The organism is Bacteroidales bacterium (assembly GCA_035647615.1).
Lineage (GTDB): Bacteria > Bacteroidota > Bacteroidia > Bacteroidales > 4484-276 > SABY01.
This window is the reverse complement of record DASRND010000005.1, coordinates 1-114,224: the sequence shown is the minus strand read 5'-3', so window position 1 is coordinate 114,224 and position 114,224 is coordinate 1. Positions and strand designations below refer to the sequence as shown.

The following is a 114,224-nucleotide window of genomic DNA, read 5'->3' as shown; positions in this document are numbered from 1 at the left end:
GTACATTGGGAGTCGGAAGCAACGGCGAGCATTGATTTGATTCGTGCTGCAAGGGAATTTTTGATGGATTCACTTCAAATCCGGGATAACAACCAGTTGTTTTTAGCCGGGTATTCGCAAGGTGGTCATTCCACGATGGCTGCGCACAAATACATTAAAGTGAACAATTTGCAAAGTGAATTTAATGTTGTTGCCTCAGCTCCCATGTCGGGGCCTTATGCTATTTCTTCAGCCATGCTTGATTTTGTCTTGGGAGGCTCAACGTATCCGGTACCCGCATACCTTCCATACACCTTTGCGTCCTATCAATATGTTTATGGAAATTTATATAAAAGTTATGATGATTATTATGACCCCGCTTTTGCTACGACAATAGCTAACTGGATAGCTGCAGGCACAAATCCGCCCTATCTCCCAACCAATCTTTATGCATTTATGCAGGACTCGGTACTGGACAATATACTGAGCATGCCCAATCACCCTGTCAGAGTAGATCTAAGAGACAATGACCTGTACAACTGGATCCCACAGGAGCCTGTTCGTATGTTATATTGTACTATGGATGATTTAGTAACTTTCGAAAATTCAATTGTAGCACTGGACACTATGAACGCATTAGGAGCACCCGATGTACAGGCAATAGATGTGTATCCAAGCGGAAGTCATGCTACATGTTTTATTCCGGCTACCACCTATTCACTTGTTTGGTTTGATAGTTTGAAAGTAGAATGTGAAATGGTAACATCACTACCGTCTGTTAAGAAAAAGTTAGCAATAAGTCTTTATCCCAATCCAGTGAATGACATTGCTACCTTTTCCGCAGAAGAAATTACATTCTTCGAACTTTATGATTTGATGGGCAAATTAATCATGAGGCGAAACAGCAACACCATTGACATGACCAACCTGCACCCGGGAGTTTACTTTGTTATTGGTTTTGATAGATACAGCGATCCTTTGTACAAAGGGAAAATTATTAAAAAGTAATTAACATTTATAAATATTTCTAAAACTTACAATTATGAAAACAAAAACTACTTCAATTAAGTTAGAATTCACCATGATCTCGGCGAGACTTTTACTACTGATTTTATTTGTGTGTTCCGTAGGGGTACCATTCGCACAAAACCAAGCGCCACAAATATCTAATTTTAATTTGTCCATTACAGGAAATGTGCTCACAATTCAATATGATTTATTTGATTTTGAAAATGATGATGTCAATGTATCTTTACATGTTAAAAATAATGAAGAAATTACTTATTCTATTAATACAAGCAGTGCCACAGGTGATCTGAATATGGTTACTCCTGGAACAGACAAATCTATAGAATGGAATTTTGCAGATGAACTAACGTACTCAACAGACTATACTATTAAATTGGTTGCAGATGACATGGCAGAAATAGATATTCAATCAATAGTTAATCAAGTGGATAGTAATAACTTGAAATCAGATTTAGAATTTATTGAAGGGATTCGACATCGACTTACAGGGCCAGTCCATCTTCAAGAAACAAGAGATTTCATTGTACAACGATTTACGGACTATGGATTGAATAGTACCATTCAAGATTTTGATCTTGGAACCTATACAGGTAAGAATTATATAGGAACAAAGACTGGAACCATAGATGACGAGTATATCTATATATGTGATGCTCATTACGACTCCCAAACTGTCACTCCTGGAGCTGATGATAACGGGTCTGGAGTTGTTGGTTTTTTGGAAGCAGCAAGAATCCTATCCAATTACAATTTTAAAAAAACTATAAAATTTATTGGGTTTGATTTAGAAGAAGCAGGTTTGTATGGAAGTAATGCCTTTGTCCAGGAAAATGTAAGTCCGGAAGAGCAAATTGCTGGGGTTCTCAATTTTGAAATGATTGGGTATTATACGGAAGAACCAAATACTCAATCATTACCTGCCGGGTTTGACTTATTATTTCCAATTCAATATGCAGAAATTGAAAATGATTCTTTTAGAGGAAACTTCATTGGTAATTTTGGTGTTGTAAATCAGAATGATTGGGAGTTAGCATTTGACAATGCAGCAGAAATGTATGTTCCTGAATTAAAAGTTATCACTTTTGTTGCCCCGGAAAATTGGGAAATAGTAGCGCCTGATTTGGGAAGAAGTGATCATGGACCGTTTTGGAAAGCTGATCACCCTGCAGTAATGCTTACTGGAACTGCCGAATTCAGGAATCCCAATTACCATTTACCAGGCGATACAATAGGCACCTTAAATTTTACATTTATGTCTAACGTTGTGAAAGCTGCAGTAGCAACCTTAGCAGAAGAGGCTGTAATTCATAACAGTAGCTTTGTGGAAGAAATCATCTATATCACAATTACTTCAATTACCGAAAACGGATTGGTAAAAACCCTGAAGGCATTTCCAAATCCTGTAAAGGACATTGCTACTTTTTCCGCAGAAGAAATTACTTCATTCGAACTTTATGATTTGATGGGCAAATTAATTATGAGGCGAAACAGCAACACCATTGACATGACCAACCTGAACCTGGGAATTTACTTTGTTATTGGTTTTGATAAATACAGCAATCCTTTGTACAAAGGGAAAATTATTAAAAAGTAAAATATTAATACTAGCGGTTCATCACAATAATGCGCACATTTGAAGATAGAACTTTTAAGTTCAGCTTAAGATCCGTCCTATGTTGCAACTATTTCTTTAGGCTCCGCGCACGTTTCTAAAACAGGTCGAAGCATGTAAAAATAAAATGGACGAGGCTGTGCCTCGTCCAGTTCAGGAAAGTTATTAATATTTCTACCTACTTCTTGCTCAACACTCACATCTTCTTTCTAACCTTTATTTAGCTTTTAGGCGTACAAAGGGGATGAGCATCTCTTCAAGCGACACACCTCCATGCTGAAAGGTGTTGCGGTAATAATTGACGTAGTAATTGTAATTATTGGGATAGGCAAAGAAGTCGTAGCTGCGGCAGAAAACATAAGAGGAGCTCACGTTGAGGCGCGGCAGAAAAATCTCGGAAGGATTGCGCACCTCGAAAACGTCTTTCCTGTTGTAGTTTAGGCTTCGGCCGGTTTTGTAGCGCAGGTTGGTGTTGGTGTTGCGGTCGCCGACTACCTTTACAGGATTTTGAACACGCACGGTGCCGTGGTCGGTGGTGAGCACTACGCTGGCGCCTTTGGAAGCTATAAAACGCATGATGTCGATTAGCGGCGAATGCTCAAACCATGAGATGGTGAGTGAGCGGTAGGCAGGCTCATCGTCAGCAAGCTCGCGGATAATCTCCATCTCGGTGCGGGCGTGCGAGAGCATATCCACAAAGTTATAAACGATCACGTTGAGATTGTTCTGCATCAGGTTCGACATGTTATCCATCAGTTTGCGACCTGCGGTAAGATTCAGAATTTTGTGATACGAGAGCTTCACATCTTTGCCGTGGCGCTTCAGTTGTTCGCGCAGCAGCTCCTCCTCGTATTGGTTTTTAGTACCTTCCTCATCCTCGTTCACCCAATAGTTGGGGTATTTTTTTTCGATCTCGCTGGGCAGCAGTCCGGCAAAAAAAGCATTGCGCGCATATTGCGTGGTGGTGGGCAGGATGCTATAATAAATGTCTTCGGATTCGATGCGGAAAGACTGTTCGATGATAGGTTGCAACACTTTCCACTGATCGTAGCGCAAGTTGTCGATGAGGATGACAAAAAGATTGGAATCTTTGTCGACGTGCGGCAAAATTTTATCCCGAAAGATTGTGTGCGACAATAGCGGCTTGTCGTCGGTGCGACCGTTGATCCACTCAAGGTATTGCCGCTCGATGAATTTGGCAAACGCCTGATTGGCTTCCTCTTTCTGCATCTTCAACACTTCTATGATGCCTTCGTCCTGGGAGCGTGCCAGCTCCAATTCCCAACGGACAAGTTTTTTGTAAACATCTACCCATTCGCTGTGTCCCAGATTGCTGGAAATTTCCATGCCGATGTTGCGGAACTCCTGCTGGTAAGCAAAAGTCTTTTTCTCGCTGACGATCTTACGGTTCTCCAGGTTTTTTTTCAGCGAAAGCAAAATTTGGTTTGGTTTTACCGGCTTGATGAGATAATCAGCAATGTTGGATCCGATAGCATCTTCCATGATGGACTCTTCTTCGCTTTTGGTAATCATCACCACAGGAAGATTTGGCTGCAGCTTCTTTATCTCTGCCAAAGTTTCGATGCCGGAGAGTCCGGGCATATTTTCGTCGAGAAACACAATGTCGAACGGCTCTTCGCGCATCATATCAAGCGCATCGTTGCCATTATTGGAAGAGGAAACATTGTAACCCTTTTGCTCAAGAAACATGATGTGAGGTTTCAACAATTCAATTTCATCGTCGACCCACAAAATTTTGATTTTATCCATGCAGATAGGAGGTTTAGTGAATAGATGTACTTTTGTTTTTTTTGGTACAGTACTTAACAAACAAGCAGAGCGGCTTTATTATTACATAAGGTTAATGATTTTTAACGAAGGACGAAGCTGCAATTCATCAATAGCCATTCAGCGTGAAGCAAGAACGTAACAAGCGGAAGATCATCAACGATCCGGTTTATGGATTCATAAGCCTGCCCCATGCGTTGCTTTTCGATGTGATCGAACACCCATACTTTCAGCGTTTGCGGCGCATCAAGCAGCTCGGCATGACGCATCTGGTGTATCCCGGAGCATTGCACACGCGTTTTCATCATGCCCTGGGAGCCATGCATCTGATGCAGCAGGCGCTGGAGGTGCTGCGCTCGAAAGGCCACAGCATCACTTCTGCCGAAGAACGTGGCGTACTGCTGGCCATTTTACTTCACGACATCGGACACGGCCCTTACTCCCATTCGCTCGAGCGCACCCTGGTGCCCGACATGAGCCACGAAGCACTTTCGCTGCTTTTTATGCAACGCATGCATAGTCTTGTGGGAAATGATATGGATACCGCCATTAATATTTACAGCGACAACTATCCAAAACATTTTCTGCATAGCCTGGTGTCGGGGCAGCTCGACATGGACCGGCTCGACTATCTGACGCGCGACAGCTTTTTTACGGGCGTTTCGGAAGGTGTCATCAACACCGACCGCATTATTAAAATGCTCGATGTACACGACGACCAGCTGGCCATCGAAGCCAAAGGTATTTATAGTATCGATAAATTTATCGTGGCGCGGCGCCTGATGTACTGGCAGGTGTATTTGCACAAAACCGTAATTTCCGCCGAACAAATGCTCATCAGCATCATGCGCCGGGCGCGCTGGTTAGCGCAGCAAGGTGAGAATATTTTCGCCACCTCATCTCTGCGCACCTTTCTTTATGACGATCCGCGAAAGCGTAATTTTGACGATGACCCCGAACTGCTCCACACTTTCGGGCAACTGGACGACTTCGACATTTTCAGTTCCATCAAAGAGTGGTGCCAGAGCAAAGATGCGGTGTTGCGTATGCTTAGCAACCAATTGGTTCGGCGGCAGCTATTTCGCACAGAGCTTACACGCCAGCCCGTCGATGCCCAGCAAATCGACGATCTGCGCCAGGTCATCAAAAAAGAAACCGGCTTCAGCGACGACGAAATCAGCTACTTACTCATTGCCGGTAAGGCCGTCAACACAGCCTACGACCCCGCACACGAAAATATAAATATAGCTTTTTGCGATGGCTCCGTAAGAGATTATGCGCAGGTTTCTGATCAAATGAATGCCGAAGTACTCTCGGCGCATGTCACAAAATATTTTGTTTGCTATCCTAAACAATATGAGCTACCCGGGCATTAAATGAGCAAAAGGATACTATGAGAAATTACAAATCACAAATTAGAAAATTACAAATAAATTTCAAAGACCAATAATTCAAAAGTAAAAGACCAGAACAAGCATTTTCATTGAGGTTGTTAAAGTTATTAATTTTGGGATTTATTTAATGGAAATCACTGGTGTCCATTTAAAAACAATAGATTCTTCTCCGCCAGTTGGCGGATCAGAAAGACAAGGGCTTGCGATGGATTGGGGGAGGGAGGGCTTAGTCGGCGGCTGCGCCGCCGACTAAGCCCTCCCAAGAACCCTAACAGCCTGTCATTCTGAACGAAACGCAGTGGAGTGAAGAATCTATTTATGGAAAATTATGTTTACCAGACAAGAATGATTGGGAATTTGAAAAACATCACTAGAGTTATCGATAAGATATTAACCACTTTTTCTGAAATCATATGAAATTTACAGCACAACAGATAGCAGAAATTCTGCAAGGTACCGTGGACGGCAATGCAGAAGCAACCGTCGACAAATTAGCCAAGATAGAAGAAGGTGAACCGGGCGCATTGTCGTTTCTGGCCAATCCCAAATACAAGCATTTTATTTACGACACGAAGGCAACCATTGTGATTGTAGATAAAGATTTTGATGCCGGACAACCCATTGCTCCCACGCTCATTCGCGTGGAGGATGCTTATGGCGCTTTCGCGCAATTGCTCGAAGTTTACAACCAGATCAAACTCAATAAAAAAGGCATCTCACCGCAGGCTTCTATCGCGCCATCAGCAACGATAGGCAAAGATGTTTACATCGGCCCGCAGGCAGTAATCGGCGACAATGCCGTTATCGGCGACAACACCAAAATTTATCCGCAGGTTTTTGTAGGCGACAATACCAAAATCGGAAACGACACTACGATTTTTGCTGGTGTTAAAATCTATTCCGACAACCTTATCGGAGCGCATTGCGTCATCCATTCGGGAGTTGTCATCGGTGCCGATGGTTTTGGTTTTGCACCCCAAAGCGACCACAACTACAAAAAGATAGCCCAGATTGGAAATGTGATCATTGAAGACAATGTGGAAATTGGTGCCAACACCTGCATCGACCGGGCAACACTTGGCTCCACCATCATCCGTCGTGGCGTAAAGCTCGACAACCTGATACAAATAGCCCACAATGTAGAGATTGGCGAAAACACGGTGATAGCTGCTCAAAGCGGCATTGCAGGCTCCACGCACGTGGGTCGCAATTGTATGATTGCCGCGCAGGTGGGCATCATCGGGCATATCCGAATTGGTGATAACGTAAAGATCGCCGCGCAGTCGGGCATTTCGACAAATGTAAAAGAAGACGCAATCTTATTTGGCTCACCGGCTTTCGAGGCCGGAAAATACCGAAAAGCTTACGTGCACTTCCGCAATTTTCAAAAAATCGTGGACCGCATCGATGCCATCGAGAAGAAAGTAGGTAAATAGTTCGCTGGGCGCTGGGCGCGGAGAACAAGGCGCAGAGGGTTTACCAACGGTGTCGCTTTTTAAAATATAGATGATTGGTTCAATTTTCCAAACCTGAACGATAATCCAGTTTTTCCGTGATTTGTACAAGTTTTATTCTTATTAAAAATGAAAAAGAAATTTTCTAACTCTTTATTTATTTTCTACTTACCTATGATTTTGCTTATTGTAAGTTGCAACAATCATCCTATAGTTTTTGAAATAGCAGAAGAATTTAGAATTCACAAAGACGCCGATATCAGATTTGTTGATTACTACGTATCTGATGGTGTAGAGAGCATGGTTGTGTTTAATCAGGTCGATTCAGTGCTTACTTTTCGCACGCTTACCGACATGCGTATTAGGGAAAAAATCCCATTGCACCGGATTTTAAAAATCAAACCTGAAAAGAAGTATTTTTCACGATTTGTAGTTTACCGTCAGGATTCTGTTTTTGTGCAGTACCGCAACCATATTTTTTTGGTGGATGATAACGGGCAACTACTCAAAGATTGGGACGGTGCTGGTGCATCCACTTTTGCAGGCGAAATCTCCTCGATGGCTCCACTCACCTTTTTTGGCAATTGTCTTTATTTTCCGCTTGTGGGAAGTTATGATCTAACGCAACCTGAGGAGCGAAAAAAATACTTTTCACAGGTGCAGCCTGTCGGATCACTCGATATTACCACAAGCGAATGGACAGTATTACCAATATCATTTCCCGAAACATACCAAAACGGGGATTTCTATTTGGACGTCGTTCCTTTTATCAACCACTATCACGATGCGCTGGTAGTTTCCTTTGGCTTATCGGATAGCATTTATTTTTATGATACGCATGCTGCTGTTTTGAATGGTTACTTGTGCGAGAGCAGATACAAAGAAAATGCGGTTGCCTTCGATGATGATAGCAGCCGCAATATGGTTTATCACAAACGCTATGATTTTGGGCAGTTTCGTTATACTGACATTTTTATTGACAAGCAACAAAACATGCTTTACCGATTCGCCACGTTGCCAACTACGCTCCATCAGAAAGATGGGTTTACAGCCAGAAAAGCCAAGGACTGGTCGTTAATTGTTTTTGATATAGAAGCGAAAATAGTAGTAGCCGAACAGCGTTTTGATTCGCGGGAGTGGGCACCTTTTATTATGGAAGCCAGCGACGGTGTATTGGTGTGGAGGATGACCGAAAGGACTGCGGATTCATTGCGAATAGTAAAACTAAAATACAAGCCTAAAAGATGAAAATCGCTACGATAGTACTTACTTTTATTACCACCTTGCTTATTGGTTGCTCCCGCACGCCATCTGCAACAGCGATATTTGATCATTACCTAAATAAAACATTCGGATTGTCGATTGCTGATGATGAACATTATTATTTGATAATTCCAAGTTATGGCTGTATCGGATGCATAGAAGTTGTTTTTGAAGAACTTTTAGAGAACCTCCCTGAATCATCTGACAAGTTCACATGGATTGTTTCGGCTGATCAAAAGCAATATCAGAGCCGGCTCAATGGCTACAAAGTATTGATTGATAATAACAACGACATTGGAAGCACTGCACTCAACATTGGCAACATTACTGTTATTCACACCTTTAAAGGCAAAGTAAAAGAAATAACTAATTTAAATTCAAAAGAAGATGCCCAAAGGTATTTGAACCCGATTGACGATTTGAATTTGAAATTCAGAAATTAGAAATTAGAAATCGAATCTTGATTAATGAATACAGTTCAACATAGGCTGAGCCTATTGATATAGAAAGGACGAGGTTGAGACTCGTCCAAACACCAACCCCCTCCTTTTCGACAACGTGAAAATGTGGCCTCGTTTGGACTAGGGAACAAATAATCCGGCCTTTCCTAAAACTAACCGACAACCCGACAACTTCCTCCTTCCCGACAACACTTCTTGATAATCTTCATTTTAAAATTTTCATACTTTTGCAAGCGCTTCATTTTGGACTTTTAAGATGAAATTATGAAATTACAAAATACCATTCAAAAGCCCGCCACCATATCCGGCCTGGGGCTGCATACCGGTGCTGAAGTCACCATGACTTTTCATCCGGCACCAGCCCGGCATGGCTATGCCTTCAAGCGCGTCGATATGGAAGGACAGCCTGTTATCGAAGCCATTGTTGATAATGTTTTCAGCACCGACCGCGGCACATGTATCGAAAAAAATGGCGCCCGTGTTTATACTGTCGAGCATGCCCTTTCGGCGTTGGCAGGTCTGGGCATCGACAACTGCCTTATAGAAGTAAACGGCCCTGAAATGCCCATTATGGACGGCAGTGCACGCTATTTTGTGGAAGCGTTGCAGAAGGCAGGTATTGAAGAGCAGGACGCTGAACGCGAATATTACGAGCCGGAAACAGTGATTAGCTATACCGATCCCGACAACAAAGTTGAGCTACACCTTATCCCGGCCAAAAATTACAGAGTGTCGGTGATGATCGATTTCGAGACCAAGGTGCTCGGAACACAAAATGCTTCACTCGAAAAAATCAGCGACTACCCCACCGAAATCGCCAATTGCCGCACGTTTGTCTTTCTGCACGAGCTGGAACATCTGCTCAAGCACGAACTGATAAAAGGTGGCGACCTGAGCAATGCTATTGTTTTTGTTAATAAACAAGTAAGCCAGGAGGAACTCGACCGGCTGGCAAAACTTTTCAATAAGCCTACAGTAAAGGTGAAATCGGACGGAGTGCTCAATAATCTTGATCTGCAGTTCCAAAACGAGCCTGCACGCCACAAGCTACTCGATGTAGTTGGCGATCTGGCACTGGCAGGCAAACCCATCCGTGGGCATGTAATTGCCAGTCGCCCCGGACACGCCGCCAACGTAGCTTTTGCACGCATGATCAAAAAACATTTTGAGCGTACAGCCGAAGAATATATTCCAACTTACGACCCTAACGCTGCGCCACTCTTCGACATAATGGCTATCCAAAAGATGCTGCCACACCGGCCACCATTCCTGCTCATCGATAAAATTCTGGAAATGAGCGAAACCCATGTGGTAGGACTCAAAAACGTAACCATGAACGAATCGTTTTTTGTCGGCCACTTTCCCGAAGAGCCTGTTATGCCCGGCGTGTTACAAATAGAAGCCATGGCGCAAACCGGCGGTATGCTTGCCCTGAACAGCGTTCCTGATCCTGAAAATTATCTTACTTTCTTTTTGAAAATTGAAGAAGTAAAGTTTCGCAATAAGGTAGTTCCCGGCGACACGCTTATTTTTAAATTACACCTGATCGATCCCATCCGGCGGGGATTGTGCCATATGACCGGCACAGCATATGTCGGCAAAAAAGTAGTTATGGAAGCGAAGATGCTTGCTCGTATCATGAAAAAAAACTAGACAATGAATCAACCATTAGCTTACGTCCATCCGCAGGCCAAGCTCGCCAAAAACGTGGTGATAGAGCCTTTTGTTAATATCGAAAAAAACGTGGTAATCGGCGATGGCACCTGGATAGGCTCCAACGTCACCATAATGGAAGGTGCCCGTATCGGCAGCAACTGCAGAATATTTCCGGGAGCGGTAATAGCCGCCATCCCGCAGGATTTGAAATATGACGGCGAGGATACGCTGGTGAAAATCGGCAACAACACGACCGTGCGGGAATTTGTTACCATCAACCGCGGCACCAAAGCCAACATGGAAACGACAATTGGCGACAACTGCCTGCTGATGGCCTACGTGCACATCGCCCACGACTGCATCATCGGCAACAACGTAATCCTTGCCAATGCAGCCACTCTGGCCGGTCATATTACCATCGACGACTACGCCATCATCGGCGGCATGACGGCGGTGCATCAATTTGTACAAATAGGCATGCACAGTTTTATATCGGGTGGAGCGCTGGTGCGCAAAGATGTACCGCCCTTCTCCAAAGCAGCACGTGAACCGCTTTCGTACGTGGGCATCAATAGCATTGGGCTGCGCCGCCGCGGATATTCCAACGAACGCATCAACGACATCCAGGAAATTTACCGCATCATCTACCTGAAAGGCCTCAACGTTTCGCAGGCTACCGCTATCATCGAAGCCGACGTGCCCGCCACCAGCGACCGCGACGACATCCTCGCCTTTATCAGCCGTTCCACACGCGGACTGATGAAAGGATACGGACGTCTCGACAAAAGAAATAGTGTATAAGATCTTATCCGCGAAAGCGTAAGGATTGTTTTTTTTACTTTGTAAAAAAGTTTCAGACCAAAATATTATAGCAACAATTTTTTATGGCAACAACAGCAGATTTTAAAAATGGATTAGTAATAGATTTTAACAACGACCTGTTCACCATCGTCGAGTTTCAACATGTAAAGCCCGGAAAAGGCGGCGCCTTTGTGCGTACCAAACTCAGAAACATAAAAACCGGAAAGGTAATCCCCAACACTTTTAGCGCAGGTGTAAAAATAGATGTCCAGCGGGTAGAGCGCCGTCCATATCAGTTTCTGTATAAAGACGGGACACAATATCATTTTATGAATTCCGAAAACTTTGAACAGACTTTCATAGACGAGGGGCTTATCAATGCACCACAGTTTCTCAAAGAAGGCAGCACGGCCGATATTGTATATCACGCCGACACCGAAACCCCGCTGCTGTGCGAACTTCCGACCAGCGTTGAGCTAAAGGTGACCTACACCGAGCCTGGCGAAAGAGGCAACACGGCCACCAACGCCTTCAAAGATGCCACACTGGAAACAGAAGCTACCATCAAGGTACCTTTGTTTATCAATACCGATGAAGTGGTTAAAGTGGATACCCGATCCGGTGAATACCTCGAAAGAGTGAAGAGCTAACCTCCTCCAAAAGAAAATTAAAATAAGACATAGAACTCGCGTTTGTGTCTTATTTTTTTAAAAACTAAATGCATTGCTCCATTGATAGACAATTGGAAACTTCAAGATGAAATTTAAAAGAACCTACACACTGGCTGAAATAGCCCAAATGATTGGCGCCACCTACACAGGCACTGCCGATCATGCTGTGACAGGCATCAACGAGATTCACATGGTGGAACCCGGCGACCTTACTTTTGTAGATCACCCCAAATACTACGACAAAGCACTCAACTCTAAAGCTACCACCATCATCATCAACAAAGAAGTGGAATGCCCCGAGGGAAAAGGGCTGCTGCTAAGTGACGATCCCTTTGCTGCTTATGTTTCGCTGGCCAGAAAATTCAGGCCATTTGTTGCCTCCACAGCATCCATAAGTACGACGGCTGAAATTGGTGAAGGCACGGTGATACAGCCCAATGTTTTTATTGGACATCATGTAAAGATTGGTAGCAACTGCATCATCCACGCCAATGCGAGCATTTACGATCATGTGATAATCGGCGACGATGTAATTATTCATTCCAATACTGTGCTTGGCGCCGATGCATATTATTTCCAGCGCAAGCCCGAAGGTTATCGCAAGATGGAATCGTGCGGCACGGTAGTAATTGGTAATCGGGTAGAGATAGGCGCGCTTTGCTCCATCGACCGCGGCGTTTCGGGCAACACCACCATCGACGATGGTACCAAGCTCGACAACCATTGCCAGGTAGGCCACGACACCTACATCGGTCGCAACTGTCTGATTGGATCGCATGCCGCCATTGCCGGCGTTACGCGCATCGAAGACGACGTAATTCTGTGGGGGCGGGTTGCCATAAATAAAGACATAGTGATAGGAAAAGGCGCAATCATACTGGCTACCTCTGCGGTAGATAAATCTCTCGAAGGCAACGGCAAAGTGTACTTCGGAGCACCCGCCGTAGATGCACGCAAGAAATGGCGCGAAATGGCTGCTGTACGTCAGCTGCCCGACCTATTGAAAAAGACAAAGTAAAACCCGATCCGGTCTGAACGGTTGAACCCGCAACTCTCGTGAGTTTTGCGGGTTTTGTTTTTCGCGAAAGCGGCATTTGCTTTAGACTTCAGTTTTTGAGCTACTTTTACCCCTGTAAATTTCGCAAAGTCAACCGACAGTATTAAAGTTCTAAAAATGAAAAAATTCGGAATCACTTTTTTAATGGTTGCCTGCTTCATGGGTAGCTTTCTCTCTGGGCACAGCCAATCCAACGCTCGAATTGCTGATGTTGTCAACTACCGGGCGTTGGGACCTTACCGCGCCGGCTCCTGGGTTTCGGCCATAGCTGTGCCCCAAACCGATGACGCCGCCTATAAATTTACGTGGTATGCAGCAGGACGCAACGGCGGAGTTTGGAAAACCGAAAACAATGGAACAAGCTTCTTTCAGGTTTTCGATTCGACAGGTGCAAGCAGCATTGGCGCTGTGGCAATTTCATCTTCTGACCCGGAGGTGGTGTGGGTGGGAACAGGCGAATCGTACAACGCCCGTAGCTCACACGCCGGAAATGGAGTTTACAAATCTGTTGATGGCGGCAAAACCTGGCAGCACAAAGGGTTGGACGACACACATCATATCTCCACAGTAATCGTTCATCCCACCAATCCAGACGTTTTGTGGGTGGCTTCAATGGGACATCTATTCAGTGCCAACGAAATGCGGGGCGTTTTTAAAACTACCAATGGTGGCGAAAACTGGGAAAAGGTTTTGTATGTCGATAAAAACACCGGCGTCATCGATCTGATCATTCATCCCGAAAACCCTGAAATACTTTTGGCAGCAGCCTACGAAAAATATCGTTATCCTTGGCATTACGAAGCTGGTGGTAAGAAAAGCGGCATTTACAAAACCAACGATGGCGGAAAAAACTGGGAGAAACTTAACGGCGGGCTTCCCGGCGGAAAGCTTGGGCGGATTGGACTCGCACTGTGCCACAGCCAACCCGAAATAATCTATACCGTAATCGAAAACCTGAATCCTAAGCCCGGCACCGTCATCGACGAAACCGTTGGCATGAGCCACATGCGCGACGCCTATTTTGATCAGATGATTGGCGGCGAAGTCTATCGTTCGGATGATGGTGGCGCCAGCTGGGAGAAGCGCAACGACACTACGTGCAACGTTTCCGCGAAAGCGGCCTACTCTTTTAATAAAATCATGGTGGCTTCCGATAACCCTGACATCATTTATGTTTCGAGCGACCTGATGCTCTACTCCGAAGATGGTGGCCGCACCTGGCCCGATTGCCAATGGCCTCCAAAGGCACTAAGCAGCAATATTTTTGGCGACCATCGCACCCTATGGATGGATCCCGGCGACGGACGTCACCTGATGGTTGGCAGCGATGGCGGCCTCTACGAATCGTTTGATCGCGGCAAAACCTTTACACACCACGTGCAGATTCCGCTGGGAGAAATCTATGGAGTAGAAACTGACAATGCAAATCCCTACAACGTTTATCTGGGGCTGCAGGACCATGAGGTTTGGAAAGGGCCATCGAATGCGTGGAGCGGACAAATTGGCGCTGCCGACTGGGTAATTACAGGAATGTGGGACGGCATGTACACCAAAGTTGATCCGCAGGACAACCGCTGGCTTTACACAACCACACAGTTTGGAGCACATCTGCGGGTAGATCAGTTGCGGGGCGAGCGGATGACAATCGAACCCAAAGCGCCCAAAGGCGAGCCACCGTATCGCTATTGCTGGGTGACACCGCTCGAACTTTCGCCGCACAATCCACAGATAATTTATACGGGAGGTCAGATGCTGCTGCGCTCGATCGATCGTGGCGAAAACTGGGAGGAGCTTAGCCCCGACCTTACAACCAATGATGCTGAGAAAATCGCCGGGAAAGGCCACATGATGTTTTGCACCATCACCACCATTTCCGAATCATCGGTGAAAGCCGGTGTGATTTGGGTGGGAACGGACGATGGGCGCGTATGGATGACACCCGACGGTGGAAAAACCTGGAAAGAATCGACAGCAGCCATCGCAAAATTGGGCGGCGACAAAGATTTGTGGATGAGCCGCGTGGCAGCATCACCACACAAAGCTGGCAAGGCATACGTGTGTAAAAACGGTTTTCATGCCGATGATTTCCGTCCGCTGGTTTTCAAAACAGAAGATTTCGGTCAGAGCTGGCAGACCATTTCCGCAGGATTGCCTATGGCTCCTGTAAATGTGATTATTGAAGACCCCAACCGTGAAGGTTTGCTGTATCTTGGGAGCGACGCGGGAATCTTTATAAGTTTTGATGATGGAAAAAGCTGGGATTCTTTTAAAAACAATATGCCTCCGGTTCCGGTGAAAGACCTAAAAGTGCAACCCGACGCAAGCGATCTGATAGTTGGGACTTATGGCCGGGGCGCTTTTATTGGCGATGCGTGGCCGCTTCAAAATTATCACGACAGCATCATGCAGCAGCAGAGCTTCCTGTTTCTGGTGAAACCCTGCCTGCAACGCAACTATTCGGAGCGCACCTGGTGGGGCAACTACGAACAAACCGGCGACAACCATCTTGTGGTGCCCAACGCACCCAACGGTCTGGCGATTTATTATTACCGCAATGAAAACTTAGCTGACTCATCATGGATAAAAATCTGTGATATCGATTCCAAAGCTATCGACACACTCTTGCTTGATCAGCAGCCGGGGTTTCATCTTAGCTGGTTTGACACCTGGCAAACACCGCCCGGAATCTACCGCGTGCAACTGATTACCGGCGACAGAATACAGGAGCAAAAAGCCATTGTAAAACCGGCACCGCTGTGGCCGGTGGGAAGGCTTCAGGGAGACGAGAGAAACTGATAAAAGCGTGGTGGAAATCTAACAGCTACTTCTTAATATTAAATATTCTGGCGCGCACCATCAACTGCAGGTACTGGTTTTTCTCTTTGGCTTCCCCACAGGGTTGCCCATGAATATCTGTGAAGGATATTTCAGAGGTTGTTGTGAACCCGTGGCTGTATCTTAGTGCAATATCTACCCGTGGAAAGATGGCGTAGTTGATGGCGGCCATGCCGGAGATTTCAAATTTCGGGTTGTACCCATTAGAAACATCCGTTTTGTTTCCGTCATTGTTAACCTTTGCACTCATTAAATACGCAAACTCGGGCCCTACGGATAAGAAGAGTTTTTTGGTAATGTAAAAATCGGCCAACAGCGGTAGCTGGATATAGTTAAGACGCAATTGGGATTTGTACTTTTCAGGATCGTAGGCAACAGACATTACCGCTCCTTTTCGAATAAAACCCGGCTCGGCGGTAATTCCCCAAAAGCTGGAACTTCGGTAGGCAGCAAAAGCATTCAGGTTGAAAGCTACCATCGGATCGTATTGTACTAAATAATATGTACACGAATTAGAAAGACGAATATTGGAAACATCCACACCTGCGGAAGCACCAAAATTAAATTCCTGTGCCTGGCTATTGATAGCAATCAACAACAAACAGAGCACCGACAATTTTTTGATTTTTACGATCATAGCTTTTAAAATTTAGTTGTTTTTTAATAACGGATAGTCGCTGCAGAAAGTATTAATACACTTCGCGCTTCTCGTCGGTGTGGTAGAGATCGAGCGCCAGGATGATGGCAAAGAATCCCCAGACGGGAACCGAAGCTTTGTCGGTGTCGAGGAAGTTGTTGAGGAAGCCGTGCACAAAATAGGCGATAAGGGCCAGCACACTAAGCAGCACCATCAGCCTTACCTCCGGATTGGTGGCACGGCGGTACACCTTGAGGCCGGTATAGATGCCGATACCCAGAACGAGCAACAGCGTGAGTAATCCCGGCCGCCCCTGTTCGGGCATTGGCCCTATGTATTCGCTGTGGGCATTGCCCAGGTCGCCGGCGTTGGTGCTGATGATGGTTTTTTCCCAGGCAGCGCGGCTATAAGAAAGTTTGATGGCCGCCACCAAAACCAGGAACACTATAAAAGTGGTGGCACGCAGCGAAAAACTATACGAAAACTATTCAATGATCAGTATTGCATTGAGTAAAATAAACAATGCACTGATTCCGTAGATCCAATTTAATTTTACTTTATCGGACAAAACGTAGCATATTAAAAATTTTGTGAGCCTAAACTAACAAACTCGATAATCATTATGATTAAAAATGATAAAACGAGCGATGCTGATGCTGCTAGAACAATAATGACCAAACGATTCGGGTATGCTTTTTTATCGGCTGGAAATGGACTGGTTATAATACTGGCAAAAGTCTGAATTTTATTTACATTTCTTTTTGCATCCTCATAAGAGATCTTATAGTCGCTATATGATGCCATTACAGCAGAAAGCTGATTGGTGAGTAGCAATAAAGAATCTCCTTTGGTTTCTATATTATGTTTTAATCGTTCCACCCCCTTACGATTAATTTGCGCCATGCTTGAACCATCAAAAGTCCCAAGATATCCCCGAGTAACCTCATTGGTTTGGATACCATAATCAATCAGTTCATATTTGGTGCGAATATTATTAATTATTTTCATCAATGAATCCAATTGCACTCGTTTTTGATTCAGTCTACTTTTCTCAATTGTTAAAACTTCCTGATACTTTTCCTTGTGGGCATTTCTAACCTTTTTATTATAAAAATCTATCATGGAATTAGCCATATCACATGCAATTTTTGGGTCAGTATCTTTAACGGTAATTTTTACTGATTCAAATTTTGTTTTTGAAACAACGACATTTTTGTTAAATGTATGATAAATTTTTGAATTGTAATTTTTATCACTTTTCTTAATTTCATAATGTTGGGGCAAATCAAACTTTTGGATCATGCTATCAGCAATATCCCTGGATTCGAACCATTGAAGCATCTGTTCGGTTTCACTTTCAAGCGAATACTTGGAAATATTAGAAGGATAAACCAATACAAAAGATTTATATTTTGGTTTGATAAAAAATGACCCTGAGAAAACCATTCCCATTATTATAGTTATCAAAACAATAGCTCCCAAATGAAACTTCCATTTGAAAATTATTTTGAGAATATTGAAGTTTTTAAAGAACATCTCGATTTGCTTATTTTTGTCATTGTTCAATCGATAATCTTCTTGCTTGTCCATTTCAATTAGCTTTTTATGAATTATAATATCATTCTTTTCTTGATTCAGTTTCCTTTCTGGTTCAATAGTTTCTTGAATATTATTAACCAGCTTACCATCTATTCTTGTCTCCATTAGTTCACGGGGAGGCGGTGGGTCATTTTTTGGAATTTTGCGATCATAGCTTTTAAAATTTAGTTGGTTCCAAAAACCTACAATCGCCGCAGAAAGTTTTAATACACATCGCGTTTCTCGTCGGTGTGGTAGAGATCGAGCGCCAGAATGATGGCAAAGAATCCCCACACGGGAACCGAGGCTTTGTCGGTGTCGAGGAAGTTGTTGAGGAAGCCGTGCACAAAATAGGCGATAAGTGCCAGCACACTTAGCAGCGCCATCAGCCTTACCTCCGGATTGGTGGCACGGTGGTACACCTTGAGGCCGGTATAGATGCCGATACCCAGAACGAGCAACAGCGTGAGCAATCCCGGCAGCCCCTGTTCGGCCATTGGCCCTATGTATTCGCTGTGGGCATTGCCCAGGTCGCCGGCGTTGGTGCTGATGATGGTTTTTTCTTTGCTGCGCTGAAACGGCGCATATAAAAACTGGTAGGTACCTGGCCCCCATCCCAAAAACGGACGCTCCCGAAACATTCGTAAGCCGGCCTGCCAGCGGTTGATGCGTTCCAGGTTGGAGGCATCCGACGAAATATTATAGATGGACTGCACGTGCTCCACAAAGTCGGTGGAAGAGTCCTGCTCATTGCGTTCCAGCACTTCAAGAATCTGATGCTGAAAACTAAAGAAGGCTACCAGTAAAATAACAAAAGTGGTAAGCAACCATTTGAACTTGATCTTTAGCAAAACAATAAAATAGACTATCAATGCTACAATGACGCTTACCCAGGCAGCGCGGCTATAAGAAAGTATGATGGCCGCCATCAAAACCAGGAACACTATCAACGTGGTGGCACGCACCGAAAAACTATACGACTTGTCAAAGATAAATCCAAAGATAAATGGAATAAACATGGCAATAGCTGCTCCATAGGCGGTGTGGTCGTTGTAAAATGGCGTCATCACCCAGTGTCCTGAAACCTCAGTAAAACCGAATTGCGCATGTCTGACAAGGGTGTAGCCGATTACGATCATCAAGCCAATTACGTAGAGCCAGATAAAACGTTTGGTGTTGCTAAATTTGCGAAACAAAATAACAGCAACAAAATAGAACGGAATGACAAACCACAGTCGCGCCATTAAAAACTTAATGCTCACTACAGGCAGCTCACTGGTAAAAGTGGTGATGAGAATCCAGGCAAGATTGAGCAGTATGGCCAGAGTAAGCGGATGGCGCATCACCCGGCGGTCGTAAGGGAACCCTCCGAAAATCTTTACAATAAAAAAAATGAGCACGCCAAACATCAATGGCTCTGTGGGCAACGAAATCCCAAGGTTGGCTTCGATACTTTCGATGTTGATAGCCAAGGGTGTAGCAAAAACGATGAACAGCAAAAGCTTGTCGAGCGAAAAAATATACATCAGCAGCAACACAGCCACCAGTGGTACCAGCAAAGCCCAGTAAAACTCATGCACTATGAGCACCGCATTAAGCACGATAAACAAAAGGCTGATGCCGTAGACCCAATATGTTTTTACTTTTTCAGTCAAGGAGCTGAGAAGTTTTTTTTTAATAAAAAAGATTTAAAAATTGCGTCGTATCGAATCCATATTTTCCATCATGAGTATCACCACGAAAGAGGAAATAAAGACTCCTACTGCCGCAAGCAGCACAATAACCCAACGAACAGGGTGCGACTTTTTATCAGCCGGAAAAGGCTCAGAAATTACATTGGAATAAGTGATATTACGGTTGGTAAACATCAGCGCCTCATCGTAATCTATTTTCACTTTGCCGTATTCCGCGATAAGGTCATAGTAACGATTGTTGTAGTAGGTGTAGATGCCGCCGTATTCTTCGATGTTTTCCTTGAGTTGAAGTACCTCGCGGGTGTTGATGTTTTGGGCAGCGTTGTTGCCATCGACGGTACGCAGGAAACCGCGCGCTACTTCACGCGACTGGTTGGGATAATCGATAATGCCATATTCTGTGCGGATTCCGTGAAGGATATTTTCGACAGAGTCGATCTCTGCTTGCTTTGCATCCAGTCGATCACCAAAATACGTCAATACCTCCTTGTACTTTTCATGGTGGGTACCAAGCACCTTCTCATCGTAAAACTTGATAATATCATTCACCATGTTGCAGGCCACCACAGGGTCAGCATCAAAAACCTCGATTTTTATAGTCTCAAAAGGAGTTTTGCTCATGATCACGTTCTTACTGTATTCGTAAATAATTGTCGAATGAAAATACTTGTAAGAACTATCGATTTTGTAACGTTGGGGGAGATTGTACTTAAGAATGATCTTGTCGCGTATCTCTTTACTTTTCAAAAACTCCAGCATCTGTTCCGATCTGCTTTCTCCTGAATATGGCTCCATATTAGAAGGATAAATCAACGCGAACGACTTGAACATGGGCGTGATGAACAGCGGCGAGGAGAAAAAGGCTGCCAGAACCACTGCTGCCAGAACAAGGATCGCTAGATGGATTTTCCACTTGAAGAGCAGTTTTAGTAGATTAGTGTTTGTGAAGTACTTGCTCATTTGCGTGTTGTATTTTTCTGTTTGTTGATTATTATGAGGTTCATTTTTTTGTTGGTAACTTTTTGGGGCATCATCCTCTTTTTCTTTTTTGATATCGCCAGCCGTTTCTTCTTTTTTTGGCGACGAGCGCTCCGGCCGACTTACCGCCTCGTCGCACTGCTGATACCGGGGCGGCGATTCTTGCCGGGGCGGCGGCGGGTCTTTGTCAGGTGGTCGGTTTAAAGACTTCCTGCCAATTTGATTACCCGACAGGCTGCTGAAAACATCCGGAAAGTAAGTAGTAACATTTTCGACAATCAAGAGCAGGATAAGCGTAAAAAGAAAACTCGAAATGGTTGCCACCAATACGATAAGCCAACGAATGGGGTAGGATTTCCGCTCGGCTGTGTAAGCACTGTCTACCACAAATTTAACCGGCAGCACCTCTCGTGCATCAGTTTTGACCTCTTCGTATTTGGCGCGCAGCATACTAAGCTGCTTCTTCTCGTATTCGAGCGCATCCCGAATCGACACGTATGGACCGCCATATTGTGCTAACACTTCGAGCTTTTGCTCCAGCCGCCTTACTCCCGCGGTATTGTCGTGGGCAAGCTCTATGGCCAGTTGCTGGTTGATCATCTCGGCCTGCGACTCATAATCGTGCACACCGAAACTACGCAGCTTCGAGAGCGAATCTTCCATGGCGGCCACCTCATCGCGCTGCTTGAAGTACTGCTCTTTTACAATCTCAAAAGCCCGCTGTGCACGTTGCTTTTGCATGTCGTTCTTGGTTGAGTCGAGCAGCTCGGCAATATCGTTGGCAATGTCGGCAGCCATCTGCGGATCAGTATCTAGAACTGTGATTTTGACCGCCATAAACTCGGTACGCTTAAAAGAAATATTATCTTCATATTTCTGATAAAGACGTGTATGCCTGAAGGATGATTTGGGGCTGATGCGATAGTGTTGCATCAGATCGTAGCGTTCGATAATCTTGTCTCGGATCCGGTTGGAATGCAGTATCTGCAAAAGCTGTTCTGTTTCCTCGTCTTCGCCAAAAGCAAGGATATCCTTGTCGCTGCCAGTATTTTCGATAAGCAAAGCTTTGGAAATAGCATTGGTTGCTGCCGGATAAAGTATCACCGTCGACTTAAACTTGGGAGTAATAAACCATGGTGAGGAGAAGAGAATAGACCCTAAAAACGCTATCGCTGTAACAACCATCAGCGGTTTGCGCCACTTATGCAGAAACAACAAAATGTTGGATGAATCAAAAATCGGATAATCAGATCTCCGGACCGCCATAAATGTTAAGATTAAAATGGGTGCAAAAGTAGGTTTTTTTAAATTGAACCTTTCCCACTTGCCCCCGCCAATTAGTTGTTAATATTATTAATAATGAGCTTCGTCGCTTTTTAGTATTGAAATAAAGTTTTTAATATCAAGCAATTTCAACAATGCAGCCAGCAACACCGAGCCAATTCCCATGCTTACAATGTTTATCATCCAGCTATCCGAGAAATGGGGTGTAAAATAAGCAAGCGCTCCTACCCCAGCTACAAATGCTGCCAGGCTAAGCAAATATTTGCGGTCAGGTTTCCATCGGAAAAGACGCGAAGCAAACCAAATCTGCAGGATCGAAGTGGTAAATTGCGTAATCACACTTGCCCAGGCCGACCCTTCGGCCAGCAGACGTGGCACCAACAGAAAGTTGATGGTAAGGTTGATGGCCATACCGCTGGCTGCAATAATGTTAAGGAGCTTCAAATTGCCGCTGGCCGTGAGCAAAGTGCCGAAAACATAAGAGGATGAAATTGCTATAAATCCAAACATTAAAATGCTGAACACCCTGGCCGACTCTTCTACATGCGCATGATACATCAGTTGCATCAGCTCTGTGGCATAGCTGTAGGAAGCAAACGCAACCACTGTGGAAAGCACGATGAGCAAACTAAACGCCAGCTTAACAATCTGTAGCACCGACTCGTTGTATTTGAGCATGCGCGAAAAGAGCGGCAGCAGCAGTCCGGCAAACAAAAATGCGATCATATTGCCTGCATCCAGCAGACGGTAAGCCGAAGCATAGATGCCCACCTGCTCTTCCCCGATAGCTTTTGGAAGCAGCCGCTCTATCATCACCGGATCGATGCGGTTGTAAAAAGCCATCAGCATCACCAGCAAAGCAAACGGAAGGCTTTTTTTGATGATAATAACGAAAAAGGCTAAGTTCCAGCTCAAGTGTCGGAAGGCCGCCTTTCGTACTACAATCACTAATGCGAAAATCGCAGTAAATACATACGAAACCGTTTGTGCATACACAAACCACTCGATGCGGAATGGCTCCGTGGTGATGTGCCCCCAAAGCAGCGCGCCACAGATGATGATCATTAGCACACGATCGAGGATCGAAAGAAAGCTGTCGGTACGAAACATGAGCAACCCCGAGATGTTGCTGCGCAGATAGAGAATAAACGACAGCAAAAACTGATTGAAACACAGCACCCCGAGAATCGCCAACTGATGCGAATTAAACCCGATGAGAAAGGCCACCGAAAAAGTTACCACCGCGTACACCACCGCCAGCAGCAGTTTGATGATGACGATACCTGAAAAATGCTTGTTCAGCAACTGGTTGTGCTGCGCTATGTTTCGGTTGTTGTAGTTGGTAATGCCGAAATCGAGCAGAATATTGAAAAGGAAGGAGAAGTTGAAGATGACGTAGTAAAAGCCGTAATCCTCTGCACCCACAACGTTTTGTACCGTACGGTCGATGCCCAGCAACCAGAATGGCTTCACCATCAGATTGAGCACCATCAACAGAATAAGGTTAGAGAGAAACTTCTTTTTCATCAGCAAGCCGGCCCTTCGGTATCATTGTTTTAGTGAACGCTTGTAATAGACGGCCATTTACGCCGAAAGGTTGCGTAACAGCCCGTCCAACAAAAGCCGGCAAAACTACAAAAACAAACCCGTCCCTCAGGCCTGGTTTTTCATTATTACACCGCTGAGACGCGGAGGCGCAAAGATTAACAAAAACAATTTTTTCTTGCTTTCCTCTGCGCCTCTCCGTCTCTCCGCCTCCGCGGTTGGTTCCTTGCGCCATGCTCTATGCTCTATGCTCTATGCGCCATGCGCCACGCGCCATGCGCCATGCTCCACGCACCATGCGCTCCGCCCCCCGCGCCCTGCCTCACATCTTCTGCACCTTCACTGTGTCGAGCACCTGCCCGTTGAGCACTACACTCACCAGGTAGTAGCCTTTGGGCAGCTTGCGTTGTTGGCTATCGTCGGCATGCCAGCGCACGCGGAAGTTTCCGGCTGTGGTTTGGGCATCTATCAGCGTGTTTATCAGGTGGCCTTCGAGGCTATGTACAAGTAGGCGCAGGTGACCTTCGGCCAACAGTGTAAACTCTATCGAGGTACTTTGCTGCATGGGATTGGGAATGGCTTTTACAGGATAACCAAGATACTTGGGGCGCTCCTGCCAGATGCCCGGCGTGACGTCGCCAAACTCATAGGCGCCCATGTCGATTCTTCCGCCCTGGATGCGTGCCCTGCCGGCCAGGTCGGTGGCGGGAAGGTGCAGCGTGTCGTGGTTAGGAAAGTAAAGCACATGTTTCCCATTTTCGTTTTTTATGTACGGCGGCTCCATGCCTTCCTGGTACATGGGCGTGCCGGCATCTATACAGGGTGAGGTGAGCTGCAACTGGTAAGGGTGCTCTCCAGTGCCGGTAAAGAGCGGGTTGCCTTCGATGTTGTTGGCGCCATAATGCAGGATGTTGTAATTCTGACGATTCCAGATGTCGTCGAGACCCAGCTCGATGAGGGAGTAATCCAGATAAAGCACGCCGGGCGTCTGCAGTGGTGGCTCTACCCCCAGAACGATAGAGGGATGCTCGTTGCCATAAAAAACAGAATTATACACATAGCTGGTCATGTTGTTCCAGGTAGCATAAGCTCCCGGCAGATGGTTCTCGTTTTCGTTGTGCGCCACGGTGATATTGGAAAGCCTGCTTTCTCTTGCACCGACAGTAATTGAACTCAAAAACTCGGCGCCACCCCACCAATCGCGACAATAATTATGCGCAACCAACAAGCCTGCATTGCTTGTAATTAGTGGTCTCAATTGAGTATAACTGTTGGTAATACCAATACCACCCCCGCTACCATACATATCCAAATAAGGTCTGTTGTAGGCAGCAATACAATTTTGCATACTAATAGCATCATTTGTGACTTGCTTTTCTATGTAGAAAGAGGTCACCCCCCTCCCTCCTGTATTATTAATAAAATCAACATTTCTCAATCTGATTTTATCGTAAGTATGCAAAAGAGCGCCGCTCCTGTCTAATCCCAAACAATTTTTTACTACAATATTCTCCATCAAAAAATTATAAACCGCATCATTTATTTGTACTGAACCACAACGGGCATAGTTTTCGTTAATCAGGGCACTGCCGTTTTGCAGGGTCAGGTTCTTAATTTCTAAATTATATGTCATCCTTCGTGCACTGTAATGTAGCCAGGTCTCTTCGGCATCAAGTACGCAGGTGTTTTTATCCACTCCAATTAAGGCGGAGTTGCTGCGCGCATTAACAGGAAATATTTCGTCATTAATCGACGGGCTATAGGTTCCGGGCAGCACATGGATCGTACGCTGGTTATTGGTATCAGGCTGTATCCTGGTCATTGCATACCAGATATTTTTTAGAGGCTCTTCCGGTGTAAGTCCGCTATTGGTATTGTCGCCGTCAGGGCTTACGTAAACGTCGGCGGCTACCTGATTGATCATGGCATGATTTACCTGCAATTCGTAGTCATATACCGGAATCGCATTGTTGGTATGATAATTATACATACAATATCCCTGATCCTGCGCAACCGTAAATGTGTCCAGCTTGATAAAGTTGCACTCAACTTCAAAGTGCTTGCAGATATCATTGCCCTTGATGGAATGATTACAATAAATATTGTTTAAATCGATGGTGTCGAAGTTGATGTAATCGCCCCCACCGGCCCATACTCCTCCGCCATATTCATAAGCTGTATTGTTTTTTATCGTGGTCGAAATTAAATCAAGATTAGAAAACCATACGGCAATTCCTCCACCTGCTGTACATGACAGATTATTTTGGATGACACAGTCGGATACAGTTGCATCTGCATGATACAAAACAATCCCCCCTCCGGCGAAAGTATAAATCTCCGGATTTCCACGTGAATTGCCATTTTGAATGGTTAGCCCACAGATCATACCTTTTGTACCTGCGGGCAGGTAATTCATGTCTATCACCGCTTTTTGTACATTGCTGCCATCGATGATGGTTTGAACCACGTACTGCCGGTCGCCAGTGGTAAGGTACAAACTGGCAAGGGTGAGGGGTTTGCCGTTGATGTGCAGATTTTCATAATAGGTACCCGGCCAAACCAGCACCGTGTCGTTGAAAGCGGCAGCGTCGATAGCCTGCTGAATAGTTGTATAATCACCCGTGCCATCCTGCTTTACGGTGAGCACAGCGGCAGAGAGGGAGGAAGAAAGCAGGAAGAGAATTGAAAATAGTAAGTAGTAAGTAGTAGGTAGTAAGTAGGAATATAGAAAAGTTGATATTTTGGATTTCTGTCTCATGATTTTAGTTTTTAAATTGTTTAAAAAAACCTTCTCCCGAAGTCGGGTCGGGAGAAGGTTTTTGGATGTTTAGCGTATCAACACTACTTTTTCATTTGCAATCATTTGGTCGTTTGCCGAAAGGCGGATGAGGTAAATCCCATCGGGGGCGGTTTTGCCGCCGGGGCTACCGCCGTTCCAGGCCGCTTCGTAAAAGCCTTCGCTGTAGCTCCCCTGCATCAGAGTAGCTACGCGCTGCCCGCGCATGTCGTAAACAGAGAGTGTTACGTTGGAAGCCTCGTTGAGCACGAAGCTGCACATCACCGAATGGCTGAAAGGATTGGGCGAAGGCGGTTGCAGCATCACCGCCGCATTGCAGCGTGCAGATTCGCCGGATTTAAAGGAGATGACATAGTAGGGTTGCCGCTCGCCGGTATAAATCGTACGGCTGACGCGCTTACCGGTGATGCGGTTCACCACCGAATAATCATTGCTGCCCAGCCTGGCCGACTTAAAGCCGCTCCAGGTTTCCACTGTGATGGGTTCACCTGAAGGCATGCCTGCCAAATACGCGTTTACCTCGGTAATGCTGTCGCCGGGCCTCACCACGGCAGCGCCTACGCAACTGTCGGCAACCATCAGGGCTATCTCCTGAATGCCGTCGGTGCTGTCCATTTCAAAATAAAAGGGAACATAATCTGCTTTTTTGGTGTAGGTGTAATAGTCGGTGGCGGGATGATCTACAGGAGTACCCGGGCTGGCATCGTTGTTCCATACCAGCGTGCAGTTCTCTTTTACGGTTACGATCACACCATCTCCGTAACGGATCGGCGAATCCAGACTTGGACCCTGCACGATAACACCATCTTTTAGTATCAAAGTCCAGTGCTCGGTAGAGATGCGCGTTAGCTTGTTCCACACCCCTGCAAAGGCATCCTGCGGATCAAGCGGATATTCCAGGAAGTAACCAATCCAGTTTTCGTAAGCGGCGTTGAGCGGGATGGGCGTGTTGGGATCGAGCACCGTGCCGTGGACCGGCAGATTCTGGACAACCGATGAGCTGCTAAAGTATTTATAACCTTGGGTACTTATTAGCGTCGGCAATTCGTCAACATTCCAATTTTGAAATACATAAGTCAATGAATAATTTTCCCCGATCACACTTGTAATTAGCTTAAAATAATCAGGGAATGGGTCGAGATTTTCCAACAGTGCCTGCGAGCTATACGGATCGTTGCCCAAACGGGGCATGCACGGAAAAGAAATCCAGTTCCAGTTTCCGGTGAGGGTACGCGTTTCGGCGTGGGTAGTAGCAAACAAGGCGTTGCTGGTTATAAAGCCGGCACAAAACAAATTCTCCTTACCGGGATAAAAACTCAGGCGTTGCCCTTTGCCCTGGTATGTCTTAAACATAGCATTGAAAGAGTGCTCTTTAAAATAAGAACCTGTAGCAATTACCTCCGGATCGTTCATAAAGTCAAACATCATAACGTGGGTCGTAACCCAGGGATCACCGGAACCCGTTGAGACTAAAAAAAACCTGTTGTTGTCAATATCCATCACCATATCATCAAGCTGCGTGCTGGCCGTAAACAGCTGCGGGAGATTATAAACAACCGGTTCCACGTTGATTCCCGCAAAACGCATCAGCAGGTTGGTCGTGATGCCATACACAAAATGATCGTTTGGGTTGTAAAACATACTATGCACCGTTTCAGGAAAATTGAAAGACTTCGTCTGCAAGGTAAACCCATTCCACGGATCGATCGTTCCGATTGCATTGGCATTTACACAATACAATAATTGAGAGGATGCATTGTAAGCTGCTGCTTGTGCATGGGTAAGAGTCGTGGTATTGACCAACGTACAGGTTGCGCCCTGGTCGCTGAAAAACCTGATTTTACTGCCGCAATAGTCCACCTGAGCAATATAGTGCGTGTTGCCTTTGCTCATATAAATAAAATCATGGATGCACCCGTCGAAGAGGTAAGGTGAGGCTTTGAGGTTCAGACTATAATCATAGAAATAAAATACGTCCTGTGCACAGGTTCCGGTGAGGCAACCCAGCACAATGGTTTGATTAGGTGTTATCAGATGATCCAACTTACTGCCAACTAAAGCTACCGTGGTGTTGGTAATGGTGTAGTGATCTACATCAAAATACATCATCTTCAGCATAGCATCAGGATCGTCCATATCCACATACGCCACATAAACGTTGGGGTTGTCTATCTCAGAGCTGTCGCTGCAAAATATGTCAACCGGATTAAAATCGAATGCCGGCTGTATCTTGCGTATCACCTTTGCCGACGAGGCATTCAGCTCCAGGATGTAGCCCCGCTGGTTGTATTTGTGTACAGCCACGTATATTTTGTCGCCCTTGCGGCAGGTAGCCGACACCTGCCCGCCAATATCGATCACCTTATCCTGCGCCGGCGCAAAAGTAAGCGCGTTGCCGTTGATAGGCTGAACGACGCAGGCATTGCCCACGGCGGTGTTGGCAACAATCCTGTACATTTGCCCCATCAGCGCCGACACCTGCGTAGTGTAGCTCAGCGTGTTCTTGTCGATGTACAAAACATCCGTTGCACCGCTGGCCAATACCTGCGTCGGGTTTTGCGCCAGGCCATACGGATTGTCAGCCGCAATGGTCGATAGCAAGCTGTAGTTGCCCAAGGGTTTCCCTATGATATTCACGCCCGAACCTGTCGGGTTGTAACCGGCAGTGTAGAGCCGGTTGTGGCCAGCATCGGCAAGCATAAAACGTATTTGGCTAAAGGTGTTTTCAATCTCATACAGAACAACACCTCCGGCATTGTAAACGTCAAGTTTGTCGGTATCTTTTTCGTGGGCAAAGAGGTGCTGGTTCATGGCAGCAAGATGGTCGAAGCTTTTCTCAGGCGCCACAACAGTTAACCCGGAGAGATTATGGTTGTACATCCTGATGCCGTGGTTGGTAGCTACAGATATTTTGTAACCAATAAACATAGGGAGCAATGTCATATCGTAGGCCACAACATCATTGGTTATCGCAGAATTTTGCGCACCATCGGTTAAGCTATACTTGTTCAGCACCGTTTTGATAGTTCCATCCGGACCAATCACCACCATAAAATAAAGTATCGAAGCATCGGCGCTGCAATACATTAGCGAGGCGCGCTGCACCACGCCACTTTGTAGCGGTGGCACCAGTTGCGTCTTGTTGTGGAAGGCATCCAGCGCCAGCAACTCGCCAAGCATGGTGAGGCAATATACTTCGTTGGTGCTGCTGTTTACAGCAATCATCGGCTGCTGGTAGTCAGAATAAAAAGCCAGGAAGTTGTCCACATCACAAATGTCGATGGTTTGCTCAGGCTGCAAATCAGCATTGCACACCATCACTTTTCGGAAACCGTAGATGTAATATTTCCCGTTGTGTGGGTTGTAAAGCACATCCTGCGGCAGGAAACCGCCATCGGTGCCGGGCAGTTCTATCAGGTCGGCAAAAACATCCACCGTGTTGTCGGGGGGTGAAGCATGGGTGCAGTTGATCTGCACGGTGTCATTAGCAAAACCGAATCCCGGCCTGGCCAGGCCTTTGTCGATGATGGTGCCACCCAGGTCGGTGATGGTCAGTATCACATCACCGCCCGCCAGGGTGTCGCTGCGGCTAACCAGGCTGCATGTCTGCGATGAAAGCGGCAGCCATCCGCAGCACATCAGCATAATGAACAGAAGAGAGTGAATATGTTTCATGATTAAAGATTTTAATGTTGAATAAATTTTTGGATAGAATAGAAATACAAAATTTAGTGTTCTGAATTTCCGGAAGAGCTATGGAGGCCGGATTGGAATTTTGCAGATATACGCAATAAAGTATTCAATTGCGATTTCACAACTCTCTCTCTCTCTCTCTTGTCGAGAAATCAAAGACCGGAAGAATTGTACAAACTAATTTCATCGCCTTCATTTTTAAGCTTGAGCCCACAAAGTTAAAAAATATCAAACAGGAAAATACAAATGGTTCATTAATATTTCACCGCTGAGACGCGGAGCCGCAGAGATTAGTAAAAATAGTTTTCTTTACGACTTTCCTCTCCGTCCCTCCGCCTCCCCGTCTCTCCGTCTCTGCGCCTTTGCGGTTGGTTTCTTGCGCCCAGCGCCATGCGCCATGCTCTATGCGCCACGCCTCCTCTTTGCAAGATAACGCAAGGTAGCTCCGACAAAATAAATTTACCTTTGTTGCATTGTAATTATCATTTTAATCACTATCAAAAATCAAAACCGATGAAACGAATGCTTTTTATGGCTGTGGCTGCCGCAACAATCGTTCTTGCCGCCTGCAACAGCGCCAACCAAAAAACTGACACCGACATGAATCCTTTTCTCACTGCCTACAACACGCCTTACGATGTGCCACCGTTCGATCGCATCAACAACGATCATTTTCTGCCGGCTATTCAAAAAGGTGTAGAAGAACAACAAGCTGAAATTGCCGCTATCGTTGACAATGCCGAACCTGCCGATTTTCACAACACCATCGAAGCGCTCGATGCCAGTGGCATGCTGCTGCGCCAGGTAACTACCGTCTTTGGAAACCTGCAGTCGGCCAACACCAGCGAAGAGCTGCAACAACTCGCCAAAGAAGCTGCGCCGCTCACTTCCAAAAACTACGACGACATCATGCTCAACCAGGAGTTGTTCGACCGTGTGGCTGCCGTTTATGCTAACCGCGATGACCTCGACCTGACGACAGAACAAAAGACGCTGCTGGATAAAACCTACAAGCGTTTCAGCCGCAATGGCGCAGCCCTCGACGATACCCAAAAAGATCGTCTTCGCAAAATCAATGAGGAGCTTTCGCTGCTCTCGCTGCAATTCGACGAAAACCTGCTGGCCGAAACCAATGGATTTCAACATTTCGTAACGAATGAAGCAGACCTCGCCGGGCTTCCCGAAAATGTAAAAAATGCCGCCGCCGAAGCTGCTGCCGAAGCAGGACAATCCGGCAAATGGCTTTTTAACGTCCATAAGCCCAGCCTGATACCTTTGCTACAATATGCCGACAACCGCGACCTGCGCCAAAAGATGTTTGAAGCTTACATCAACCGTGGCGACAACAACAACAATTACGACAACAAGAAAATCCTGACCCGTCAGGCTTCCCTACGTGTAGAACGCGCCAATTTGCTGGGCTATCCTACCCACGCCCATTATGTGCTCGAGGAAAATATGGCCCACACCCCCGACCAGGTATATGCGTTGCTGGATGAGGTGCTGGTGCCTGCCCGCACCATGGCGCAAAAAGAAGCCGTTGAGCTGCAGAAGATGATCGATGCCGAAGGCAACAGTTTTGAGCTGCAACCGTGGGATTGGTGGTATTATGCTGAGAAACTGAAGATGCAGAAATATGATCTCGACGAAGAGCAACTGCGCCCTTATTTTGAGCTTACCAACGTGCGCAACGGCATGTTTGAAGTAGCCGGAAATCTCTATGGTATAAAATTTGAAAAAGTGGAAGGCATTCCCGTTTATCATCCCGACGTGCAGACCTATGCCGTTAACGAAGCCAATGGTGAGCCGGTGGGTTTGTTGTACATGGATTTTTATCCGCGTGCCTCCAAAGGCGGCGGTGCCTGGATGACCTCCTATCGCAAACAGTACAAAACCGATGGCGAAAACGTAACCCCGGTTATCTCGATGGTAATGAACTTTTCCAAGCCTACCGGCGGCAAACCCGCACTGCTGAGCTTCGACGAAGTCACAACGATGTTTCATGAGTTTGGCCACGCACTGCACGGACTTTTGAGCGATTGCAATTATATTACCCTTTCGGGGACGTCGGTGCCACGCGACTTTGTGGAGCTCCCTTCGCAGGTGATGGAAAACTGGGCTGCCGAACCCGAAGTGATGAAAAGTTATGCCCATCATTACGAAACCGGCGAAGTGATTCCCGACGCGCTTATCGCAAAGATTCAAAATGCAGGTAAATTCAACCAGGGCTTTACTACCACGGAATATCTCGCTGCCTGTTACCTCGACCTCAACTGGCATACACTCGAAACCACCGACGAACAGGATGCTATTGCTTTCGAAAACGCTGCCATGCAAAAGATAAATATGCCCAAACAAATTGTGGTTCGCTATCGTTCGCCATATTTTGCACACGTGTTTGCCGGCGGCTACTCCGCAGGTTATTACGGCTATCTCTGGGCCGAAGTTCTGGATGCCGACGCCTTTGAAGCTTTTAAAGAAACCTCACTCTTCGATGCCGAGACCGCAGCAGCATTCCGCCACAACGTACTCGAAAAAGGCGGCACCGACGACCCGATGACTTTATACCAGAACTTCCGTGGCAAGGCGCCACAAAAAGAACCAATGCTCAAGCGCAAAGGTTTGATATAGTTTAGTTATGAAGATAATGACGATAAATATAAAGCCTCCGGAGACGGGGGCTTTTTTTTTGTTAATGACTCATTGTTGTCCGGCTAAAAATTGTAAATCCCCGCCACCTGCCGGGGAATTCACGATAGGCGATTTAGTTTTGTAGCACAAAAGTAATCCTCCAACCACTAATGCCTCGCAGAGGTTTTACACGTAAAGGATAAATCACATTTTGAATTATTATAATTTCCGCGACGATAAGCCTCGCAGAATCGAAAGTATGGTAGAATGCCACGATCAAATTCGAATAGGAGCCTCGCAGAGGCGGCAGTATGGTAGAATGCCATGATCAAATTCGAATAGGAGCCTCGTAGAGGCGGCAGTATGGTATTAAGGCAGAGACAAATTAAAATATAGCCTTCGGAGAATTTCAAAAATAAAAAATGAATATCCAGGAATTTCACCGAAATAAATTTCCCGTTTTAAAATGAGGTGCCGCTCCTAGGAACTTTGCGCAGTGTCGCCGACATTTCTATCTGCCATATCACCGCTCCTCCGGAACTTGCTATAATATCCACAAAAAAAAAGAGCTTTCCACGTGGAAAGCTCTTTTTTAATTTTTTTAAACTCATATCAGTTCATTATTGCATCACCACCTTTTCAATCCAAACCTTAGTTCCATTGGTGAGCTTTACAAAATAAAGTCCCTGCGCATGATCGGAAAGGTCGATGAAAGTGGCGCCACTGATATTTTTTGACAGAACCTTTTGCCCCGAACTGTTGAGGATTTCCATCTGATATTCGTCAGCAACGGCAACATTTATTACAAAACTGCCTTTGGTTGGGTTGGGATGAATTGTGAAGACTTTTCCCGCACCCGGAGTTTCTTCAATTGCTGTGGGCGAAGTTATACGGATGTTGGCCAGGTATAGGTTGTTACCAAACTTATTCAACGATTCAAACATCATCATTACGTTTTGTTTGCCGGCATATTGGCTCAGGTCTATATTGATGCATTCCGTATCGGTAATCAGCTCGCACCACTGCTCGGGGCCGGTGGGATCGAAGCTGGCAGTTTGCGGTGGCACAGTGGCAAAATCGTCGCCGCTGCCGCCAAACACGCGGTTCCAGTTTTCACCACAATCGTCAGAAATATAAATAACCAGCGAATCCTTTAGCGCCATGCGATAGGTGTAGGCATAATCCACCATCAGCATAGGATCGTTGATGTCGGTGAGATTGAGCGGCGGGCTTACCAGTTGGTCGCGTTGGTTCATTTGGTTATAATTAAAAAAGTTCATAAACGCTGCCGGCGCATCACCCGGTGACCAGGTGGGCTGCGTAATTTCCCAGGTTTTCTGATTGTCGGGATTAATAACATTCCAGCTCTGCTTTTCGAAGCCGAGACTAAAATCAGCAGTAAAAGGTGCTGTGTAGCCACCCGACTGAACATAGTTTTCTTTGGTGATGATATCGAAACCAACGCTATTGCTAGCTTTAAGCGTAACGGTGTAAGGCACCGAAGATAGAAACTGTACCACCGGATCGGCACTGTTGGCAGAAGTATTTTCTAAAAAAACCACATCACCTGGCACAAAAGTCCATTCCCAGGCAATGGGAGCATTTTGAGAGAGGTCGGTAAAATAAACCGACTCACCAGCACAGATGGCTGTGCGCGAAGCAGAAAATCCGGCAATTGGCAGCAGCAAGGCATCCACCTCGATGTAATTTTCAAATGTGACGCTGTGTGTACCAAATTCATTGGTAACCACCAAAGAAACATCAAAAGTACCGGGATTTTCATAGGTCACCTCCGGATTTCTTTGAGCAGAAGTAGCCGGATTGCCTCCTTCGAAAAACCATTCCCATTGTGTGGGAACACCCGACGACATATCCTGAAAATTTACTGCCGAATTGGGCGGTACCGTCGTTTGGTCGGCAACTAAGTTGGCGACAGGAACAGCATGATACATATCGGAACTCCACAGCCCACGGCCATAGGTACCGGCGCGGATAACATCTTCTGCCGGATCGTCCGCGTCGTAATAAATCTCCAGCTCAGTCACGCGTGCGCTGGCCGGAAAGCCTCTGTTGAAAAGCATCCAGTCGTCCATAAAAGCATCGCGATAAAAAATACCACCATCGGTACCCAGATAAATTCCTTCCTGGCTGTTGCGGTAGCGGGCCAGGTCATTTTTGCTTACTCCGGGCAAGCTACCGGTGATGTCCTGCCACGTTACCCCTTTGTCGATCGACTTATAAACTCCTGTGCCCTGGCACATGTAAACCGTTGACGGCTCGAAAGGATCGGCTTCCAGGTCATTGATGTTGACGTTGGCTGGCAGTGAGCTGGTGAGGTTGACCCATTGCGGAGAAGGATCGTTTGCATTGTCGGTTCTGAAGAGCGTCCTGTCTTCGCGCGAAGCGTATAAAATATTTACATCGGCAGGCGAATGTTCCATCACACGCATCAGCACATTGTTGGTGCCGCCCAGGTTGTTGGATATTTTCGTCCAGCTTGGGCTTCCGGTTTTAACATTAAGGGCTCTCCATACATTTTTAAAACCGGCAAACATGGTGGTGGAAATTTCTTCGTGCAGCAGGAATGGTGTCACCCAGGAGCCGCTTTCGTTAATTCCCCCCACACCGTTGCCGGCAATTTTCGCCTGCTCATTGTTGTTGACGATACGGTAAATATCGCCGTAATATATCGAACCATAGCTATACAATGCGTTTTGATGGTCGACCACGCACTCCATACCGTCGCCGCCCAGATTGGTTCTCCAGTTGTCGGTGCCAATGTAGGTGGAGGTTCCATTGTCCTGATATCCATTGATAACTTTGTCGCGAACGGTAGCGCTCTGGCCTATTTTATATACCTGGCTAATGGCCAATCCATCGCTTATCTCGTGCCAGGAAGTACCCTGGTCGTCTGTCCAGTAGATGCCGCCATCGTTGCCGGCATAAAGCCGTCCGTCGAGGGGATTGTATTCGAGTACGTGCAGGTCGGCATGCACGGCAGGTACGCCGCAGCTGCCCGTCCAGTGTGAGCTGATTTCCCAGTTTGTGCCACCATCGGGCGATTTGAAACAGTTGACACCGCCGGCAAAAAGAACCTCCGGATTTACAGGATCGGCAGCCACCTCCAGGTCGTACCAGGCTTGTCCGCCACTGCCACCGTTGCAGTCCCAGCCCATGATGTTGGGTGAGGTTGACCTTACGGTAAAATTCAATCCTGCGTCTGTCGATCTGTATAAACCCTTAAACGAATCGCTGGTGGTCAGCAGGAAATAGACGAGCTGCGGACTGGCCGGTGACACAGCTATTACAGCGCGGCTGCCACCAGGGAGGCCCGAATTGATCTGCTCCCAGCTTTCGCCGCCATTGGCTGACCGGTAGAAAGCACCGCCGCCACTGGCATAGAGAATCGCGGGATCGTCGGGTTTCATTACAAGCTCTTTAAAGTTTCCACCTTTTTTATTCTGCCAGCTTTCGCCGCCATTTGTAGTTTTAAAAATACCATTACTGGTTGCAGCCCAAACTATCAGCGGATCTTCGGGATGTATCACCATCCGTCCTACAGTAGCATTACCCATACCATTGTTGTAGAGCGTCCAGTTTTCGCCACCGTCGAAAGATTTGAGCACGCCGATGCCGGCAGCGTCGCTTGCGTCGCGGTCGCCGCTACCGATGTAGATAATTAATGGATCGTCATAATCGACGGCAATAGATGAAACACCCAACGAAGGAAGCTCGTCGGTGGTGGTACGCCAGGAGGCACCGTAGTCGTCGCTAAGCCAAAAGCCACCCGAAGGTGCTCCGAGATAGATTATCTTGGCTTCGGTAGGATGAAAAGCAAACGCATTGATTCGCCCAAGTCCTTCGTATCCTTTGCCCGGTATTAAATGTGGCCCCAGATTCTCCCAATTGCCGTCAGCAGATTTTTGATCCGGAAACTTGTCGAGATAGCTGTGATATTCATTCCAAACAAGGTCAGCAGGCGGACGGTTGCCGTCGGCATCTATGCGACTGATCATCATATACTCCCACCGCTTAAAAGGTTTCCAGCCACAGCTTTTGGTTACTTCACGATCTTTCCAGTAAACCTCAAAAGCATGCTGTACTGTATAAAAATTTACTGCCTCATCCTGCATCATATCGATCCAGTAAGGATGCTCAGCAAGCTGTTTGTCGGTGAGATTGTCGTAATCCTGCGCATCAACGAAAGTCAGCGATGTGAGGATAAACAGCATCACGAAAGAGAAAATAGTTTTTTTCATTTTAGAAATTTTTTATAAATGATTCGTTATTCGATTATCAATTTTTTTTTACAAAATTAACCTTTTGGTCAGAATGGTCGCCACTTCCTTAACTTCTAATTTCTAACCTCCATGCTCTTTGTGCCATGCGCCAAGCTCTATACGCTAACACCCAACCTGCTCTGTGCGTTGGATAATTTCGTTTTGTAAATCTTCGCCCAAATCGTTGAAGTAGTCGCTGTAGCCAGCCACCCGCACGATAAGGTCGCGGTGTTGTTCAGGATGTTTCTGAGCGTGACGCAGGGTTTCGACTGAAACCACATTAAACTGGATGTGATGTCCGTCGAGGCGGAAATAGCTGCGCACGAGTTGGCCAAGCCTCGGGATGCTCTCGGGGTCGTCAAAAAAGGAAGGTGTAAACTTCTGGTTGAGCAAGGTTCCGCCGGTACGAAGATGGTCAATTTTGGCGGCAGACTTCAGCACTGCGGTGGGGCCATTTTTGTCGGCACCCTGCACGGGCGAAATTCCTTCGCTCAGCGGCACTCCGGCTTTGCGCCCGTCGGGCATAGCGCCGATGACGCTGCCAAAATAGATGTGGCAGGTGGTGGGCAGCAGGTTGATACGATGCACTCCGCCCCGGATGTTGGGCTGGCCATCGACAGACCGGAAGAAAATCTCAAAAATTTCTTTAGTAAGATCGTCAGCATAATCGTCATCGTTGCCATATTTAGGTGTTTCATAAACCAGCTGGTAACGTAGCTCTTCGTAATCTGTGAAGTTTTTGCGCAAAGCATCCACCATGCCGTTCATCGAAATGGTCTTGTTGTCGAAAACGTGATATTTTATCGCGGCAAAGCTGTCGGTGAGACTGCCCAATCCCACGCCCTGAATGTAAGTGCTGTTGTAACGAGCGCCGCCGGCATTATAATCTGTGCCATTGGCCACACAGTCTTCGATAATCAGCGAGAGAAAAGGAACAGGCAGGTTGCGTGCAAAAAGGCTTTCGATGATGTTGTTGCCTTTAATTTTGAGATGGGCAAAATAATTTTCCTGTTGTTCAAAAGCGGCCATCAGGTCATCGAAAGTTTTAAAATCGGTTGCTTCACCGGTTTGCGGCCCCAGTTGTTTGCCGGTGCGCGGATCTTTGCCATTATTTAGCGTAAGCTCCAACATTTTGGTGAGGTTGAAATATCCCGAAAGAATGTATGCCTCCGTACCAAAAGCTCCTGCTTCCACACATCCGCTGGCGCCTCCGTTGCGCGCGTCTTCGATGCTCTTGCCCTGACGCACCAGCTCCTGTACTATGGCGTCGGTGTTGAAGATGGAGGGTTGCCCAAATCCTGTTTTGCTGATTTTTAATGCGCGATGAATAAAGCGATCGGGATTCTTTTTGCTCAGCTGAACCATCGAGCCGGGTTGCAACAGCCGCATCTCTTCTATCACGTCGAGGATGAGAAAGCTTAGCTCGTTCACAGCATCGGCACCACCGCTGGTGAGGCCGCCGGTATTGATGAGCGTAAAGTCGGTGTAGGTGTTGCTTTCCTGTGCCGTTACGCCCACTTTGGGCGGCGCCGGGTGGTTGTTAAACTTTATCCAAAACGACTGAAGCAGCTCTTCGGCTCTTTCGCGCGTAAGCGTGCCGGCATCAGTTTCTTTTTTATAAAAAGGCAACAGGTGCTGGTCGAGGCGCCCGGGGTTGAAGCTGTCCCAGGGATTGAGTTCAGTAATCACACCCAGGTGGACAAACCAATAATATTGCAACGCCTGGTGAAACGTCTGCGGCTTGTGCGCCGGAACTTTGCGGCAAATCTCAGCCAAATCGAGCAGCTCCTGCTTTTGCTGCGGCTGCTCCTCAGCCAGTTGCTCCAGCCTGTCGGCACAACGCCCCGCATACATGATGATGGTCTCAGCGGCAATGCGCATTCCCTTCAGCTCCTCGCGCCTGTCGAGTGCCTGCGGATCGTTGTAAAAATCAAGCTTTGAAATGGCATCATCAATGTCGGCGATGATGTCGAGCATGCCCTTGTGATAAATCTTGTCGCCGGCCACGGTATGTCCGGGCGCACGTTGCTCCTGAAACTCTGTAAACATCCCCGCTCCATAAGCATCCAGCCACGCCTGATCCATGTTGGCCATAATCTTCTCGCGGTTGCTTTTGCCTTTCCAGTAAGGGATGACAATATCGCGATAAGCGCTTCGCGTTTCTTCGTCGCTTGTAAAAGAAACCTTCGGACGCGTGTGCAGGATTTCCAGATCCTGCAGCGTGTGCAGGTTCACCTCCGGATAGGTGGGCGTAGCTTTTGGCGCCGGGGCACGCTCGCCTGTGATAAACTCATCAGCATCCACATAAAGGGATTTATTTTCCATGATGTGCCTGAAACAAAGGGCGCGCGCCACCGGCACTGAAACACCGTGTGCCGCTCCCGACTGGTAAAAATCTGTCACCAGCAATGCCCGCTCGGCGGTGAGCCGGTTTACAGCCCGCAGGCTCTTTTCTCTTAGTTTTGCTATTCTTTCGGTTATCATCGTTTTTGTCGTTTTTTATTAATAAAAAAATAAACATGCACCGGCGACGCTACCCGCCGATGGTTACTTGAAAACCTCTTGCTTCGAAAAATTCTTTTGCCGGCAAAAGATCATTTCTTTCTAAATTTTCGAGGCCGTTAAGTCGGTTCTCCTTTCCCCAACGCGCGTATTTGTGCTGCGCCATATTGTGAAAAGGCAAAAGATGCACCTGGCGGATGCTGCCCAATTCCGTAATGATTTTAGCGAAAGCTTCGTTGTCGGCTTTGCTGTCGTTAATGCCCGGCACCACCGGAATGCGGATGATGATGTTTTGATGCTTTTGGGCGAGCCGGCCCAGATTTTCAAGGATAAGCTGTAACGATCCGCCGGTGTATTTCTGGTGCAGTTCGTCATCGTGATGCTTCAGATCGTAAAGAAATAGATCGGTGAAAGGCAATATTTCTTTCAGGGTTTCCCATGGAGCATGCCCGCTGGTATCTACTGCTGTATGGTAGCCTCGATCTTTGCAACGTCGGAGCATCTGTTTAAGAAATTCCGGCTGCATCAAAGGCTCACCGCCACTAAAAGTAATTCCCCCACCCGACTCATCATAAAAAATAGCTTCCTTGTCGATAATCGCCATCACCGCTTCGGTGGTGGCGCGGTAGCCCATGGTATGCCTGCGGCTGTGACTGATCTCATCCAGCTTCGTGACGATCGTGTCTGTCTCCGGAGCTGCCAATTGGCTCTCGGGATTGTGGCACCACCAGCAGCGCAACGGGCAACCTTTGAGAAACACCGTGGTGCGGATGCCCGGCCCGTCGTGCAATGCAAAACGCTTTATGTCGTAAATTAAACCTTCCATCATGCAACATCAGGCTAACGATAAAGTCAGCCTGCTTTGTTTTAAAAAAGTTTTTGGTGAATATTTTGTAACAAGAAAATAGACGTGTTAAGGCTGCAAGGATCAAAACATCCAGCATTCATAGAGGCCTTTGCCGAATTTGTGATAAAGACACAAGTGGAAATTTTGCTTTTTCATCATTAAAAAGTTGAGCTACAAAATTATAACATTTTTACAAGCGGGATGAAACGATGTAATTTTTATTGATTCTAAATTGCAGGCTTCAGTCATCAGCCCACAGTCGGCAATAACGAAGGCGAAAAACTCTCTATAGTTACAAAGTGTAACACGTTTTCTACACTGAGTAACACTGTGAAACTTTATTACCTACGAACAACACTCGCCCTGTGGTGGTTGAGCTTGTCGAAATCAGCGTAGTCGAAGGGAACAACAAACATCCAGAAAACGGGGTTTATTAATCAACAAAAACATCTGACCTATGGAAACATTTGCCGACAAGGCCATCCGATTTCATCAGCAACTACAACTGGAACTGCCCGGCAGCGACGTGGCTGTGATGAATCCTTTCCGCGACAAGGCGGTGATGCGGATGGTGACGCAGTTTTACAAACAATTTTTCGACGACAACAACCCTCGCACTTTTCTGCTGGGAATCAACCCTGGGCGCTTTGGAGCCGGCATAACGGGAATATCATTTACCGATCCCATTCATCTCGAAACAAAATGCGGGATTGTTAACGACTTCGACAAAAAGCACGAGCTTAGCTCGCAGTTTATCTATCAGGTGATCGACGCCATGGGGGGCGCCAAAGCCTTTTACAGCAAGTTTTATTTCACGGCCGTTTCGCCGCTGGGGTTTACACGTGCCGGCAAAAACGTCAACTATTACGACGAACCAGCATTTAAGCAGCTGGTGCTGCCATTTATCCAAACTACGCTGCAGGAACAATTGGCTTTTGGTGCGGGACGTCGCAGCGCCATTTGCATTGGAGGCGGCGAAAACTACAAGTTCCTGAACCGACTCAACGACGAGCTGCAACTCTTCGAAGAAATAGTGCCGCTGGAACACCCGCGCTTTGTGATGCAATATCGCCGCAAATCGCTGGATGATTACATTAATAAATATTTGACTACTCTTAAAAGATGTGAACTTTCCAACAGTCGATAAACTACTCTGCCGTCTTGTTGTTCTATCTTTTTATCGAAAGGGGAACGAAATGGATCACTACGAAAAATCTATCCGCAAACGCCTGTTGCGCGGCTTCATCATCTCTGCAGGAATCATTTTAATGATCGCCCTCCTGTTTTTTTCACTGGCAATCTTTCTATAACTCCGACCATCATTCCAAATTCAATTTCTACATTGTCATTTAATACAGACGCCCGATCTGGCGTTTCTACAAATTCGATCGCCCCCTTCAGCCTGTTAGTTTTGACAAGCTGGTTTCGACAATCTGGCTTCGGCTCCGCTCAGCCACCAGAGCCACCGAAACCACAGCAACCACCCACCGCAGGGTAATCGTAATTCGTAATTTCAAGTTACAACCTGCGACTTCTTTTTACCTTCCGTCGACCATTTTCTCTACAAAACAGTGTATTTTAATCATTCTTAGTACTTTTACCAACTTTGAAAAAAGCATTAACATAGAAATCTTAAAATAAAACAAAACATGAAAATCTCTATTGTTGGTACTGGTTACGTTGGATTGGTAACAGGCGCTTGCTTTTCCGAGGTAGGAATTGATGTGACTTGTGTTGATATTGACGAACAAAAAATTGAAGGGCTGAAAAAAGGTATCGTCCCTATCTATGAGCCTGGTCTTGAAGACATGGTAGATCGCAACGTGGAAAAAGGACGCCTGCATTTTTCGACCAATCTGGCCAGCACAATCGACGGAGTGGATGTTATCTTTTCGGCAGTAGGCACCCCTCCCGAGGAAGACGGCAGCGCCGACATTAAATACGTGCTTGATGTAGCACGAGAGGTGGGCAAAAATATGACCGACTACATCCTCATCGTTACCAAGAGCACCGTGCCGGTGGGCACCGCTGCCAAGGTGAAACAGGCCATCAACGAGGAGCTCGACAAACGCGGCGTTACCATTCCTTTCGACGTAGCTTCCAACCCCGAGTTTCTCAAAGAAGGCGCTGCCATCGAGGACTTCCTCAAACCCGACCGCATAGTTGTTGGTGTGGATTCAGAAAAAGCCGAAGGAATATTGAGCCGTTTATACAAACCCTTTACCCTCAACGGCCATCCTATCATCATCATGGACGTGCCTTCGGCTGAGATGACAAAGTATGCCGCCAATGCCATGCTGGCTACCAAAATCAGCTTTATGAACGACATCGCCAACTTGTGCGAGATCATAGGTGCCAACGTCAACATGGTGCGCAAAGGCATCGGCAGCGATTCGCGCATCGGCAAAAAGTTTATCTATCCCGGAATAGGATACGGTGGATCGTGCTTCCCAAAAGATGTACAAGCTCTGATAAAAACTGCCGAACAAAACGGATATGATCTGCGTGTGCTGAAAGCTGTGGAAGAGGTGAACACCTCGCAAAAATCAGTGCTTTTCGAAAAGCTATACCGCTATTTCGACGGAAAGCTCAAAGGTAAAAAGATTGCCATTTGGGGATTGTCATTTAAGCCACAAACCGACGATATGCGCGAAGCTCCTTCGCTGGTAATTATCGAAAAATTACTGGAAGCCGGCGCCGAGGTGATTGCCTACGACCCGGTAGCAGTGGAAGAGGCAAAACGCCGCATCGGTGAAGACATTACCTATGCAAAAGATCAGTACGAAGCGCTGATAGATGCCGAAGCATTGCTGCTGGTAACCGAATGGCGTGAGTTTAGATTTCCGAATTTCACGGTGATGAAAAAACTCATGACCAAGCCCCTGATCTTCGATGGACGAAACGTTTACGAACCCGAAGAAATACATAAACAGGGATTTGAATACTTCAGCATCGGGATGGGAAATCCCGTTGAGAAATAACGGAAACATGTCGCTATGATTAATCGATGCTTTTCTTTAGCCATAATTTTGGCGCTTTTCCATCAACATTTAAAAGTTAATAAAAACACATTTCAATGAAAAAGAAAATACTGGTAACGGGTGGCGCCGGATTTTTGGGGTCGCACCTTTGCGAGCGACTGCTGGCCGATGGCAACGAAGTAATTTGTCTGGACAACTATTTTACAGGCCAAAAGCAAAATGTGGTTCACTTGCTGAAGAATCCTTATTTTGAGCTGGTGCGCCATGATGTGACGATGCCATTTTTTATCGAAGTGGAACAGATCTACAACCTGGCGTGTCCCGCCTCGCCCATCCATTATCAGTACAATCCCATCAAAACCATAAAAACCAGCGTAATGGGCGCCATCAATATGCTGGGGCTGGCCAAACGCACACGCGCCACCATATTGCAGGCTTCAACAAGCGAGGTTTACGGCGACCCGGAAGAACATCCGCAAACGGAAAGCTACTGGGGACATGTGAATCCCATCGGCATTCGTGCCTGCTACGACGAAGGCAAGCGCTGCGCCGAAGCGCTCATGGTAAACTACCATCGCCAAAATGGTGTCGATATCAAAATACAGCGCATCTTTAATACTTATGGCCCGCGGATGCACCCCAACGATGGCCGCGTAGTTTCCAACTTTATCGTGCAGGCGCTCAACGGCAAAGACATCACCATCTATGGCGACGGCTCGCAAACGCGCAGCTTCTGCTATGTGGACGATCTGATAGAAGCCATGGTTCGCATGATGAACTCACCGAAACATCTTACCGGCCCCGTCAACACCGGCAACCCAAACGAGTTTACCATCCTGCAACTGGCTTTGCTGGTTATCGAGCTAACGGGTTCCTCATCAAAAATCGTTTACGAGCCCCTTCCCAGCGACGACCCGCTGCAACGCCAACCCGATATTACGCTGGCCTTCAAAGAGCTTGGATGGAAACCTGTGACTCAATTGCGTGAGGGACTTACAAAAACCATCGAATATTTTAAAAGTATTGATACAAAAAACCTATAAAAATTATGCATAACATATTGGTTACCGGCAGCAACGGACAGTTGGGAAACTCACTCAGGGAAATTGCCGGCAGCTTTCCGCAATATCATTTTCATTTTACAGATATCGACGAACTCGACATCACCGATGAGCAAGCCGTAGCGCAAATGGTAAAGAAGCTGGACATTCATTGCATCATCAATGCTGCCGCCTACAACGCGGTGGATCGTGCCGAGAGTGAACCGCAGGTGGCCAATCTGCTCAATGCCGAAGCCGTGGGGAATCTGGCGCGCGCCGCGACCGGAGCCAAAGCACTTTTGGTACACGTCTCCACCGACTATGTTTTCGACGGCACCAGCTACCACCCTATCAGCGAAGAGCAAATACCAAATCCCGTTTCGGCTTATGCACGTTCCAAATATGCCGGCGAGCAACAGGCGCTTTCGCTAAATAAAAAAAGCGTAGTGGTGCGCACCTCGTGGCTCTATTCCGAATACGGCAGCAACTTTATGAAATCGATGATAAGGCTGGGGAAAGAACGCGAAGAGATTGGCGTGGTGTACGATCAGATTGGAACGCCAACTTATGCCGGCGATTTGGCAGATGCCCTTCTCTGTCTACTGCCTGAATTTGATAAGCTCACACAGCCCGAAATATTTCAGTATTCCAACGAAGGCGTTGCCAGTTGGTACGACTTTACGGTGGCAATCCATGAACTGGTGGGCATTACGTGCAACGTCAAACCCATTCGCACCTCCGAATATCCGCTGCCGGCGCCCCGCCCGATGTACAGCGTGATGGCCAAAGAAAAAATAAAACAAACCTTCGGAATTACAATCCCCCACTGGCGGACAAGTCTGGAACGTTGTATCGGAAAGTTGCTAAAAAGCCAATAGCAAATATTTACTCCATTGCTACCGGGATGATTATCTTTCCCTCCCGCCACGAACCCATTTATTACTATGTTTGCCCGATCATTAAAACAAAAATAAATCGACATGCTATGAAGCGTTCTTTAACTTGGCTACCGCTCTTTATCGCAACGCTACTTTTAGCAACTCCCGCTATTGCTCAGCACAACAAAAACCTTGTTGGTTATTATCCCAACTGGCAGTGGTACGACCGCAACCAGCTCATCAATCCGGAAGCGTTGTATTACGAAAAATACACCGTGATCAATTATGCATTCTTCAGACCATTGGACGATGGAAGCATCGAATCGACGGATAGCTGGGCCGACGAGAACCTGTTGCTGGGGCCTACGATCTGGTGGCCGGTGCAAACCCACGATTCTACCCGCAGCCTGCCTTATCTGGCGCACCAGGCCGGAGTAAAAGTGGTGCCATCCATCGGGGGCTGGACTTGCTCCGATAAATTTCCGGCAATTTCTGCCAACCCCACAAAACGACAAACCTTTGTGATGCACTGCATCAGCCTCATCCAAACCTATCATTTCGACGGCATCGACCTCGACTGGGAATATCCGGGCTACGCGCCTCAGGGCGGAACACCTGCTGATAAGGTAAATTTTACACTTTTGCTACAGGAACTGCGGACGGCCCTCGACGCATTGGGAAATCAAACCGGACAGGATTATCTATTGACTTCATGCTTTGGTGCTACCGCAGATAAAATGGACAATATCGAGTGGGAAAATGTGCTGCCACTGCTCGACATGATCAACCTAATGACCTACGATTTTCACGGTTCGTGGGATGCAGAGAGCAACCACCATACGCCCCTTTACAACCCTCCAATTGGCAATCCGCTTTGGTGTTTTGACGGAGCTTTTACGCTTCTTACCGAAACCTATAATGTTCCTGCCGAAAAAATTAACCTGGGCATTGCTTTTTACGGAAAGGCACTGGCCAACTGCACGCAACTTTATGGCAGCCATACAGGATACGACGGCTCGACCTTTTGGGAAGACGAAGGTCAGCCACTTTATTATAATATTCATAAACGTTTGGATATGTTCAGCTACTATTGGGACGACCAAGTGAAATGTCCGTATTTGTTGGGAAATTACATCAACACTTTCGTAACCTTCGACAACACCCTTTCGGTGGGCTACAAAGCGCAATATGTAAAGGATCACAATGCCGGCGGGATTATCATCTGGGAAATTACCGGCGACTACGTTGAAACTTTTGCAGGATCAGGAATTATCCAGGGAACGCAATTGCTCGACACCATCCATGAGGTTTTTAATGCAACGGTTCATGCACCTTCACTTCCTGGCACACCCACCATTTCGGTGTTTCCCAATCCGGCTTCACAACAGATTTATATATCAACACCATCGACGCCCACTGAGATTCTTATTTACAATATGAACGGGGAAAGCGTGGAGGCACCTTTTAAAGATAACTGTGCGGATTATTTCCAAACTAAAAAACGGGATGTACCTGTTGGACATTAATGATGGCAATCTGCGGTATCAGACTAAGTTTTTGAAAAAGTAAAAAAATTCTTACCGGCGTTTCGAGGAGGCTGATCCTCGTCCACATTTATTCTTACTGGCTTTGCCTGCTGTTTCTGATCAATTTTTTTTAACAGGCAAAGCCTGCAAAAACAGAAACGACTTAGGCACAGCCTAAGCTGATCGAAACCGAACGGGGCTTCGACTTGGTTCGGCTACGCTCACCAACCGACGCTCAGCCACCTCAGATTAGATTTAACGAGAAGCCAAATCACAAATAAATTTCAAAAATCAAATTTCAAATTCGCTCAGCGCCTGGGCTATTTGATTTCCCTCCACTATATTACTTGGTTGTTTTTTGGAATTTCAACAAAAGCTCCAATTATTAAAATCCGAAATTTTGCACATACAAATGAAGCTCTACCTAATCGAGCGCTGCAGGTATTCGCGGTAGTCGCGGCGAAGGGGCTCGTAGTCGCTGCCAAAGAGTGGCGAGGAAATAAGATAATCGGCGCTGGCACGGTTGGATGCGGTGGGGATATTGTGCAGCACAGCCAGCCGCAGCAACGCCTTCACATCCACGTCGTGGGGCTGCTGTTCCATGGGATCCCAGAAAAATATCAGGATATCGATGTTACCCTCGGCGATCATAGCGCCAAGCTGCTGGTCGCCACCCAGAGGCCCCGACTTGAGTCGGATCATCTGCGTGCTCTCTGCCTCCTCCGCCGTCAGCTCGCGGTCGAGCACATCTTTTAGCAGTCGCCCGGTCGTTCCGGTACATATCAGTTGGTGTCCCGAAAGTTTCTTGTTATTCCATTTCACCCAGGCCATTATGTCGGGTTTCATGTGATCGTGTGCCACCAGGGCAATCTTTTGTTTTTTCACCTCCGTCGATATCATTTCTTACAATATTTTGTTTTTATAATTCCGGCAAAACTACAAAAATCGAAACTTCCAGTCATGCCGACGCTGGAAAATGAAGGCTTTCAATATTGAAGAAATTGAACTACCAAGGATTCCTCTGTAGTTGCCAACTCTTATGGTTCAGCAAATTTGTAGGGAGATTCCAATTCCTGATCTTATTTAGATTATTATGTACGATACTACGTCGCACATTTCTTGTCCCTTCTTTCCAAACTATCCGGAAATTCCAGATAGTTGAATCGTTATCTAATTCATTGGTATTGTAAACGTTTAGAATGTGCTCGTTGACTGTGCGTACATCTTTTTTAAAAAGCTCTGCCATTTGCAACTGCGTGAGCCAGATAGTATTTTACAGTTGAATGGTAACGACGATTGGTTATTTAAGCCGGTAGGCTGCACCAAAGCCCAAAGAAATGGTTCCAATTTTTTGAGAGAACTCAAAGTCTTTAAATTCGGGCTTGGTGGAAAAGTAATCAGCATTTAACAGAAGGGCTACTTTTTTACCAACATTTATTCTAAATAGGGTACCAACATTTAAAGCAAAGGAAAGTGATTGTTTTGGATTCAGACCGAGATAGGACACTGCTGTGGATGCATAGCCTATCATTGGCCTAAAATCCCATTCTACTTTTTCTGAAAGTGAAAACGATACCAAAGGACCAACCACTATTCCACCATAAGCCCAGGAATCATCGCCTTTAGAATCAAGCGGATTTGTGGCTCCAAACCAAATTGCTGTAATGCCAATATTTTCTCCAAAAAGATAGCCGAAATTAACCAGATTGATTTGCATGCCGGTTTCAGCCAAACCGTTTGATTTATTAGCAAAATCTCCCACCGGAAATGAAACTCCAAGCGTTCCTCCGAGGTATCCTTTTCTTTTCCCGGACGTCCCTTTTAATTCGCCCGGCAATTCTTTCGTGATTTTCTCAATTTCATCGATCCGGAAAACAAACAAGTTTCCGTCGGCTGTCGAAATTGTTATGGTTTTGTTAGGAACTTGTTCTACAATTACCCCGCGGATGATACTTCCGTTTTTAAGATACACCACCTCCTGAAAATTACTCTGTGCAAATGACACAGATGCAATGAATGCAAATAAAATCAGTACTACAATTTTTTTCATGATTCCTATATTTTATTTTCTAAATTGCGTGGTATTTCAGCTTTTGCTATGCTGTTTTTCAATTACCAAAGATAGAAAGTGTTTCATTGCAAGCAGTATGTCGTCATTAATTTATTTTCATTCTAAATAAAAAACTGGTTTCGACTTGGTTCGGCTCCGCTCACCAGCCGACGCTCAACCAACACTATCGTGATGGCTCCCCCCCGAAACCAAAAAACCCCCGCTGCATCAATTTGCAGCGGGGGTTTTAGAATTTAATTTTTAAGCCGTGGTTTCGACTACGCTCAACCACCGGAGTTCTTGAGCTTTATTCAAGCATCAGCCTCCCAGGTTGCGCATCATCTCTTCCTGCGTGGTTTCCTGGAAGCCTTCGGGGATTTCAAACTCTTTGTCTTTTACTTTCATCTTTTCCACCTCAATGGCGGTCATTGTCATGGTCATTCCCTGGCCGGCAGCCATGTCGTATTTGAGCATTACGCCTTTGATTTCCTTGAAATAAGGATTGTTAAAGTTGATGTTTTCAGGTGCTGCAAGTTCTTCAGTGAACCAGGCCGTGAAAACAGGATCGCTTTCTTTGGCGCCCTTCACAATGGCTTTTTTGCAGGTGTAACCGGCAATCTCCATAGTTTCGCCGGTGATGGTGACGTTCATCTCGCCCTCGCTTGCAATTTCCTGAGCAATCTCATCGGCACTCTGGCGGATGGCATACTTCTGCCCCATCATGTTGATCAGGCTTGTCTGAACGCCTTTACTCAAATCGATAATGGAACCCTGTGTGCCCATTTGTGTAAACATCTCGGTTTTCACCTTGTTGTCGCCAATGAGCATGGTCATGGTTTTGGGAAGCATTCCGCGCGCCTCCTCGGGCAAGTCCTTCATATCGAAATCGATTTTGAAGGTAATCTTACCGGTAAAGTGCTTCTGGCCCACGGCAGTTCCGACGACCAGCAGCAGCATCATTAATAAAGCAATAGGTTTTTTCATCGTTTTCATATTTAGATTAATAAAAAAGGTTTCGTTGTTATTTTACCGTCCTAAGTGATTTTTTCCATCGGATTTTACCATCGAACAGGCCTTTGTTTTTATCCAGCGACAGCCACACAAACACTGCTTTTCCGACGACATGGTCGGCGGGCACAAAGCCCCAGAAGCGTGAGTCGAGAGAGTTGTCGCGGTTGTCGCCCATCATCCAGTAATAATCCTGAGCAAAGGTATACGTATCGGCCAATTGGTCATCAATAAAAATCTTATCGCCTTCGATGCGCAGGTCATGGTTTTCATAGGCATCGATGATTTTGCGATAAAGCGCTATGTTATCCATGCTGATGGGAACCGTTTCGCCTGCTTTTGGAATCCACAGCGGACCAAAGTTATCCTGGTTCCATCGGTAGCGGCGCGTGTCGTGCGGAAATACGCGGTCGCTCACATTTTCGGTCGTCATCATTTCCATCTCCACGCTGGCTATGCGGGGATTCTTCCGAAGTATTTCAGCTTTTTCGCTGCTCATGGGCAGGTAAAACTGATTGGCCGGCAGCCATCCTGCTGTATAATAAATCTGTCCGTTACGACTGCGCGCCGGATAAAGCATGGTGGCATTGCCGTCGTCGCCCATCTCAATTTTGCAGTAGCCCCTTCCGGGAATGATGGCATAACCTTCCGAAATATTCATCATGTCCATCAGGTTGGTAAGCTCGCTCTGGCGGAAGCTGTTTCCGTCGGTGGTCACGGTATATTGAAACTGCATGCCCTCTGGCACAAAGGCTTTTTGGCTATTAATAAATACTTCTTTATTAATAATGGTAATGGTGTCGCCGGGCAGACCGATGCAGCGTTTGATATAGTTTTCGCGCTTGTCAACCGGACGCGCCACCACATCGTATTTGCGCCACACTTCGTTGTAGCCTTCGTCGCGCACGATCTGATAATAATCTTCGCTTTGCCGCTGCAACACCACCGTGTCGCCGCTTGGATAATTAAACACCACAGCGTCGTAACGCTCCACACCGCCAAATCCCGGAAAACGGTAATAAGGCAGTTTGATCCATTCGAGGTAACTCTTGGTAGATTCAGTGAAAGGCAGGGTGTGATGCACAAAAGGAAAAGCCAGCGGCGTGTTGGGAACTTTTGGGCCGTAAGCTACTTTACTCACAAAAAGGAAGTCGCCCACCAGCAACGATTTTTCCATGGAAGAGGTGGGGATGGTGTAGGCTTCGAAAATAAAAGTACGGATGATGGTGGCCGCCACCACAGCAAAAATGATGGCATCGACCCATTCGCGGGTTACCGTTTTTTTAATTTGCAAACGCTTGTCGGGCGCGATGTATTTCTGCTGTTTGTCGATTCCCAGCCAGGGCAGATAGATAAAAGGAAACAGCACTGCCAGCGCCTGGTTGCCCAGATCGTATTTGCCAAAGGCTTTGGCCGTTTCGACAATCATCAGAAAAACCATAAAAATATTGATGAAAGGCACCAGCAACAGCAGAAACCACCAGTAGGGCTTGTCGTTGAGACGGTTCCATTCCCAATAGTTGAGCATCGGCACAAAAGCCTTCCATTGGCTTATGCCGGCTTTTGGAAAAATGGGCGCCAGCAAGGCAGGGAAGAAGAGAAAGATGAGGATCAGGATAATGAGTGTTAACATTTTTTGTTTTTGAAAATTAATAACTTGAAACGCGAAAAGAACTAAAGCCGTGCCGGTAATTGGTTAATAAATGTTAATGCCCCGCGCCGGTCATATCGTCCATGGTAAAAAATCCTTTTTTACCGATGACCCATTGTGCCGCCTTCAGCGCACCAACAGCAAAACCGCGCCGACTCAGGGCGGTATGTTTTATCTCGATTACATCTTCGGGCGACGAGTAGGTAACAACATGCTCACCATTTACCTCGTCGATACGATGCGAAACTACAGGGAAAGTGTCTGTCCCACCAGATTCATCATTGTTCCAGCAAGTTTTGCGCTGCAACTTTTCCAGGAGATCATCGGCCAGCACACGCGCCGTTCCGCTGGGTTTGTCGAGCTTGTGGATGTGGTGCGTTTCGTCGATGCGCACCTCGTAGCCAGGCAGCTCATTCATCATTGCGGCAAGCTGGCGGTTGAGTCGAAAAAAAACATTTACACCCAAACTGAAATTGGAAGCAGTAAATAAAGTCTGATGGTTTTGGACGCAATAAGCACGAACATCGATTTTGTGGTGCTCCCAGCCTGTAGTGCCCGTAACTACCGGAATGTTTCGCCGGAAGCATTCATGAATATTTTCGACCACAGCGTCGGGCGTGCTGAACTCAATGGCAACATCAGCTTGTTTCAAACCCTCTTCGTTATTTTGCCAATCATCGGGATTATCGATTGCGGCCACAATCTGGTGCCCTCCTTCTTTGGCCATCTCCCCGACGAGCTTTCCCATTTTGCCATATCCTATTAAAGCTATTTTCATAAAAAGAATGTCATTATTTAGGTGGCTGATTAGATTGAACGATTGATTTTATAGATTTAGAAATTCCATCGCTCACCCCCCCGCCCCCCTGAAGGGGGGGGTGCCAACGCACAATCGAGATCGTGTGGGCTGGCTTCCCCTTTAGGGGATTGAGGGGTAGCGCGGGCATTTATAGAATAAGACTTCTTATGTGTAATTTGTGTTTTAAAAGACATCAGCAAAACAGTTATCAAAAATATTAAAATTTATAACGCAGCGTAAGCCCCATAGCCGGTCGTGCCGAAAAGAAGTAGTTGTCTTGCACAGGCGTAAACTGCAGACTTATGTCGTCGCTCACATCAAAATTGTAAAGGTTGGCATCCACGCTTGCATCGACGATTTGCAGCAGGTAAAGCACGCCGGCTATGATCCAGCTTAGCTCGGTGTTGCGGCGATAGAAGTTGCGCCCCTCCTGCAGTTGATTGAGGTTGCCATCGTATTTCATAACAAGCTCGTTGTTGGCAAAAGCGACGGTGTCGTTGGTATAAACGATGTTGTAGGCTGTGCGGAAATCGCGGTAGTTGCGGGTGTTGGTGGTGATAAAATAAGCCAATGTTCCAAAGCCGGCGTAGATGATCGGGATCTTCCAGTATTTGCGATTGTACGCCTGACCGAGGCCCGGCAAAACGACGGAATAAAGCGTGGCTTTTTTTGCATTATGCCAGGGCACTGTATCAACAGGAAGCGTGGCGCCGTTTTGTTGTGCCTGGACAGCAAAGGTTACCAGCAACGCCATCAATAGCAGCAAATGCCGTCTGCCGAAAGGCAACCGTTCCAACATATTGCTTTTTTGTTGGTGCATCTGCAAACCACGGGCATCATCATGCATGTTAATCAGTTATCGTTTTGAGAAGCATCAGTTGTACTATCGAGCAAACTCAGCAGCCGTTCCATTTCTTCTTCCGAACTAAATTTAAAAACAATACTTCCCTGTCCTTTGGGATTACGTTTTATCTGCACTTTGGTTTGGTAGCCGGTGCCGATACGCTGCGTCATATCGGTTATCCTTTCGGACAGTTTAACACGCTTTACTGATTTGCGCTTCGGCTTTTTGATTTCTCTTACCTTCTGCTCTACTTCTCTCACGTTGAGTCCCTGAGTAATTATTTCTTCGAGCAGTGTGAGCTGATCTTCGTGACTCTCTATATTGACAAAACTGCGTGCCTGCCCCATGGAGATGCTTCCATCGCGCACGGCGAGCTGCACCTCGGCGGGCAGTTTGAGCAGGCGCAGGTAGTTAGCAACTGTTGAGCGTTTCTTACTCACTTTCTGGCTAAGAGCTTCCTGTGTGAGGTTGCACTCCTCGAGCAGCCGCTGGTAACTGATGGCAATCTCGATGGAGTTGAGGTCTTCGCGGTGGGTATTTTCTATCAGCGCCAGCTCGAGCATCTGCTCATCGTTGGCCACGCGGATATAGCAAGGCACATCTTCAAGCCCGGCAGTTTTGGCAGCGCGCAGGCGGCGCTCGCCGGAAATTACCTGGTAGCGGTCGTAGCCAAGTTTGCGCACTGTGATGGGCTGAATGATGCCCTGCTCACGGATACTATCGACGAGTTCGCTGAGGGCTTCTTCTTCAAAATCGTTGCGTGGCTGAAAAGGATTGGTTTCTATTTTGTCGATGCCGATGTTGGCGATGGCGCCCACCACATAGTTGCCCGAAATATCTTTGGAAGTGATATCGGTATCGGGACTTTGCAGGATGGCTTCGAGGCCACGCCCTAAGGCACCTTTTCTGGTTTTACTTGCCATTGGATAAATCAATTTGGTAATCAGCAGAACTCATGCGGGTAAGCTGGTTTTTCTGCAAAATTTCGCGCGCCAGGTTCAGATAGTTGATAGCACCTGACGATTGTGCGTCGTGCATGATAATGGTTTCGCCAAAGCTGGGAGCTTCGCCAAGTTTGGTGTTGCGGCTGATGATGGTATCGAAAACCATTTGCTGGAAATGCGTCCTCACTTCCTCCACCACCTGCTTTGCGAGCCGCAGACGCGTGTCGTACATGGTGAGCAGGATGCCTTCGATGTCGAGCGCTTCGTTGAGCCGCGACTGCACGATCTTAATAGTGTTGAGCAGCTTGCCCAGACCTTCGAGCGCAAAATATTCGCATTGCACCGGAATAATCACCGAGTCGGCAGCGCAGAGGGCATTTATCGTCACCAATCCCAGTGATGGTGAGCAATCGATAAGAATAAAATCGTAGTTGTTTTTAACTTTATCAATCACGCGTTTCATCATCTTTTCGCGGTTGGGCAGATTGATCATTTCAATCTCCGCCCCCACCAGGTCGATGTGTGCCGGGATGAGAAAAAGGTTGGGTGTGGTGGATTCGAGGATGGCGCCGTCGGGATGAATATCGTCGATGATACATTCGTAGATGCTGGTCTGCACATTACGCGGATCGATGCCCATGCCCGAAGTGGCGTTGGCCTGCGGATCGGCATCGATAATCAGCGTTTTGTATTCGAGTACTGCCAGCGCTGCCCCCAGATTGATGGCTGTGGTAGTTTTGCCTACGCCCCCTTTCTGGTTAGCTATAGCTATTATTTTTCCCATCTTTTTGCTCTTCTTTCTTTGTTTACAAAAATATAACTTAATCGGCGCATGTCTTACAATTGTTGTAAAAAGAAATCAACACGCTTCCGTTGTCGAAAGCTACAATCTATCAAAAAAGCCGGCCCGGGAGCCAGCTTTATTATTAATCACATTACACCCTTTTGGATTTATACTTTGTCGGACTCTTCGCTGGTGGCATCATCGACACCCCCATCGAGGTCTTCAAATTTCACGTTTTTAATCTCCTGCTCTATTTCGGCTACGTCATTCTGTTCGCTGTGATAAGGTGGTTCGGAGTCGGTAGTGATAAATGCCATACTTTCCTGCAAGCCTTCCTTAAACTTCTCGAAGTCTTCCTGATAAAGAAAAACCTTGTGCTTTTCGTAGAAAAACTTGCCGTTTTCGTTGTCGAAACGTTTTTTGCTTTCGGTGATGGTAAGATAGCGCTCTTGCGCCCGTGTTTCTTTCACATCAAAAAAATAGGTACGCTTGCCCGCCCTGATCGCTTTCGAAAAAATCTCTTCGCGTTGCTTGTATTTTTCTGCTTCTTCCATTTTATTTAAAAAAGGTTTGATATGTTTTGAAACGCAAAAGTAGACAATAATATTTTTGAGGCACGGAATGGATGGGGTTTTTTGAAAAGATAGCTGGCGGTTTGTAGTCTTCAGCCCACAGCCAACAGTCCAAGCGACAACTTGACAACTCAGCGTTCGGCTTAGGCTGCGGTGGCTGAGCTGGCTTCGACAAGCTCAGCCACCATGTCGAGGTCTGCCTAAGCTGCATTTATTTCCGCAGGCTCTGCTGCCTTTATCAATTCAATAGTAAAAAAAATAGTGTCAGGCAAAGCCTGTAAAACATAGACTGAACGAGGCAAAGCCTCGTCCAAACCCCATCCGATTCAAATTGCGAATTCCCGACAACCCGACATCTTCTTCTTTCCCGACAACCTGACAACTTCTTTTCTTCCGACAACTTCTTCTTCCCTCATCGAAAAAAAGATAATTTTGCCGCAGTAATTATGAATTATCATACTGTTCTTAAAGATTTATGTTAACCAGACGGCACCTTCGGGTAAAAGCGCTTCAAGCGCTCTACAACTATTTTGTAAGCCAAAATTCCGACCTGGCTGTGGGCGAAAGGAACATGCTGAAAAGCACCGAGCGCATCTATGAACTCATCACCTGGCAGCTGGCATTCATGGCGCAACTGGTAAAATTCGCCACCAAACGTCAGGAGGAAAATAAAAAGAAATTCTACCCTACAGACGATGACCTGAATCCCAACACCAAATTTATCGACAATCAGCTTATCGCAAAACTTACCCAAAACAAGGACTATCAGCGCAAAGTAAACGCCTACAAAATAAACTGGGTTGACGAAGAAGATATGGTACGCAAGGTTTACAACGATATGCGTGGCAGCAACATCTACGAAAACTATATGAACTCCGGCAAGCACTCATTCGACGAAGACCGCTCTTTTATTGCGACCCTTTTTAATGAATTTGTAGCCTATCAGGATTTCATCGATTATTTTTATGAAGAGAAAAACATCTACTGGGCCAACGACCTGGAGATTGCCAACCCGCTGGTGGTGAAGATCATAAAAGGGCTGCGCAAAAATGACGACGAATTCGCCTTGCTTCCCACCCTCTATAACACTACAGGGAAAGAAGAACCCGACGAGGACAAGGATTTTATGGTGCGCCTTTACCACAAAACGGTGCTCAAGAGCGACGAGCTGGAAGATATTATTAAAAATAAGGCCAGCAACTGGGAAATCAACCGCATTGCCACCATGGACATCATCTTGCTTAAGATGGCGCTCACCGAGCTGATGGAGTTTCCGTCGATACCCACAAAGGTGACGCTGAACGAATACATAGAGCTATCCAAATATTACAGCACGCCCAAGAGCAAAGTCTTTATCAATGGCATCCTCGACAAGCTGATCGTTGAGCTAAAAGAAGAAAAAAAGATTGTAAAAACCGGCCGCGGCCTGATGGATTAAGGTTATCTCTCTCCTGTTAAATCCTTTGTCACCGCAAAAACGCTAAGGCACAGAGATTATAAAAATAATTTTTTCTGACTTTCCTCCGCGTCTCTCCGCCTCCGCGGTTAAACCCGTGTTTCCTTCCCAAAAACTATCTTTGTCAAAATTTTTAATACAAACCAATGGCAAAGCGAAACCGACAAGCACTTCCGCTGCTCGAAAACGTAGAGATAAAAGACGCCGGCTCCGAAGGCAAAGCTGTGGCACGTGTAGATAACATGGTGATTTTTGTGCCGTTTGTGGTTCCCGGCGACGTCATCGACATTCAGGTGACCAAGCGCAAGCGCAACTACATGGAGGGCAAAGCGGTGAAAATGCACAAGCTATCTCCGCTGCGCATCACGCCGCGCTGCGAACATTTTGGCATTTGTGGTGGCTGCCGCTGGCAAAACCTGCCGTACGACCAGCAACTTTACTACAAACAACAGCAGGTGAAAGACAACTTTGAGCGCATCGGCAAACTAAGCACCGAAACGATGACGCCCATCCTGGGGTCGGAAAAAATTTATGAATATCGCAACAAGCTGGAGTTTACCTTTTCTAATCGCCGCTGGCTTACCGATGGAGAGCTGCGGCAGGAAGAGGCTGTAAATATGGATGGATTGGGGTTTCATCTGCCGGGAATTTTCGATCGTATCCTCGATTTGAACAACTGCTATCTGCAGCCGTCGCCTTCCAACGACATCCGGCTGGCTTTGCGCCAATATACCGCTGAGCATCACCTTCCATATTACGACAACAGAAAACATAAGGGGATGATGCGCAATGTAATCATCCGCACGGCCAACAGCGGCGATGTGATGGTAATTGTGATTTTTGCCCTCAACGAGCCTGATAAAATCAATCCGCTCATGGATTTCCTCAAAGAGCGCTTCCCGCAGATAACCTCGCTTTTTTATGTGGTCAACAGCAAGCTCAACGACACCATCAACGACCAGGAAACGGTGCTTTGGACCGGCAAGCCTTACATCACGGAACACATGGAAGATTTGCGTTTTAAAGTTGGTCCGCAGTCATTTTACCAAACCAACGCCGAACAGGCTTACCAGCTTTATAAAGTTGCCCGGAACTTTGCCGCCCTCACCGGCACAGAAACGGTTTATGATCTGTATTGTGGTGCTGGCACCATCGGTATCTTTGTGGCGCATCAGGCGCGGCAGGTGGTGGGTATCGAATACGTGGAGACGGCCATCGACGATGCCCACGAAAATTCTAAAATCAACAACATCACCAATACGCAGTTTGTGGCCGGCGACATGGCCAAAGTTTTTAATAAGGAATTAATCGAAAAGTATGGAAAGCCCGACGTTGTGATTACCGATCCGCCGCGGGCAGGCATGCATCCCAAAGTGGTGGAGCAACTGCTGACGCTGCAACCACAGCGCATTGTGTATGTAAGTTGCAATCCGGCCACGCAGGCACGTGATATTGCTATGCTTGGCGCAGATTACGAAATCGCTGCCATACAGCCGGTGGATATGTTTCCACAGACGCAGCATGTCGAGAATGTAACTTTGCTCATCCGCCGGCAGGCAACAGCCGAATAATCTCTTCGGCCAGCGCATCCACGTCCAGGTTTTCACCTTTCACTATCAGGCGGGCTTTTTCATAATAAGGAACCCGCACCCGAAGATCTTCGGCAATGCGTATTTTCAACTGTTCGTCGCTAAGCCCAGCAATGCGTGGGCGCGGCCGCTTTGCATTTTTGAGTCTTACAAACAACGACTCAGGCGCCATGCGCAGATAAACAGAAAGGCCATGCCGGTTGATGCGCTCCATGTTGTCGGCATAGCTTGCCGCGCCGCCACCCAGCGATACTACCCGGCGCTTTAGCGCAAAGGTTTCACCGATAAGCTGCGCCTCTATTTTGCGAAAAGCTCCTTCGTCGTAACGCTCAAAAAATTGGGCGACGCTAACGCGGTAAGTCGATTCGAAGAGTTCGTCGATGTCGAGATACTCATAACCGATTTTGGCAGCCAGTCGCCGACCGGCAGTAGTTTTGCCGCTACCCATGTAGCCCGTAAGATATACATTCATGCGCCCGACGTTTTCGGACAAAAGTAGCAAATTGTAGTTTTTTACTATTTTTGCCATTCATTTTTTTTGGATATTATTAATGATTTACATAAAACCTGTTTTCGCTTACATTTTTGTGATGATGCTCATGTGGGGCTGTTCCGGTGGCCAACAGGACGACCGACTGCCCGCCGATCTGGTGAAAAACCCGCGCACAGCCATCGGCGAAAGCTCCAAAGACAAAATGCCGGTGATGCACTTCGACAACACAGAACACGACTTTGGCAAAGTGATACAAGGCGAAAAGGTGACGTATGCTTTCCGTTTCGACAACGGCGGCAAAGCCGACCTGCTCATCACCAGCGTAAGCTCCAGTTGCGGCTGCGCTGTGCCCGCCTACACCACCCAACCCATTGCGCCCGGCCAGAAGGGAACCGTAAAAGTTACCTTCGATAGCAGCAACCGCCGTGGCTTTCAAAACAAAACCGTGACAGTGGTCACCAATACGCACCCAGCCAGCCACTTACTCCGAATAAAAGCACAAGTGGTTTTACCCGAGAATTTTTAAAAAGAAAACTTTTCTATAACTAAATAAACAAGAAAATCAATGACAACTGCATTAATCAACTTTATCCTGCTCATGATGCCCAGTGGCGAAGAAGGGGGCAGCTCCTCCAGCTTCTTTTTGATGATGCTGCTGATGATCGTGGTGTTTTATTTCTTCATGATCCGTCCGCAGATGCGCAAGAGCAAAGAACAAAAGAAATTTCGTGAGGCTTTGGCCAAAGGCAGCAAAATCGTTACCATTGGCGGTATACACGGCAAGATTCTCGAAGTGCGCGACACCACGCTCATCATCGAAACCGAAGGCCAGGGACGCCTGAAGATAGAAAAAAGCGCCGCCGCTGCCGACAACACCTCCATGATGGCCGAGCAGCCCGCAAAGTAGGCGCTTCCGCTAAATAGTTTAAAACATAAAAAATCCACGTCATCATCGGCCTGAAGGCTGACGGTGACGTGGATTTTTTTGGGGTTTTGCTGAAGGTGGATGCCAGTATTTTATTTTTATTTTTGTTTTTCTCGGATCAAAAAGTCTTGATACAATTCCTCTATTTTAATTACTTGCTCAAATCCTTTATTTTTCAGTTCTATCCCAACGTCCTTTTTTTGCTTCTTTTAGAAGTTGATCAATATCGCCTTCTGAGGCAGTTGATTTAGAAGTTAATTCTTCGTACCGCAGATAGTCAAGGATTGTCTGAATTCGGGAGGTTTTAATACCAGCAGAAACTCTGACCAGTATTTCGTTATTTTGTCTTTCTACTATCATTTTTCTCTTTTTTAAATTTTCGTGTGCGTCAACCAACACCACCATTTGTAATCGAGAAACAAACCTACGCATTAAAAGTTGGTTTTACATTACAGAATCACAGCCGTGGAAAAAAGAGAAATCTTTTTCGGTTTGATCTAACGCACCTCTAAATGAGTGATGGGTAAAAATTTGTTGTCGGTTCGTAACTTGAATTTTGTCGATTAAGGCTTCAACTCTCTAATAGAGAGAAATGGCAACGCAGCTTCGTTGGCGTCCTGTTAGTGATTTGTTTGGTGAGAGAGAGGGATTTTATGACCGCATGTTTTACAACGCGCATTATTCCGAATAAAAATTATTAAATCCTTTTCGTCTCAATCCGTCTTTAAGTTTTTTATCACCTGTCCAGATTGGCAAATTCAATTCCAAAGTCAAAGCAATAAATGGGGTATCCTTAACATCAATATCCTTGCATAAATCGTAGGCCTTTTGCCGACTCTCGATGCTAATGAAATCAATCGGCACAAATTGTATCTTTTGGATTATGCCGGTAAAGTATGAATAAAATTCTGACTCATCAAGTTTTGAGCTTTTTATCAACTTTTCCTTATGTTTATATATCTCCGCAATCAAAAAGTTTGGTGCAAAGAATGCCCTGTCACTCTCAAACAAGACATCTCTAATTTTTGATGCTTTTGGGATTAAAGCCGAAAAGATCAAGTTGGTATCAACTACCACGCTTTTTGAAATCATTGCTTTACTTCTTTTAGAAAATCTTTCCCGTTTTCATCCCACCACTCTTCATTAACCTGTTCGGCAACATTTATAATATCATCGCTGAACTCCGACTTCTGAGCAAGCTGCTCAATCTGAAGTCTCTTAAGAAGTGAAATCAGGTAATTCTCATCAAATCCTTTTCTGTTTATTTTTAAAATCACCTGATCTCCTTTATTTTCAATCACAAGATTTTTCATAATTTTCCCTTTTAAAAGTTTGCACAAAATTTCCCTTGAAATAGTATCAGTATGCTTGTATCTGAAATTACAATCTTAGGCATTGGCTATGTCGGAATGTAAATCTGATCTGAACGGTTCTCATCATTTATTTGATTTACTAAAGTGTTCTTCAAGACTTTCAAAATTTATATTCATTGAGCAAAGATAAAACAAGCTGACACATCCATATTTTTAATCAGAGAACAAAACTACGCATTAAAAGTTGGTTTTGCGAATTACAGAATCACACACGACCGCCTTTCAAATCGTTTAAAAATTCATCTTGCCTCATAGCTTGTGCATTTAAATCGTCCTCTGTCAAGTCAGGTAGTGAATTAAAATATTCAATAACCGATTTTTTTTCTTCATCATGTTCAATAAGATCATTAAAATAATTTTTATAATTCTCAGGAATTAACCTCTTTATCACTTCAGATTGTCCGTCATTCAAATATCCAGACATTATACCTTCTGATCCAAACTTCTTTTCTATTGGAACCCCAAACAAAATCACTGGATTATGTAGGGATTGTAAGGTAACTACCTCTTTAACCGTATTTATGTAACAATTACAGAATAATGCTAGTGTATCATTTTTTATTGTTGGTAAAGATGTTCCTGCGGTGAAAAAACTTGGATTGTTTAATTCCATGTATCCTTTTACTCGTCCTTTATTGTGGCTAAAATTAGATAATGACCAGTACAATTCTTGAAGATTACTTTTCCATTCATATTTATCATTTATGATTTTATAGTATCCATTTTTAATAAGTTTATGCAGAACAGCTGAAAATCTTGGCGTGTTTTCAAACGAATTAATCCAATCATCAGCTTTCTGCCTATCAACTTCCTCAGATAATAAATAAATAGAAGTAACTGTTAATTCTAAACCTCTTCTTAAATCAGAAAACGCCGATTTATATGACCCAATCAATGCATGTTTTATGGAATGGTCAAGTTCCATTTCTGTTTCATTTGATGGATAATATCCCAATTTTACTAATTGATTAAAATCTGCTTTAATTGTTTCGGAGTGAAATTCCATGTATTCAATCGCAAGTTCTAATTCAACAATGTTTTCATATTTAGTTCGAATAAACTCAAGACTTGCTTCAACTCTTGAATCAATACCATGAATAAATAGCCTACCTTTCATTTCAATTGGCTTGCTATTTCCCATCAATATTTTGGTAAAATCACTCATAATTTTGTTGCGTTTCTAATCTTGCCGTGTAACAATCATGTATAGCTTGTAATCCTTCTCAAAAAAAAGGCTAACCATCAGATTGCTTTGTTGGGTATCGTTAGCTCGTATGATTGCCGTGTTTCTCATCTGATTGAAGTATCTTTTCTTAGAATTCACAAACTATTCAATGTACAATTCATATCTTATTCCAAACTTTTTACAACGATCAATAGCACTTTCGTAACCACATAATGCAGATTTAATAGCGAAGTTATCTGATTTTGTTTCCTGACCAAGCTTGTGATATTGGAAAGCAATATTCCAATAGCTCTCACCCAACATCGCATTTTTAACTTTACCCTTCATAACTTCATTAACATTTGTTGATAAATGTTTCAAATAATAATCAACACTTTTTTCGTAGTACTCAACAGCCTTGTAATAATTTTTAAGATCGCTATTAATAAAACCTAAATAGAAATAGCATGAGGAAATATACTTATTTTCTTTAGCGTAAGTAAGCGCCCTTTGCGTATTTAAAATAGCGTTTTCATAATCTCCCAATTCCCGATAGGCGTCTGCTAATTTGATATAGATATAGTATAAAGTTTTATTTTTAGTTTCACAATTTGATGCTTTTTTTAAAAATGTTATGGCTGAAGAATAATTATTACTCGAATAATATGCTGATCCCATTAAATATAGCGAAAAACAATCCAGTGCATCCGGGCATAAATCATACGCATTTTGATATGTATCAGCAGATAAATTTTTTAATCCATCAAAATAGTATTGTTGAGCTTTATCCACCATCTCTTTGGCTTTGACACAGGCATTTTCAGTTGATGGAGAATTAAAGTTGAATATTATTAGGTTATCATCTTCAATTTGAATTCTCCCTAATTTTTCAATGGCAGATTGGCCTAACAAAAGTGGCGCTGAAAGTTCATGCATAATCGCAGCTTCAACATTGCGAATTATGATCCCTCCTATCTCAAGCTCTCTTAAGATTACCGTGGTGTTTTCTACAATATCGCCATTTGCTATTTGTGAATAGGATGAACCATGCAAATCACTTTCATCCATGTAGCCATTTTTAAGCATGAAATTAGCCTCAGACAAGGATATTGAAACGGTACTGGCACCGGTGTCAAAAATAAAGCGCAGCCTTAAGCCATTAATTGTACAGGGAGTTGTGTAGACGCCACCTTCCTTTTGCATCTTTATCCTAACTTGAGATTTCACCGACGTGGCAAAAAGAAGTAGGATTATGCTCGTGAAAATTACTTTTTTCATTGCTATAATTTTAGAAGCCAAAATTAACATCCTTTTTGATTTAAAGGACACTTCCCTCAACTTTTTAATTTGTCCGTTAGCGGCTGGCAATCTTATCTCCAAGTCGTGCGGCCAGGTCTTCGATATCGTGATGCCTTGCTATTTGTTTTATCCATTTTTCGGGTATGTTGTCGAATCCATAAAGCAGAGCTGCAAGTCCGCCGGTAACTGCTCCGGTGGTGTCGGTGTCGTCGCCCAGGTTTACCGCTTTCAGAACTGCGTCTTTGTAATTTTCAGTTGTCAAAAGGCACCATATACTTGCTTCGAGGGTATGCAATACATAACCGCCACTCGAAATACTTTCTTCTTTCTGTTCGTAAATGTCTTGCTCAAGCAATCGCGCAAACAACGCAATCTCTGTCGGATCGATGGAAAGGCCAGATAAATAGCTTGTGATTTCCGTTTGCAGGTTCTTATAAATTTCAAATTTGTCCCGTCCTAAAAAAATTTGCCGGGCAAATTCAAGGTAGTAGAAACAGGCAATTACCGAGCGAATATGCCCGTGAGTAATCGACGAAACTTGTTTTGTAATCTCATATCGCTCGTCGATTGGCTTATCCACGATGTGAAACAGCAAGGGTAAAATTCGCATCAGAGAGCCGTTGCCGTTTGACGCAACATCAAAACCTCCAGCTAAATCCGGTTGCACTCCTTTGGCCAGCCGGTCGATTGCCTCTCGTGTGGTTATTCCGATATCAAAAACATCTCCCCGTGGTGTCCAGAAGTTTTCGCTCGCCCATTTCACAAAGTTTTTCCCAATTGTATTCAAATCAAAATTGCTTGTCATTGCCTCGGCAAGGCAAAAAGTTAAGGAGCTATCGTCGGACCAGGTGCCTGGCGGTTGGTTATAAGTACCATGACCACGCATGTCGGTTACAGAGTTTTTACGAATGGTTTGCCGACTCTTAAACTCAACAGGAACGCCAAGCGCATCGCCAACTGCAACGCCAAAAAGAACAGATTTAATTTTATCAGCATAATGCTCCTCTGCTTTTTTCATTTCTACTGATAGGCGTATTGCCTCCATTTCTTCATCGGTAAACTCCACCATTGGCGTGTTTTCCATTTCCTCCAGCTCCTTTGCCGCCGCTTTATCCCCGGCCTCTGCCCTCCGCCTCAACCTGCCAGCCTGCATCCAATCCACGTCAGCTGCTGTTGCGTGCAGATTGTAGGTGATATTACCTTCCTCGTCTTTTTCGACTGGTTTTAATTTTTTCATGATATCAGTAGGTTATCAAATTGCCTGTTCGTTAATTTCAAATTATATTCTTTTTCAATTTGCTTTTTTAGCACAAAGGATTTTACAAAGAATTTGGCATATTCGCTATCCACGTTTTCAGACTTTGTTAGATACAAAAATTCTTTTGGAACTCTACTTGAGTATTTTTTTAGCCCTGCTACCACACGACTATCATAAATGAAAAATAATTCAGGGATATGAAAATGTAGATATTTCGAACAAAAAGAACGCTTTTCATTTTCTGTAATTTTTTTTATTTCTTCCACTAAATACTTGTGAACAGAAAGAATGTCTTGTAGGTTTTCAGTGGTTATTTCTATTCCACGATTTATTGATGCTAACAAACTGTCAATGTCCGAGTTTTTAAAAAGCGGTGCAACTTTGCTTATGTAAAAGTCATCATTTGTATCAGTTTTATTTTTTCTTCTTTCTATTGCGGCAGCATACGATCGACCAATTAACCATACTTTTGCTATGATTTTACCATTTTCTTTGTGTTCAAAATTCTTTTTGCACAATTCGTAAAGAACTTCATTCCCAAAATCCCATTCACTTGATTTAAGTGCATTGTCAATATCGTTTCTTGATGGTATCATTTTATTTTTCTTATGAGATTCGCTTTTTAAATTAATATTAACGTTCGTGCATGGTTTCCAGGCAGGCTTTTCACTTCGTCGGTGATCATATATTCCTTCCCAAAAAACAAGCAGGCCATCGGTTTTCTGTGGTACGATTCAACAGTCAAATTGATGGCAGTCTTTTTCATTTACCTAAACTTTTTTTTAAAAGCCAAAATTAACAAACTTTTTGATTGAGAAGGGCATTTCCCCGTTCTATAATTTTCTGCCTCGCCGCTACCAGACCAGCCTTTCAGCAGGATTTAAAAGTAAGCCGGCAACTTTGTGTCATCAGCCTGCCGCCGGTGACACAGATTATTTTTGAGTTTTGGACATTAACAGAAAAGACTACTGCGAAAGGTTAATATGGAGTCGAATTCGACCCCTTTACAAAAACTGCAAGGATTTAGCTTTGCTTCTTACCAATTGTGAGAATCAGCCTCCAAAACTTCCTTCAGCTTAAAATCGTTATTGCGGATAAGCTTGCAATCCTCCCCGTAAAGCAGAGATAATTTTTGCTTTCTGAACCCATTTAGTTTTCATACTTCCCAATTGCCTGCAGGTATTTTGCTTTTGCAATTTCAGCATTACACTTCGAGTTGGTTAATTTGTCTTTTGTGGATTGGGCCATCGCTTGGGCTTCCAACAAATCGGAGATGCCGATAATTCCGGCCTGGTAATTATCCTGTGTTATCTTCAGGTTTTCCTGAGCCTGGCCAAGCGCTGCAAGAGCCAATTTTACCTCATCGAGATTTTGCTGAAGTACATTGCGGGCATTTTCAAATTGAAGGGTGAGTAACTCATACGCTTCACTTTGTTTGTTGCGTGCCTGTTCAATTTTAAAACGATGCTCTTTTATTTTATGCGAAGCTCCCCACCAGTCAGTAATAGGAATACTTAAACTGGCCAATCCTATGGTGTTGTCCAGGTCTAATTTGTCGATTTCGGCATAAAACACGGAACCACCCAACGCCAGTTGGGGTAAAGATTCGCCTCTTGTCATTTTCATCTGAAGTTTTTCCGCCTTAATGGCAATGTCTGTTAATTGATATTCGGTTCTTGAATACAATAATTCGCTAACATTTGCCGAACCGGCAGTTCCTTCAGAAATATTCGGTTCGTCGGTTAGGGTGAGCAATGAATCACATTCGATTCCAATGTGTTGACACAGAAGTTTCTTGCTTAAATCAAGTCCGTTCACCAACTTTAAGCGATTCATCTGCAATTCATTCTGACGTAGCTGAACTTTCAACACATCGTTCCGCTGCGTCAATCCGGCCTCATAAAAATTATTAACATCCCGCAGGAGCGTATCCAGCAGCGACACATAACCGCCTAATGTATTCAGCTTTTCTTTTAGTCCAATAACCGACCAGTACAACTCTTCTGTTTTGATAAGAACATCAGTGGTTGTCATCTCTTTTTGCAACTGACTTACTTCTACGCCAACTTTTGCTAATTTATTCCCATTCCTGATTTGTCCGCCCATATAAACGGGAATAATAGCCGTTAAACCAGCCAGATTAACTTTGTCGATCATACTTATTTCCATGGGTGGCAGGTAGGCAAATTGCTGCCCGTTTTCCAGCAAAGTCCCTTCAATATCCGAAACCGGCAGTCTGATCTCAGGCGTTTCTATGCTAAGCAGATAATCGACAGAACGCATTGCCATTAAATTCGCGCTAATTTTTGGGAAATAATTTGTAAAAGCAGCTTTGCTCACTTCCTGCGACGCAAGCACATTGTACTGTGCGTCGGCAATCTTTCTGTTGTTTTCGATGGCCAACTGTTTGCAGGAATCCAGGCTTAGGGTTTGTGCATTTCCGTTCAGCGAAAACAAAGAGAAACCAATCACCAGCGCGATAAGCACCGGTTTAGGAGGTACACTCCAAAATCCATTTTTAACTTTTTTCCCTTCGGGATAGGTGAGCATATAAAGAACAGGTAAAATGTAAAGCGTTAGTACCATTGAGATTAACAACCCGAAACAAATAACCGTTCCAACGGGACCCCACAGTGGTGAACGGCTCAAAATCATCGGAACCACGCCTGCCGATGCTGCTGCAGAAGTAAGGAAAATCGGCCGCATCCTGCGTTTGCCGGCTGCCAGTGCCGCCTCATAAATAGGCATGTTCCTTTTATCCTTTAATTCCCTGGCATAATCAATTAGAATAATGCCATTACGAACCACCATCCCGCAAAGGCTTATAATTCCAATAAAAGCTGTTGTGCCAAACGGATAACCCATTAGGTGCATGCCGATTGCCGTTCCGGGAAGCGCCAGAAGCATGGTGGCCATAATGATCAGCGAAAGCCTAATCTTTTTAAACTGGAACAAAATAATGATGAATATCAGAATAATACTCAGCCCCAAAGCATATCCCATGGGGATAAAAGTCCGCGACATTTCTGCATGATCACCACCATGCGTAATGGTCGTTCCTTCCGGTAATTCCAAAGCATCAATCTGCGGCTGAATCTCATTAAAAATGGAAGATGCCACAACTCCCCGGGCATTGTCAACTAAAATAGTAAGCGTTCTAATCCCATTCCGGCGCACGATATTGCCTTCGGTCCATTCGGGCGTAAAGCTCGCAATAGAACGCAGTGGCAATGTAGCCATTCCGGTTTGTGAGCTTATATACTGGTCGCTTAGCGTATTTAGATTTCTAGCTCCGCTGGTTTCCTGCAAAAGCTCGACGTCCACCGGGTAATCACCTTCCCACAAGGTAGTAAGCGTCATGCCTTTTAGCCCCATAGCCAGGGAATTTGCAACTTGTTGTTTCGAATAACCCAGCCGATTAGCCCTGTCGCGGTCGAGATTTACTTTTACGCTCTGGCGCTTTTCCTGCCAATCGTCACGCACCCAACCCACATTCTTCGCGGTTGCGATTATTTCGAGAACCTGCCGCTCAACAGCGCGTATATCTCCGATGGAATCTGATGAAATCAGCACCTCAACCGGCGCTTTGGTAGGTTGCAGGGAAAGTATCTTCCATTTAACATGAGCATTGGCAAAAGCGTGGGAATACTTTTCCTCATAATCGTTTACGATTTCGCGGGTAGCTTTGTTTGATACGGTGTTGATAAGCAGCTGACCCACATTGGGCGCAGGCATGCCGGGCGCATACATGGTGTGAAAGCGGGGAGAAGTGGTGCCAATAAAACTGGCTACGTTAACCACACGATTATCGCTTAATAAAACCTGTTCAAGACTATCAACCACTTGCGCGGTATTTTCGAGAGATGCACCAATGGGCAATATAATTTCAACCGCAAACTGGTTTCTTTCCATTTCGGGAAACAGTTGTTGGTCAAGATTCATAAATAAAAAGACGGCAAAACCAACAAATAAAGCTCCGATGCCAACCACCCATTTTGGCCTTTTGAAGGCTGCTTCAAGTGAAGAATCAAACCAGCCCTGGAGCCTGTCCAGGAAGGACTTTCCTTTTTTCTTCTTTGTAGAAGTCAACCCTTTTTTTATGAATACGAAATTCAAATAGGGAACCAACAATACGGCTACAAGCACCGAAACAATGAGGGCAACGGAAATTACAATGGGCAAGGTCTTCATAAACTCACCGGCACCTCCCGGAATCATAAATCCCAAAGGAATATTGGCTGCCATAATAGCCAATGTTGCTGTAACTACCGGTATCAGCAATTCTTTAGCACTCTGAATGGCTGCTTGCCAGGGAGAAATATTGTGGTCGAGTTTCTCGATATGATTATCTATTATCACAATGGAATTGTCCACAATCATTCCGAGAACGAGAATTAATCCGGCCAAAGAAACGGTATGTAGTTCAACCCCGATAAAATAGAGGATACCCAGGGTAATCAATACGGAAATAGGCACCGTAATTCCGGCTACAGAGGCAACCCTGAACGGCAGCAATATAATGGTAACCAGGATAACGGCGATAATTGCCATCAGGAACTCTAACATGAAATTTGATATCGACTCATCCACATATTTAGGCAATTCCGAAATTTTGGCAACTTCTATATCCTCAAAAGAATTTTTCTGAAAACTGGCAATAGCTTTGTCAACATCCTTCCCATACTGCACAATGTTGTTTCCGGTTTGCATTTCGAGCGACAGGAGGATGGTTTTTTTACCATTTTGCCTGAGATAACTCTTTGGCTCATCATAGCGACGCTCAATAGTTGCCACATCTTTCAGGCGTATGATATTTCCACTTGGGTCGGAATACACAATTTGGTTGGCCAAATCCTTTTCCGATTCATAATTTGGCGGCAGATGAACAGCCAGGTCATAATTTCCATCTTTTAATTCGCCAGCATAATTTACACCGCCGTTCATCCTATAGTTGCCCATCAAAGTCAGCGAATTAATCCTGTACTCTTTTAGTAGCTCAGGATTTACATTCACAAATATCTTCTCGTGTTGAAGTCCAAAATGTTTAATCTTTGAAGTGGCGGGAATTTTACGACACTCAGCTTCCAGTTTTTTAAGCTCCTTTTCTAACTCCTTATAGCTTTTGGTGTCCGACGACAAAGTAATCAGCAAGGCTGAAGTGTCGCCGAAATCCGAATTCACCATTAAGGCATAAACTCCTGACGGTAAAGTTTTTTTAAAGTCATTTAATCCGTGCTTCAACTTCGACCAAAACTGGTCCGCATTCTCTACATCATCGTTCAATTCCACAAACATATACATCATTCCCTCTTTCGAATAAGAATACGTTTTGAATTTATTCACCTCTTTAAATCCGTAGATGTAATTCTCAACTTCCGTTGTAAGCTGGGCTTCTACTTCGGCAGAAGTGGCGCCCGGATAGATCCCTACCACCAATCCCTGCCGGATGGTAAAAACGGGAAATTCATTGCGCGGCATATCTTTAAGAGCGAAAATACCACCTATAATCAAAAGCACGGTAATCAAAATTACAATGGTGTGGTTCCGCATCGCGGCCCCTATAAAACCTTCTTTTTTGTAGGTCATTCTTATAAACTTATTTGGGTATTATCAGCTACTTTTTCTTTTCCTTCAACAACTATCATCTGGTCAACTACAAGGCCACTAAGCACGGTTAAGCCACCCTTCTGATAGGAACCAACTTTTATGATTTGTTTCTTTACCCTGTTATCTTTTGGCGACACCGTATAGACAAAGGTATTCCCATGGTCATCGGTTGTCACCGCTGTATAAGGAATCACTACCTGTGCTTCATCCATTTCATTTTCAAAAGTCACATCGCATACCATTCCGGGCTTGATGGCTCTATCGGCATTTTGAACGGTTGCTTTTGCCATATAGGTTCTCGCGTAAGGATTGGCCACAATTCCAACATGACTAATAACGCCTTCAAAGCTCCTATTTCCAAGCGCAGAAACTCGCACTATAGCTGTTTTGCCTTTTTTAATTTTTTCGATTTCATTCTCAGGAACCGAAAAATTAATTAGAACCTTTTCGATTTTCATCAAAATAAAAGGTGGCATGCCGGCTGCCGACGACTGCCCTGGCTCAACATTCCTAATGCCGATGGTACCATTGTCGGGCGCAAACAAATTGCATTTCCTAAGTCTGCTTTTTGCCAAATCGAGCTGCACTTTGGCTTGTTCCAGATTCGATGCCATTTCCACCCATTTTATCTCAGGCAGGCTGCCTTTGTCGTAAACTTGCTTCATCCGATCGTAAGCATCCTTAGCTTGCGCATGCATCGTCTCAACTACTTTGTATGAATTTTCCATATCAGCTGCATCCAGGGTGGCAAGCAACTGGCCTTTTTTTACATTATCGCCTTCCTCAACCAGCACTTTCTCAACTGTCCCCATTCCCTGAAAAGTGAGCGGTATGGTTTGAAAAGCCTCAACGGTACCACTGTAAATCAATTTCACTTTTTCGGTGGCAAGCTTTACTTTTTCGATTTTAACTCCCACTGAAGACTCTTCCCGATTTTTACCCGACACTTCCTTTTTCTGTTCACAACCGACCATTGAGATTAGGACGATACACCCTAAAAGAACTTTTTTCATAACTATTTTTTATTTAACTAATTCGTTTTCCAGAACCACATATTTAACAAGTGGGCAAAATTACTGGAGTGTGTTGGCACTAAAAGGTCATTAGTGCCATAATTTTGGCCTATTCATCGCTCTTTGTGTATTTTCACCGACTATTCGACCTATTTTTGACAAAAAATGAAAAATACAATCTCCTATTTAAACTGGCGTACCGAACTCGAAAATGTAAAAGCAGATTCAATCGGACAAGATTTCATTCTGCTTGGCAACGAAAATTCAAAAAGCAAGCGCTACTTTTGGGTTAAGGAACATGAATTTGATATTCCGTTCAAAATGGATGCAACAACAATTATAATTTGCACCCAGGGGAAAATGAAAGGGAAAGTGAATTTAAAAAGTTATTCATCTGAAGCTCCCGGTCTTTTTATCGTATTGCCAGATCAGATTTTACAATATGAATACATAAGCGCCAATTTTAAAGGAGACTTCATTATAATGTCAAAACAATTCACAAATGATTTATTGCTAAACATTCACGAACGGTTTCCTTTGTTCCGTTCCATTCAGGATAATTCATGGATACCCTTGACAGCAGCAGAATTAATTTCGATGACGGATTATTATTTCATGTTTAAAAAGACTGTTCAAATGGAAAATACTCCTCATCGGATGGAGATTATAAAGCACTTGTTACAAGCTTTTTTTTATAGTTCAAGTTATCATTTCCAGAAAATGACAGATTCAGAAAACCAGTCGAAACAGGATTTATTAATGAAGCGGTTTTTAGATTTAGTAAAACAAAATTTTAAGAGTGAAAGAGGTGTGGAATTTTATGCAGATAAATTGTGCCTTACCCCAAAATATTTATCGAAAGTTGTGAAACAAAACAGCGAAAAATCGGCAAGCCAATGGATTAATGATTTTGTAATTCTGGAAGCCAAAGCCCTATTGCGCTCTACCAACATGACTGTTCAGCAAATCGGGGATGAGCTAAATTTTCTCTCGCAGTCATTTTTTGGAAAATATTTTAAGCGAAGAGTTGGGGTCTCGCCCAAAGAATACAGGAAAGTTTAAGTGCAATTTTATGATCTTTTTTTAATCGGTTGCCACAGAATCTATTCCCACATAAATCTGTCCGTCATATATTAATTGAAAATCATTTTTGATAAAGATTGCTGGCTCCTCTTTATTCGCTTCTTTCGTTTTTAAGTTTACGTAAACTAAAAATAAAGTGTCTTTAGATTCAGACAATCTACATTAAGAATTGTTTTAGCTCCACCCTTTTACCCATTCATCGCGCTCCGATTTCTGCAGGAATGTCCAGGCTACAATGCGGCTCTTTTTGTTGCCCTGTCCCATATCGATGGGTTTTATGGCGGTGGCTTTCACCAGTTTCAGTACATTGTAAATACTTTCCAGGTTGGACTCTTTCGACACCAACGAGGTAAACCACAGGCAGGAAGTGGCGAAATCCTTGCTTTGAAAAATCATGTCGGTAACAAATTTGCCTTCACCGCCTTCGCACCAAAGTTCGGTGCTTTGGCCACCAAAATTCCTGACCGGAGTGGCGGCGTGCTTTTGCCTTAAATTTTTGATTTTGCGTTGCGTGGCTTTTTGGGCTTCTTCGGCGGAGCTGTGAAAAGGAGGGTTGCAAATGGTCAGATCAAACCTTTCGTCGTTTTTAATGATTCCTTTAAAAATATCTTTGGGCCTGGTCTGTAATCTAAGCTCTACTGCGGCTTTCAGGCTGGGATTTGCAGCGATAATGCCCTCTGCCGATTTGATGGCGAGCGGATCAATGTCACTGCCGACAAAGCTCCAGCCGTATTCGTGGTGGCCAATAATGGGATAAATGCAACTTGCGCCCACGCCCACATCCAAGCATTTAATCTGTTTCCCGACGGGGATTTTGTCCGTATTTGATTTACTCAAAATATCCGCCGCATAGTGGACATAATCAGCCCTTCCGGGGATGGGCGGGCTTAAATAGTTTTCGGGGACATCCCAGAAATCAATTTTGTAATAGTGCTTGAGCAGCGCCACATTGAGTGCTTTCACGGCCTTTGGATTAAAGAAGTCGATGGATTCGTCGCCATAATCGTTGGGGCGCACAAACCTGGCCAGCTCGGGCGAAGTTGTCTTTAAAAGATCAAAGTCGTAGCGTTGCCGGTGCTTGTTGCGTGGGTGCAATTCCGATTTTAGCTGTTGGGGTTCTTTCCTGGGTTTAAGCATTCGTGGTCTTGTTTTTTATCAAAAGGCAAATTTACTTTTTCCTTTGATTCGTTTCATAGTTGTCCGGTAAAGAAAATCCTTATTAAAATAAATTCTTCTCCATCGGTTGGCGGATACTAATAACAAGTTTTTGTAATCGGATGAACTCCAGCAGATTTCTCTCCGACCAGTTGGCGGATCGAAATGACACGCAACATTAGGGATTGGGGAGGAAAATCATATTTATCGGACAATAGTGACGACTCAAAGTCTAAAAACTAACTTTGCAAAAAACTATTTAACAAATGAACAGATTAAAAATCATCATCTTTTCTTTAGCCATTTGCATCAGCATCCCGGTATTGGCTTTCGACTACCCGGGTGACACCGTGGTAGTTCACGCCGTGAGTTTCGACGACCCAAGCCCGGAAGGGTGGCAGGCGAGCTATCACAAAACAGTTATATTCCCGAAAGGTGACAACCGATGGGGTAAAATTATTATGGTGCAGTGGCTCAAATGCGACAGCGCCACCAAAGCCGATAAATATATGTGTGGTGAATGGGATTACATCTGGGATACCTATTTAAAAATCCCAAAAGGCGATACCACCGAAATTTTTAGCATCGGAAGTTTTGTTACACCTTACGGAAAACGCCTGGAGATGGGTGGCGAAAATGGATGGCAATGGACCTATGATGTCACCGATTACGCACCCTTGCTGCAGGGAACGCTGGACATTGTGACCGGCAATAATCAGGAGCTGCTCGACCTGAAGTTTCTGTTTATCGAAGGGTTGCCGGAAAGGGATGTGCTCAGCGTGCAAAATATTTATCCTTACGGAGAATATACCTACGGCCAACTGGCCGACGACAGTGTGCTGAGCAAGACGCAACTCGTGCTCGACAAAAACGCAAAGGGCTTTCGCCTAAAGGCACGCATTTCGGGACATGGACATGCAGGGCCACACAATTGCTGCGAATGGGATAGCAAAACACACACGTATTATATTAATGATGATGCGCTTTTTAGGTGGAATGTGTGGAAAGATTGTGGCAACAACCCCATTTATCCGCAAGGCGGCACCTGGCCTTTCAACCGTGCCGGCTGGTGTCCCGGCACCAAGGTTGACGAATATGAATTTGAACTAACACCAAAAGTTACGCCCGGCGACACCATCGGTTTCGACTACGGTATCGAATATTATGCTGATAACGGAGAACGGGATGGACACTTCCGCATGTCGCATCAGATGTTTAGCTTCGGCGCTTCAAATGCCAACAATGATGCATCCATCGTTGATATTATCAATCCTACCGACAAAGACGAATATAGCCGCTACAACCCATCGCTCGACCTTCCGCGCGTCATCATTAAAAACTCAGGAGCGTACCCCTTGAAAAATTTGTTTTTTACCTACGGATTGAAAAACGGACGGAAATCTGTTTACCGATGGCACGGGAATCTTAGCTTTTTGGAAACTGAAGAGGTTTATCTTCCCCTCCCCGACTGGACCGGAATTAAAGAAGACCCTATTTTTATAGTCGAAATAAGCAAACCAAACGGCGTGACGGATGAAAATGACCTGAACAATTATTTAGCAACAAACATCGAAATCCCTATGGAAATCCCCGAAAGGTTTGTTGTGGAATTGAAAACAAATAATCTGGGCAGGCCGCTGGAAAACCGAATGAGTTTTACCAATATGCTCGGCGAATGCGTATTTTTTGTAGAAGATTTTAAAGATGACACCACCTATCGCTTCGAACAGCACCTGGAAAAAGGAGCATGGGAGTTTGCCTTTACCGATGATTTGGAAGATGGCATTTCGGTACATTGGTGGAACTACAACAGCGCCCCCGACCAGGTAGGAATTGCCGGAAGTATTGTTTTTTATTCGATGGACGGAGAGGAACTTTACCGCTTTAAAAGTGATTTCGGACAGGAGCTTCGCTTGCAATTTTTTGTGGGGAAATTACCATAAAGGATTGGCTTAATTGGGTGAAGATAAATACTATACTCCTCTTAGAAAATCTTTGCCATTTTTATCCCACCAATCCTGGTTGATCTGGTCGGCAATATCTAAAATATAAGAACCGAACTCCGACTTCTGGGCAAGCTTCTCAATCTGAAGCCTTTTAAGTAACGATAGCAAACAATTCTCATCAAATCCTTTTCTGTTTATTTTTAAAATCACTTGATCACCTTTATTTTCAATCACAAGATTTTTCATAATTTTTCTTTTAAAAGTTTACTCAAAATTACTTTTGGAGTAGTTTCAATGATCAAGACTTTATAGATTCTTACTTACTGGTGTCCGGTTAAATAATTTGTAAATGTTTGAAATCCATTATTTGTTAAACCTCTACGAGGTATCGAGGATTTGGGGGTTACTTTTATTCTACAATACTAAATCGCCTATGGCGAATTCCCCGCCAGCTGGCGGGGATAAAGTATTGTAGAGTAAGGGTTTAATATTTTCACAAATTCCGCGTAGCGGATTAACAACTTTTAGCCGGACAACAGTGATTCTTATTAATTGAACAAGGATAAAACAAGTTGCCACATCGAAAAACGATATTCGCTGAACAAACATTCCTTTACTAATCGTTATCAAGGATTCGCTATTTTTGCCGTCCGCCGTTATGGCGCAACTGTAAAACTTTGCCGGCATGAGCATCTTTAGTTTTTTCTCCGAAAAAAGGAGCGACACTTACAAATACAAAACCACCGTCTTTGTGATCTGCCTGATCATCTCGTCGCTCATCTGGTCGCTCATCAAGCTGGCCGAGGTGAACAGCACCCGCATCCGCATCCCCATTACCTACACAGGCACCCCCGAAGGCAAAATACTCACCAGCCGCATCGATACCACGCTCACCATCGGCATTCGCGACCAGGGATTTGTACTGGTGTGGGTTAAATATTTTGCAAGAAAAAAGCCTCTCAACATCAGCCTGGCCGACTACCGCCTGCGCCGTACCGACAACAGCTTCGAAACAACCATCAATACCAGCCGCTGGTCTCAGGACTTTCTGGAACAGTACAACCTGAGCGGCAATGTTGAATACATATCGCCCGACACGCTCAACTTCGTTTTTGAAAACAGAGTTGAAAAAACAGTCCCGGTAAAATCAAATGTCAAACTAAACTACCAAAGTCAGTATTTCAGCCTCGACACCCTCGTCCTCCAACCCGACTCGGTGCAGGTGAGCGGATTAAAACATGATATTGCTGCCATCACCAAAATAGAGACGGTACCCACCGATTTCGACAACCTGAGCGCTTCCATCAACGAAAAGATAAAACTCCAAAAACCTAACGATGTGGCTACGTTGCAAATCGAGCCACAACAAGTACAGGTAAATCTGAAGGTTGAAAAGTTTACGGAAGCCGAAATAGAGATCCCCATCGAAAAGATAAATTCTCTCACCCCATCCAGGATTAAAATCTTCCCGGAAACGGTCGTCATCCGCTATCTGGTGTCGCTCGACAACTATTCGAAAGTTACCCGCGAGTTGTTCCAGAGCACGGTGGATCTTTCGCAAATCAGCAACCGCGAAAGCCAGAAACTATCTGTCAACCTGCCCGAATCACCACAGTTTGTCCGTGTGGTGCGGCTGGAGCCAGAAGAAGTGGATTTTTTAATTTTTAAATAAAGATGATCAAAGCAGGTCTAACCGGAAATATAGGCAGCGGCAAAAGTATTGTGGCAAAGATTTTCAGAACGCTGGGCGTGCCGGTTTTTGATGCCGATGCCAGCTCCCGCCAACTGACGCAACAGCCGGAAATTCTGCAACAAATCGCCGAAACCTTCGGTGCACATCTTATCGTTGGCGAAAGCCTCGACCGAAAAGCACTGGCCGAGATCGTTTTTAAGGATTCGGAAAAACTCGATTTGCTCAATCAGATTATCCATCCTGCCGTTCATGCCGCTTTCGCTAAATGGGCTTCGCAGCAATCGTCAGCGTATGTACTTTATGAGGCAGCCATCATTGCCGAAACCGGACGTGCCGGCGATCTGGATACACTCATCGTGGTAACGGCGCCACAGAAGCTGCGCCTGCAAAGAGTTATGAAGCGCGACAACGCATCCCGCGAAATGGTGCTGCAGCGCATGAAAAACCAGTGGCCGGAAGAGAAAAAAGTTGCGGCCGCCAATTATGTCATTTATAACGACAACAGCCGGCTGGTAATTCCACAGGTGCTGACCATCGATGCCGCTTTGCGCAAGGTTGGCAGGGCATAATTTCAAATCAAGAATCCGGGACATTCAAGTAATTATTTAGGTGGTGTAATTGAATTCTAAATCTCCTTCGCGCCCAGCGCCATGCGCTTTGCTCTTCGCGCCCTGCGCCTTTTCTTTTCTGCCGGAATTATCCGCTTCGAAATATTACTTTTGCACAATCCAAAAAAAAGAGGAGTCGTAACAATCTATGCCGCCAAAAACAAATAAACTAAAGTCAGCCCCTGCACCCGCAAAGCGCAAGAAAAAAGCAAGCAACAAACCATTAAAGCTAAGCAATCCCTTTCAGCCTGTTGTCGATTTGTTTCGCAAGCGGCTGTTTCAGCAAATCATGGGACTCACGCTGATTGTGATTTCTGTGTTTTTGGGCATCAGCTTCGTTTCGTACCTGAGCACCTGGCAAACCGACGATCAGCTCTTCAACCGTTCTTTTTGGGAAATCCTCAACAACCGCTCACTCTATGCCGCCAACATCATGGGCAAGATTGGCGCCGCCCTTTCCAATATCTTCATTAAAAAAAGCTTCGGCGTTTCTGCATTTTTCATCCTTATTTTTACCATTGCGGCAGGCATCCGGCTTGCATGGCCCAAGGCAGGTATTCCTTTATGGAAAATTTTCAGAGTCAGTGTGCTGGGTCTGCTGTGGTTTTCGGCAGCATTTGCTTTTGCTGTCCCTTCGGTGATGGATGGCATCCTGGCCGGAGTGTTTGGCTTCTTCATCTACGGATGGATCGACTCGCTTCTGGGCACTGCCGGGGCAGCATTGCTGCTGTTCTTTGTCATGATCCTGTTTCTGCTTGTAGCTGGATTTTTCAAAATTTTCAAAACAAAAAAAACTTCTTTTAGCCTTTTTGGCAATAAGAAAAAAGATAAGACCAAAGCCAACGGAAAAAAAGAGCCACGTGGCGGTCAGTACAATGTGGAGGAATATGCAGTTGATCCTGAGGACGACAACGAAAAACTTCTCGAAGGTTTTCCCCGTCGCAAACAGGAACCTGCACTCACCGACTATCCGGCCACTGTAGAACTTAAAGTTGATAAAAAGCCCGCACGCGAAACCAATCGCAAGTTGCCCCCACCAGAAGTAGACTTTACCATCGAAAATCCCTCAGAGCAGTCTGTGACGCCACCCGAACCGGCACCGCTACCAGCCCCGGCACCCAAACCGCCAAAAGGTAGTTTGGAAACAGATTACGACCCACGGCTGGACTTGCCGCACTACAAATTTCCGCCACTCGACTTGCTAAGCGACTACGGAGCAACACACGTTAATGTGCAAAACGACGAGCTGCAGGCCAACAAAAACCGCATCGTCGAAACACTCAGTCAGTACAAGATTGAAATTGAGAAAATAAAGGCAACCATTGGACCCACGGTGACGCTTTACGAAATAGTGCCTGCGCCAGGCATCCGCGTGTCGAAAATAAAAAACCTGGAAGACGACATCGCCCTGAGCTTGTCGGCGCTGGGAATCCGCATCATCGCACCCATCCCCGGCAAGGGAACCATCGGCATTGAGGTGCCCAACCAAAAGCCCGACATCGTTTCGATGAAGTCGGTGCTGGCATCGGAAAAATTCCAGAATGCCACTTATGAGCTGCCTTTTGGAATGGGTAAAACCGTTTCCAATGAGGTATTTGTGGCCGACCTCACGCGCATGCCGCACATCCTTATGGCCGGCGCCACCGGGCAGGGAAAGTCCGTTGGCCTCAACGCCATCATCGCTTCGCTGCTTTACAAAAAACATCCGGCGGAGCTTAAATTTGTGATGGTTGACCCAAAGAAAGTGGAGCTTACGCTTTTCTCGAAAATTGAGCGCCACTTTCTGGCCAAGCTGCCCGACTCCGAGGAAGCCATTATCACCGACACGCGCAAAGTAGTGCGCACGCTCAATTCGCTCGGCATCGAGATGGACACGCGCTACGAATTACTCAAAGACGCCCAAGTGCGCAACATAAAAGAATACAACGTTAAGTTTCTGCAACGGCGGCTCAACCCGATCGAAGGACACCACTTTATGCCCTATATCGTGCTGGTAATCGACGAATTTGCCGACCTGATTATGACTGCAGGCAGAGAGATAGAAATACCGCTTACGCGACTGGCACAACTCGCACGCGCCGTAGGAATCCATCTGATCATCGCCACACAAAGGCCTTCGGTAAATATTATAACCGGAAGCATCAAAGCCAACTTCCCTGCACGCCTGGCGTTCCGCGTTATCTCCAAAATCGATTCACGCACCATCCTCGACAGCCCCGGCGCCGACCAGCTCATCGGTCGCGGCGACATGCTGCTCTCTACCGGCAGCGACCTCATCAGGCTGCAATGCGCCTTCATCGACACCCCGGAAATCGACCGCCTCACCGAATACATCGGTTCGCAGCGCGCCTACCCCAGCGCCTACAACCTGCCAGAGTTTGCCGACGAACAGGATGAAGGCATCACCGAGTTTGATCCCGACCAGAAAGACGCGCTCTTTGAAGACGCTGCCATCCTTCTGGTTCAAACACAGCAAGGCTCCACATCGCTGCTACAACGCAAAATGAAGATCGGATATAACCGTGCCGGTCGCATCATCGATCAACTGGAAGCCGCCGGCATAGTGGGGCATTTCGAAGGAAGCAAAGCCCGCGAAGTAATTATTAAAACGGAAATAGAGTTGGAACAGTTTTTGAAAGATCTCGACACACGAAATTAAAAATCTAAAAATCATGACATCAATCAGAAAAGTACTTCTGGCAACTATAGCGCTGCTCATTTTCGGCATCCCGCAAATAAATGCCCAATCCAAAGACAAACAAGCCAGCGAGATCCTCGACGAGGTTACCACCAAAACCAAAGCCTACGAATCGATAAAAATGGATTTTACCTATCAGATGGACAATCCTGAAGCCAACATCAACGAAACCACTTCCGGCAGCGCGCTGGTGAGCGGCGACAAATACCGTCTCGACATTGCCGGGCAGCTCGTCATCTCCGACGGAACAACCATCTGGACGGTGATAAAAGATGCCGAAGAGGTGCAGGTAAATGAAGTAGGCGACAACGACGAGGCCTTCTCCCCTACCAAAATGCTGACCGACTACAGCAAAAACTACAAATCCAAACTTGCCTCCAAAACCGAGACTATAAATGGCGTAAATGTCTATATGCTGGAGCTGACACCCAATAAAAAAGAAAATTTTAAAAACGTGAATCTTTACGTCCGTCGCAGCGAGATGCAACCCTACCGCATCGAAATCTTCGACTACAACGGCAGCGTTTACACATACACTCTTACCAGCTTCAAACCCAACGTAGCCTTAAAATCCGGCGATTTTACCTTCGTCGAGTCGCAATATCCCGATTATGAAATTATTGATATGAGATAGAGGAAGGAGGCAGGCCTCAGCAGGCAGTCTTCAGTCAGCAATCTCCAATAGGCGATATACAATGAGTGGGCAGTAGTAGAAATGAATAGTGAGAGATGGGTGGTTAGAAGCCAATGACGTATCACAATAATAAATAACAATGAAAAGCAGTTTTAGCGTTTTTGACGAAAATGCTTTGGAATATGATGATTGGTTTGAAATGCATAGCATCCCTTATCAATCCGAATTATCAGCTCTTAAACAAGCAATTTCACCCGGAAAAACAGGAATTGAAATTGGCGTAGGGACCGGGCGTTTTGCCCAGGTTCTCGATATAAAATACGGAGTGGAACCATCCGAAAATATGGCAAGGATGGCAGAAAAAAAAGGGATTAAAGTACTAAGAGCTGTTGCTGAAAACCTTCCTGTCGACAGCAATTCGTTCGATTTTGCTTTGATGGTAACAACGGTTTGTTTCCTTAATAACATACCAAAAGCATTTTCAGAAGTTTATCGAATTTTAAAACCACAAGGAGAAGTGATTCTTGCCATTATCGACCAAAACAGTGAGATAGGTAAAAAATATGAAAAGGAAAAAAATACGAATCTCTTCTACAGAGACGCTCATTTTCACTCAACAGAAGAAATAACGAAATTGATAAAACATGCCGGGTTCAAAAACCTAAAATATTGGCAAACACTTTTTAAAAATAATAGCGAAAAAATCGAACAACCCAGAGAGGGCTTCGGTGAAGGAAGTTTTGTAGTAATTAAAGCAACAAAAACGACCACACAGCAGGAAGAAAACAAGTAAACCAAAACAGCACTGTCACGCATTGTGATAGGGTTCGTTGCGCAGGATGGTCATGGCGCGGTAGAGCTGTTCGAGAAAAATCAGGCGGATGAGCTGGTGGGAAAACGTCATGGGGGAAAGCGAGATTTGTGCCTGAGCGCGGCTGTAAACTTCGGGTGAAAAGCCATAGGCGCCGCCAACGACAAAGCAAAGATTTTTGATTCCGCTGTTCATCTGCTGCTGCAGGAAATCGGCAAAGCCTTCGGAAGTGTAGGAAGCTCCGCGCTCGTCGAGCAGCACCACAGAGTCGCGCGAATCGAGCTTTTTAAGAATCTGCGCGCCTTCGTGCGCTTTAAATTGCTCGGGACTAAACCCGCGGGCATTTTTCAATGTAGGCACCACGACCTCTTCGTATGGCAGGTAATTGATCAATCGCTTGCGGTAGCTCTGGCATCCGGCAACAACAAAATCCTGAAAGGTTTTTCCTACCTGAACAAAACGTATTTTCATCTTAATTAAACAGAATTGTATTTCCGAAATTTTTTATCTTTGCAACAATACCAAAAAATCATGAAAAGCTTCATAGCCAGCACCACAAAAATAATTTCTACAGGCACACTTTTGCTGATGCTGCTGATCGTGCTATGGCCCACTCCTGCAATGTCGCAGAATGCTGAAACGATGCAGAAAATAACTACAGCACTCACCAGCGGAAACGCCACCGCGTTGGCAAATCATTTTAATACAACCGTTGCATTGACGCTTCCTACAAACGACGGCACCTATAGCAAGAAGCAAGCGGAGCAGCTGGTAAAAGTGTTCTTTGAAAAAAATCCTGTCAGCAATTTTACCACCGAGCACAACGGCACTTCCAACGATGGCTCCAGCTATATGATCGGAGTGCTGCAAACCTCCCAACAAAAAACTTATCGCCTGTATGTTCTCACCAAAAAGCGCGACGGCATAGATCTGATACAACAACTGCAGGTTGAAGAAGAAAAATGATCTCAGCCGGCAGTTCTCAGCCCACAGTTAGTAGTCCCTTCGACTACGCTGGTTTCGACAAGCCCTTCATTACTTTCATTATTCAATACGATTGTGTTCAACTTAGGCTCTACCTGAGTTGCATTTATTTTTGCAGGATTTGCCTGCTTTTCTTTTTTAATAATAAAGTGTGCGCCAGGCACAGCCTGTAAAAATAGACCGGACGAATCGGAGCCTCGTCCAACCCCCGGGGTTTTCCCTCGTTACCATCCACTTTTTAGGCTGGAATCAAATAACCATCGATTTGCTACCTTTGCAGCAAATATTTTCAGGTTATGAATTTAGATGAACTGATTAAACAAGCGCTCGCCGAAGACATTGGAAGTGGCGATCATACCTCCCTTTCAACAATCCCGGCAACGGCCACTGGTGAGGCACAACTGCTCATCAAAGCCAATGGCGTAGTGGCCGGCATAGAGGTGGCACAAAGGGTTTTTGAAATCCTTGACCACACGCTGCAATTCACACCTTTGATGAAAGACGGCACCAGAGTGAAGGTGGGCGACATTGTTTTTACCCTTTCGGGAAGCAGTCGTTCCATCCTCACCGGAGAGCGGCTGGCGCTCAACTTTATGCAACGTCTCAGCGGTATTGCTACTTCCACCCGTAAGATGGCCGATCTGATTGCCGGCACGTCCGCGCGCTTGCTCGACACTCGCAAAACCACACCGCTGCTCCGGCAGCTCGAAAAGCAAGCCGTGTTAGCAGGTGGCGGCACCAACCACCGCTACGGCCTTTACGATATGATTTTAATAAAAGATAATCATGTCGATTTTGCCGGCGGCATACAACAAGCCATCCAGGCGGCACACAAATACATGGAGGAGAAAAAGATGAATCTGAACATAGAAATTGAGGTGCGTAACTTCGACGAGTTGCAACAGGTGCTGGAAAGCGGCAACGTACACCGTGTGATGCTCGACAACTTTACGCCTGAAGATTTACGGCGCGCCATCGGTATTGTTGATGGCCGACTGGAGACAGAAGCCTCCGGACGCATCACCGAACAAAACATTCGCAGCTATGCCGAAACCGGTGTCGATTTTATCTCATCGGGTGCACTGACACATCAGATAAAAAGCCTCGATATGAGCCTGAAAGCGGTGCATCATCAGCAATAACAAAAAGTGAATCCGTTAAAACGTCATCCCCATGATTCCGGCAAACGCGACAAGCGTCTGGTAATCTTTTTGCGCAACAGCGCAGCCTTTATCATACGCCAACTGCGAAAAATAGTGCTGCCTGGCTTCGACGGCATCCCACTCTTCACGGTTTTAATATTTTTCTTTCAGGGACTCTTCCAGGGCAAACTTACCATGCGCGCCTCGGCGGTATCGTACAGCTTTTTCCTGGCACTGTTTCCGACCATATTATTTTTTTTCACCATCATTCCTTTTGTACCTATCCAGGGCTTTCAGCCTACTCTACTCAACGCTTTGCAAGAAGTAATTCCGGCTACACTCTGGTGGCACGTGAGCAGCACGCTCACGGAAATCATCACACGCCCGCGCAGCGACCTGCTCTCCATTGGTTTTATCCTGGCGTTGTATTTTGCGACCAATGGCATCGCTTCGATTATCGAAGGCTTCAACTCCACCGCCCATACCATCGAAACGCGCTCGTGGTTCAAGCAGCGAATCGTATCGCTGTTTTTGCTGGTAGTGATTTCGGTGTTGATCATCATTCTTATCTCTTTGTCAATCATCGGCGGCTACATCATCCGTTGGCTGATGAACGAAGGCATACTCACCGATTTTTTTACCATCGTCACCATTCAGATTTTGCGCTGGGTACTCATCATTTCGTTGTTTTTGTTTACCAATTCATTCCTGTACTATTTTGCTCCCGCGCGTCGGGGCGAGTTCCACTTTTTTTCGGCCGGCTCCACACTAACCACAATATTGCTGATATTAACAACCTACGGCTTTAATTTCTACATCGAGAACTTCAACCGCTACAATGCACTTTATGGATCGATAGGCACGTTACTGGTTTTTATGTTGTGGATTTATTTCAATAGCATCATCGTGCTCATCGGCTTTGAGCTTAACGCAAGTATCAGGATGGCCAGGAACGATCTTGCTCCGGCCAGCGAGGTAGAGACACTGGAACATTCATAAAATAAATAACCTATCAAAAAAGTATGACTGAAAAGATATTTTTTATTGGAGGAGGAGCCATTGCTACAGCGATGGGCAATGTGCTGGCCACCAAAGAAAACGTGGACGTAACTCTGCTTTCGATTGAGGCGGCAGTGGTTGAGCAGATTAACACACAGCATGTTAACGTTAATTATTTCCCCAACATCCGCCTGCAAGAGGGTCTGAAAGCTTCGATGGATTTTGGACTTTTACAGCAAAAAGCATTGGTTTTTATAGCCATCCCATCGATAAGCGTGGTAGATTTTATCCATAGCCATGCCATTCATCCCGAATCGGCGCTCATCAACCTGGCCAAAGGCTTTGGCAACGAAAACCGCACCATCGTCGAATGTCTTGCCGAAGATTTGCCCAACCCGGTGGCTACGATGAAAGGGCCGTCGTTTGCGCGAGAAATCATCAACAACCAGCCAACAGCTTTCACCATCGGCACCCAAAATGAGACGCTGTATCAGCAGCTCAAAACCCTTTTTGCACAAACCACCATCCACACCGATCACTCTACCGACATCCGCGGGGCGGAAATGCTCAGCATCCTCAAAAATATTTACGCCATCGTCATCGGGGTTGTCGACGCACAATTTGAGTCGCCCAACCTGAAGTTTATGATTTTTACAAAAGCCTTCAAAGAGATGCGACGCATCCTGCTGCTTTTTGGCGGCAGAGAAGAAACGCTGTTCAACTATTGCGGTATCGGCGACTTTGCGCTGACTTCGCTCAACGACCTGAGCCGCAACCGAACGCTGGGGTTGCTCATCGGCAAAGGTTTCTTTACGGATTATATCTCCGAAAAGGTGGTGCTCGAAGGACGTATTGCCTGCAACGTATTTTATGAAGAGTTGGTAAAACGCGAAATCCCTACAGCTGACTTCCCAATTTTCGATGAGCTGCATCAAGTGTTCAACAGCGAGTACGACATTTCGCGCTTTGTGAGTAAACTGCTGCACCGCGTGTGATTCCGATTGCTTATTGCAAAAATCATCTTAAAAAATTAACACCAAAAACACTGTGGGCGTAATACAACGGCAAAGCATTTCGGGGGTCATCTGGTCGTACATCGGCGTGGGTCTGGGATTTCTCACCACAGCTATTATTTTTACGCGTGTACTCGAAACCGAAGAGATCGGGCTGCTGCGACTGCTGGTATCCTATTCGGCCATCATTGCAATTTTTGCCAGCTTGGGCATGAATACGGTGATGGTGAAACTATTTCCTTTTTTCAGAGATCCGGCCAGCGGGCACAAAGGTTTTCTGGGCATCGCGCTGGTAGTAGCGCTGGCTGGTTTTATTGTTTCATCATTGGGCTATGTGCTGTTGAAACCCTGGATCATCGGCGAGGCAAAGGAAAACTCGTCGCTGTTTGTTCAATATTTTTATACCGTCGTCCCACTCACCTTTTTCACACTGCTCTTCGGGCTGCTCGACACCTATTACCGCGTGCTTTTTAATGCCGTAAAAGGGATCATCTATAAAGAGGTTGCACAGCGCCTTCTGATCATAGTTGTTGTGGGACTTTACTATTTTTCGTTGGTGGATTTTACCGTACTGGTTTGGCTTTACATACTTGCCTTTGCAGCACCATCGGTAATGTTTGTCGTTTCTCTGTCCATGAGCGGGCAGCTTCATCTGCGGCCTGGCTTTAAATACGTGGATCAGACGCTGAAAAAGAATATGATCAGCGTGGCGGTATTTGGCATCATGGCGAGCTTTTCGGGAGTGCTGGTGATGAGCATCGACGTGATCATGATCGAGAGGTTTTACGACCTGAGCATGGCCGGTGTTTACACCATCAGCTTTTTCTTTGGCACACTCATCCTGGTGCCGATGCGCACCATGGGTAAAATTGGTTCGGTGGTGATAGCCGAAGCCTGGAAAGCCGACGACCGCGCCACCATCAGCAACATCTACACCCGCAGCAGCATTACCCTTACGGTGATGGGGCTGCTGCTATTCATCGGCATCTGGGGCAACATCGAGAACGTGTTTCATCTGGTGGGCGACAAATTCGTTGGAGGACGATATGTGATCTTATTTATCGGACTTGCAAACCTGGCCGACGTGGTGATGGGCATGAGTTCGCATATCATCGTCACTTCGCATCTCTACCGTTGGCAGACTTATCTTCTTGTGTTTTTTGCCGCCCTGATCATCATCACCAACCTGTTGCTGATCCCCATCTTCGGAATTGTGGGCGCAGCCATCGCCTCGTTTTTGTCGAAGGTTTTGTTCAACGGCGTTAAATTCTGGTTTATCCGCCACCACTTTGGCTTTCAGCCGCTGAGCTACCGCCACCTGTGGCTGGCACTGATAGCGGTAGCAGCCTGGTATCTGAGCACACTGCTGCCAGCGCTGCCCAACTACATCATCGACATCATCGTGCGCAGCACCCTCCTCACCATTTCGTTTGTAGTGCCGGTGTATTTATTAAAGATTTCGGAGGATGTGAATGGGAGGGTTGACGGGGTGATAAAGATTCTGTTTAGGCGGTTTCGATAAACAATAATAGGGCTTATTAATACTTTTACACAATCAACAACAAAGAAACTATGAATATCGGGATGATTCTGGACAATTCGTTTCCTCCAGATCCTAGGGTTGAAAACGAGGCCATATCATTGATTGAATGCGGGCATCATGTATTTTTATTTTGTTTTGATTATTCAAACAATCAACAAAAGCAAGAAATTATTAATGGTATTACAGTTTGTCGGTACAATGTTTCCAAAGTCATTTATAAACTATCAGCTCTTGCATACACATTTCCTTTTTACCATATCAAAGTTGCTAAGTTCATTAAAACCTTTGCGGTAAAAAATAAAATAGATGCTTTTCACATCCATGATATTCAGGTTGCACGTAGTGTTTTTTGGGTTACTAAAAGATTAGACATCCCAATTGTACTTGACTTGCATGAAAATAGACCTGAAATCATGAAGTATTATTCTCATGTAAACACGCTTATTGGGAAAATATTAATCAGCCCTAAAAAATGGAAAAAATTCGAATATAAATACATTGAGCGTGCTGACAAATTGATTGTTGTTACAGAAGCGGCAAAACAGTACTATTCACACTCTGTCCCTATTGATGAGAAGAAAATACACGTTGTCCCAAATACAGTCCGAAAGGGTTTCTATCTGAATCCATTGATTAAGAACGAAATTGTTGATCTGTATAAAAACAACTATTCAATTCTGTATCTTGGTGATACTGGACTTAGAAGGGGACTAGAAACTGCCATATCATCATTGCCTGATTTGATCAATAAAATCCCTCACATAAAATTAGTGATCGTTGGCCAAAGTAAAACGGATTATTTGTTGAAAAATAAAGTAAAGGAATTAGGGGTTGAAGAGTATGTTGATTTCGTTGGGTGGAAGGATTTTAGTCTTTTCCCTTCTTACATAATATCAAGCGATGTCGGAATTTGTCCGATTCATAGAAATTTACATCATGACACTACCTACGCTAATAAAATATTTCAACATTTAGCATTTGGGAAACCTATAGTAGTGAGTAATTCTACTGCACAGGCAGAATTGGTTAGGAAGTTTGAGTGCGGATTGGTATTTCAGGATCGAGATGTCCAATCTTTCACAAATGCTATAATTTCCTTGTTTCACGACAGGGAGCTTTATCACAGGCTATCTTTAAATGGAAAAGAGGCAATAGAAAATAGCCTACACTGGGAAATTCTTTCTAAAGAATTAATTAAACTGTACAATGAAATATGAAAAAAATTGAATTTCAGGGAACCTATGCAAAAACCCATCAAATAAGGTTTCGAAAAACTTTAAATTTCATGAAAGATCATGTCGCACTGTCAGACAAGATTTTAGATTTGGGACCTCCAAATCCTTTAAGTGATCTATTAAGTAACCAGGGTTATAATATTCATAATACAAAAGAGAATATCGATTTGGATTTAGATTATGAAATTGTAAAAGATGAAACGTATGACATTGTTACTGCCTTTGAAATATTAGAGCATCTGGTTTCACCTTTTCCCTTATTGGAATGTATGAAAGCAAAAAAGTTATTTATCTCAGTTCCATTAAAACTATGGTTTTCTAACGCTTATTGGAGTAAAAATGACCCCTATGATAGACATTATCACGAATTTGAACCACGACAATTTGATATGCTGCTCAACAAAGCCGGCTGGAAAATTAAGCAAAGTGAAAAATGGACAAGTGCGTCCGGCATATTGGGCATCCGTCCATTGTTGCGACATTTTACACCGAGATATTATTTCGTTTACTGTGAACGTCATTAGATCACAAGTAAATGAGAAAGATACTTCACTACTTACCTCAAATTTGATTCATTGACTTTCGTTTAAGTCAGTTAGCTTTTAGATGGTGAGAGTTCTAAATCTTCATAAACCTTCAAAAGCAGGTTTTCGTAATCCTTATTATCATAGACCTCATATAGCTTGGTGAATCCATTTTTACCAAGAGTTTCTCTTAATTGTTTATTTTCCACCAAACGTATTACACAATCCAAATACTCCTGTTCTGTAGAGTATGAAAGGCCACAGTTAAATGAATGTACTAATTCCATTTGGGGTTCGCAGTTCGAAACGATTATGGGTTTACCACCATACATGTATTGAAATATTTTATTAGCTACTCCAGAATCATGCTGTTCATTTTTAACCAAAGGAGATAAAAAAATATCACTTACATCCATATAGGTAACCAAATCGGATAAATCAATCCAAGGAATATAGTTGATGTTATCTTTGAGCCTTGCATGATTTATCTCTCGAAAGAACCTTTTTTTATCTGCTTTATCTACTGGCCCAATTATCAATAATTCAACGTTCAAACCGCGATCTAATGCCTTCTCAAAAACAGACAAAGTATCGAATATCCCCCTTCTTTCTGCGACTCCGCCAAAATACATTAGCGTGAGATTGTTACTTTTTACAAGTTTGGAATTTGGTTTAAATTTCTCAAACTGTCTCAAATCAATTACATTAGGAAAGACTATTATATCATCCCTATTTAAAAACTCATATCGTTGTAATAAATCCTGTTTGAACGACTCAGACAACACAATCAGTTTTGACGCATAGCCTAAATATCTTACTTCTTTTTTATGCCAAATCTTTGGATTGGCAATGAGATTTCTAAATCTTCCTTTCGTCCAATTGTACGATTGAATTGCAAAGGGAAAGTTTTCATGCAAATCCAGGATTAAAGGAATTTCTTTTTTTAGAGATTTAATAGCTAAATGGGCTGACCTTGACATGTACAAATCATGAACATGGATAATGTCAATTGAGTTTTCATTAATAAACCTTTTAATCTTTTTCTTCCAAATCAACTCATACAACGGGATTCTGTTAAAAAGAAAAAACAAAATATCTTTTGTTTTTTTCTTCATTTCAATTCTACATATTTTTGCTCCATCAACTTCAGGATAGGATTTTTTGTCGAAAGCAAAACAAAGGATACTAATCTTCAATCCGTATCTTTTTAAAATATCCACTTCTCTTCTTACACGCACATCAGTGTTGAAATCATTATCTACAATTATTCCCAAATTTTTCATACCCATCAGATGTTAGAAACGTCATAAATGTGCAACATAATTTTTATTTAATCCAAACTAATTCATTTTAGGGATACAAATTTTGAATTACCCTACCGCAGCAAAGTTACACTTCCTTGTTTAGTGCGCTCAGCCACGTGGCCATATTTGTTGATGGCGCCGTACTTACACACCCAGAAATAAACGCCTGCAAATATGATAAAACTTACTGCTGCTATTCTTTCTCCGTTACCATCTCCTGCAGCACTTTGGCAAGCTCTGCGGTTAGCTCCCGGCGACTATATTTTGAAATATCCGACTGGGTGCAAAGGTTTTGATTTTGAACGAAACGATCGAAAAGTGTAAGTACCTGCTTTTTCAGATGATCGCGATCCTCAAAATCAAATGTCTCACCACAGCCTGTTTCCTGGAGAATCTTTGCAGCATCGCCCTCTGTGGGACCGATGCATAAAATTGGCCTGCGCGCAGCCATATATTCAAAGAGTTTTCCGGTGAGGATCATCGAAGCATTCGGCGTGTTATTGATGAGCAACAACAACATCTGCGCACGCTGCTGCTGCGCCACCACCTGATCGTGATCAAGATAGGGCAAACTTACAACGTATGGCTCCAACCCGTGCCGACGCAGCGATTCATTAACATGATAATCAACTTTACCGATGAGTTTTATCCTGAGTACTTCGGCAAAAGTTTCATATTTCTGTACCAGCTCATCCAATATTCCCCAAAGGTTTTCGGGATTGCGCGATTCCGCCAGGGTGCCGATGTGCGCTATCGAAAATTTATGATCCGGCTTAGGGTTTTCAGCGGGCAGATCATCCGTATCATAACCATTTGTAATCACACGATATGAACGCTCGACCATGCGTTCGAAATCCTTTTTCATCCCATCGGAAATTACCACCACTTCGTCGGCTTTGGTAAGCACAAGTTTTTCGAGCCGGTGGTGCCGCCGATCGGCAGCGCGTGTAAGTTTGAGCTGGTGATAAAAATCGATATTGGTCCATGGGTCTCTGAAATCAGCGAGCCACGGAATTCCCAGTTTTTGCTGCAGCTTGTGCGCGATAAGATGCATCGAATGGGGTGGCCCGGTAGAAGCGATAGCATCTACAGGATTTTCACGCAAGTATCGCGTAAGATATTTTATGGATGGATTGATCCAAAAGCGCCGTGCGTCGGGAATAAAAAAGTTGCCACGAATCCATACGGCCAGCCCTTCCAGACGCTTTGGCTTTTTGCTTGTGCTGACAAACGAGGAACTGATGCCCTCATTTTTATCCAGCCGAAGCAGTTTTTTATAATATTGATAAGGCTCCCACACCTTGGTTTTGATCACCTTAACATCAGGATCGATATCTTTCAGAAGAGAAGCATCCAGCACCGGCACTTCGGGATTTTCGGGCGTGTAGATCACCGGCTCCCAACCAAACTCGGTCAGATATTTGGCAAACTTCAACCAGCGCTGCACCCCAGCGCCACCCGATGGTGGCCAATAGTAGGTAATGATGAGGACGCGGCGCTGCATACTTTAACTATTCTTACTTTCATTCCTGCCCGAAAGTTCCTTACCGAGGGCTGCAAAAAATCCAAGCATAATTATTATAGAAAAGATTGCAGCTACCAAACCACCTGTATGATACACCGCAGGCTCAAACTTCCAGACAATCTCGTGTTGACCGGCCGGCACCACCATGGCACGCAGCACATAGTTGGCGCGCAGATAGGGCATCGGATCGCCATCTACATACACATTCCAACCTTTGTCGTAATAAATTTCTGAAAAAACCACAAGCTCATCCTTTGCCGACAAAAACGAATAGTGCAGCTCGTTGGGCGCATAGCTGGTGAGCCGGATAGACGCAGCCGAATCGCTGCCAGGTGAATATCCTTTCAGCGCATCAACATATTGGCGATCGATGATGGCTTCGGCTACCGGATCGAAATCATTGAGTGCAGAAATTTCCACATCAGCATTGTCGACCAACTGGTATTTATCCACAATCCACGCATTGCCCAGCGCATCGGGATTGAGCCGTGCCATCGGAGCTTTGTTTTGATCGGGAACAATAAAATAGCGGGTGTTGAGCATATTGAGCACCTTCATGTTGCCCCTGGAAATGTGGGCATCGGCTAGCTCCTGGTATCTCCGTAACTTGGCACCGTGGTAACCGCCAATCGATTTATGAAAATAAGAAGTGTTGGCATCGTTAAAGGGACTCACAGTCTGGTTGTAAACTCTGAAATCAGGGGTTTTGTCAGCCAGAATCTCTTTATCAGCTTGGGTGGCAGTGTAAGGAACTTCTATTCTGCGGGCAGCATCAAAATTCTCTTCATTCAGATAGCGCTTGTTTACCGTCCACATGTCAATGGTCACCAGCGCGATCAAACCAATAAAAGCAAATTGTGCTTTGATCTTTTTTGCTAACGCCAGCCATATCAATCCGGCCGCCAACAAAATAAACAACAGCGAGCGCATTGCTTCGGCTCGCAAAAGGGCGGCGCGATCGGCATGCAAAGCATCGATGAGACTTGTCGGAAAACCGGCTTCGACAAGGCGTGCATCACCTGCCGACGAAAAACTGAAAATGGAGCCACCAAATGCTATCAAAAGCAACAGCAGTCCCCCCGCAATTCCGGTAGCAACAAACAACTGTTTGGTGACGCGTTTATGATCCATAATTTTATCAAAAATCGCCGACAGCGCCAATATTCCCAGGAGCGGGATGGTGAGTTCGGCGATGACCAGTGTCATTGATACCGCTCTGAACTTGTTATAACCCGGAAGATAATGGAGGAAAAATTCAGTAAAAGGCATGAAATTCTTGCCCCAGGCCAACAATATAGATAAAACCGTCGCAGAAATGAGCCACCATTTATATTTTCCCGGAACCACCACCATTCCCAAAATAAAAAGAAATACCATGATGGCGCCGGCATACACAGGACCGGAAGTAAAAGGCTGGCTGCCCCAGTACAAAGAGAAATAAGGCAGGTAAGCAGAAGCCTGCGGTGCCGGCAATACTTTTTTCAACTCCTGAAAAGTAGCTGAATTTTCGTCGGGATGAGCGCCGGAAGAGCCGCCCATAAAGTCGGGCACCAGCAAAGTCATCGTTTCAGCGCGTCCATAGCTCCACTGCGTGGCATAGTCGATGTCGAGGCCGGAGGTACGATTTTCCTGCTCACTGGTCAGCTCGGTGGCTCCACGAATGGTGTATTTGCTATATTCCCACGTAGCCCAGATGTTGGGCAAATTGGCTGCCACCGCCAGCAGCGCAGCCACCAGCAACACCGCCGATGCCTTCACGAAATTCGGCAACATCTTTTTGCGAAAGCTATCAACAGCCTGCACAATTACAAAAAGCAAAATGATAAGCGCGAGGTAATAAGTTATCTGAAGGTGGTTGGCCGAAAGCTCCAGGCCAAGAAACAAAGCTGTGAGTGCAGCGCCCCACAAATAGCGCCCGCGGTAGGCCAGGATGATACCTCCCAGCACCGGCGCCATATAACCGATGGCGTGCGCCTTACTATTATGACCCGCTTCGAGAATGATAAAGAAATAGGATGAGAATGCAAATCCTATCGATCCCAACACAGCCAGCCACGGGTTAACCCGCAAAATTAACAGCAGGATAAAAAAGCCAAGGAAGTACAGAAACACCAGGTTGGCGGGATGAGGCAAGCTTAATTTTAAAATTTTATCTACAAACTTGAGATAGGTCCCTTTGTAAATGGCGGAAATCTGATACGCCGGCATTCCGCCAAACATGCTGTTGGTCCAAAGTGGCTCCTGCCCCGTCTCAGCGCGATAATCCACAATTTCTTTCGACATCCCGCGCCAGTGGTCGGTGTCGGGCTGCCGCAGCTTTTTCCCTTCGAGCAGTGGTGAAAAATATATTAGTGTAAGTACCACAAAGGCAACAATGGCAGCCAGATAAGGCCACAGCTTTTTCATCTCAAAATTCTTCATCGGCTGTATGCTTAAAAAATTAATAGCTGAAATTATTCATCTTTTATCTCTTCAAAGTCCACATCTTCGGTGCTGTCAGGATTAAATTGCGGCGTTACGGCTTCGGGCGGAACATATTTCACCTCCACTTCGCCCTCTTTGCGCCGGCTTTGAGGCGGCTCCTTCTGACGAAATTGCTGGGTAAAACGATCCTGCGTCTTGCGGACGAAACGTCTGACAAGATATGGAAACACATATTTGCTCAACAGGTAGTAAGCCAGGATAAAAAATAAAATGATGATAAGTAATCTGGGCATAGCTTGATCGTATTATCTTCTGCAACAAAACATTAATGGTTAACTACCGACGCATGAAGTTATTACTATTGCAGCCAAGAAAAGCATTTTATGAGCATTAGCGGATACAAAAAAAGAAGATAACCCCTGTGTGCTATCTTCTTTTTTTAACGCGTTAACGCATTTATGCTGTTTGTGCAAATAGTCTATCCTTCGTCAGAAACGGTTAATCTTTTTCTGCCTTTAGCCCTGCGGCTGGCGAGTACTCTGCGGCCGTTTTTTGTCGACATGCGGGCTCTGAAGCCGTGCTTGTTAACTCTCTTGCGTCTGGATGGTTGGTATGTTCTCTTGCTCATAGTTTCTGTATTTTTTGAGCGTGCAAAAGTAGAATCATTTTTTTAATAAACAAATCTTTTGCAGCAATTTATTTCTAACAGTATCCGGCAGCAGTTGTGGTAAGGACTCGATGCATCGTGTCTCTGCCGCAACTGCTGCCGGATTTTTATTTATTAACAATTCCTTTTTACAAATTTATTTCTTTGGAGTATGGCGAAGGGTCTCAACCAGATAATCCCAGAATTTTTCGACAGAAGGAATGTTTACCTTTTCGTCGGGGGAGTGGGGATAGCGAATGGTTGGCCCAAATGAAATCATGTCGAACTGTGGATAAACGCCACCAAGCAGTCCGCATTCCAGGCCGGCATGAATGGCTTTTATGTCGGGGATTCTACCAAACTTATTGTTGTACACTTCTTTCATCTCCTTCAGTATCGCTGAGTTTGGATTGGGTTTCCAACCAGGATAATCGCCATCAAGATTAGTATCAGCACCAGCCAGTTCAAACACACTTTCTACCATATCGCCCAGGGCGTATTTGGCTGAATCGACTGAGCTGCGCAACAGACTTAACGCCTCGGCAGTACCATTTTTCACTGTCACCACAGCCAGGTTAGTCGATGTTTCCACCAGACCTTCCATGTCACTGCTCATGCGCACCACACCGTTGGGGCAGGCGTTGATGGCATTTACAAAAGAACGCTGTGCCTGCTCGTTCATCACTTCTTTTGGCAGATCGACGCCGGTGACTGTTATTTTCAATCCCGGATCAGCAGTGGCATATTCATTTTGAAGCGTTTTCTCAAAATCCTTTACAAATTTTTCAAAACCTCCTTTTTTGCTTTTCGCAATGGTTACCACAGCATTGGCTTCGCGCGGAATGGCATTGCGCAGGCTGCCACCATTCATTTCGGCAATACGCAAACCAAAATCTGTTGCGGCTTTGCGCATCAGGCGGAAGATGATCTTATTGGCGTTGCCGCGATACAATGGGATGTCGATGCCGGAGTGACCGCCTTTAAGACCTGATACTGAAATTTTGCATGCTACAGCATCTTCCGGTGCAGGCACTGCTTTATATTTAAGTCGTGAAGTAGCGTTGATACCACCGGCACAGCCGATGTAAAGCTCGCCTTCGTCTTCTGAGTCCAAATTAAGAAGGATTTCACCATGCAGCATTCCAGGCTTCAGGCCAAAAGCGCCGGTCATACCGGTTTCTTCGTCGATGGTAAAAAGCGCCTCGATGGGGCCGTGCGCCAGCTCTTTGCTCTCGAGCACGGCCATGGCAGCAGCTACACCAATACCGTTGTCGGCGCCAAGGGTAGTGCCGTCGGCTGTCACCCATTCGCCATCGATATAGGCCTGAATGGCATCCGTTTCGAAATTAAAATCTTTGTCGCTGTTGGCTTGCGGCACCATGTCGAGATGGCCTTGCAATACCACACCTTTTCGGTCTTCCATTCCTTTGGTTGCTGGCTTTTTGATAATCACATTGCCTACTTCGTCCACAATGGTTTCCAAACCCAGGCTTTCGCCAAATTTCTTCACCACCTCGATGATGCGTGCTTCTTTGCGTGAGGGACGCGGTGTCTGCGTCAACGTTTCAAAATGACGCCAGACGGCTTCCGGCTTCAGGCTTTTCAGATTGGTGTTCATGATATTATTTATTTTTATAATGATTAAAAATTAAAATGCAATAGAATTGCCTGTTTAAACCACAAAAAGGGTAAAATGTTGTAGGCGAAAAATTGGCTGCATCAGCTTTGCTGTATGTTTCTTCGTTGGCGCACAGCCTCATAAAGCAATACGCCTGCGGCTACTGAAACGTTCAACGATTCTGTTCGCCCCAACATGGGTATGTGCACCTGATGATCGGCTTTGCGCAGATAGGCCGGTGAGATGCCGTCTTCTTCCGAACCCATCAGCACAGCAGTGGGTACAGTGTAATCGACATCATACAACGCCTTCTCGGCTTTTTCGGTGGAAGCCACCAACTGTATCCCCGACAATTGGAGATAGTCGAGCGCCTGGTTGAGATTTTTGGTGCGACAAATGGCCAGATGATTCAACGCCCCGGCAGAAGTTTTCATGGTATCGGCATTAAGTTGCGCCGAACCTTGTGTTGGAAAAAGAATGGCGTGCGCACCGGCGCATTCTGCCGAGCGCACAATGGCTCCAAAGTTTCGAACATCAGTCACGCCATCGAGTATCATGAGCAAAGGCGTTTGGCTGCTTTCGTAAATACGCTGTACCACCTCTTCGATGGGCTGATAAGTTACTACCGAAACAAAACCTACTACTCCCTGGTGGTTCTTGCGCGTGAGGCGGTTGAGCTTTTCCACCGGCACATGCTGAAACGGCGAATCGAACATCTTGATAAGCTGATACAACTCGGCCAGTTGCTCACTGCGCAAACCTTTCTGGATGAAAATTTTGTCGAACTCTTTGCCCGCTTTCAGGCTTTCTATTACAGGGCGGGTGCCGTAAATAAGATTGTCGTTTTCGTTCAAGATTTCTTTCTTTAGACTTGCGAAAGTAACTTTTTTCGCGGTAGCGAAACAAAAAACCCTGCGTTATGTGCAGGGTTTTAGATTTTATGCGTCCATCGCGGCCACTGTTTCTATGATAGGGGGATTTTTCAAATGTTCATTCACAGCGCACATATTCACCGCGTTGATGACGGCGGATTTATGTTTTTCGGGAAAGTCCATCGGCAAATGCACCTTCAGTTCTATATGATCTATCAAGCGTGTTTTGTAGTTGTAATTCATCTTCTGTGAGATGGATATGTTGTCGGTAGGGATATTGTGCTGATCGCAAAATGCTTTTACAGAAATTCCGGCGCAGGTACCTATCGAAACGAGAAATAGTGTGAATGGTGCCGGAGCGCTTCCGTCGCCTCCGGCCTGAAGAGGCTGGTCGGTGGTAATGATTTGTCCGTTGAACTCGGCATTGACCTTTTTCTTACCTTCATAACTGATTTTCATTTCCATGATAATGATTGCTTTTTTTGGGTTGCAAAGATAACTGCACAACCTTGCAAAGCATTGTCCTGTGAGTAATTGTTAACGGAATCAGCACCAAAAGCGGGGTCTTATCGTGGGTCTCCAAAGAGTAATTTCCGGTCGGTTTTTTGGGCGTTTTCCGTCCAGTTTTCAGGCAAAATTTTCCAGTTGTTGGTAACCTGCGGCTCGACGTTTTTATTATCTCTGATCCATTGCATGAGATAAAACCTGAAATCTTTCTCAGTAGATTTCAGGATGCGATCCTGCAACTGCTCCTGCGGAATGTTTGAACCTATGGTGAGATGTCCGCCGCCACCATTGCCACGGTAGGAATTGACGGCTACACGATAGGTTTTGTTCAAATCGAAAGGTGTGCCATCCGAAAGTGAGATAATGTTAATTCTGGCACCGGCCGGCTTCGTAACATCCACCGTGTAGATTATTCCTTCGGCATCGTCGAGGTTGTAGAATTGGCTTGCCAGACGAGCCTTTCCGTTGCGCATTATTACGGCTCCGGTGGAGTCGGTGGCAAAAAGCAGCAGATGATCGTCGGGATGGGTCATGGTGGCAAACCACAAGCCGGCGCTGTATTCGAGGTAATCTACAATCTCCTGGCCGCCCAGCTTCATGGTATAAAGGAGATTTTCGAAACGATACATTTTGAAGAGATCGCGCACATACAATGGCCCAACATTTAGTTGCCTGTCCATCGACAGCGGCGCCGTAAACGAAATCTCAGCATCACCCTGCTCAAGCTGCGCCTGATGAATGAGATCAGTAAAAGCAGCATCACCAAAAAAGGATTCGCGCGAAGAAATAGTTTGCGTAATTGTTCCCAGCGGCTCCGAAACATATTTTTGCACCTGAAGCAAAGCCGGCGTAAACTTTTCGATAAAAGCTGAATCCGGCGTAAAGTCAGTCATCTCTACAACTTCTCCGGTAATGTTTTTTTGATAATGATTTGTGGCCTTGTTTAGCTGCAGATTGATGGAAGCAACGGCCACATCGCGGGCGCGACTGGTGGTGCCGAGCAGCAAAACCTTGTTTCCGGCCCGGTTTTCTAATTGCTCATTCCACCCCTGGTGGTCGTGTCCAACAAAAACTATATCAAAACCCGGCACCTGTTCGGCGACAAGCCGCGAAGCATTTTCGTTCATAGGCGTTTCGGCCTGCTGCTGTCCGTAGGTATAATCCACCCCGGCGTGAAACAGACCAATCAGCAGGTCGGGCTTTTCCTTGCTTTTAATCTCCTCCACCCAAATTTTTGCTGTTTCGATCATATCGTGAAACTCCATCCCCGACCAGATGTCAGGTGGCAGCCATTTCGGAATGGCAGGTGTGATCATTCCGAGCACCGCCACTTTTACACCTTGATAATTTAAAATGGTGTAGGGTTTAAAATAAGGCTTCTTACTTTTTGTGTCGATAGCATTGGCAGCAAGCCACGGAAAGTTAAAGTCATCACAGAGTCGGTCGTAAACAGGATGGCCGGCTTCGATATCGTGATTACCGAGAGTGGCTGCATCATAGCGCATATAGTTCATCACCGAAGCCACCAGATGCATGGTGTCGGTGCGTTCGTAATTATAAAAATAAACCAAAGGGTCGCCTTGTAAAATGTCGCCGTTGTCGAGCAAAATCACCACCTGATCTTTATTGGCCCGCTCCTGCTCCACATAGGCATGCACCTGGGCAAGCGAATATTGCGTGGCTTTGTCTTCTACCAAATCGTAAGGCATAATGGCACCATGCACATCGCTGGTTTCGATGATTTTGATCTGTAAATGCTGCGGCCGTTCTTCAGAGTTGCACGAGAGCAAAAATTGTGTGGCAAGAAGCAGGACAAGGAATGAAGAAAAATATTGGATTTTCATTTTAATAATCAATGTTTTTGGTGAATTTTGACGACAGCAAAAGTAGCGGAATTTCGCCGTAAGGGCAACAGAAATAGTGACTTAAAAAAATCCCGCCAGGTTATTCAACCTTGCGGGATCATTTCATCTTTTAAAAGTGGGGTGCAAGATGGGACTTGAACCCACGACCCCCGGAACCACAATCCGGTGCTCTAACCAACTGAGCTACATGCACCATGTTTAAAGAAGAACGTTTATTAAAACACGGCAAAAGTAGTATTTTTTTGTATTCACCAATTCTATGTGAAAAAACTTTTTTCTTTCTCCGGATAATCTTAGCAAGGCCTTTAAGAAATTAATAAAAATTCACGTTTTTAAGTTTTAAAAACCCAGGTGACGGCAGTCAGAACGAGGCTTATAGCGGCCACACCATCCTTTGGAGATGTGAAACTTTACGGCGAAGTACAAGTCCAATCCGTAAAAATCGCCACCTAAATGCTAAAAAACTCTTGTACTTTTGTCTTCTTTTTTTTATTTTCAAATACACAGACGCATGGAAGTAACGCGCATCTTCGATCTGCTCGACCGCTATGCTGAGCATTTCCGCCGTTCCGATGTCTTCGCTGGCAAGCAAAATGGCATTTGGAAAAAGTACACCTACAACGATTACATCCGTCTGTCGAACCAAGTAAGCTACGGACTGATGGAGCTGGGCTACCAGAAGGGCGACAAGATAGCCACCATCAGCAACAACAGGCCGGAGTGGAATTTTGCCGACATGGGCATGATGCAAATCGGTGTAGTGCATGTGCCGATTTATCCCACCATCAGCAACGACGAATTCCGCCACATCCTGAGCCATTCGGGCGTAAAGGCGGCCATCATTTCCGACAAAACGCTTTATGACAAACTGCGCAAAATCGTCGATTCATTGGATTCCGATATCCGGCTTTACACCTTCAGCGAGATAGAAGAAGCTATTCCGTGGCAGCAGATCATCGATACAGGCCAGACCAACGAAAACAAACATCGCGAAAAGCTACAGCAAATCAAAGATAGCATCAGCCCTAACGACATGGCCTCGCTCATCTACACTTCGGGCACCACCGGCCAGGCCAAAGGCGTGATGCTCTCGCACCAAAATATTGTAAGCAATTTCATCGCCACAGCGAAACTACAACCCCTCGACGAGCGTCACAAAGTGCTTAGCTTTCTGCCGCTGTGCCATATCTACGAGCGCATGATGAATTACCATTTCCAATACAAAGGCATTGGTATTTACTACGCCGAAAGCCTGGGAACCATCACCGCCGACCTGGTGGAGGTTCGTGCCGACGGCTTCAACACGGTGCCGCGGCTGCTCGAAAAAGTTTACGACCGCATCGTTTCAAAAGGAAAAGATTTGTCGGGTGTAAAAAAGAAAATCTTTTTCTGGGCGCTCAAGCTGGGTCTGCGTTATGAGCTTCATGGCAAGAACGGAGCTATTTATGAGACCAAAAGAAAAATTGCCGACCGGCTGATTTACAGCAAATGGCGGGAGGCATTGGGCGGCAGGGTAAAGATAATTGTGTCGGGTGGTTCGGCGCTACAGCCTCGTCTTTCTCGGCTGTTCTGGGCTGCCGGCATGCGTGTTATGGAAGGTTATGGCCTTACGGAAACGGGGCCTGTAATTGCCGTTAGTCATGCAGAATATCCTAATCTAAAATTTGGAACAGTAGGGCCGGTACTCGAAGATGTGGAGGTGAAAATTGCTCCCGACGGCGAAATTCTTACCAGAGGTCCCAACCTGATGATGGGTTATTATAATGATCCGGAGCACACCCGCGAGGTAATTGATGAAGATGGCTGGTTCCACACCGGCGACATTGGCGTACTCGACGAAGGGAAATTCCTGAAGATTACCGACAGGAAAAAGGAAATTTTTAAACTCTCGTCAGGAAAATATGTAGCGCCACAGTTAATCGAAAACATGTTTAAAGAGTCGTCGTTTATTGAGCAAATTATGGTGGTAGGTGAAAATGAGAAATTTGCCAGCGCGCTCATCTCGCCCAACTTCAACTATCTGCACTTCTGGGCTTTGAAACATAAGATTCATTACCGCGACAACCACGAGCTGGTCAATCGGCCGGAGATAATCAGCCGTGTGCAAAAAGAGGTAGACAGAACCAACCAGCGGCTGGGTGCGCACGAGCAGATCAAGCGCTTCCGCCTGGTATGCGATGAGTGGACGCCACAATCGGGGTACCTATCGCAGACCCTTAAGCTCAAACGAGCAGTAATCTACCGCCACTATGACCCGCTGCTGCGCAAAATCTACAACTATCCCGGCAACGGAGACATTGAAAAAGGGTAAAATGCATGGCGCAAGGCGCAAAGGGCAGGGCGCAAGACGCGATGCATCGCTTATGACTTACACCCCGGAGACGCTCACATTGGGCGTCTGTACAATGTTGTAATTTAATGAAGGCACCGTCGTTTCCCGCAAGCTCCCTTCAAGACATCAAGCTTTTTGCGCCCTGCGCCACGCGCCAAGCTCTAAGCGCCCTGTGCCTCCATCAGTTCCCGCACATCTTTTTTGATGGTTTTTATAGCCTCAGCTATCGGATCTTCTTTTGTTTTCATTACAAGCTGCAAAATTGTGGCAGCTAATTGCGGAGCCTGCTCTTTTACTTCGGTTTGCCGTGCGGCTTCATTTATCCACTGCACTACCTGATTGCGGGCATCGGTGGCGGCTTGCCAGGCAGCATCGCTCACATAAAGTTGCTGCACCATGTTGTGCTCATATTCATCGCGGATGCTTTGCAGCAAGGCCTGTTGCAACGAGAGTGAATCAGGATAATCGCCGCCCATACGCAGCACCAAATGCTCCGGATTAATACGCTCCAGAAAAAGCATGATCCGCTCGTAAGCCAGCAACTTTATCTTTATCCAATCTTTACGGTGCTCACCAACATTATTATGTTCGCGCTGCCAGCGCTCCTGACGCAGAAAACGAACTACAAGTCCATAAGCCAGCAGCAACACCAACAGCGCCGGCAAAGTGTATTTTAAAATTTCCGTCCATCCACTCATATCTATTTCTTTTGGTCTTTAATAAAAATGCAAATATCGTTTTAAATTTTGCTAAAGGAATTTGCAGCCGATCAAAATGAGATTGAACACAAAAAAATGAGGTTTCAAATAAAACCTTTGAAAGCATTTTTTTGTTGATAATCGAAAACAACCTATGGATAACTTTGCGTTAATTTTTGATATGGATGGCGTAATCGCCGATACTGCCGGGCTGCACCAGAAAGCCTGGATCGACTTTGTACACGAACTTGGCCTGCAGATGTCGCCCGAAACATTCCGCAACAAACTCTTTGGGCGCACCAACCGTGAGATTTTTAACATCGTGCTCGACCGGCATGTGAGCGATAAGGAACTCGACGAGCTAATTACTAAAAAGGAAAACCTTTACCGGCAATATGCTCAAGGGAAGCTGAAACCACTTGCTGGCCTGGAAGATTTTTTGAAATCTGCACAAGCAGCAAACATCCCGATGGCGGTGGCCAGTTCGGCTCCCCAAATCAACGTGGAATTTACGCTGCGCGAAACCAACCTGGCCTCCTATTTCGATCACATCACCAGCGCACAGGAGGTAGAACGCGGCAAACCTGATCCGGAGATTTTTGAACTTACTGCCGAAAAATTAAATTTCACCCCGCCGCAATGTCTGGTTTTTGAAGATTCTTACGCCGGACTGGAAGCAGCCCAAAAAGCAAACATGAAAGTAATTGGAATTGCCAGCACGCATTCGGCTGATGATATAAGTGGCGACTATCCGGTAGTAAAGGATTTTACGGAAGTTGACCTAAAAATGGTGCGAGAGCAGTTTGATGAAGAAGGATAGTTCGTTGTTCGTTGTTCCCTTCGGCTGCGCTCAGGGCAAGTGTTGTTCGTTGTTTGAACTGTTTTTACTGAGAACTTCTTCACTTTCTTGGCGAAATCCAGCGCAGCTCCAGTTGATATTTCCACACGTTAAAAACTTTCACCGAGTCGGTGTGTGCCTGTAAATCAAAATTATTTTGGTCGTAAAACAATTCAGAATCAGCCTGGTCATGTTCCATAACGATCATCGCCGGCAGGTTACTTTCCTGCAGAAGTTCAGGATCGGTAATCCCCGCCCAAACTGGTATTGTGTGCGCTGCAGTACCCCAGGTAATTGATGGCGCCCAGGCGCCAGCCACCACGCGATCTTTCCAATCAAAATTTTGCAGGTAACTGTTGCCCACCTGCAGTTGCCAACTCCGGCGGTTGTAAGCGTCCAGATTGTACCAGCCATTAAATAAAAGCACAATAATTGTCACCGAGAGCACTGCAATTTTTGCAATCTTGCCTTTTTCAATAAATTGATAAAGCACGGCTGCGGAAAAAAAACCTGCCGCCACATACAAACCCAGCAGATAACGCTGCGGCAGATAAAGCATTCCCAGCTTGTGCAGCTCTGCCAAAGTCCAGATAAAACCAAACAGAATGATCAGGTGGTTTTTTATTCTAAACGCGCCGCCAAATGCCGATGCAATCCACAACAGCAGCGCCACACCAAAGAATATCAACAAAGGAATGTTGGTTGCATCCCAGATATAATAATTGAAGTTAAAATCAATGGTCAGGTTGATGCGTTCCCACACCTCAAAGATGCCTCCGGTTTGTTCGGCCATCACAGCATCATAATATGCCTGGTTGGGCAGGTACCAAATCACAAAATAAAGAAGTGCAAAGCCAAGCGTAAATCCGGTAATAATTGCAAAATCACGAATAATTGTTGAGAAACTGATTTTCTTTTTAAGCCATCTGCCCGCATCGTATAACACCACCACTGCCGGAAGCAATGCAGTAAGATAGGCAAACTGAATTTTAAGCCCATAAGCCACGAAAATCATCAGCGCAGCGAGGGCAAGATTTTTAATTTTTTTATTATCAAAATAAAATTGCAAAAACAGAAAGCTAACCACCACTGCTGCGATGCTCACCATCTCGGCCATGGCATAATGCGAAAACTGAAATACCCGAAAATGCGTAAAAGCCACCACCGCCAGCAGCAAGGCAAACCATCGCCACCGCGGCTTTGCTGCCAACAGCCAAAGCACCAGCATTACAGCGGCAAGGGTGATGAGCCGAGCCACCACACGTGAAGTTCCGGCAACAGCAAAAAAAGGAATTTGCAAAGCGCCAAAAAGCGGCCCACGCACCAGCGTACTGTTATCAGTAAATCCAAAGCTGCCGCTATGCACAAAGTTGCGCGCCTGCGCCGAGTACAATCCCTCGTCGGTAAAGGCGCCGCGCGTATGCACATCCACCAGCCGGTCGGGATCGGAGGTAAGAAAACACAGATGCCCGGCCAACATCGCCAACAACAACAGATAAAAAAGACGCTTCATGAATTAAAATCTTTCGCTGACATTGATTTGCCGACAAAAGTATCGTTTATGGGGAAATACAAATTGGGGGGCGCTTGGCGCAAAACCAAATACACCGGAGAGGCGGAGAGACGCAGAGGAAAATAAATGAAAAAAGTCTTTTATGGTTTCTGCGCCTCAGCGTCTCGGCGGTTAAAACGTACAGTGGTAAAAACAAAAAACTAATTTTGCCGCTACACCAAAGCAACAGAACATGAAAGACGACCTGAAGGAATTTCTGGACACGATAGCAACGAGTTTTGAAACCAACATCCTCACCAAGCTTACCCTCAGCAAAGTGCGCAGCAAATCAGCTGATATGCGCAATGTTTTTGTGCGCCCGGTGATGATCAAAGAGCTTTTGCAGCTCAGCTTCGTTTATCGCTTTCAAACCCGCGACGTGACCGAAAACCTCCCGATTGACCAGGCCTTACCTACCATAGAACAATTGCTCACCAGCGACTTTTATCAAGGCAACCTTTTCACTACTCAGGAAGAAATACAGTGGGTGATCAACAAAAAAGGAAATTCACGGATAACGCGCTCTGCCGCCGGCGAAACCGCCCCGCTGCTCCAGCCGCTTACCCACAACCGCCCCAAGCAGCGTCTCATCACTCCCGAAAACAACATCTATCTGCAAGCGCTCGGCGTCACCAACAGCCGGTTTGAAGTGGTACCCGCCATGAACGATAAGTTCCGCCAGATCAACAAATTCATCGAGATAATCGACAGCATCATTCCCACAACACCTCCCGCCGGACTTTTTACAATCGCAGATATGGGTTCCGGAAAAGGCTATCTCACCTTTGCGCTTTATGATCATCTTACTAATAACCGAAATTTTAAAGCTGAGGTCACGGGAGTAGAAATGCGGGAGGAGCTTGTGCAGAAATGCAATGCCATTGCCAAACAAAGCAGTTTTGATGGATTATATTTCGTTAGCGGCACCATTCAGGACTATCAGCCGGGAAAGATAGAAATGCTCATTGCTTTGCATGCCTGCGATACCGCCACCGACGACGCCATCGCTGCGGGCATCCGTGCCGGCGCCGCAACCATCATCGTTGCGCCCTGCTGCCACAAACAAGTGCGCAAAGCCATGACACCGCCGCCGGCACTCCGGCCCATGCTCGATCACGGCATATTTGCCGAAAGGCAGGCCGAAATGCTTACCGACGCGCTTCGGGCGCTGCTGCTCACGCGGCAAGGCTATCAGGTGAAAACGCTCGAATTTATATCTACCGAACACACGCCTAAAAATGTGATGATCGTCGCTACGCGTTCCAACTAAGGGGGCAAAACCCAAATGTGAAAATAAGGCAAAACCATAAAAACAACTGAAAACCCTATAAATAGGGCGTTAGAGTAGGTATTTAGGGATGAAATGTTTTAAAACGGAAATTTAATTTGGCGGTACTATGAGTGGGGGTGAATTTAGTTTTGAGGATAAAATGAGTGAGAATGAGAATTGCGTGCGAAGATTTGAGAATATGAGTACGAGTTAGTGTAAAACAACCATGATACAACCTTAAAGCCAGGATAGCATACTTATTATTGTGAATCCCGCCCCCGCACGACCTTCATTATGCAGAGTGGCGTTTACCGGGAAGCTCCTCATTTTCCTTGGCAGCAAGTTGCCGGTGCAGGCGGTTTATCTCTGCCAGGTAGCGGGCTATATCCTCCTGGTAGCGTTCTATGTCTGCTTTGTAGCGGCAGGTGCTGCACTCTGCCGGCTGCCCATGGCCAGGCACTCCCTCATCCTTTTGGCCATTTAACATCTCTCCCTCCCCGGTGATTAACCAATTGAGGTTAATATCAGGATATTCTCTAACTATTTTCTCAATAATCTTACTTCCCACACTACTACTACCTTCCATTTTAGTCATGTAACTATTGGAAAGGCCGATCTTTTGAGAAAACTTGTTTTTAGTAATCCCTTTAGAATCAATATACTGCAATATTCTACTAAAAATATTCAAATTAAACTTACTATTTTCTTGTTTATTCTAACTATTGTTAGTTACTTTGTCGCCTAAAAACGTCAAAGATAGATAAAATGAAAACTAAAAAGCAAGTAAAATTTACCGGAAGGCTGCCAAATGCACTGGTAGCACAGCATGCAGGCGTTAGCACGCGCACCGTGAGCCGCGTGCTGTACAAAAACACCTACACCCACACCCGCGCAGGCCGTGCCGTGCTGGAGGCCGATCGCAAACTTCGCAACAAACTAAAGGAGATATAATTATGAAAACATCTAATCAGAAACAAACAACTCGACTCGGTACCTGGCATAGGTACAAAAGTCCAATAGAACTTTTACGGCTAAAAATATTTGGCTGGCAGTTTCGCCTTGAATTGAAACGAACAAAGTATGTTTCCAATCTCCGGGCAGCAAATGGCAGCCCTGGCACGAATGCTCAGGGAGCATGTTGCGCAAAGGGGCTTTTAACTGCTGCTCAATTTGAAGACCTTGTAATGGGCCTGACTGCCGAATGCCCTCAAGTACCTGCACTACATCTATAAACCGGTAGGCCTTTTTATCACAATCATACACAATCTTAATATTCATGATACACTACATTTTAATGGTTAGCACTGCAAATGTAGCAAAATGTGATAGTTGTCACACACCACTTCCCGGAGCCAGGCGCGATGCTGCGGATCGGATCCGCTTCCGGGAACCAATATTCGACAAGCTCGGAAACCAAATCTTCGCAGACATGAAAAAACAAGCTTCGCACGCCATTTTTACCCGTCAACATCCCGCAGCAATTCAAAACGAAATGTTAGAAAATTGCACAATGGACGGTCAATGGACGGTCAATGGACGGTCAATGGACGGTCAGAATGGACGGTCACCTTTTAACACCATTTTACTATGAGATACGACGACAAAGTAAATAGTTGGATTATCGACCTGGAAGAGTGGTTAAATTCCGGTTTAACGCGTAGTCAATATGAAAATGCTAAAAAGCGGAAGCAATTAAAAACGAAAGGCAAAGCCTATCGTGGGCAACCGGTCGAGATCATACTATCATCAATTAAAGATGACGACAAGCGCAATCAGATAATGCGTGCCCTGCACATAGCCGATGCCGGCTACCGCGAAGCCCTGGACACCGCACGCGCCCACGGTGCCAACATGGCCGATGTGGCCATTAGCAGCACCGCCCGCAACCTGCAACTCAACGCGGCCTATATACTGGCCGAGCTGCAGGCCGAGGTGCAAAGCAACAGCCTGCAGTACGTGGGGCACTACGCCCAATATACCATAAGCATGCAGGATGGCCTGGGCTATGGCCAGTTGTGTGCCGTGGCTGCCTGGCTTTACGACCGCGTGCAGCAGATGCGCACGGCCAGCCGCACCCAGCGCGAGTATATGCGCCTGATGCGTAGCCTGCGGGCCAACTTCCTGGAAGTGCTTCCGAAGCTGCAACTGATAAAGAAGATACCCGAAAACGATTACCGATTTAGCCAGTGGCTCGATAATATTATACGGCAATTAGATGCCGGCAAACAAGTACACCAGGCTGTGGAGGTAAAACGCAGCAGCAATACCAATGCCAGCCGCCTAAGCGAGGCGCAAATAGCCGTAACCGAGCGCATATATACCAATGGCAACTACACCGACCGGCAGGTATATGACCGCGTAGTGGAACATGGCCGCCAGCATGGCTGGTGGCGCAAAGACGGGGCGTATAAGCCCGTAAGCTACGGCACCATAAGCGGCTACCTGCGCCGCAACCGAGACCGCCTGGAGCTAAAGCGCGGCAGCTATGCCGATTTTTACCACGCCGTGGTGCCCACCATCGACCGCCGCTATCCTACACAAAAAAACTACTGCTGGGGCATAGATGGCACAGCACACAACGAAAACGTGTTCGATCCGGGAAGCAAAAAGGTAATGCAGCATATTTATGTGGTAAAGGTATTTGATTATGCCACATTCAGCCTGTTGCACCAGGAATTGCACCACGGCGTAAGCGAGAGCAGCGAACTGATGATTACAGCCCTGAAAGGAGCCATATTGCAATGCGGCTACAAACCATATATAGTGCAGATGGACGATGGTCCCGGCAATAAGGAGCTAAAACGCTGGTGCGAGGACAACGAGATACACGTAATGCCAAGCCAAAAGGGCATAGCCCGCACCAAGTTTGTAGAGGCACTGATAGGCATGATGGACAATGTGTATTTGCGCCACTTAAAAGGCTGGAACGGGATGAACCGCACGGCCACCAGCCGCAACAGCCGTCCCGGCGACCGCTTTCTGGACGCAGGCAAGCGCAACAGCCGCAGCATAGCACAGGCTTCGGCGTGGCTTCGCACCGAGTGTATCAGCGACTGGAACAGCCACATCATCGAAACCTACGAAGACAAGCCCCTGGGCAAAAGCCCGGGGCAACTGTGGGACGAAAAAGAGAGTAAGACCCCCAAGCTCGACTACGCCACCCTGCTGTGGCTGGCCGGCACCATGCACGAGGTAAAAAAGACCATGAACGGTGTAGATATTCGCGACGACAACTACAAGTATCGCTACCTGCCCGACATCAACGATACCGATAAAGCTGCCGACACATGGCTCGCGATACCCACCGGTACCAAAGTGCTGGTATATGCAGGGCAATACGGACAACCGGTTTCGGTGTGGCAGGGACATACCTTCCATGGCCTGTGGACGCTCAAAGAGCGGGTGCCAATGTTTGCCACCTTCGAGGGCGACACCGATGGGTACAACAAGATGCGCGATTTTCAAAAAGGTGTGATCGACGAGGCCCGTCGGCGCAATGCGGAGGTAGAAAACACCTACAGGCAGCAGCCCGACACCGACAATGTAGAGAAGCTGATAAACGAGCCCCTGGTAGGCCGCAAGATTACGGGCCGGTTAGACAAGGCCACGCTCAATGCTGAGGAGATGATGGATAAGGCCGGTGAGCAAAGCCCGGATGCCCTGGCAGAGTTTAACAGGCTGGTAGCAGAGGCCGAAAAGGCCAAAAAAGAGGTGAAATACCGCGAAGTGCCCGACCCCGACACAGGCGAGATATTGTATTTCCCCATCCAGGACTAAACATTTTTATTCACCTAATATAATATACAATGAAAAACAAACAATTCCACACCAGAACCATCATTGATCCGGATACCGGGGATGAATTTACGATTCGTCAAAAAGCTTCTGCAAAGGATAATGCAGCCGGTACTCCGCAAGATTGTAGGCACGAAACTCCAAATCTGCACCGTGAAGCGATGCAACAAGCTGTAATGCAGACTCACACATTTTTTGAAGCATGTAAACTGTACGGGGTTGATCTGTCAGCCGAAAAAGAGTTACAGATACTACGCTTTGGTTTGCGCCATGTTCTTCATTCCAAAAATGGCCGTTGGATGCCCGGAGGCGAATGCCAAAGGCTTTGCCAAAAGATGTCAGAACGGATTGAATTTCTGCGGCTTTATCGAGATTATACTCCCCTGTCAAAACCGGGTGCAGCTTGTACGAGGCTGCCATAACAAAAGGAAATTCTTTAGGAAATTCTTTCATAACTATAAATTTAAAAATCAGGCAAAGATGACAAAAAAAGTACAAATAAGCCAACAGCAGGCCGCGCTTAGCGCAAAGCTGAACCAATTAAAGGCGCAAAAGAAGTTGCGCAACAACGAAGTAGCTGCCATATTCGGGCGCAGCGAGGGAACCATAAGCGATTTGCTGAACGGCAGCAGAAGTTTAACCCCAAAACTGATCAGCAACATAGAGGCTAAGCTGGCCGAGTACATAGTGGCCGGCAACCTGATAAGTTCGCTACGGCAGTACAGCGTAATGTGGAACCTGGCCAGGAGCTGCAAAGAAAGCAGCGACATGCGCCTGGTGGTTGGCAACACGGGCATAGGCAAGAGTGTGGTTTTTCGCAAGTTTGCCGAGCAGCACAGCCATGTGTATTACCTAAAGGTAGATCGCCGCTACACCTGGAACAAGCTGCTGCTAAAGATGAGCCAGACCATGGGCATAAAGCTTGCAAAGCTTAAAAAGCCCGGGAGCATCTACACCACCAACTATCTGTACGACACCATTATCCGCCACATCGAAAACACCAGCGGCAGCAACCCGCTGCTCATCATCGACGAGAGCGAGGTATTGAGCAATGCGATTTACAAAAACATAAAAAACCTCTACACCGCCACCGAGGGGCTGATGGGCATCATCATAGTTGGCATTACCGAGGTAAAGGGGCGCATAGCCCGCATCAGCGGACTGGATACCGACAGCTGGCTCCCGGTGCGCGACGACAGCAACCAGTACACCACTTTTGCCCGCCGCCTGAAAGTGCACCGCATACCCAACATAGGCTGGAGTAAGGCCGAAGCCGAGGGCGGCGTACACGACATGGATATGTACTGCCGGGCACGCGGCATTAGCAGCCCGGAGGTAATATCAGCAGCCCGCCGCCAATGGTGGAACTACGAGGAAGCTGAACGCGCCGTAAAACGTGCCCACGCTTTTGGCTTTGAGATGGACAAAATGAATATCAACGAATTTAACGCTCTGTAATTTATGAAAATACCCTGCGAACTTAGCGCGGCCAAGCGCAGCCGAAACACACAGATACGTTCCGATTTTGATGCGCTGATGAAGCGCAACATAAGCCTTCAGTTTGCTATGATAACGCTGATGAATCGCTACGGGCTGAGCAACGGTACGCTGTGGGCAATCATAAACCGCTACGGCTATTACAGGGATAAATAATGACTAAAACTATGAATGGCAAAGAATTGATAAACAGCTACAAGACCAGAAAGGACGTGGCTAAAGACCTCAATTACAAGATTGAGACTGCGCAGCTCGAAATAGGCAATCTGCTGCGAAAGCGCAAGGCCGGTATGCTGCTGGGCGAATACACAGCTATTAGCGGCAAAATTAACAGCCTGTTGGTAGATATTTCACTGTGCAAGCGCAAGCTAACAAACATTCGTCAAGGGAAAAAGGTGAATGGTGAACCCGAATGGGGCGACAACTACGGGCATAGCTACCGGATGCCGGCAGGGGATTAGGTAAAATAACAAAACAACAAAAAACATGGAAACATTAATTTGGATTATAGCAATGATCATAGTCGTATTGGGCGGCGCAGCCTGGCTAATAGCAGGCATGCGAGTAAATACGCACGACCGTGCGCCACAATATGCTACACGACATGACTATAAAAAAACGGAAAGAGAAGCGGGCGTAGAGTAGTCAAAGAGATTGCTACTCGGCCGGCTGGCGGATCGCAATGAACGATTAACTATTAACAATTAACATTTTACAATTATGGCAAAAAAACAATGGATCGACCTGAACGGCAACGAGGTGCCTGCACAGTATGTGCCAAAACTCGACAAAGACCGCGAGCGGATTACGCTCAAGCACCTGAAGCGGGCTAAAAAGCTAAGCGAACAGCTCGAACGATTCAAAGAAGAGCTGCTCGCGGATTGCGATGCAGTGTATGAAAAGATGCTGGCCGACAACAACGTGCCGGGCAACTCAAAAGGGGGCTTCTCTATCTCTACCTTCGACCGGGATGCAAAGATAGAGATCAGCGTGCAGGAGCGCATCGAGTTCGACGACCTCATCAGCGTGGCGCACGAAAAGATAAAGCTCTACCTCGAAGAAAAGACGCAAGGTGTGGATCACGACTTGCAGCAGATCATCAACCAGGCATTCGAGACCCGCAAGGGGCGCATGGACGTAAAGCGGATCCTTGGGTTGTTCAGGCTAAAGATAAACCATCCCACCTGGATGGAGGCAATGGAACTGATTAAGCAGTCGATAAATCGCAACAACAGCAAGCGCTATGCGCGTGTGTGGGAGAAGGACAAAAATGGCGAGTACCGTAATATCGAGCTCAATTTCAGCAGTATTTAACAACCAGGGCGTAGCCGGGCAGATTGCTTCGCTACGCTCGCAATACCTACAGCTATGAAAAGAACTATACGAATTACCGGGGCAGTGGTAGTGATGATTGCTGCCTATTTCGCGGCTGCAACGATCAACGCGCTCATCCATGAGCTCAGCGTGCAGCAGCTGTGTACAGTTATGGATTATACCGGCATCGGCATCCTCTTTATGGTGCTGGTGTTTATCGCTTTCGCATTGATCCTTTTATTTAGTAACAACAAAAACTAATGAAACGTACAAACGCACAAAACCGCCGCCTGTTCGGCCTGCTCAACAAACTTGGCTTTGATGCCGATGAGCGGCGGCGCATGGTGCTGCACTTCACCGGCGGGCGCAGCTCCAGCA

The 114,224-nt window shown here is 45.7% G+C and carries 96 protein-coding genes and 1 tRNA gene; 46 read left to right on the top strand and 51 right to left on the bottom strand.

What is annotated here, in order from left to right:
- Both VFC92_02585 and VFC92_02580 read left to right on the top strand, forming a co-directional pair.
- The coding region (locus VFC92_02585) for a T9SS type A sorting domain-containing protein (GenBank protein ID HZK07064.1) at positions 1-987 on the top strand (987 nt) is incomplete at its 5' end.
- A gap of 34 nt (positions 988-1,021) precedes the next feature.
- Complete coding sequence (locus VFC92_02580) at positions 1,022-2,602, top strand: M28 family peptidase (protein HZK07063.1); 1,581 nt, start codon at positions 1,022-1,024, stop codon at positions 2,600-2,602.
- Positions 2,603-2,836: 234 nt separating this feature from the next.
- On the opposite strand, the gene VFC92_02575 is transcribed toward VFC92_02580, so the two are convergent.
- Complete coding sequence (locus VFC92_02575) at positions 2,837-4,390, bottom strand: bifunctional response regulator/alkaline phosphatase family protein (GenBank protein ID HZK07062.1); 1,554 nt, start codon at positions 4,388-4,390, stop codon at positions 2,837-2,839.
- Between the two features lie 143 nt (positions 4,391-4,533).
- Here VFC92_02575 and VFC92_02570 point away from each other — a divergent pair, with 143 nt between their 5' ends.
- The 9 genes from VFC92_02570 (at position 4,534) to VFC92_02530 (ending at position 15,961) form a co-directional block, all read left to right on the top strand.
- Positions 4,534-5,784: an HD domain-containing protein gene (locus VFC92_02570; protein ID HZK07061.1), complete on the top strand. Its 1,251-nt coding sequence runs from the start codon at positions 4,534-4,536 to the stop codon at positions 5,782-5,784.
- 431 nt (positions 5,785-6,215) lie between these two features.
- Entirely contained in the window at positions 6,216-7,238 is a 1,023-nt protein-coding gene (gene lpxD / locus VFC92_02565; GenBank protein ID HZK07060.1) for a UDP-3-O-(3-hydroxymyristoyl)glucosamine N-acyltransferase, read from the top strand.
- Positions 7,239-7,385: 147 nt separating this feature from the next.
- Positions 7,386-8,504 (top strand): DUF4221 family protein, encoded by a 1,119-nt coding sequence (locus VFC92_02560; protein ID HZK07059.1) that lies wholly within the window; start codon positions 7,386-7,388, stop codon positions 8,502-8,504.
- Positions 8,501-8,962: a hypothetical protein gene (locus VFC92_02555; protein ID HZK07058.1), complete on the top strand. Its 462-nt coding sequence runs from the start codon at positions 8,501-8,503 to the stop codon at positions 8,960-8,962. Before VFC92_02560 ends, VFC92_02555 begins: the two co-directional genes overlap by 4 nt.
- 282 nt (positions 8,963-9,244) lie before the next feature.
- Entirely contained in the window at positions 9,245-10,633 is a 1,389-nt protein-coding gene (locus VFC92_02550) for a bifunctional UDP-3-O-[3-hydroxymyristoyl] N-acetylglucosamine deacetylase/3-hydroxyacyl-ACP dehydratase (GenBank protein HZK07057.1), read from the top strand.
- A gap of 3 nt (positions 10,634-10,636) precedes the next feature.
- Positions 10,637-11,437, top strand: coding sequence for an acyl-ACP--UDP-N-acetylglucosamine O-acyltransferase (lpxA, locus tag VFC92_02545; GenBank protein HZK07056.1), 801 nt, complete (start codon positions 10,637-10,639; stop codon positions 11,435-11,437).
- Between the two features lie 83 nt (positions 11,438-11,520).
- Positions 11,521-12,087 (top strand): elongation factor P, encoded by a 567-nt coding sequence (gene efp, locus VFC92_02540; GenBank protein HZK07055.1) that lies wholly within the window; start codon positions 11,521-11,523, stop codon positions 12,085-12,087.
- A 106-nt stretch (positions 12,088-12,193) separates the two neighbouring features.
- On the top strand, positions 12,194-13,126 hold the full coding sequence (locus VFC92_02535) for a UDP-3-O-(3-hydroxymyristoyl)glucosamine N-acyltransferase (protein ID HZK07054.1): 933 nt from the start codon (positions 12,194-12,196) through the stop codon (positions 13,124-13,126).
- Between the two features lie 156 nt (positions 13,127-13,282).
- On the top strand, positions 13,283-15,961 hold the full coding sequence (locus VFC92_02530) for a YCF48-related protein (GenBank protein HZK07053.1): 2,679 nt from the start codon (positions 13,283-13,285) through the stop codon (positions 15,959-15,961).
- A 25-nt stretch (positions 15,962-15,986) separates the two neighbouring features.
- Here the strand turns inward: VFC92_02530 and VFC92_02525 are convergent, their stop codons facing one another.
- From VFC92_02525 to VFC92_02485, 9 genes are all read right to left on the bottom strand, one after another.
- On the bottom strand, positions 15,987-16,637 hold the full coding sequence (locus VFC92_02525) for a porin family protein (protein ID HZK07052.1): 651 nt from the start codon (positions 16,635-16,637) through the stop codon (positions 15,987-15,989).
- A 52-nt stretch (positions 16,638-16,689) separates the two neighbouring features.
- Entirely contained in the window at positions 16,690-17,082 is a 393-nt protein-coding gene (locus VFC92_02520) for a hypothetical protein (GenBank protein ID HZK07051.1), read from the bottom strand.
- 134 nt (positions 17,083-17,216) lie between these two features.
- Positions 17,217-18,341, bottom strand: a complete 1,125-nt coding sequence (locus tag VFC92_02515; protein ID HZK07050.1) for a hypothetical protein — start codon at positions 18,339-18,341, stop codon at positions 17,217-17,219.
- Positions 18,342-18,439: 98 nt separating this feature from the next.
- Complete coding sequence (locus tag VFC92_02510; protein HZK07049.1) at positions 18,440-19,870, bottom strand: O-antigen ligase family protein; 1,431 nt, start codon at positions 19,868-19,870, stop codon at positions 18,440-18,442.
- Positions 19,871-19,903: 33 nt separating this feature from the next.
- Entirely contained in the window at positions 19,904-22,153 is a 2,250-nt protein-coding gene (locus VFC92_02505) for a hypothetical protein (GenBank protein HZK07048.1), read from the bottom strand.
- Positions 22,154-22,240: 87 nt separating this feature from the next.
- The gene (locus tag VFC92_02500) at positions 22,241-23,698 is read right to left on the bottom strand and encodes an oligosaccharide flippase family protein (GenBank protein HZK07047.1); all 1,458 of its coding nucleotides are present in this window, start codon (positions 23,696-23,698) and stop codon (positions 22,241-22,243) included.
- Positions 23,676-23,951, bottom strand: a complete 276-nt coding sequence (locus tag VFC92_02495) for a hypothetical protein (protein HZK07046.1) — start codon at positions 23,949-23,951, stop codon at positions 23,676-23,678. The genes VFC92_02500 and VFC92_02495 overlap by 23 nt, the downstream gene beginning before the upstream one ends.
- A gap of 87 nt (positions 23,952-24,038) precedes the next feature.
- Positions 24,039-26,474 (bottom strand): choice-of-anchor Q domain-containing protein, encoded by a 2,436-nt coding sequence (locus tag VFC92_02490; GenBank protein HZK07045.1) that lies wholly within the window; start codon positions 26,472-26,474, stop codon positions 24,039-24,041.
- A gap of 69 nt (positions 26,475-26,543) precedes the next feature.
- Positions 26,544-30,188 carry a FlgD immunoglobulin-like domain containing protein gene (locus tag VFC92_02485; GenBank protein HZK07044.1) on the bottom strand — a complete coding sequence of 1,215 codons (3,645 nt, stop codon included), beginning with the start codon at positions 30,186-30,188 and terminating at the stop codon, positions 26,544-26,546.
- Between the two features lie 531 nt (positions 30,189-30,719).
- Here VFC92_02485 and VFC92_02480 point away from each other — a divergent pair.
- Positions 30,720-32,837 (top strand): M3 family metallopeptidase, encoded by a 2,118-nt coding sequence (locus VFC92_02480; GenBank protein HZK07043.1) that lies wholly within the window; start codon positions 30,720-30,722, stop codon positions 32,835-32,837.
- 620 nt (positions 32,838-33,457) lie between these two features.
- Here VFC92_02480 and VFC92_02475 read toward each other — a convergent pair.
- The 3 genes from VFC92_02475 to VFC92_02465 all read right to left on the bottom strand — a co-directional run bounded on the left by VFC92_02475 (position 33,458) and on the right by VFC92_02465 (position 40,448).
- On the bottom strand, positions 33,458-37,096 hold the full coding sequence (locus tag VFC92_02475) for a PKD domain-containing protein (protein HZK07042.1): 3,639 nt from the start codon (positions 37,094-37,096) through the stop codon (positions 33,458-33,460).
- A gap of 144 nt (positions 37,097-37,240) precedes the next feature.
- On the bottom strand, positions 37,241-39,601 hold the full coding sequence (hypD, locus tag VFC92_02470) for a trans-4-hydroxy-L-proline dehydratase (protein ID HZK07041.1): 2,361 nt from the start codon (positions 39,599-39,601) through the stop codon (positions 37,241-37,243).
- A gap of 49 nt (positions 39,602-39,650) precedes the next feature.
- Entirely contained in the window at positions 39,651-40,448 is a 798-nt protein-coding gene (locus VFC92_02465) for a glycyl-radical enzyme activating protein (protein ID HZK07040.1), read from the bottom strand.
- 475 nt (positions 40,449-40,923) lie between these two features.
- Between VFC92_02465 and VFC92_02460 the strand changes: the two genes are divergently transcribed.
- The 5 genes from VFC92_02460 to VFC92_02440 all read left to right on the top strand — a co-directional run bounded on the left by VFC92_02460 (position 40,924) and on the right by VFC92_02440 (position 46,891).
- Entirely contained in the window at positions 40,924-41,613 is a 690-nt protein-coding gene (locus VFC92_02460) for a uracil-DNA glycosylase family protein (protein ID HZK07039.1), read from the top strand.
- A gap of 502 nt (positions 41,614-42,115) precedes the next feature.
- Positions 42,116-43,447: a UDP-glucose/GDP-mannose dehydrogenase family protein gene (locus tag VFC92_02455; GenBank protein HZK07038.1), complete on the top strand. Its 1,332-nt coding sequence runs from the start codon at positions 42,116-42,118 to the stop codon at positions 43,445-43,447.
- A 95-nt stretch (positions 43,448-43,542) separates the two neighbouring features.
- Positions 43,543-44,490 carry a UDP-glucuronic acid decarboxylase family protein gene (locus VFC92_02450; GenBank protein ID HZK07037.1) on the top strand — a complete coding sequence of 316 codons (948 nt, stop codon included), beginning with the start codon at positions 43,543-43,545 and terminating at the stop codon, positions 44,488-44,490.
- A 5-nt stretch (positions 44,491-44,495) separates the two neighbouring features.
- Entirely contained in the window at positions 44,496-45,365 is an 870-nt protein-coding gene (rfbD, locus tag VFC92_02445; GenBank protein HZK07036.1) for a dTDP-4-dehydrorhamnose reductase, read from the top strand.
- A gap of 107 nt (positions 45,366-45,472) precedes the next feature.
- Positions 45,473-46,891, top strand: a complete 1,419-nt coding sequence (locus VFC92_02440) for a glycosyl hydrolase family 18 protein (GenBank protein ID HZK07035.1) — start codon at positions 45,473-45,475, stop codon at positions 46,889-46,891.
- Positions 46,892-47,311: 420 nt separating this feature from the next.
- Here VFC92_02440 and VFC92_02435 read toward each other — a convergent pair whose 3' ends face one another.
- The 9 genes from VFC92_02435 to VFC92_02395 all read right to left on the bottom strand — a co-directional run bounded on the left by VFC92_02435 (position 47,312) and on the right by VFC92_02395 (position 55,525).
- Positions 47,312-47,791, bottom strand: a complete 480-nt coding sequence (locus VFC92_02435; GenBank protein ID HZK07034.1) for a methylglyoxal synthase — start codon at positions 47,789-47,791, stop codon at positions 47,312-47,314.
- 400 nt (positions 47,792-48,191) lie between these two features.
- Entirely contained in the window at positions 48,192-48,941 is a 750-nt protein-coding gene (locus tag VFC92_02430) for a hypothetical protein (protein ID HZK07033.1), read from the bottom strand.
- Positions 48,942-49,259: 318 nt separating this feature from the next.
- Positions 49,260-49,925: a DUF4412 domain-containing protein gene (locus VFC92_02425; GenBank protein HZK07032.1), complete on the bottom strand. Its 666-nt coding sequence runs from the start codon at positions 49,923-49,925 to the stop codon at positions 49,260-49,262.
- Between the two features lie 37 nt (positions 49,926-49,962).
- The gene (gene lepB, locus VFC92_02420) at positions 49,963-51,582 is read right to left on the bottom strand and encodes a signal peptidase I (protein HZK07031.1); all 1,620 of its coding nucleotides are present in this window, start codon (positions 51,580-51,582) and stop codon (positions 49,963-49,965) included.
- A 73-nt stretch (positions 51,583-51,655) separates the two neighbouring features.
- Complete coding sequence (dapB, locus tag VFC92_02415; GenBank protein ID HZK07030.1) at positions 51,656-52,378, bottom strand: 4-hydroxy-tetrahydrodipicolinate reductase; 723 nt, start codon at positions 52,376-52,378, stop codon at positions 51,656-51,658.
- Positions 52,379-52,616: 238 nt separating this feature from the next.
- Positions 52,617-53,246 (bottom strand): DUF5683 domain-containing protein, encoded by a 630-nt coding sequence (locus tag VFC92_02410; GenBank protein ID HZK07029.1) that lies wholly within the window; start codon positions 53,244-53,246, stop codon positions 52,617-52,619.
- Positions 53,247-53,251: 5 nt separating this feature from the next.
- Positions 53,252-54,166, bottom strand: a complete 915-nt coding sequence (locus tag VFC92_02405) for a ParB/RepB/Spo0J family partition protein (GenBank protein ID HZK07028.1) — start codon at positions 54,164-54,166, stop codon at positions 53,252-53,254.
- On the bottom strand, positions 54,156-54,971 hold the full coding sequence (locus VFC92_02400) for an AAA family ATPase (protein HZK07027.1): 816 nt from the start codon (positions 54,969-54,971) through the stop codon (positions 54,156-54,158). Before VFC92_02400 ends, VFC92_02405 begins: the two co-directional genes overlap by 11 nt.
- A 167-nt stretch (positions 54,972-55,138) precedes the next feature.
- The gene (locus VFC92_02395) at positions 55,139-55,525 is read right to left on the bottom strand and encodes a DUF3276 family protein (GenBank protein HZK07026.1); all 387 of its coding nucleotides are present in this window, start codon (positions 55,523-55,525) and stop codon (positions 55,139-55,141) included.
- A 493-nt stretch (positions 55,526-56,018) separates the two neighbouring features.
- On the opposite strand from VFC92_02395, the gene nusB reads away from it, so the two are divergent.
- Complete coding sequence (gene nusB / locus VFC92_02390) at positions 56,019-56,981, top strand: transcription antitermination factor NusB (protein HZK07025.1); 963 nt, start codon at positions 56,019-56,021, stop codon at positions 56,979-56,981.
- 164 nt (positions 56,982-57,145) lie between these two features.
- On the top strand, positions 57,146-58,570 hold the full coding sequence (gene rlmD, locus VFC92_02385) for a 23S rRNA (uracil(1939)-C(5))-methyltransferase RlmD (protein HZK07024.1): 1,425 nt from the start codon (positions 57,146-57,148) through the stop codon (positions 58,568-58,570).
- Here the strand turns inward: rlmD and VFC92_02380 are convergent.
- Complete coding sequence (locus VFC92_02380) at positions 58,542-59,117, bottom strand: shikimate kinase (protein ID HZK07023.1); 576 nt, start codon at positions 59,115-59,117, stop codon at positions 58,542-58,544. The two genes, rlmD and VFC92_02380, sit on opposite strands and share 29 nt — an antisense overlap.
- 22 nt (positions 59,118-59,139) lie before the next feature.
- Here VFC92_02380 and VFC92_02375 point away from each other — a divergent pair, with 22 nt between their 5' ends.
- On the top strand, positions 59,140-59,607 hold the full coding sequence (locus VFC92_02375) for a DUF1573 domain-containing protein (GenBank protein ID HZK07022.1): 468 nt from the start codon (positions 59,140-59,142) through the stop codon (positions 59,605-59,607).
- A gap of 39 nt (positions 59,608-59,646) precedes the next feature.
- The gene (gene yajC / locus VFC92_02370) at positions 59,647-59,988 is read left to right on the top strand and encodes a preprotein translocase subunit YajC (GenBank protein HZK07021.1); all 342 of its coding nucleotides are present in this window, start codon (positions 59,647-59,649) and stop codon (positions 59,986-59,988) included.
- Between the two features lie 186 nt (positions 59,989-60,174).
- Here yajC and VFC92_02365 read toward each other — a convergent pair whose 3' ends face one another.
- The 10 genes from VFC92_02365 to VFC92_02320 all read right to left on the bottom strand — a co-directional run bounded on the left by VFC92_02365 (position 60,175) and on the right by VFC92_02320 (position 71,721).
- Entirely contained in the window at positions 60,175-60,438 is a 264-nt protein-coding gene (locus tag VFC92_02365) for a hypothetical protein (protein ID HZK07020.1), read from the bottom strand.
- A 246-nt stretch (positions 60,439-60,684) separates the two neighbouring features.
- A complete protein-coding gene (locus tag VFC92_02360; protein ID HZK07019.1) occupies positions 60,685-61,098 on the bottom strand; it encodes a PIN domain-containing protein in 414 nt (137 codons plus the stop codon).
- Positions 61,095-61,319: a hypothetical protein gene (locus tag VFC92_02355; protein HZK07018.1), complete on the bottom strand. Its 225-nt coding sequence runs from the start codon at positions 61,317-61,319 to the stop codon at positions 61,095-61,097. The genes VFC92_02360 and VFC92_02355 overlap by 4 nt, the downstream gene beginning before the upstream one ends.
- A 265-nt stretch (positions 61,320-61,584) precedes the next feature.
- Entirely contained in the window at positions 61,585-62,544 is a 960-nt protein-coding gene (locus VFC92_02350) for a hypothetical protein (protein ID HZK07017.1), read from the bottom strand.
- Between the two features lie 162 nt (positions 62,545-62,706).
- On the bottom strand, positions 62,707-63,822 hold the full coding sequence (locus tag VFC92_02345) for a retroviral-like aspartic protease family protein (GenBank protein ID HZK07016.1): 1,116 nt from the start codon (positions 63,820-63,822) through the stop codon (positions 62,707-62,709).
- A gap of 76 nt (positions 63,823-63,898) precedes the next feature.
- Positions 63,899-65,080 carry an ADP-ribosylglycohydrolase family protein gene (locus VFC92_02340; protein HZK07015.1) on the bottom strand — a complete coding sequence of 394 codons (1,182 nt, stop codon included), beginning with the start codon at positions 65,078-65,080 and terminating at the stop codon, positions 63,899-63,901.
- The gene (locus VFC92_02335; protein HZK07014.1) at positions 65,077-65,697 is read right to left on the bottom strand and encodes a hypothetical protein; all 621 of its coding nucleotides are present in this window, start codon (positions 65,695-65,697) and stop codon (positions 65,077-65,079) included. Before VFC92_02335 ends, VFC92_02340 begins: the two co-directional genes overlap by 4 nt.
- A gap of 26 nt (positions 65,698-65,723) precedes the next feature.
- Positions 65,724-65,867 carry a hypothetical protein gene (locus tag VFC92_02330; GenBank protein ID HZK07013.1) on the bottom strand — a complete coding sequence of 48 codons (144 nt, stop codon included), beginning with the start codon at positions 65,865-65,867 and terminating at the stop codon, positions 65,724-65,726.
- Positions 65,868-66,250: 383 nt separating this feature from the next.
- The gene (locus VFC92_02325; GenBank protein HZK07012.1) at positions 66,251-70,687 is read right to left on the bottom strand and encodes an efflux RND transporter permease subunit; all 4,437 of its coding nucleotides are present in this window, start codon (positions 70,685-70,687) and stop codon (positions 66,251-66,253) included.
- 2 nt (positions 70,688-70,689) lie between these two features.
- Entirely contained in the window at positions 70,690-71,721 is a 1,032-nt protein-coding gene (locus VFC92_02320) for an efflux RND transporter periplasmic adaptor subunit (GenBank protein ID HZK07011.1), read from the bottom strand.
- A gap of 165 nt (positions 71,722-71,886) precedes the next feature.
- On the opposite strand from VFC92_02320, the gene VFC92_02315 reads away from it, so the two are divergent.
- Positions 71,887-72,783 (top strand): helix-turn-helix domain-containing protein, encoded by an 897-nt coding sequence (locus tag VFC92_02315; GenBank protein HZK07010.1) that lies wholly within the window; start codon positions 71,887-71,889, stop codon positions 72,781-72,783.
- A gap of 195 nt (positions 72,784-72,978) precedes the next feature.
- On the opposite strand, the gene rlmF is transcribed toward VFC92_02315, so the two are convergent.
- Entirely contained in the window at positions 72,979-73,941 is a 963-nt protein-coding gene (rlmF, locus tag VFC92_02310) for a 23S rRNA (adenine(1618)-N(6))-methyltransferase RlmF (GenBank protein ID HZK07009.1), read from the bottom strand.
- 284 nt (positions 73,942-74,225) lie between these two features.
- Here rlmF and VFC92_02305 point away from each other — a divergent pair, with 284 nt between their 5' ends.
- Complete coding sequence (locus VFC92_02305) at positions 74,226-75,902, top strand: peptide-N-glycosidase F-related protein (protein HZK07008.1); 1,677 nt, start codon at positions 74,226-74,228, stop codon at positions 75,900-75,902.
- A gap of 30 nt (positions 75,903-75,932) precedes the next feature.
- On the opposite strand, the gene VFC92_02300 is transcribed toward VFC92_02305, so the two are convergent.
- Positions 75,933-76,151 (bottom strand): hypothetical protein, encoded by a 219-nt coding sequence (locus tag VFC92_02300; protein HZK07007.1) that lies wholly within the window; start codon positions 76,149-76,151, stop codon positions 75,933-75,935.
- Between the two features lie 439 nt (positions 76,152-76,590).
- Here VFC92_02300 and VFC92_02295 point away from each other — a divergent pair, with 439 nt between their 5' ends.
- From VFC92_02295 to VFC92_02275, 5 genes are all read left to right on the top strand, one after another.
- Positions 76,591-77,577, top strand: a complete 987-nt coding sequence (locus tag VFC92_02295; GenBank protein ID HZK07006.1) for a CdaR family protein — start codon at positions 76,591-76,593, stop codon at positions 77,575-77,577.
- A gap of 2 nt (positions 77,578-77,579) precedes the next feature.
- Positions 77,580-78,167, top strand: a complete 588-nt coding sequence (gene coaE / locus VFC92_02290; GenBank protein HZK07005.1) for a dephospho-CoA kinase — start codon at positions 77,580-77,582, stop codon at positions 78,165-78,167.
- A 187-nt stretch (positions 78,168-78,354) separates the two neighbouring features.
- Positions 78,355-80,865 carry a DNA translocase FtsK 4TM domain-containing protein gene (locus VFC92_02285; GenBank protein ID HZK07004.1) on the top strand — a complete coding sequence of 837 codons (2,511 nt, stop codon included), beginning with the start codon at positions 78,355-78,357 and terminating at the stop codon, positions 80,863-80,865.
- 13 nt (positions 80,866-80,878) lie between these two features.
- Positions 80,879-81,538, top strand: coding sequence for an outer membrane lipoprotein carrier protein LolA (locus VFC92_02280; GenBank protein HZK07003.1), 660 nt, complete (start codon positions 80,879-80,881; stop codon positions 81,536-81,538).
- A 139-nt stretch (positions 81,539-81,677) separates the two neighbouring features.
- Positions 81,678-82,331 (top strand): class I SAM-dependent methyltransferase, encoded by a 654-nt coding sequence (locus tag VFC92_02275; protein ID HZK07002.1) that lies wholly within the window; start codon positions 81,678-81,680, stop codon positions 82,329-82,331.
- 15 nt (positions 82,332-82,346) lie between these two features.
- Here VFC92_02275 and VFC92_02270 read toward each other — a convergent pair whose 3' ends face one another.
- Positions 82,347-82,820, bottom strand: a complete 474-nt coding sequence (locus VFC92_02270; GenBank protein ID HZK07001.1) for a 23S rRNA (pseudouridine(1915)-N(3))-methyltransferase RlmH — start codon at positions 82,818-82,820, stop codon at positions 82,347-82,349.
- Between the two features lie 60 nt (positions 82,821-82,880).
- Here VFC92_02270 and VFC92_02265 point away from each other — a divergent pair, with 60 nt between their 5' ends.
- The 7 genes from VFC92_02265 (at position 82,881) to VFC92_02235 (ending at position 89,789) form a co-directional block, all read left to right on the top strand.
- A complete protein-coding gene (locus tag VFC92_02265; protein HZK07000.1) occupies positions 82,881-83,315 on the top strand; it encodes a DUF4783 domain-containing protein in 435 nt (144 codons plus the stop codon).
- A gap of 314 nt (positions 83,316-83,629) precedes the next feature.
- Positions 83,630-84,475: a carboxylating nicotinate-nucleotide diphosphorylase gene (nadC, locus tag VFC92_02260; GenBank protein HZK06999.1), complete on the top strand. Its 846-nt coding sequence runs from the start codon at positions 83,630-83,632 to the stop codon at positions 84,473-84,475.
- A 6-nt stretch (positions 84,476-84,481) separates the two neighbouring features.
- The gene (locus tag VFC92_02255) at positions 84,482-85,474 is read left to right on the top strand and encodes a YihY/virulence factor BrkB family protein (protein ID HZK06998.1); all 993 of its coding nucleotides are present in this window, start codon (positions 84,482-84,484) and stop codon (positions 85,472-85,474) included.
- Positions 85,475-85,497: 23 nt separating this feature from the next.
- Positions 85,498-86,469: an NAD(P)H-dependent glycerol-3-phosphate dehydrogenase gene (locus tag VFC92_02250; protein HZK06997.1), complete on the top strand. Its 972-nt coding sequence runs from the start codon at positions 85,498-85,500 to the stop codon at positions 86,467-86,469.
- A 52-nt stretch (positions 86,470-86,521) separates the two neighbouring features.
- On the top strand, positions 86,522-88,009 hold the full coding sequence (locus VFC92_02245) for a polysaccharide biosynthesis C-terminal domain-containing protein (protein ID HZK06996.1): 1,488 nt from the start codon (positions 86,522-86,524) through the stop codon (positions 88,007-88,009).
- A gap of 50 nt (positions 88,010-88,059) precedes the next feature.
- Complete coding sequence (locus VFC92_02240; GenBank protein ID HZK06995.1) at positions 88,060-89,247, top strand: glycosyltransferase family 4 protein; 1,188 nt, start codon at positions 88,060-88,062, stop codon at positions 89,245-89,247.
- Positions 89,248-89,315: 68 nt separating this feature from the next.
- Entirely contained in the window at positions 89,316-89,789 is a 474-nt protein-coding gene (locus VFC92_02235; GenBank protein HZK06994.1) for a methyltransferase domain-containing protein, read from the top strand.
- A 71-nt stretch (positions 89,790-89,860) separates the two neighbouring features.
- On the opposite strand, the gene VFC92_02230 is transcribed toward VFC92_02235, so the two are convergent.
- From VFC92_02230 to VFC92_02185, 10 genes are all read right to left on the bottom strand, one after another.
- Positions 89,861-91,072 (bottom strand): glycosyltransferase family 4 protein, encoded by a 1,212-nt coding sequence (locus VFC92_02230; GenBank protein ID HZK06993.1) that lies wholly within the window; start codon positions 91,070-91,072, stop codon positions 89,861-89,863.
- A 214-nt stretch (positions 91,073-91,286) separates the two neighbouring features.
- Positions 91,287-92,597, bottom strand: a complete 1,311-nt coding sequence (locus VFC92_02225) for a glycosyltransferase (protein HZK06992.1) — start codon at positions 92,595-92,597, stop codon at positions 91,287-91,289.
- Positions 92,598-92,600: 3 nt separating this feature from the next.
- Positions 92,601-95,039: a YfhO family protein gene (locus VFC92_02220; GenBank protein HZK06991.1), complete on the bottom strand. Its 2,439-nt coding sequence runs from the start codon at positions 95,037-95,039 to the stop codon at positions 92,601-92,603.
- Between the two features lie 32 nt (positions 95,040-95,071).
- Entirely contained in the window at positions 95,072-95,335 is a 264-nt protein-coding gene (locus VFC92_02215; protein HZK06990.1) for a hypothetical protein, read from the bottom strand.
- Positions 95,336-95,520: 185 nt separating this feature from the next.
- Positions 95,521-95,670: a 50S ribosomal protein L34 gene (gene rpmH, locus VFC92_02210; protein ID HZK06989.1), complete on the bottom strand. Its 150-nt coding sequence runs from the start codon at positions 95,668-95,670 to the stop codon at positions 95,521-95,523.
- Between the two features lie 175 nt (positions 95,671-95,845).
- A complete protein-coding gene (locus VFC92_02205) occupies positions 95,846-97,306 on the bottom strand; it encodes an aminoacyl-histidine dipeptidase (protein ID HZK06988.1) in 1,461 nt (486 codons plus the stop codon).
- Positions 97,307-97,407: 101 nt separating this feature from the next.
- Positions 97,408-98,160: a 23S rRNA (guanosine(2251)-2'-O)-methyltransferase RlmB gene (rlmB, locus tag VFC92_02200; protein HZK06987.1), complete on the bottom strand. Its 753-nt coding sequence runs from the start codon at positions 98,158-98,160 to the stop codon at positions 97,408-97,410.
- An 84-nt stretch (positions 98,161-98,244) separates the two neighbouring features.
- Complete coding sequence (locus tag VFC92_02195; protein HZK06986.1) at positions 98,245-98,643, bottom strand: OsmC family protein; 399 nt, start codon at positions 98,641-98,643, stop codon at positions 98,245-98,247.
- Between the two features lie 101 nt (positions 98,644-98,744).
- Complete coding sequence (locus VFC92_02190) at positions 98,745-100,529, bottom strand: 5'-nucleotidase C-terminal domain-containing protein (protein ID HZK06985.1); 1,785 nt, start codon at positions 100,527-100,529, stop codon at positions 98,745-98,747.
- Positions 100,530-100,666: 137 nt separating this feature from the next.
- A tRNA-His gene (locus tag VFC92_02185) sits at positions 100,667-100,743 on the bottom strand.
- A gap of 318 nt (positions 100,744-101,061) precedes the next feature.
- Between VFC92_02185 and VFC92_02180 the strand changes: the two genes are divergently transcribed.
- Positions 101,062-102,861, top strand: coding sequence for an AMP-dependent synthetase/ligase (locus VFC92_02180; GenBank protein ID HZK06984.1), 1,800 nt, complete (start codon positions 101,062-101,064; stop codon positions 102,859-102,861).
- Positions 102,862-103,043: 182 nt separating this feature from the next.
- On the opposite strand, the gene VFC92_02175 is transcribed toward VFC92_02180, so the two are convergent.
- On the bottom strand, positions 103,044-103,580 hold the full coding sequence (locus VFC92_02175) for a hypothetical protein (protein HZK06983.1): 537 nt from the start codon (positions 103,578-103,580) through the stop codon (positions 103,044-103,046).
- 154 nt (positions 103,581-103,734) lie between these two features.
- Between VFC92_02175 and VFC92_02170 the strand changes: the two genes are divergently transcribed.
- On the top strand, positions 103,735-104,400 hold the full coding sequence (locus VFC92_02170; GenBank protein HZK06982.1) for an HAD family phosphatase: 666 nt from the start codon (positions 103,735-103,737) through the stop codon (positions 104,398-104,400).
- 79 nt (positions 104,401-104,479) lie between these two features.
- Here VFC92_02170 and VFC92_02165 read toward each other — a convergent pair whose 3' ends face one another.
- Positions 104,480-105,931 carry a hypothetical protein gene (locus tag VFC92_02165; protein ID HZK06981.1) on the bottom strand — a complete coding sequence of 484 codons (1,452 nt, stop codon included), beginning with the start codon at positions 105,929-105,931 and terminating at the stop codon, positions 104,480-104,482.
- Between the two features lie 232 nt (positions 105,932-106,163).
- On the opposite strand from VFC92_02165, the gene VFC92_02160 reads away from it, so the two are divergent.
- A complete protein-coding gene (locus tag VFC92_02160; GenBank protein ID HZK06980.1) occupies positions 106,164-107,240 on the top strand; it encodes an SAM-dependent methyltransferase in 1,077 nt (358 codons plus the stop codon).
- A 292-nt stretch (positions 107,241-107,532) separates the two neighbouring features.
- Here the strand turns inward: VFC92_02160 and VFC92_02155 are convergent, their stop codons facing one another.
- Positions 107,533-107,835: a hypothetical protein gene (locus VFC92_02155; GenBank protein HZK06979.1), complete on the bottom strand. Its 303-nt coding sequence runs from the start codon at positions 107,833-107,835 to the stop codon at positions 107,533-107,535.
- Between the two features lie 170 nt (positions 107,836-108,005).
- Between VFC92_02155 and VFC92_02150 the strand changes: the two genes are divergently transcribed.
- Positions 108,006-108,191, top strand: a complete 186-nt coding sequence (locus tag VFC92_02150; GenBank protein HZK06978.1) for a LacI family DNA-binding transcriptional regulator — start codon at positions 108,006-108,008, stop codon at positions 108,189-108,191.
- Positions 108,192-108,203: 12 nt separating this feature from the next.
- On the opposite strand, the gene VFC92_02145 is transcribed toward VFC92_02150, so the two are convergent.
- Entirely contained in the window at positions 108,204-108,518 is a 315-nt protein-coding gene (locus VFC92_02145) for a hypothetical protein (GenBank protein HZK06977.1), read from the bottom strand.
- 309 nt (positions 108,519-108,827) lie between these two features.
- Here VFC92_02145 and VFC92_02140 point away from each other — a divergent pair, with 309 nt between their 5' ends.
- The gene (locus VFC92_02140; GenBank protein ID HZK06976.1) at positions 108,828-111,017 is read left to right on the top strand and encodes a hypothetical protein; all 2,190 of its coding nucleotides are present in this window, start codon (positions 108,828-108,830) and stop codon (positions 111,015-111,017) included.
- Positions 111,018-111,104: 87 nt separating this feature from the next.
- Here VFC92_02140 and VFC92_02135 read toward each other — a convergent pair whose 3' ends face one another.
- The gene (locus VFC92_02135; protein HZK06975.1) at positions 111,105-111,488 is read right to left on the bottom strand and encodes a hypothetical protein; all 384 of its coding nucleotides are present in this window, start codon (positions 111,486-111,488) and stop codon (positions 111,105-111,107) included.
- 27 nt (positions 111,489-111,515) lie between these two features.
- On the opposite strand from VFC92_02135, the gene VFC92_02130 reads away from it, so the two are divergent.
- The 6 genes from VFC92_02130 (at position 111,516) to VFC92_02105 (ending at position 114,107) form a co-directional block, all read left to right on the top strand.
- A complete protein-coding gene (locus tag VFC92_02130; GenBank protein HZK06974.1) occupies positions 111,516-112,493 on the top strand; it encodes an ATP-binding protein in 978 nt (325 codons plus the stop codon).
- Positions 112,494-112,496: 3 nt separating this feature from the next.
- Complete coding sequence (locus VFC92_02125; GenBank protein ID HZK06973.1) at positions 112,497-112,688, top strand: hypothetical protein; 192 nt, start codon at positions 112,497-112,499, stop codon at positions 112,686-112,688.
- The gene (locus VFC92_02120; GenBank protein ID HZK06972.1) at positions 112,688-112,993 is read left to right on the top strand and encodes a hypothetical protein; all 306 of its coding nucleotides are present in this window, start codon (positions 112,688-112,690) and stop codon (positions 112,991-112,993) included. Before VFC92_02125 ends, VFC92_02120 begins: the two co-directional genes overlap by 1 nt.
- A 52-nt stretch (positions 112,994-113,045) precedes the next feature.
- Positions 113,046-113,177 carry a hypothetical protein gene (locus VFC92_02115; GenBank protein HZK06971.1) on the top strand — a complete coding sequence of 44 codons (132 nt, stop codon included), beginning with the start codon at positions 113,046-113,048 and terminating at the stop codon, positions 113,175-113,177.
- 75 nt (positions 113,178-113,252) lie between these two features.
- The gene (locus VFC92_02110) at positions 113,253-113,846 is read left to right on the top strand and encodes a DUF3164 family protein (GenBank protein HZK06970.1); all 594 of its coding nucleotides are present in this window, start codon (positions 113,253-113,255) and stop codon (positions 113,844-113,846) included.
- Between the two features lie 54 nt (positions 113,847-113,900).
- Positions 113,901-114,107: a hypothetical protein gene (locus tag VFC92_02105; GenBank protein HZK06969.1), complete on the top strand. Its 207-nt coding sequence runs from the start codon at positions 113,901-113,903 to the stop codon at positions 114,105-114,107.
- Positions 114,108-114,224 lie beyond the last annotated feature (117 nt).

Excerpts from the sequence above, each read along its gene's own strand:
- VFC92_02580 (HZK07063.1), top strand. The coding sequence starts at position 1,022 with ATGAAAACAAAAACTACTTCAATTAAGTTAGAATTCACCATGATCTCG.
- VFC92_02575 (HZK07062.1), bottom strand. The coding sequence starts at position 4,390 with ATGGATAAAATCAAAATTTTGTGGGTCGACGATGAAATTGAATTGTTG.
- lpxD (HZK07060.1), top strand. The coding sequence starts at position 6,216 with ATGAAATTTACAGCACAACAGATAGCAGAAATTCTGCAAGGTACCGTG.
- VFC92_02560 (HZK07059.1), top strand. The coding sequence starts at position 7,386 with ATGAAAAAGAAATTTTCTAACTCTTTATTTATTTTCTACTTACCTATG.
- VFC92_02555 (HZK07058.1), top strand. The coding sequence starts at position 8,501 with ATGAAAATCGCTACGATAGTACTTACTTTTATTACCACCTTGCTTATT.
- VFC92_02550 (HZK07057.1), top strand. The coding sequence starts at position 9,245 with ATGAAATTACAAAATACCATTCAAAAGCCCGCCACCATATCCGGCCTG.
- lpxA (HZK07056.1), top strand. The coding sequence starts at position 10,637 with ATGAATCAACCATTAGCTTACGTCCATCCGCAGGCCAAGCTCGCCAAA.
- efp (HZK07055.1), top strand. The coding sequence starts at position 11,521 with ATGGCAACAACAGCAGATTTTAAAAATGGATTAGTAATAGATTTTAAC.
- VFC92_02535 (HZK07054.1), top strand. The coding sequence starts at position 12,194 with ATGAAATTTAAAAGAACCTACACACTGGCTGAAATAGCCCAAATGATT.
- VFC92_02530 (HZK07053.1), top strand. The coding sequence starts at position 13,283 with ATGAAAAAATTCGGAATCACTTTTTTAATGGTTGCCTGCTTCATGGGT.
- VFC92_02525 (HZK07052.1), bottom strand. The coding sequence starts at position 16,637 with ATGATCGTAAAAATCAAAAAATTGTCGGTGCTCTGTTTGTTGTTGATT.
- VFC92_02515 (HZK07050.1), bottom strand. The coding sequence starts at position 18,341 with ATGGAGACAAGAATAGATGGTAAGCTGGTTAATAATATTCAAGAAACT.
- VFC92_02505 (HZK07048.1), bottom strand. The coding sequence starts at position 22,153 with ATGGCGGTCCGGAGATCTGATTATCCGATTTTTGATTCATCCAACATT.
- VFC92_02500 (HZK07047.1), bottom strand. The coding sequence starts at position 23,698 with ATGAAAAAGAAGTTTCTCTCTAACCTTATTCTGTTGATGGTGCTCAAT.
- VFC92_02495 (HZK07046.1), bottom strand. The coding sequence starts at position 23,951 with ATGGCGCAAGGAACCAACCGCGGAGGCGGAGAGACGGAGAGGCGCAGA.
- VFC92_02490 (HZK07045.1), bottom strand. The coding sequence starts at position 26,474 with ATGAGACAGAAATCCAAAATATCAACTTTTCTATATTCCTACTTACTA.
- VFC92_02485 (HZK07044.1), bottom strand. The coding sequence starts at position 30,188 with ATGAAACATATTCACTCTCTTCTGTTCATTATGCTGATGTGCTGCGGA.
- VFC92_02480 (HZK07043.1), top strand. The coding sequence starts at position 30,720 with ATGAAACGAATGCTTTTTATGGCTGTGGCTGCCGCAACAATCGTTCTT.
- VFC92_02475 (HZK07042.1), bottom strand. The coding sequence starts at position 37,096 with ATGAAAAAAACTATTTTCTCTTTCGTGATGCTGTTTATCCTCACATCG.
- hypD (HZK07041.1), bottom strand. The coding sequence starts at position 39,601 with ATGATAACCGAAAGAATAGCAAAACTAAGAGAAAAGAGCCTGCGGGCT.
- VFC92_02465 (HZK07040.1), bottom strand. The coding sequence starts at position 40,448 with ATGATGGAAGGTTTAATTTACGACATAAAGCGTTTTGCATTGCACGAC.
- VFC92_02460 (HZK07039.1), top strand. The coding sequence starts at position 40,924 with ATGGAAACATTTGCCGACAAGGCCATCCGATTTCATCAGCAACTACAA.
- VFC92_02455 (HZK07038.1), top strand. The coding sequence starts at position 42,116 with ATGAAAATCTCTATTGTTGGTACTGGTTACGTTGGATTGGTAACAGGC.
- VFC92_02450 (HZK07037.1), top strand. The coding sequence starts at position 43,543 with ATGAAAAAGAAAATACTGGTAACGGGTGGCGCCGGATTTTTGGGGTCG.
- rfbD (HZK07036.1), top strand. The coding sequence starts at position 44,496 with ATGCATAACATATTGGTTACCGGCAGCAACGGACAGTTGGGAAACTCA.
- VFC92_02440 (HZK07035.1), top strand. The coding sequence starts at position 45,473 with ATGAAGCGTTCTTTAACTTGGCTACCGCTCTTTATCGCAACGCTACTT.
- VFC92_02435 (HZK07034.1), bottom strand. The coding sequence starts at position 47,791 with ATGATATCGACGGAGGTGAAAAAACAAAAGATTGCCCTGGTGGCACAC.
- VFC92_02430 (HZK07033.1), bottom strand. The coding sequence starts at position 48,941 with ATGAAAAAAATTGTAGTACTGATTTTATTTGCATTCATTGCATCTGTG.
- VFC92_02425 (HZK07032.1), bottom strand. The coding sequence starts at position 49,925 with ATGAAAAAACCTATTGCTTTATTAATGATGCTGCTGCTGGTCGTCGGA.
- lepB (HZK07031.1), bottom strand. The coding sequence starts at position 51,582 with ATGTTAACACTCATTATCCTGATCCTCATCTTTCTCTTCTTCCCTGCC.
- dapB (HZK07030.1), bottom strand. The coding sequence starts at position 52,378 with ATGAAAATAGCTTTAATAGGATATGGCAAAATGGGAAAGCTCGTCGGG.
- VFC92_02410 (HZK07029.1), bottom strand. The coding sequence starts at position 53,246 with ATGCATGATGATGCCCGTGGTTTGCAGATGCACCAACAAAAAAGCAAT.
- VFC92_02405 (HZK07028.1), bottom strand. The coding sequence starts at position 54,166 with ATGGCAAGTAAAACCAGAAAAGGTGCCTTAGGGCGTGGCCTCGAAGCC.
- VFC92_02400 (HZK07027.1), bottom strand. The coding sequence starts at position 54,971 with ATGGGAAAAATAATAGCTATAGCTAACCAGAAAGGGGGCGTAGGCAAA.
- VFC92_02395 (HZK07026.1), bottom strand. The coding sequence starts at position 55,525 with ATGGAAGAAGCAGAAAAATACAAGCAACGCGAAGAGATTTTTTCGAAA.
- nusB (HZK07025.1), top strand. The coding sequence starts at position 56,019 with ATGTTAACCAGACGGCACCTTCGGGTAAAAGCGCTTCAAGCGCTCTAC.
- rlmD (HZK07024.1), top strand. The coding sequence starts at position 57,146 with ATGGCAAAGCGAAACCGACAAGCACTTCCGCTGCTCGAAAACGTAGAG.
- VFC92_02380 (HZK07023.1), bottom strand. The coding sequence starts at position 59,117 with ATGGCAAAAATAGTAAAAAACTACAATTTGCTACTTTTGTCCGAAAAC.
- VFC92_02375 (HZK07022.1), top strand. The coding sequence starts at position 59,140 with ATGATTTACATAAAACCTGTTTTCGCTTACATTTTTGTGATGATGCTC.
- yajC (HZK07021.1), top strand. The coding sequence starts at position 59,647 with ATGACAACTGCATTAATCAACTTTATCCTGCTCATGATGCCCAGTGGC.
- VFC92_02365 (HZK07020.1), bottom strand. The coding sequence starts at position 60,438 with ATGCGTAGGTTTGTTTCTCGATTACAAATGGTGGTGTTGGTTGACGCA.
- VFC92_02360 (HZK07019.1), bottom strand. The coding sequence starts at position 61,098 with ATGATTTCAAAAAGCGTGGTAGTTGATACCAACTTGATCTTTTCGGCT.
- VFC92_02355 (HZK07018.1), bottom strand. The coding sequence starts at position 61,319 with ATGAAAAATCTTGTGATTGAAAATAAAGGAGATCAGGTGATTTTAAAA.
- VFC92_02350 (HZK07017.1), bottom strand. The coding sequence starts at position 62,544 with ATGAGTGATTTTACCAAAATATTGATGGGAAATAGCAAGCCAATTGAA.
- VFC92_02345 (HZK07016.1), bottom strand. The coding sequence starts at position 63,822 with ATGAAAAAAGTAATTTTCACGAGCATAATCCTACTTCTTTTTGCCACG.
- VFC92_02340 (HZK07015.1), bottom strand. The coding sequence starts at position 65,080 with ATGAAAAAATTAAAACCAGTCGAAAAAGACGAGGAAGGTAATATCACC.
- VFC92_02335 (HZK07014.1), bottom strand. The coding sequence starts at position 65,697 with ATGATACCATCAAGAAACGATATTGACAATGCACTTAAATCAAGTGAA.
- VFC92_02330 (HZK07013.1), bottom strand. The coding sequence starts at position 65,867 with ATGAAAAAGACTGCCATCAATTTGACTGTTGAATCGTACCACAGAAAA.
- VFC92_02325 (HZK07012.1), bottom strand. The coding sequence starts at position 70,687 with ATGACCTACAAAAAAGAAGGTTTTATAGGGGCCGCGATGCGGAACCAC.
- VFC92_02320 (HZK07011.1), bottom strand. The coding sequence starts at position 71,721 with ATGAAAAAAGTTCTTTTAGGGTGTATCGTCCTAATCTCAATGGTCGGT.
- VFC92_02315 (HZK07010.1), top strand. The coding sequence starts at position 71,887 with ATGAAAAATACAATCTCCTATTTAAACTGGCGTACCGAACTCGAAAAT.
- rlmF (HZK07009.1), bottom strand. The coding sequence starts at position 73,941 with ATGCTTAAACCCAGGAAAGAACCCCAACAGCTAAAATCGGAATTGCAC.
- VFC92_02305 (HZK07008.1), top strand. The coding sequence starts at position 74,226 with ATGAACAGATTAAAAATCATCATCTTTTCTTTAGCCATTTGCATCAGC.
- VFC92_02300 (HZK07007.1), bottom strand. The coding sequence starts at position 76,151 with ATGAAAAATCTTGTGATTGAAAATAAAGGTGATCAAGTGATTTTAAAA.
- VFC92_02295 (HZK07006.1), top strand. The coding sequence starts at position 76,591 with ATGAGCATCTTTAGTTTTTTCTCCGAAAAAAGGAGCGACACTTACAAA.
- coaE (HZK07005.1), top strand. The coding sequence starts at position 77,580 with ATGATCAAAGCAGGTCTAACCGGAAATATAGGCAGCGGCAAAAGTATT.
- VFC92_02285 (HZK07004.1), top strand. The coding sequence starts at position 78,355 with ATGCCGCCAAAAACAAATAAACTAAAGTCAGCCCCTGCACCCGCAAAG.
- VFC92_02280 (HZK07003.1), top strand. The coding sequence starts at position 80,879 with ATGACATCAATCAGAAAAGTACTTCTGGCAACTATAGCGCTGCTCATT.
- VFC92_02275 (HZK07002.1), top strand. The coding sequence starts at position 81,678 with ATGAAAAGCAGTTTTAGCGTTTTTGACGAAAATGCTTTGGAATATGAT.
- VFC92_02270 (HZK07001.1), bottom strand. The coding sequence starts at position 82,820 with ATGAAAATACGTTTTGTTCAGGTAGGAAAAACCTTTCAGGATTTTGTT.
- VFC92_02265 (HZK07000.1), top strand. The coding sequence starts at position 82,881 with ATGAAAAGCTTCATAGCCAGCACCACAAAAATAATTTCTACAGGCACA.
- nadC (HZK06999.1), top strand. The coding sequence starts at position 83,630 with ATGAATTTAGATGAACTGATTAAACAAGCGCTCGCCGAAGACATTGGA.
- VFC92_02250 (HZK06997.1), top strand. The coding sequence starts at position 85,498 with ATGACTGAAAAGATATTTTTTATTGGAGGAGGAGCCATTGCTACAGCG.
- VFC92_02240 (HZK06995.1), top strand. The coding sequence starts at position 88,060 with ATGAATATCGGGATGATTCTGGACAATTCGTTTCCTCCAGATCCTAGG.
- VFC92_02235 (HZK06994.1), top strand. The coding sequence starts at position 89,316 with ATGAAAGATCATGTCGCACTGTCAGACAAGATTTTAGATTTGGGACCT.
- VFC92_02230 (HZK06993.1), bottom strand. The coding sequence starts at position 91,072 with ATGAAAAATTTGGGAATAATTGTAGATAATGATTTCAACACTGATGTG.
- VFC92_02225 (HZK06992.1), bottom strand. The coding sequence starts at position 92,597 with ATGCAGCGCCGCGTCCTCATCATTACCTACTATTGGCCACCATCGGGT.
- VFC92_02220 (HZK06991.1), bottom strand. The coding sequence starts at position 95,039 with ATGAAGAATTTTGAGATGAAAAAGCTGTGGCCTTATCTGGCTGCCATT.
- VFC92_02215 (HZK06990.1), bottom strand. The coding sequence starts at position 95,335 with ATGCCCAGATTACTTATCATCATTTTATTTTTTATCCTGGCTTACTAC.
- rpmH (HZK06989.1), bottom strand. The coding sequence starts at position 95,670 with ATGAGCAAGAGAACATACCAACCATCCAGACGCAAGAGAGTTAACAAG.
- VFC92_02205 (HZK06988.1), bottom strand. The coding sequence starts at position 97,306 with ATGAACACCAATCTGAAAAGCCTGAAGCCGGAAGCCGTCTGGCGTCAT.
- VFC92_02195 (HZK06986.1), bottom strand. The coding sequence starts at position 98,643 with ATGGAAATGAAAATCAGTTATGAAGGTAAGAAAAAGGTCAATGCCGAG.
- VFC92_02190 (HZK06985.1), bottom strand. The coding sequence starts at position 100,529 with ATGAAAATCCAATATTTTTCTTCATTCCTTGTCCTGCTTCTTGCCACA.
- VFC92_02180 (HZK06984.1), top strand. The coding sequence starts at position 101,062 with ATGGAAGTAACGCGCATCTTCGATCTGCTCGACCGCTATGCTGAGCAT.
- VFC92_02175 (HZK06983.1), bottom strand. The coding sequence starts at position 103,580 with ATGAGTGGATGGACGGAAATTTTAAAATACACTTTGCCGGCGCTGTTG.
- VFC92_02170 (HZK06982.1), top strand. The coding sequence starts at position 103,735 with ATGGATAACTTTGCGTTAATTTTTGATATGGATGGCGTAATCGCCGAT.
- VFC92_02165 (HZK06981.1), bottom strand. The coding sequence starts at position 105,931 with ATGAAGCGTCTTTTTTATCTGTTGTTGTTGGCGATGTTGGCCGGGCAT.
- VFC92_02160 (HZK06980.1), top strand. The coding sequence starts at position 106,164 with ATGAAAGACGACCTGAAGGAATTTCTGGACACGATAGCAACGAGTTTT.
- VFC92_02155 (HZK06979.1), bottom strand. The coding sequence starts at position 107,835 with ATGACTAAAATGGAAGGTAGTAGTAGTGTGGGAAGTAAGATTATTGAG.
- VFC92_02150 (HZK06978.1), top strand. The coding sequence starts at position 108,006 with ATGAAAACTAAAAAGCAAGTAAAATTTACCGGAAGGCTGCCAAATGCA.
- VFC92_02145 (HZK06977.1), bottom strand. The coding sequence starts at position 108,518 with ATGAATATTAAGATTGTGTATGATTGTGATAAAAAGGCCTACCGGTTT.
- VFC92_02140 (HZK06976.1), top strand. The coding sequence starts at position 108,828 with ATGAGATACGACGACAAAGTAAATAGTTGGATTATCGACCTGGAAGAG.
- VFC92_02135 (HZK06975.1), bottom strand. The coding sequence starts at position 111,488 with ATGAAAGAATTTCCTAAAGAATTTCCTTTTGTTATGGCAGCCTCGTAC.
- VFC92_02130 (HZK06974.1), top strand. The coding sequence starts at position 111,516 with ATGACAAAAAAAGTACAAATAAGCCAACAGCAGGCCGCGCTTAGCGCA.
- VFC92_02125 (HZK06973.1), top strand. The coding sequence starts at position 112,497 with ATGAAAATACCCTGCGAACTTAGCGCGGCCAAGCGCAGCCGAAACACA.
- VFC92_02120 (HZK06972.1), top strand. The coding sequence starts at position 112,688 with ATGACTAAAACTATGAATGGCAAAGAATTGATAAACAGCTACAAGACC.
- VFC92_02115 (HZK06971.1), top strand. The coding sequence starts at position 113,046 with ATGATCATAGTCGTATTGGGCGGCGCAGCCTGGCTAATAGCAGGCATG.
- VFC92_02110 (HZK06970.1), top strand. The coding sequence starts at position 113,253 with ATGGCAAAAAAACAATGGATCGACCTGAACGGCAACGAGGTGCCTGCA.
- VFC92_02105 (HZK06969.1), top strand. The coding sequence starts at position 113,901 with ATGAAAAGAACTATACGAATTACCGGGGCAGTGGTAGTGATGATTGCT.